Source organism: Streptomyces sp. NPDC047061, from assembly GCF_040643955.1.
GTDB lineage: Bacteria > Actinomycetota > Actinomycetes > Streptomycetales > Streptomycetaceae > Streptomyces.
This window is the reverse complement of record NZ_JBEYVI010000001.1, coordinates 1-114676: the sequence shown is the minus strand read 5'-3', so window position 1 is coordinate 114676 and position 114676 is coordinate 1. Positions and strand designations below refer to the sequence as shown.

The window sequence follows — 114676 nt, the reverse complement described above, 5'->3', positions numbered from 1 at the left end:
CCATCGGGACGTCCTTGCGGATCTCCACGACGAACGGCTGCCGCTCCGCGATGGCCGTGTTCGGGTTGTCGGTACCGAACCAGCCGATCTGGTGGCCGTCCTTGTACGGCTTCATCGGAGTGTCGTCGGTGAAGTCGTGATCGTTGTTCAGGTCGACGGTCACCGTGCCGGCCTGCGGGTCGTAGAGGACGCCCCAGCTGTCGGTGGTGTCGCCGTCGCGATTCGCATCGCCGTCGGGCTCGCCTTCTTCGACGGTGCCGCCGGCGGTCACGGACTCCCGGAAGACGCTGATGCGGTGTGAGCCCGCCGGCGACGTCCAACTCTGGTCGTCGTAAGTGAAGTTGGTACCTGACACCGCAGCCGTCATCGCTTGCCAGGTGCCGTCACCGTCGACGACCGGGTCGGTGGACGTCACCCAGTCGACGATCTTCCGCTCGCCCGTGGTCGTCTTCTGCAGCGCGGGGCTCGCGAGGTCGACACCCGTGTCGAGAACGCCGATGGTGACACCTCGGCCGTCTGCCTCCGGGTTCCTCTTCACAAAGTCGACGGCGCCCGTCTCAAAGGACGGGTTGTACGGATTCTCTGCCGGGGTGTCCTTGCCGGGCGCCGGGTAGGTCTTCGAAGTCGCCTTCGTGGCAGTGCCCTTGACAGCCCGCGTGTCGGGGAGCGGGTCCTCGAGCGGAATCTCGCGCCGCAGGTCGATGCCGTGCACCGACGACAGCTTGGTCGCGGCCTTGATGGCCGCGTCCGCCCGGCCGGTCGGGACGGTGGCCCGGACGTAGCCGAGCCTGTCGTAACTGCGGCCGACAGAGCCTCCCTTGATCGCATCCAGCTCCTTGGCGACCTGCTCGGTCTTCCCGGGAGCGGTGGCGATCATCATCGTGACGTTCTTCTCGCCGGTGAACTTGGCTTCGGCGAGCTGTTCGGCATCCGCCGAACCGAGCTTGTCGCGCGCGGACTTGGACGTCTCGGCGGTCCCGGTTGCGGAAGGGCCCTCGGTGGCGAAGGCCAGGGGTATCAGTCCGCTCGTAGTGAGGATGGCGGCCAGACCGGCGGCCATGGCTATGCGGGTTGTGCGTCTCACACCCGGATTCGGGGAGACGTGGGGGGTGGTAGGCATGCGATTCCTTGCACGGATCGAACCAGGGCGCCACTTTGTACGCCCGGCGTCTCTCAAACCCCATGAAGTACTTGAGAGTTAAGAGACTGGATCGATCATGCCGTCGCCCCACCACGTGCAAAGAGAACAGACAGCAACTTTCCTATGGGGATTCTGTGATTCCAGCAGGAAGAGGAGGGTCAGTTCGTCAGGGCAGCTCTTGACAATGCGGCATGTACTGCATTCGCAGTAGAGAACTCGAAGCTCGGGAGGAGCATCCCGCGAAGAGTCCTGCCCGACGTGACCGGGCAGGAGACTCCGGGCGTCGGAGCAGCCTTTACCGCGTGACGCCCCACTTGTAGCCGGTCACACGGGCGATCCACTTGATGAAGTCGCCGGGATCCTCGTCGGCACCGTGGCCGGCGTCCCAGTAGTAGGACGTGTCGACGTCGTCACCCAAGTTCTTCAGACGGGCATGGAGGTTGCCGACCACCGAGAGCGACGTAGCACTGTCCTCGGCGCCGACACGGATCCACCAGTGCTTGGCCCGGCCTCGGTTGACGTCCTCGACGAGGTGGTACATCGGGTTCATCAGGTTGAGCTTGGTGGGGATGTCGGCGTCGAGGCGGGCGCTGTCACCACTGTCGTGACGCAGGCTGAACTAGGTGAAGTGCCGCGCCTTGGTGGTGCCGGTGCCGAAGAGGTTGGTCTCGGGTGTGGACAGGGCGAAGTCGTCGAACGAGGGGACGTCCTTCGAGCGACTTCCCTGGTGGGTGAGGAAGTCGGTCCAGGCGAAGGACGCCTTGCCGTCGGACCACCCGATGGTCGTGTTCTCCGTCAGGTAGGTCTCACGATCGGTTCCCGAAAGGGCCGAGAGATATTTGGTGGCGGAGGGCTCCAAGTGGGTCCCGACCAGGTACTCATCAAGGTTGCGGGTGGTGAGGGTTCCGAAACCCTTGGCCTTCAGCTTCAAGGAGGCCAGGTAGTCGCCATAGGCGGTGCTCAGTTCCTTGGAAAGGCTCTGGTCGGCAAGCGATCCGCTGGGCAGCGGGAAGGAGCCGTAGCACCACTCGTACGCCATGTCGGCGTGCTTCAGGTCGATGATCGGGCACCAGGCTCCGACGGCGAAGACAGCATCGGAGGCGTCGGCCGCGCCCAACTCGGCCAGGTAGGAGTCGTAGAGCGGGCTTCCGCCGGAGGCGCCGAGAAGAGACGACAGGGCACCGCCCGCGCTCGTGCCAGAGGTGACGATCCGCTCGACGTTGCCGGGGATGCGCCCCTTGTTGGACTTCACGTAACGCACGGCGGCCTTGAGATCGACGATCGCAGCGGGCGCGGTTCCGTAGTACACGCCGCCGGAATCGACCGGGGAACGGCCGCGAGCGCCGGCCTCGACGACGACGTACCCAGCGGCCAGGGCCAGTTGGCCACGGCTGGTCCCGCCACCGAACGGGTTCCCTCCGATACTCGTGTTGCCGGCCACGGACGACGGCATGTACCCACCGACGCCGTTCACGAAGAGAATCGGAGCGCCGGCGGCTTCCACTGCGGTGCCGTCGATCTGCATGGGGACGCTGACGTTGAGGGATTGTTACGTGGCGTCAACCGGATTCGCTACGTACGAGGCCACCTTGTAGAAGCGGTAGACCACCTCGTGAGCGCTGCCGTCGGCATCCGTGATCTCGTGGTGAGTTCGCTGTAGTTGTCCGGGTCGAAGACCAACGACGGATCCATGGAGGCCGATGGTACGGCGGCGTTGCCCTCGGCCTGGGCCCTGAAGCCGAATCCGGCCGCCGGCACCGCGACTGCCGCGGTGAGACCCATGACCACTGTCCTGCGCTGCACTTCCGTCTCCCGTCCTCGCGGTTCCTGGAAACCTGCTCCGTGCCGTACGCAGTGGGGTGCGGGCACAGTTGGAGTGCAACAGCCGTTGCTGAAGATTTCTTATGTGCATCCAGTGAAACGAAAGGAACCGGCCACCCGCCGTCCGGAGCCCTGCGCTGGAGCAACCGCCACGTACGCCCTACAGGCCAGTCAAATAGTCAGCGAAATCGTCAGCAATATTGTCGCAATCGATGGCGGCGAGGGTGGCGATCCGGCGACGCTACTACTGGACAACCTGCTCATTGAGCATCGCCCTCCGTTTTCACGAAGCGGGCTGCCAACGCCTCCGATCCTCGGGCCAACAGCGCGACGTCCGCGCCGACGAGAACGAAGGACGCCCCGGCCGCGACGTAGTCGTCGGCGACCTCGGGGACGAAAGCGTTGACGCCGACGGGAATCCCCTTGGCGATGACGTCGGCGAAGGCCCGGCGCACGGCTGCCGTTACCTCGCGGTGGGTCTGCTCTCCGAGGTAACCCATCGACGCGGCGAGGTCGGACGGTCCGACGAAGACACCGTCGACGCCATCGGTCGCCGCGATCTCCGCGGCGGCGTCGACGGCCTCGTCCGTCTCGATCTGGACGAAGACCGAGACGTGTGCTGCCGCGTTTGTGAGGTAGTTGTCGATGCGGTTCCATCGGGCCGACCGGGCAAGGGCGGAGCCGACGCCACGCCTGCCGAGCGGCGGGTAGTGGGCGGCTTCCACGACGGCGCGCGCCTCCTCGGCCGAGTTGACCATCGGCACCAGGATGTTCTTGGCGCCCAGGTCGAGTACCTGCTTGATCACGACGGGGTCGGCCTCGGGGATACGCACGACGGGGACGACCGGGTAGGCGGCAACCGCCTGGAGCTGCGCGAGGATCGACTGGAGACCGTTGGGGCTGTGCTCCATGTCGATCAGCAGCCAGTCGAGGCCACCGCCGGCGCAGATCTCGGCGACGAGCGGGCTGCCGCTGCACACCCACATCCCCGCGAGCGGTCGGTCTGACGAACGGATCGCGTCGCGCAGGGTGGGGACTGTCGCGGGCGGGGTCACTGGAAGCGGCATGTGATGGTTCCCATCTGTCCGTAGTCGCACAGCACGCTGTCGCCGCGTGAAATCCACATGGGCCGGGTGAAGGAGCCGGCGAGAATGAGCTCTCCGGCTTCGAGCCGGGTCTTGTGCTGGTGCAGTTTGTTGGCCAGCCACGCGACACCGGCGGCGGGGTGGTTGAGCACACCCGCCGCCACGCCGGTCTCCTCGATGGTCTCGTTGCGGTAGAGCAGCGCGGAGATCCAGCGCAGGTCGACGGCGTGGGGCGGGGTCGGGTTGCCGCCGACCACCACACCGCCGTAGGCGGCGTTGTCCGCGATGGTGTCGACGATGGTGCGCCCCTCCAACTCGATGTGGGAGTTGAGCACCTCAAGGGCCGGCACGACGTACTCGGTGGCCCGCAGGACGTCGAAGATGGTGCAGTGCGGTCCTTCGAGGGGCGTCTCGAGCATGAAAGCGAGCTCGACCTCGATGCGGACGTTGGAGAAGTCGTCGAAGGGGATCACCGAACCGGTCTCCCAGACGGTGTCGTCGAAGATGACGCCGTAGTCGGGCTCGGTGATGCCGGTGGCGGACTGCATCGCCTTGGAGGTGAGCCCGATCTTGCGGCCCACCAGGCGGCGGCCGTCGGCCAGCTTGCTGTCCCGCCACACCGCCTGGATGGCATAGGAGTCCTCGACCGTGGCCTCCGGATATCGGCCGGTGATCCGGGGAATCACGGATCGCTCGCGGTCGGCGGTGGCGAGCTCGGCGGCGAGCCCGGTGATCGTGTCGGGGGGCAGCATGCGCACTCCTTCAATCCTGGCTGCTCTGGCTTATCGGCTCGCGCGCCACTCTTCGTAACGGGCCCGCCATTCGGGGTTCATGGGGAACAATCCGTCGACCGGATGGCCTGCCTTGACCTGCTCGGCGATCCAGGCGTCCTCGTCCTCCTGGGCGAGTGCCGCATCCGCGACCTCCTCCGCCAGAGCGGGCGGAATCACGATCACACCGTCGGCGTCACCGACGATGACATCGCCCGGCTGCACGGTGGCGCCTCCGCAGGCGATGGTGAGATCGGCGTCCCACGGCACGTGCTTGCGCCCCAGGACGGCGGGGTGCGGTCCGGCATAGTGCACCGGGATTCCGACGGCGGCCACCGCCGCGCTGTCGCGAACCCCGCCGTCGGTGACGATCGCCGCGGCACCACGGGCCCAGGCGCGGATGGCCAGTACGTCGCCGAGGGTGGCCGAGCCGGTCTCCCCGCGCGCCTCGATCACGAGCACCTCACCCTGCTCAACCGAGTCGAAGGCCCGCTTCTGTGCGTTGTATCCGGCTCCGTGCTTCTTGAACAGGTCCTCACGATTCGGCACGAAGCGCAGCGTCCGTGCGGTGCCGACAAAGCTCTCCCCCGGGGTCAGCGGGCGAAGGCCGTCGATGAAGACGTTCTCCAGACCCCGCTTGCGCAGCTGAGCCGACAGACCTGCGACCGGGGCCATGGCCAGCTTCTCCCGCACCTCAGGCCGCAACGTCCCGAGGTTTGCCGGGTACGTCGACAGCGATCCGAGGGTGGGATCGAGCGGAGTGTCCTGCTGGGTCACAGTGGTACGCAGCGCGCCCGAGGTCGGGGCGCCCGACGCCTCCGGGGCATCCACCTCGACGGCGACCATGCTTCCGGGCTCCAACAAGACGGAGCCTGCGGTCGAGGGGGCGAGGATGACGTCACCCGGCTCGAGAGTGATGTGCTGGGACAGGTCGGCGACGACTTGGTCGAATCCGAACGGCAAGGCAGCGCTGGTGTCTTCCTGGACGAGCTGCCCGTTGACCCAGGTGCGGACGCGGAGCCCGGACGGATCGACTTCGCCGGCTGCCACGAACGCGGGGCCCAGCGGTGTGAATCCGTCACGGCCCCTCGAACGCAGCAAGGAGACATCGTCGTTGGCTCCCGGCTCGGACAGCCCGAGGTCGACGCCAGCGGTGACCCAGCCGACACGGCTCCATGCCTCGGCGCGGCTGACGGAGCGTGCCGTGGCTCCCATCACCAGAGTGATCCCAGGCTCGCACGTCAGCTGTTCGATCCCCGGGGGGATCTCCGCCTGCCCTCCCGAGGTGGCCGCGGAGCTGGACGGCTTGAGAGAGTAGGACAGCCGCGCCGGGTGTCCGCCACCCTCCCGCGTCCTCGCGGCGTGATCCGCACGCACGGTGATGATCTTCCCCGGGTGTTTCTCCCACGGGCCATCGGTCTTCATGGTCATCCCCTTCCGCCGTACTCGCGGGCTATCGGCGCATGGAGCGGGCGAAGAAGTCGCTCAGCTCCGTGCGGGCGCTGAGCGGCAGGACGTGCGCGACGTACATGTCGGGCCGTACGACGACGACGCAGCCGCTGCGGGCGATGCCGCGCAGCTCGAAGAAGTCCCGCTCCGGGTCGGTGGCGTGGACCTTCTCGTAGTCGATCAGCTCCCAGGGCCCCTTGCGGGGCAGGAAAAGCGGCGGGACTCCACCGATGTCGACCGTCTCGTAGGTGCCCTGGTAGACGACCTTGACGTCGAAGAGCGCGTCCAACTCGTCATTGACGGGGGTGTGACGAACGACGGGAGATTCGGGCGAGTCGTGGAGCCACTCGGCCCAGTCCCGCAGGGCCACCGAGCTGGTCTCGGTGGCCCCGTCGGCGAAGGCGTAGATGCGCCAGCGGCCGTCGGCGCTGGCGTGGTGCCCGAGTTCCATCGGGTTGGCGTCGGCGACGCGGACGACGGGGGCGGAGTGGAACCGCTTGCCGATCGGAAATCCGGTCGCGAGGTCCTGGTGGGTGTCCTCGCCGGTGACCATGGACGGCTTGTAGTGGGTGCGGAACCCAGCTGGGAACTGCGCGGTCTTGACGTAGAACTCGGCCAGTTCGTCCGAGGGGATTTCCTTCGGGTCCTTGGTCAACATCTCCGACCACTCGCGGTCGAAGTCGATGAGGTTCTGGGCGACCTCCTCGCGCTCCACGGCGTAGGTGTCGAGCAGGCTCTCGGGGCTGAGACCGGTGAGCACCTGGCCGAGCTTCCAGCCGAGGTTGAAGGTGTCCTGCATCGACACGTTCATGCCCTGGCCCGCCTTCGCGCTGTGCGTGTGGCAGGCATCCCCGGCGATGAAGACCCGCGGCGCGCGCGTGCCGATCTCTGCGCGCGGGACGTCGTCGAACTTCGGCGTGAGGCGGTGCCCTACCTCGTAGACGCTGAACCAGGGCACGTGCCGGACGTCGAGGGTGTACGGGTGCATGATCTGGTTCGCCTTGGCGATCGCGGCTTCGACCGTGGTCTTGCGGACTGCGCCCCTCTCCTCGGAGGTGACCTCGCCCAGGTCCACGTACATGCGGTAGAGGTATCCGCCTTCGCGGGGGATCAGCTGGACACCGCCGTGGGGAGTCTGCACCTGGCACTTCATGCGGATGTCGGGGAAGTCGGTCACGGTCAGGGCGTCCATGACCGCCCAGGCGTGCATCGCCTGCTTCCCCTCCAGCCGCATGCCGAGCGCCTCGCGGACCGCGCTGCGGGCGCCGTCGGCACCGACCACGTACTTGGCGAGGATCGTGCGCTCCTGGCCCTCGTTCTCACCGGCGGTGTGCCGAACGCGCGCCCGCACCGGATACTCCTCGCCCTGCACGACCTTGAGGTCGAGGAACTCGTAGCCGAAGTCGGGCTTGATCCGGCCGGGCCCGTAGACCGCCGCCTCGGCGAGGTAGTCGATGACCCTCGCCTGGTTGATGATGAGGTGGGGGAACTCGCTGAACCCGTCCGGGTCGTCGGGGGCGCGCTGGGTGCGGATGATCCGCGAGGGGTCCTCGGGGTCGGAGGCCCAGAAGTTCATCGCGGTTTGGTTGAAGGCCTCGGCGATGACCCGCTCGGCGAAGCCGAAGGCCTGGAAGGTCTCGACGCTGCGGGCCTGAATGCCGTCGGCCTGGCCGAACTCCAGTCGGCCCGGGCGGCGCTCTATCAGGCGCGCGTTGATCGTCGGGTACTGCGAGAGCTGCGCCGACAGCAGAGTGCCGGCGGGGCCCGCGCCGACGATCAGGACATCGACCTCGTCGGGGAGATCCTCGGGGCGGTCGAGGCCGATCCCGGCTGCCGGCTGGATCCGCGGGTCGGTGGTGACGTAGCCGTGGTGATGGAACTGCATCGGTCGATCCCTTCAGTGCTTCTTGTAGACCTGGGGCACGTACCAGGAGTCGGTCGCGGCAGGTGCGTCCTCGGTGGGACGGTTCGAAACGAGGCGGCGCTGCAAGTGCTCGCCGTTGGCGCCGTGTTGGGCGTAGTGGTCGAGCAGCAGGTCATGGCCGAGGTCGTTGTTGAGGTCGCGCCAGACCGTGTGCTTGTGCTGGCCGGCGGCCACCGCGTTGTCCGCCTCCACCAGCAGGCCGGAGGTCGAGATTCGGTAGTAGTGGGCCGTGTCCGGCCTGACTCCGCCGGCCCAGGCGAAGCACAGCTTCGCGGGGTCCTCGGCGAGCACCTGCTCCCGGTACTGCCGGGTGATCTCCTCGGGGCCCGTCTCGACGTAGCGCAGCAGCAGTTCACGGACCGCGGCCAGTTGGGAGCCGTCCAGATCGGCACCGCTCACTCCGGACGGGGCGGCCTTGACGAAGCGGAGCCGCTCCCGGTCGTGGTCGGTGGTCTCGTATCCGGCGATACCGAGGTCGACGTGGTCCGGCCACTCCTCGGCGCCGACCAGCGGCACCTGACGGGTGACGTAGTCCGCCGGGGCGACATCATGGATGACCGCCTGTGCCCGCAGGTCCGGCGAGAACGACTCCAGGATCTCGAACGCCATGCTCCTTTCCCGGCCGAGCGGGTCCAGTACGCCCGCGGGCATCGGCTGGGCGCCCATGGCGAGGGGCGTGATCGTCAGGTATCGCTGCGCGACGATCGTGAAGCTGAGCGAGAGGTGGTGGCCGATGACCCGCCACCCCCACGTGTCCTCGAACCCTGGGCGCCCGAACACGGTGATCCAGTAGGCGTCCGGATCGCGGAACTCGCCGGCGATGACGCCGAAGCCGCGCTCGACGACCTCCAGTTCGCGCAGCATGTTCTCGGTCGCCATGATGGCGAGCGCCTGGCTGTAACCGCGCAGGCTCAGACCGGACTTGAGCAGGCTCTGGGCCAACACGCGCTGGTGATGGTCGAGCTTCGTCATCGGCACGCCGGTGCGGTCCGGCTTGGGGATGAAGTCCCAGTCCAGCCGCCGCGGATCGTCCATGGCAGGGATGTGCATCTGGGCGCGAAGGTCGGGGCTCAGTGAGTCCAGCAGCGCCCACGTGCAGAACATCATCCGCTTGATGGTGGTCGGCGCCTCGTGGTTCATGGGGGGAAGGGCCGTGGTGTGGTCGGTCATGGGTTCTCCGTGAGGGCGTGCCGGGATCGTGAGCCGAGTCAGCGGCCGAACGGGTCAGGCGTGAGGGTGTACTTGGTCTGGAGGTACTCGTGGATGCCCTCATCTCCGCCTTCGCGGCCGAGCCCGGAGAACTTCCAGCCGCCGAAGGGGGCCGCCGCGTTGGAGACCACGCCGACGTTGAGGCCCATCATTCCGGTCTGCAGCCGCTCGATCATGCGCTGACCTCGGGCCAGGGACTCGGTGAAGACGTAGGACACCAGGCCGTACTCGGTGCCGTTGGCAAGGGCGACCGCCTCGTCCTCGTCGTCGAAGGGCACGATGGCCACCACGGGACCGAAGATCTCCTCGCGCAGCAGCGCGCTGTTCGCCGGCACCTCCGAGAGCACCGTCGCCGCGTAGAACGTGCCCGGCCCCTCGACCGGCTTGCCGCCGGTCTGCAGGGTCGCGCCCCGGTCCAGTGCGTCGCGCACCAACTCGTCGGTCTTCGCCACTGCCTTGGCATCGATCAGAGGGCCGATCGTCACGCCCTCCTCGGTACCGCGGCCGACCCCGAGGGCGTCGACCCGCGCCGTGACGCGGCGGATGAACTCCTCAACCACTGAGGAGTGCACGATGAACCGGTTCGCGGCGGTGCACGCCTGTCCGATGTTGCGGAACTTCGCCAGCATCGCGCCGTCGACCGCCTTGTCGAGGTCGGCGTCCTCGAAGACCACGAACGGGGCGTTGCCGCCCAGCTCCATCGAGGTGCGCAGCACACCGGTCGAGGCCTGCGCGAGCAGCTGCTGCCCCACCGGGGTGGAACCCGTGAACGACAGCTTGCGCAGGCGCGGGTCGCTGATGATCGCGTCCGACACCGGCCCGGAGGCGGTGGTGGTCACGACGTTCACGACACCCGGAGGAAGGCCCGCGTCTTCCAGCAGCTGCGCGAAGAAGATCGTGGTCAGCGGTGTGAGGGCCGCGGGCTTGATCACCACGGTGCATCCGGCCGCCAGCGCGGGCGCGATCTTGCGCGTGGCCATCGCCAGCGGGAAGTTCCAGGGAGTGATGAGGTAGCAGGGACCCACCGGGTGCTGGGTGACGATCATCCGGCCGGTGCCCTCGGGGTTGGCTCCGTAACGCCCCTGGACATGAGCGGCGGTCTCGCTGAACCACCGAAGGAACTCCCCGCCGTAGACGACCTCACCGCGCGCCTCCGCGAGCGGCTTGCCCATCTCCAGCGTCATCAGCAGCGCGAAGGCCTCCTTGCGCTCCATCAGGAGGTCGAAGGCGCGGCGCAGCAGCTCGGCACGCTCCCGCGACGGGGTGGCGGCCCAGGCGGGGAACGCCTCGCAGGCCGCGTCGAGTGCGGCGGTGCCGTCGGCCACGGAAGCACTCGCGACGGTTTTGAGGGTCTCTCCGGTGGCCGGGTCGGTGACGTCGAGGCCGGCGCCTTCGGAACCCGGTCGCCAGTGGCCACCGATGTAGAGGCCGTCACGCACTGACGACAGCAGGCCGGCCTCGTCGGTCGGAGTCGGGTCGGTACGGGTCATCTGGCTTCCTTACGGTCGTTCCGGCGTGTCCGTGAGGACGGCCAGGAGGTCGCAGTGGACGAGGGCGGCACCGTCGAGCTGTGCCGCGACCACCTGCCGAGCGGGCCGGCTCGCGGGGTCTGGGAACATCGCGAGCCATTCGCGGTTGAGCGCGTCGCGATCGCGATAGTCGACGAGGTGGAACGTCATCTTGAGGATGGCGTCGGTCGTAGCACCGGCGACGTCCAGCAACGTGCGGACGTGGTGAAAGACGTGGGCACACTGCTCGTCGAGACCGGGCGGCATCTCGCGGGTCTCCGGATCGCGACCGGTGATCGCCCCCGAGGCGAGGAAGGGGCCGACTCGGCTGGCTGCCGGGATCGGGTTGGCGTGGCTGAAGCCGGGCAGGTCGATGCTCGTACGCCGAGTCATGGCCGAGCCACCTCCTCAGCTCCAGGCCGCACGACGACGGCGGTCGGCCTCGGGAGTGCGGACCACTGTTGGAGCGCCACAGTCGTGGGCGTGGTCCGTGAGACCAGCGGGTCGTAGGGCACCAATGTCGCCACGCTCCCTTCCGGGATCGGTTCAAGCAGCCCAGCCGGTCTCGGTCAGGCGGCGTCGAGACACACATTCAAGGGCCGCCGCAGCATCACGTCACCAGGCATTTCCGATAACCGGAAACCACCTCTGGCGCGGGCACTGCCACGTCGCGCCGCACGCACCCTCTTGAACGGCCTCTGAGCTCGACATAAGCCCAGCTCTCTGGCCCCTCGATGGCGCCGGGTTGACATGCGTGACGGCGCGGTCCACTATCCGGAACATGGTCAAAGAGGAACCCGCTGGTTCACTCAATCGCGCAGTCGTCATCCTCAAGACCCTGGCCAGCACCGGGGAAAGCGGCATGGCCCTGACGCACATCAGCCAGCGGTGCGGGCTCCCCCACTCATCGGTGCACCGGGTGTTGCAGCAGCTGCGCGCGGCGCAACTCGTCTGCCAGACGGCACCGGATGGTCGGTACGCTCTGGGCCCCCTGGCATTCGAGCTCGGTGTAGCCGCGGCTCAGCAGTTCGACATCAGGGGGCGCAGCCGCGAGGCGGTCACCAGCCTGGCCAACGAGATGGGCGACACCGCCTACCTCTTTCTCCGAAGCGGTTCTGAGGCGGTCTGTCTCGACCGCGTCTTCGGACCCGCCCCCGTCCGCGTCGTCACCCTTCGCATCGGCAGCAGGCGGCCACTCGGTCTCGGTGCCGGCGGCCTGGCGATCCTGGCCTTCCTCAACGAGACCCAGCGCGAGGCCGCCATCAACGACGTCGCTCCCATTCTGGCCGCGGAGCGGGGTATCGACGAGGCTGAGCTGCGGCAGATGGTGGCCGATTCCAGAGAACGGGGATACGCCTACATCGAAGGCCAGCTGACCCCCGACGTCTACGCTGTCGGCAAGCCGATCCTCAACTCTTTCAAACAGCCGATCGGCGGGCTCAGCATCGCAGCCCCGGCCGCCCGGATGCCGCCCGCCCGCATCCCGAAGGTCGCCCAAGCACTCGAGAGCGCCGCCAGCCGCATCGAGCTGTCTCTCTTCTCCGCGGAAGCCGCCCTTGCCACACACACCTCAGTGGCCACCGCCGACTGACCAGCAGTCCGCACCGCCGCAGACGTAAGACTGCGACACGTGTTCATCTATCGGAATGGCGCGATGACGACCATTCCATGTCGGGGTTACGTTCCGACCGGCCCCAGTACCGGCCAGGAAACGCCGCGAATACGCGCGAACCCTTCAGCGCTGGACGGCGCTGAGATCTACCCGGCCGAACATCCGAGTCGCAGTCCGTGAGCCGCCGGATCACGGAGAAAAAACCTGAGGAGATCGCGACGATGAGCACCCAGAACGATCGGCCCCACCTGCTTGGCCACGGCGATCACCCTGTCGTAGTGCTGCACGGCTGGTTCGGCTGCGCCGACGCATGGGGACCGCTGCTCCCCCACCTGGACGGCGAGTCGTTCCAGTATGTCTTCCCGGATTACCGCGGATATGGAAGCCGGAAGGATGAGGCCGGAGTCCACACCGTGGCCGAGGCCGCGGACGACGTCCTGGAACTCGCCACGAAGCTCGGGTGGGACACCTTCTCCATCATCGGTCACTCCATGGGGGGATCGGTCATGCAGCAGGCGCTACTGAAGGCCCCCAGCCGCGTTCGCGCGCTTGTGGGTATCTCCCCGGTTCCCGCCTGCGGCGTTCCCTTCGACGACGCCACCTGGCAGTTCTTCAGCGGTGCGGTCAACGACCCGAACCTGCGGCGAGCGATCATCGACCGATCCACCGGCGGCCACCTCACCGGCACCTGGCTCGACGCGATGACGCAGCGCTCTGTGGACGAGTCCGACATCAAGGCGTACTCCGACTACCTGCACTCCTGGGCCAAGACCGACTTCCACGAGGAGATCGCCGGCAACCAGGTGCCGGTCAAGGTCATCATCGGCGCCAACGACCCGGATCTCAACGCGGACTTCATGACACAGACGTTCGGCCAGTGGTACCCGAACTTCGAGCTCCAGGTGATCCCGACTGCCGGGCACTACACGATGGACGAGGTTCCCGTAGCACTCGCGACCGAGATCGAGTCGTTCCTCAAGAGCCACTGAGAGCTCATCTCTTGCGGTGACTCTGCGGCGGCGACGCTGGCCAAGGCCAGGATGTGCCCGCCTTTGGGTTCGTAGCGCCGGTGCAGGGGCGGCACCGGCGAGCCAGGACGTTGGCTCGGCCGCGCGGCGCGGTGTCTGCTGAAGCAGACCCTTTTCCGCGCGGCCTCCCGCTGAACCGGATGTGATGGTTTCTCGATCACCCGGCGATCGGCGGCTGATTCGACACGCTCCTGCCTGGCCGAGATCGGCCGTCGGACCGGCCAGCGGAGAAACAGAGTCGTCAGCCGCACTCAGGTGGAAAACCACTCGCTGTGATCCCAAGGTGCACCCACCATGGTGCCATGCAGCAGCCAGAGAGCTACGGCTACGGCGTTGAGGACTACGCCCGGCGACTGGCCGGCGGTCTCGGAGTCCCCGATTTCGTCTACCAGCCTGTCAAGATCCGCCGCGGCGGTGGCAGCCGCGAGATCAGCGACGGTCTCCTGGTCGCAGGGAGCGACGGCCTGATCATGCAGGTCAAGAGCCGCGAGCCATCTGCGGCCGCAGCAGACTCAGTTGAGAAGGCGCAGACGTGGAGCCTCAAGAATGGCTTGGCGGGTCAACGTCAGGCCATCGGAACTCGGCGGACGCTGGTTCGAGAGGTCGTACGGGCTGAGTCCCTCCGAGGGTTCGAGCGCGATCTACCCGACGCTGGCCTTTGGCCCGCCATCGTGATCATCGATCACCCGCTGAATCCGAAAACGGTCTTCCCATCCTCCTCGGACACGCTCTTCATCTCGCTGCACGACTGGCTGGCGCTGCACAGTATGGTGCGATCCACGACAGAGGTCATCACCTACGTGCAGCGTTCTCTGGCCAGCGGGGTTCAGGTTCCCTTGGGCGGCGAGTCCGGTCGATACCGCGCCCTGGCCGAAGCGGATCTCCAGGCATCGGGAGACAGCCTGACCGCCTTCCCCAGACTCCCTCATGGGCAGGTCAGTCACCGCGAGATCGAAGAAGTCTCCCTGTTCGACGACTTGATCGAGCGCGTAGCCGATCCACTCGGAGCCACAGGGTGGGATCCGGTGGAGTACCTGACAATCATTGAGCAACTCGATCGCGTTCCGCTCATCGCGCGGGCAAGGATAGGGGCCAAGATGCGGCAGACCTTCCTGGCAGTGGCAGCGGATCGAAGGCCGAAGGCCTTCCGAGCGATCGGTCCCGGCGGAGGCGGAAACCGGTTTGCCTTCCTCTACGTATACGACGACAGCCGGTACGGGAACGACGGGGAAGGTTTCGTGGCTGAGGTGGGCTGCTACACAGCTCTGCGTCAGCACCAAGCCATCGACGCTGGAGCGGAGCTGGGAACGGCTACCACCGGTATCGGAGTCCTGCACAATCCCGACCGCGGGCGACGCTACGTATTCGCCCACTTTTCAGGCCGTCCGCCCAGCTTCCCGTCCGATCTCCGTCGTTCCCTGGAGAAGCAGTTCGGCAATCCTGAACGATAACCGCGCAGATTGGCGCAGCGGCTGCCCCTGCAGTAGAGCAGCACCAGCCCAACGCCTGCCACCACAGGGTTCCGCAGCACAAACTGCGCCGGGTCCAGAGAATCTGACGGTTCAGCGCAGACCTCATCGCTGATGAGAAGCGCCGCCTCGAGGATCACCACGCCCGGCACGTACATCGAATGCGCTTCCGATGACAGAGCCGTCCCTGCTCGGTCTGGGAGCTGTGGCCATCCTTGACACTTGAGGAGTGGCTTGGTGCAGCAGATGCTACCGCTCCGATTCAAAGTCGAAGAACTTCAGCACCGACGTGACGAGCATGAGCCCGTAGACCGCGTTGATCCGTGAGTACTGCGTGCGGGACACACCATGCGCACTCGGGTGCCTGCCGAACACGTGCGGGATCGGGTCGCCATTCTTCGGCCAGTACTCGGCGTGTGCGTACCAGACCGGCGCGAATGTCAGGGCAACCCGGAGCTGGTAGTCATTCAGATCAAACTTGGCCTTGCCCTTCCTATTGAACGTCAGCTTCTTCCTGGCCGGCTCATCGAAGTGGGCGCGCATCAAGCTGTCGAGCAGGTTGGCCGCGAGCGCCTGGGCCGCGTTGCTGTGCTCATCGCGCAGTGCCACCACGCAGTCAAGGGCAAAGCATCGCGACTCCTGTAGGCGAGGGTGGCCAATGTCCTCGATCACGGCCTCGCAGTCGTTGATGATGCCCTTCCAGCGCCGCCCGATAATGCGGCGGCGTTCAACGGCGTCGGGTGCGTCCAGGAGGGCACGACCACCTTCGGGCCAGGCACCCACATCAGGGGGATGCCCTCTTCAAGCAACAGCACCTCGAACTCTTCGACCGACGGCGTGGCGTCGTGCAGGTTCGGCGGGTAGATCCGTTCCTTCAGGGAGCCGAGTCCCTCGAAGACGCCCGCCCAGTACTCACGGAAATGCTCGTGCAGCGGTGCGAGGGTTTCGCGGAGCATCGCGTTCACGCCTGCTGCTTCGGCCAGTTGCTTGCCGATCGCCTCGCTGATGCCTCTCGTCACAATGACCGTTTCGGCCAACGGCCTCAACGCCTCAGCCACCGTGGTCCGGTAGTAGTCCGTCAGCGGCTGAAACGCTCGAGCCAAACCGAAGGGGTCGACCGGCCGCGGCTCGGAACTCTCCTCGGGCTCCTCCACCTTGTCACTCATGGCCTGCATAGTGACACGCGGCTGATCGTAAGAACGACCGAATACTTCGGTTCGTCGGCCTTGCACTGGGGTGGGGACTTTGGTGCGCTCGGCTTGCAGTGCCCGCCGGCGCGGATAGGTTCGTGGCCATCAAGGGCATCCCCCTCATGACGGGGATGCTCGCAATCAGCCGTCAGGCGAAAATGTCTCATGCGTGCCATCGGCTCGCGTGACAGTGACGGTCACCGTCTCGGTGACATGCACGGTGGCGCTTGTGCCAACGAACACTTCGTTGAGGATGCTGAACATGTAGTCGGTGTGACCCTCGTCCCCGTCGACGACATGGCGGCCCGTGGCCCAGTCCTGACGGATCGACACCAGGACGGTGTGGGTGACGACCTGGTGGAGGACGCGTCGTAACCGAGGACGAAGTGGCGGGTGTGGCCTCCATCGGGCGCGGTGAGCGTGGCCTGGACAGTCAGTTCGCGGTTGGGGCCGTGGCGGCCTTCTCCGCCTGGCTCAGCACGATGTCGCCGAAAGCGACGATCCATGCCTTGCCCTGAAGGGTGGTAGGGCGCAGGTGGGCGGTCAGGTAACGGCTGATCTCCGCTCTCCGCGCTGCCAGCTGCTTCGCCATGGTGTCGTCGCCTAAGTCGATTCCGCTCGCCCGGGAGAAGTCGCTGAGCGGCAGTTCCAACCTTCCGTCCGACTGCCGCTTAACTCCCTCATGCGGGAACTTCAAGCACACAGGTCGAGCACAGGCGATGGCACAGCCCGCGCATGCGCCTGTCGTCCGCCGTGCTGCCACAATGTCGAAGCATGTCTGGCACCTCAGGGACTCGCGAAGGCACGGTTCGCGTGCTGATCGTCGACGATGAACCCGAACTGACCGAGTTGCTCTCCGCGGCCGTGACCGCGGCCGGGTGGCGCGCCTTCCCAGCGCGGGACGGGCACAGCGCGCTGCGTATCGCGCGTGACTGCGCCCCTGACGTCGTGGTCCTCGACGGGATGCTGCCCGGTATGGACGGCCTTCAGGTTCTGCGCCATCTTCGCAGCGAGTATCACCAGCTGCCCGTGCTGATGCTCACCGCCCGCGACGCGCTGGAGCATCGGCTCGACGGGTTGTCCACGGGCGCGGACGACTACGTGACCAAGCCGTTCTCACTGGAGGAGGTCATGCTCCGGCTGCGCGGGCTGCTCCGTCGTGCGGGACATGCCGACATGTCCGAGCGCGACAGGTCCGTTCGGGTGCTGGGTGACCTCGTACTAGCTGAGAAGACCCGCGAGGTGCAGCGGGGCGGCACACCGATCCCTCTTACCGCCAAAGAGTTCGACCTGCTCCTGTTCCTGATGGACCACCCACACCAGGTGCTCAGCAAGACACAGATCCTCGAACACGTTTGGAACGCTTCCTTCGACGGCGAAGGAAACCTGGTCGAGGTGTACATCTACGCGCTTCGTACGAAAATCGACAAGGGCCGGGCGCCGATGCTGCGGACCGTACGCGGTGTCGGCTATTCGATCAGAGCCGCGGACGACGGGGCATGAGAGGTTTTCCGCGCCGTACCGGCCGCCCGCCCCGCACCGGTCTGGGAAGGCGCTCGCTGCGGTTCCGCCTGGTGCTCTTCGTCGCCGTGACCATGGCCGTCGTCTGCGGTGCCATGGCTCTCACCACGGTGGTCGTCCAGCGGGTCTATCTGTACGAGGATCTGGACCAGCGCGTCACGGACGCCGCCGAGCGAAGCCAGGGTGGTTTGCAGCGCCGGCCGGGCAGCGCGAAGGACCTGGGTTTCCTCAACGAGCGGGGACAGCCCACGGGCACCGTCGCGGCCCGGTTCGTCGATGGACGGATCGTCGCCGCCGAGTCGGTGACCGAGGACGGACACCAGCGGACGCTCACCACGGCTCAGCGTGCGGCTCTGGACGGGATCACGCCGGACGGATCACTGCACACGCGCACCATCCCAGGCCTCGGCACCTACCGCGTGACCGCCATCGGCGGGGACGGCGTACCCGTTCTGGCCGGGCTCCCGGCAGCCGGCATACAGCGCGTGCTCGACCGTCTGATCGTCGTCGAAACGGTCATCGCCTCCGTCGGCCTGGCCGCCGCGGCCGCCGCCACCACGACGGTCATTCGACGCCAGCTGCGCCCCCTCGGCCGGGTCGCCGCCACCGCCGCCGAGGTCTCGCAAGTGCCGCTGGACCGCGGCGAGGTCGCCGGACTCACCCGCGTCCCGGAAGCGGACACCGATCCGCGTACAGAGGCCGGTCAGGTCGGCGTGGTGCTCAACCGTCTCATCGATCACGTCGAGTCCTCGCTCGGTGAGCGTCAACGCACCGAGGAACGCATGCGACGGCTCCTGGCCGACGCCAGCCACGAACTGCGCACGCCGTTGGCCTCGATCGCCGGGTACGCCGAGCTCATGAACCAAGGCGACGAGCAGATCTCCGCCGAGCTCGCCTGGCAGCGTGTCACCGCCCAGTCGGCGCGCATGACGGGACTGGTCGAGGACCTTCTGCTGCTCGCCCGGCTCGACGAGGGGCGGACGCTGCAGTCGGTCGAAGTGAATCTGGCCACTCTGGTCGCCGAGGCCGTGTGGGACGCGCGGGCAGCGGGTGCCGACCACGGCTGGCGTCTTGCGCTGCGTCTCGCGGACGGCCACGCGTCGGTCGTCGGCGACCAGTCCCGGCTCCACCAGGTGGTGGCCAACCTGCTGACCAACGCCCGCCTGCACACGCCTGCGGGCACACAGATCACCGTCAGCGTGGAAACGACCGGGGGAGAGTGTGTCATCCGCGTCCGCGACAACGGTCCCGGCATCCCGCCGGACCTCCTCCCCACGGTTTTCGAACGTTTCTCCCGAGGCGACGCCTCCCGCTCCCGCGCGCCCGGCACGGGGGGCGGTTCGGGGCTGGGCCTGGCCATCGCGGCGGCTGTGGCGGAGGCGCACGGCGGCCGCATCCACGTCGAGAGCGAACCGGGACGTACGGAGTTCACCGTGGTTCTCCCCCGGGCCGGCACTGCTCCCGAGGCCGGTCCCCGTCCCGCTCAAGGACTCTAAGCACCCCCACAGAAACCCAGCTCAGGGCCGCCCTCCGCCCCTCCGCGCAGGGGCCCCGCCGGATATGTCGCCCACCGCTTCAGGTCAGCCTCAGTTAGCTCCTCCACAGTTGCCGCCGACGGCCGTCCAGCGGGGACGCGCCCATGACGAAGGGAACGAGCGACGATGGCCGAGCTCGACACCGGGGAACCGACCGCCGAGGAAGCGCAGTCCAAGGCCGGCGGCGGTGCCCACGCGAGCCGCCGCAACTTCATGCGGAAGGTCTTCTTCGCGAGCGGTGCGACCGCCGTCGCGACCATGGGCGGGGCCGGTGCCTGGGCCGCGATGGCCGACGACACCGCCACCGCCGACGCCTCCGCGGCTCCGAGCGGGGCGCCCAGCGGTGGACCGGGCGGTGGTGCCGGAGGCCCCGGCAACCAGACGATCACCGAGGACTTCTTCGGCCTGACCACCGACGGGAAGCGGATCGACGACCTGTTCACGATCCACTCCACCAAGGTCGCCACCGCTCCCGTGATCTCGGCGGCGAACGCCTTCCTGGCCGGTCTCACCGACACGCAGAAGACCTCGACGCAGTTCACCGTCCACTCCACCGAGTGGCGGCTGTGGAGCAACGTCGACTCCTACGACCGCCAGGGCGTGTCCCTCGCGGACCTCAGCGACGACCAGAAGGCCCTCGGCACCGCCCTGCTGACGGCCGCTCTCAGCGCCGACGGCCTGGAGACCACCGAGAAGATCCGGAAGATCAACCAGGCGGCCGGGGAGGCGATCGGCAACACGAACTCCTTCAACGAGGACGCCTACTACTGGACCGTGATGGGCACCCCGTCCGCGACCGAGCCCTGGGGGTTCCAGTTCGACGGCCACCACCTCGTCATCAACTACTTCGTCCTCGGCAGCCAGGTCGTCATGAGCCCCTGCTTCTGGGGCTCGGAGCCGACCTCGATGGAGATCGACGGCGAGACGGTCACCGTCTGCCACGAGGAGGTCGTCGCATCACTGGCCTTCATCAACTCCCTCACCGCGGATCAGCAGGCTGTCGCGATCGAATCGACGACCAAGTCCAACGAATCGATGAAGGCCGGCGCCTTCTCCGACAACACCGTCCAGGAGTACACGGGCCTGAAGGGCAGCAAGCTGACCGCCGCCCAGCGCAAGAAGCTCCTCGGCATCGTCGAGGCGTTCGTGGGTCGCGCCAAGGCGGACGCCGCGAAGGTACGGATGTCGGAGGTCGCCAAGCACATCTCCGACACCTACGTCACCTGGGCCGGCGGCATCGCCGACGACTCCGCCTTCTACGTCCGCGTCCACAGCCCCGTCGTCTGGGTCGAGGTCGACTGCCAGGCGCCCGGTCCGCTGGCCGGTGCGTATGGCGCCACCCCGGGCAGCGGCGCGACGCAGAAACACGTCCACTCCATCATCCGCACCCCGAACGGCAACGACTACGGCAAGGAACTCCTCCGGCAGCACTACCTGACCTCACCGCACCACCAGTAACTCCCATGACGTGACCGGAGCCAGCCTCCCGTCATACAGCCTGCTTCCGGTCACCGCGCCGGGTCGCATCCACCCCAGGATGCGGCCCGGCGCGACTTGTCCTGTGTACGTCGCCGGGCAGCACCCGCCTCACCACCCAACCAGTCACACAGAATTCGTACGAGAAAGGACAGAACCATTCAGGTTTTCTCAGCGACCTTCTGACGGGCTCTATCAGCCGACGATGCGAGCCGTGGCGAGATCAGCGAGGATCTGGTCCACGGATTGGTGGGGTGTCTGGTCCGAAGTGTCCAGCCAGAGCCCGCGGCGCGCGGTGTCCCATCCGCGAAGGTTTGTGCCAGCACAATATTCGAGCGCTCATCCCTGACTCGGATATGTTCCAGCAGCCTCGCCCAGGTGTCGTCGTGCTCCCAGCGGGCGAATCGTTCAGAGGCAGTCTGCCAGGGGCCTTAGCCTCGAACTTTCGCGAGGGTTCGCCGACGGAGTCGGTGGACCCTTTTGCTTTCCGGAGCTGGTGGTGGGCAGGCTGGTGGCCTGGCTGTCGCGTCGGGTGGGCGCCGGGTTCCACTACCCGAGGCAGGTCATGCTTTCGTCGGAACGGTGGAAGGTTGCTGGTCAGCCCGGGTTGGGCAGGAGCGCGAGCCGTTCGAGAGCGGCGGTGATTTCACCCGTCCAGGGCCAGTGTCGGGCGAGGCGGAGAGTCTTGCGTCGGCCGGTGGTGACGAGTTGGGCGGCTGCGGAGAGCAGGCGGAATCACAGGCAGCGGGGTTCCCAGAGCCGGGCCTTGCTGGTGAGGGTGAGCATGGGCATCCAGGCCAGCAGGTCGAGGGCGATCTGGACGATCTCGAGCCAGACCTTGTTCTGGGCGGTTGTGTGCAGGGGCAGGTTGCGCAGGCCGGTGGCCCGGGCGGCCCGGATCCGGTCCTCGGCCCGGGCCCGCAGCCGGTGACGGAGCTCAAGGGCGGCGATCGGCCGGTCAGGGGTATTGGTCGCAAAGCAGGTGATGCGCATGCCGTCCGCGTCAGTGATCCTCAACTGGGCGCCGGGATGGCCGTTCCTTTCGGACGATCAGTCGCATGCACTTGGGGCAGCCGTCCAGGAACTTGCCGGTGAGCTCGGCGACCCAGGCCCCGTCACGGGCCTCGCCATCGGTCTCGACGGCCGGTGTCCAGGCTGGGGCGGGGACCTTCAGCACGTGTTCGTGGATCGCTTCGGTGATCAGCATGCCGACCGAGTGGGACAGCCATCGCCCTCGTCGCGTGAGCCAGGACAACAAAGTCGTGAGTGCCGCCAGCGGAGTCCATGCGGATCAGCGTCTGCCGCGCCCGCCGGTATCGCTTCGGTAGTTGAGCCAGGGCGAGTTGGGCGGTGGTGATGTGGTCGGCTGCCGTGTTGGAACCCGCGTTTCCCGGCCTGAGGAGGGCCGCGACGGGCTCACCGGTTCCGCCCGGTCCGTGGTCGAGAAAGGCCGTCAGGGGGTGATGGCCGTAGATCTTCTTCCAGGTCGCGGCCGCGTCCTGATTGTCGGAGTGGGCGATCACGAGGACGCCGTCGAGATCGACTACGACCTGGCCGTCGGCGTCCGGGGCGTTCTTGCCCGCCAACCACCAGACGCTGCCCCGGATTTCGGACCGCGCGGACCGGATGGCCTGCAGGGCTTTCTCGCCGGAGGCGGCGAGGGTGTCGATCAGGCGGGAGACGGTGGGGTCGGAGACGACCAGGCCGAAGACGGCCGGCTCACACCGCAGCATCGCGACGTCCGCGTGCAGTCCCCGCCCAGTGCGACCGCCAGGGCCACGTCCAAGAGGATCTTGCCGGGATCGTGGACGGCCCGCGGTTTGCGCCACGGAGCCAGAGCCTGGGATACGGCCTGGTCAAGACCGGTCTTGCGGACCGTTTCAACGAGCAGGACCGACCTGGCCTGGGTGATGACCTGGCGGCCGTCGTCCTGGACACGGACACGGGGGTAGGACCCGATAGAGTGCTTCACCTGGGAAGTGCCTCCAGCGGTGGCAGGAACAAGGACCTCGACAATCCTCATTCTTGCTGGTCAGACACCCCATGTCGTTTGTGGTCAAGCGGCATGGAGGTGGGCGTGGTGCGACCAGGCGGTCGCTTCGTCGTAGCAGGTTCGAGTCTTGAGGCATCCGTGGAGGATGCCGACGAGTCGGTTGCCGAGCTGGCGGAGGGCGGGGTTGTAGTCGACGTCACATTTAGTGCACACTTGGCCGGGAACTCCTGGGAAATCCAGGGAACTGGAGGGAACTGCTCCGCTGCCGCCGACGCTCTTCCCCAGGTCAGCAGCCGTGCAGCTCAGCCCCAAGCAGCCACCGGCACAAAGAAACTGCCCTGCCGGAACAGTTCGGGTTGCCCGCCGAGCTGCCAGGCGGCCACCTCAGGCGGACCATCCGATGCAGCTCAAGGTGCCGCAGATGGCGGCCCGGCCGACCGAAGACATCTTCACCGCGTTCGACGGGCAAGCCGTCGCCCTGCCCGGCACGGAGGCGGCGAGTTCACGAGGATCACCGTGACCGCAGCGTGCGCACGCCCAGCAGGGCCTGCGCACGTTGAAGTACGTACCGGCGCCCCATCCCGCCCTGCGCTCAATTGAACCGCGCCCGCTGGCCGGGGCAGCACAGCAAGCCAGGCTCGGTGTCCCGGACGATCCGGTCCGTCGGAAACGCATGGAACCGACCCAGCGACCCTCCTCTGCGCTTCAGCTGCCGCCAGTCGGCGCTGCCTGGCACCGCCCCCTCCTCAGCTCGATCAGTTGGGGCGCCACGCTCATCACGGCAGCCCAAGAGCAAGGTGTGACAGCTGATAAAATTGCTAATGAATGATCATCAAGTAGCTTCTTGAGTCACCTACTTCGTGCGAGGCGTCATGGGAGTGGATCCCTCCGGCCGGCTCAGACATTGCACTATTGAAGGCAACATTGCCTGGCGCCTCGCGACTCTGAATGGCGCTGACGACCTTGTCGACCCAGCCGCGGTGCACGCCTCGTTCCATGAAGCCTTCCGGTTCCGCCAAGAGGACTTGAAGCGAGGCATAGCTGGCTTGCGCGAGCCACAGCTTGGCGCCGTACATGCCGTTCTTGGGCACTGGGCGTCAAGGAGGCCTCAGCCAGCTACGGTCGTCATGCCTACGGGAACGGGCAAAACCGAGACCATGGTGGCCTTGTTGGTGGCCGGGAATGTTGAACGCCTTCTGGTGATCGTTCCTTCCGACGCCTTGCGGGACCAGGTGGCGACCAAGTTCGAAGGACTCGGGCTGCTACAAGCGTTCGGTAACGTCACCGAGTCTGCACTCAAGCCGATCGTCGGGCGCGTCAAACGCGGAATACAAGACCCTGCACTGGCCCGCCAATTCGCGACGCACTGCAATGTGATCGTGGCAACGCCGTCCGCCATGCAGCATTTCTCTCCCGCAGCACGGGATGCCCTGATCGAGACATGCACCCATCTGTTCGTGGATGAGGCCCACCATGTGACCGCACAGACTTGGCGTGAGATTCGCGATCAGTTTGACGGGAAGCGCGTAGTCCAGTTCACGGCCACCCCGTTCCGCAGCGACGGCGCCGACCTCGGCGGCCGATTCGTTTTCAGCTTCTCGCTGAAGGACGCATACCAGCAGAACTACTTCTCGAAGATCACATACGCTCCCGTCGTCGACCTGTTCGACCCGGACCGGGCCATTGCACAGCGGGCCGTGGAGCTGCTCCGCAAGGACCTGGCCGCCGGCTACGACCACCTGCTCATGGCTCGGGTCAAACGGATCGGACGCGCCGAGGACATCCTGCCGCTCTACCAGGAGCTCGCCCCCGACCTGAACCCTGTCATCCTGCACAGCAAAGGCCGCAAGACGGACCTTCAAACCGCGCTGAATGCGCTGCACGACCGAAGCAGCAAGATCGTCGTCTGTGTCGACATGCTCGGCGAAGGCTTCGACCTGCCCTCGCTCAAGATCGCAGCAATCCATGACCAGCACAAGAGCCTGGGCATCACACTGCAGTTCATCGGCAGATTCGCACGAGTGACCGCTGGCACCTCGGTCGGGACGGCGACCGTCGTCGTCAACCGCACCGAGACTCAGTTCGATGAGAACTTGAAGAAGCTGTATGCCGAGGACGCCGACTGGAATGACGTCATCGAGATCCTCTCCGCGCACGCGGTCGGCGCGCAGGAAGAACTCAGCGACTTCGAAGAGGCCTTCTCCAGCCTGCCCGAAGAGGTCTCGCTCCGGAACATCGCACCGCGGATGAGCACCGTCGTCTATCGCACCAGCACTCTGCGGTGGAAGCCCGAAGCACTCGCGCCGTTCTTCGGCGACCGGCTGCTCACCTACCCGGTTGCCATCAACGAACGAGACCGAGTCGCCTGGCTCGTGGCCCGCGAGCGAAAGCCTGTTGCCTGGGGCACGGTGAAGAGCCTGGAGGACGTCTCGCACGACCTCTACATCCTGTACTGGGACAGGACGCACGGACTGCTGTACATCAACAGCTCCAACACCAGCAGTGTTCACGAAGAACTCGCCCAAGCGGTGGCCGGCACGGGCGCCATCCGGATCAAGGGGCCGGTCGTCTACCGGATCATGGCGAACGTCCGCCGGTGCGTGCCTACCAACGTAGGGACCCTTGATGCCCGCAACCGCAGCCGCCGCTTTCAGCTTGCGGTCGGCGCCGACGTCCTCCTGGACTATCCCGAGGCCGAACGACGCAACAAGAGCCAGACCAACATTTTCGTCAGCGGCTACGAAGGCGGCGAGCGCGTCAACGTGGGCGCCTCACTGAAAGGGCGCGTCTGGAACTACGGCGTGGCACACAACCTCAAACGCTGGGTCGACTGGTGCGACGAAGTCGGCGCCAAACTCACTGATGAGACTGTCGATCCAGCAGACGTCCTCAAGGGATTCATCATCCCCACCGAAATCGAGGAACGTCCCGAGCTCGTCCCGCTGGCCCTGGAGTGGCCGATCCAGTTCTTCCTCGACACCACCGAGAGCGTGGAAGTCAAGCGCGACAACTTCAGCTGGCCAGTGATCGACACCGACCTCACCATCACCACCTTCACCCGCGAAGGCCCGATCGGCTTCACCCTGCACACACCGCACTGGAGCGTCGACTACCAGATCACCGTCACGCAAGGCCGTCTCAACTTCACATGCGACGGTCCCGAACCAACAGTCGCGACGAGCCGCCAAGCGCAGCCGTTCAGTGAGTACTTGAACCAACACGGTCTACGAATCCTCTTCGAGGACGAGGCGATCCTGGAACCGGACATGCTCCTCATTCGCCCGTCAGGAACTGTGGCACCATTCAGCCCCGAACGGCTCCTGACCATCGACTGGACGGGCATCAACCTGCACAAGGAGTCCCAGGGCGCCGACCGCGACCCCACCTCCATCCAAGCACGGACCATCCAGCATCTCCTTGGCGAGGCCGACTGGGACCTTGTCATCGACGACGACGGCGCCGGTGAAGTGGCAGACATCGTCGCGGCCCGCGTCGAGGGCAACCAACTTCACGTGAACCTCGTCCACTGCAAGTACGCGCACGGCGACGCACCTGGTGCCCGAGTCGCTGACCTGTACGAAGTGTGCGGCCAGGTCCATAAATCCACTAAATGGAGACACCGCCCAGGCCGCCTCTTCAACAACCTGATCCGCCGCGAAGGTAACCGCCGAGAGCAAGGCCGGTCTGGATTGGAGAAAGGGACGGACCAGACACTCTACGACCTCGCCCAGCGCGCTCCGCTCCTGGAGCCGAAGTTCACCATCACCATCGTTCAGCCCGGTGTCTCCAAAACCCGTGTCTCCGAAGACCAGCTCCATTTGCTCGCCTGCGCCGAGGTGTACGCAATGGATACTGCCAACAGCACCCTCCAGGTAATCGTCCATTCCTAGCCACGGGCTCTAACAGACCTCAAGGACTGAGGGTTTCTTCAGCTGGAATCAGTGAGACGTTAATGAGAGCCGACCCAGATGGGTCGCTGCACACGGCGTAGCAGGAACCGTATTGCCACAGGTGGATCGTCCAGGTTCAGTGCTTACCGTTCGTGCCACGCATTCCCGCTGGTCAGCGCCTCGGCCGACTGCGTACCACCAGAGACGAAGAATCTACTGGCGAGCTCCGGGTAACCTTCCGCCCAGAATGTCAGATCATGACTGTCGCCCCCCGATACGCGTGGAAGCCGCGGCAGTCGCAGCTTGGGCTTTCTTCTGGGCCCGCAGACCCCCGCGGGTCTTAAGCGAGAAGTCACCTCTCGGGAACTGACGACCCATCACGAAAGTCAGCATGGAGTCAGCAAGCGTCTGACCAAACCCGCCCACAGCTGACCACACCCGCGAATCACCGCACCCACGCGAGAGCAGTGCTTGACCTGGGGAAACGGTCGTCAGACGGGCAGTCTCGCAGGCATGCGCCTTGACACCACGAAGAACATCATCCAGGTGTAGGAGACGGCGGCCGTGTAGAAGATGCCGAAGACGGCGACCGCGACCAGGGCTGCGGTGGGCATCGGCGCGCCGTGCACGGGGGCGGCGACCAGCAGGCCCAGCGCGATGCCGATGAGGGTGCCGAGGACCCGGCGGAAGCCCCGTACCAGGGTCTCGCCGCGCGAGGCGGTGTTGACGAAGATCCACCAGGTGGCGCCGACCGCCCAGTACCAGCGCTGGCCGGACACCAGCTGGCCGGCGACGAGCGCGAAGCCCGCGCCCGCGGTCGCCTGGACGGCCTGCCGGGTGGTCACCCGGGCCAGGCCGGTGCCGGCGGGCGGGGCGGGAACCGGTGGCTGGGGCAGGCTGCGCTCGTAGCACCAGAGGCCGAAGCGGACGGCTGCGGCGCTGAGTACGGAGAGCAGGACGGCGGCGTACAGCTCGGGCAGCTGACCGGGGGCGGCGTGCAGGAACTGGGCGACGAAGAAGGTCATGAAGGCGAAGACGCCCAGGCTGTGGCCGCGCGGACCCCAGCGGCGCGCGTAGACGCCCGCGCCGACCACGGCGAGGAAGACCAGGTCGCGGACGACCGGGACGTCGTGGAGTTCGGCGGCGGCCGCGAGCACCGGCAGGCCCACGGCGGGCAGCAGTGCGGTGGTGACGGCCTGTCCGCGCACCGTGGCGTCCGCGACGGTGAACAGCGCGAGCAACGCGGCGAGGCCGCCCGTGACGGCGCCCGTGAGGGAGTGCCCGGCCAGTCCGCAGACCACGACGGCGAGGCCGATGCCCAGCACGGCCCGGGCGGCGAAGCGCAGCCGCACCCGCCCCGGGTCCGGCGCCACGAACACCCTCTTCAGCACTGTTTCCCCTCCCGTGGACGGCACAGAAATGGCGCCGCGGGGGTTCCGCAGCGCCATCGACACACCCATGAGAGCACCGACGAGGCGACTGGCTCAAGTGACGTCGATTTCACTGCACCATTGGTCCGGTCTCCGTGCGTACTGTGCTGCGGCGTGCATGCCAATGGTGCAGGTCGAAGCCGCGCGCCGGTGAGCCATTGGTACAGTCGTGGGTGATGACCGTGGACGAGCTGGACACCCGCATCCTGCGGCTGCTGCTGGAGCAGCCGCGCACCAGTGTGCGCGAGTACGCCCGGATCCTCGGGGTCGCCCGGGGCACGCTGCAGGCCCGGCTGGACCGGCTGGAGCGGGACGGTGTGATCACCGGGACCGGCCCGTCCCTCTCCCCCGCCGCGCTCGGCCACCCGGTGCTGGCCTTCGTGCACATCGAGGTCACCCAGGGGCATCTGGACGACGTCGGGGACGCGCTGGCCGCCGTACCGGAGATCGTGGAGGCGTTCTCGATCACGGGTGGCGGGGACCTGCTGACCCGGGTGGTGGCGCGGGACAACGCGCATCTGGAGGACGTGATCCAGAAGCTGATCAGCCTGCCGGGCGTGGTGCGCACCCGCACCGAGGTGGCACTGCGCGAACGCGTTCCGCACCGACTGCTGCCACTGGTGGAGTCCGTCGGCCGGGCCGCCCGCGCGTAACGGCATCCTGGTCCCATGAGCGATCTCGGCAACCTCTCGGTCGTCTTCGACCTCGACGGAACACTCGTGGACAGCGAGCCGAACTACTACGAGGCGACGCGGCAGCTGCTGGCCGGGCACGGCGTCACGGACTTCACCTGGGCGGAGCACGAGAGGTTCGTCGGCATCAGCACGCTGGAGACGGTGACCCTGCTGCGCGACCGCCACGGACTGCGGCCCCCGGTGGACGAGTTGCTCGCGGAGACGAACCGGCACTATCTGGAGCTGGCCCGGACCCGCACGCGCGTGTACCCGGAGATGCGGAAGTTCGTGGAGCTGCTGGCGGCCGAAGGCGTCCCGACGGCGGTGGCCTCCGGCTCCTCCCCCGAGGCGATCGAGGCGGTCCTGGCCGGCACGGGACTGGGCACCTGGCTGCTCACGACCGTCTCGGCCGACGAGGTGCCGCACGGCAAGCCCGCCCCCGACGTGTTCCTGGAGGCGGCCCGGCGTCTCGGGGCCGCCCCGGCCGACTGCGTGGTCCTGGAGGACGCGGCCCCGGGCGCGGCGGCGGCGCACGCCGCCGGGATGCGCTGCATCGCGATCCCGTACGTCGCCGCGCAGGCCGACGCCCCCGAGTTCGCCACGGCCGACGTGCTGCTGCGCGGCGGACAGGCCGAGTTCACGGCCCGCTCGGCCTACGACCTGCTGGTTCGGCAGGCTCGGTCCGCCTGACGGTCCGACCGGTCAACTGGTCGCCTTTTCAAGGGAATGTGCGAGCTGTCACGCTTGCCGTCAGCCCCTGGTTCCAGGATGTCGTCGTGTCCACCGTGTGCGGCCTGGTCGGCATGCCACCCCGGGCCCAGTACCTGATGCTGCCGGTGCCGGACCGGTCGATGTCAGTGCGGCGTTGGACGTCGTCCTCACCAGGTTCGCCTGGCGCCGCTCACGCGTGTTCGATGTCCAACTTCACCCGCACACAGGGAAGTTCGGGCCGGAATCGACCGCTCCAGAACCGTTGACCCCCACCCTGCTCCTCCCTATCGTCTGGTCGACACCCTGTACGGCATTCGATATCCCGAACGTCCGTACGGCAGCCGGCCTCACGGAGGAGCACCCATGGCACCGCCTCTCTCCAGACGGACTCTCCTGCAGGCGGCGGCAGTTGCCGCCGCGGCACCTGCGGTCTCGTACGCCGCCGCCGGGCGGCCGGCCTCGGCCGCCGTGGCGGCGGTTCCCGCGGCGTGGAGCGCAGTCCCGTTCGCGCTCGACGAAGTGGCGCTGCGGCCGGGCGTGTTCGCCGACAAACGGGAGTTGATGCTCGACCACGCGCGCGGCTACGACGTCGACCGGCTGCTGCAGGTGTTCCGGGCCAACGCGGGGCTGGACACCGGCGGTGCGGTCGCGCCCGGTGGCTGGGAGGGGCTGGACGGGGAGGCCAACGGGAATCTGCGCGGGCACTACACCGGGCACTTCCTGACCATGCTGGCGCAGGCGTACGCGAGCACCGGCGAGGAGGTGTTCGGAGCGAGGATCCGCACCATGGTGGGCGCGTTGGACGAGGTGCGTGCGGCCCTGCGGAACGAGCCGTCGGTACTGAGTGTGCCCGGGGTGTTCGGCGGGCGGGCCGCCGAGAACGAGCGGGGGTCGTATCGGTACGTCGAGTTGCCGGCCGGTGTGCTCGGGGACAGCTCAGCCGTCACCCTGGCCGCCTGGGTGAAACCCGGTCATGAGGACTCCTGGGCCCGGGTGTTCGACTTCGGGAACGACACCAACCGCTATCTGTACCTCGCCACGCGCAACGCGAACGGGGTGCCCCGGTTCGCGATCACCACCCGCGGGGCGGGCGCCGAGCAGGGGCTCGACGGCACGGCCGCATTGCCCCTGGACCGGTGGAGCCACCTCGCGGTGACGATCGCGGACGGCACCGGCACGCTCTACGTCGACGGCACCCCCGTGGCCCGGAACACGGCCATGTCCCTCACCCCGGCCGCCCTCGGCACCCTCACCGACCACTGGCTCGGCCGCTCCCACTACACCGCCGACCCCGTGTTCGCGGGCGCCTTCGGCGGCTTCGACGTGTGGTCACGGGCGTTGAGCGCCGACGAGATGGCCGGGTTGCAGAGCACTCCGGCAAGCGGTGACCTGGTGTCCTACGCCTTCGGCGAGACGTCGGGGCCGGAGGTCGCGGACGGTTCGGGACGCGGCCTCGACGCCGTCCTGCGCCGCACCTGGGGCGGACCCGGTCACCCCGGGTTCCTCGCGGCCTACCCGGAGACGCAGTTCATCCTGCTGGAGTCGATGACCGGCAGCGACTACACCAAGGTCTGGGCGCCCTACTACACCGCGCACAAGATCCTCCGGGGTCTGCTGGACGCCTACCACGCCACCGGCGACGAGCGGGCGCTGGACCTCGCGTCCGGCATGGGCGACTGGATGTACTCGCGGCTGTCCGTGCTGCCCGCCGCCACCCTCCAGCGGATGTGGGGGATCTTCTCCAGCGGCGAGTTCGGCGGGATCGTCGAAGCCGTCTGCGACCTGCACGAACTCACCGGAAGGGCCGAACACCTCGCGCTGGCCCGGCTGTTCGACCTCGACAGCCTCATCGACGCCTGCGCGGCGGACACCGACACGCTCGACGGACTGCACGCCAACCAGCACATCCCGATCTTCACCGGCCTGGTCCGGCTGTACGACGCGACCGGCGAGGAGCGCTACCTCACGGCCGCGAAGAACTTCTGGGGCATGGTCGTGCCGCACCGCATGTACGGCATCGGCGGCACCAGTACGGGCGAGTTCTGGAAGGCGCGGGACGTGATCGCCGGGACCATCGGTGCGACCACCGCCGAGAGCTGCTGCGCGTACAACATGCTGAGGCTGAGCCGGGCGCTGTTCCTCCACGAGCAGGATCCGGCGTACATGGACTACTACGAGCGGGCGTTGTACAACCAGGTGCTCGGGTCCAAGCAGGACCGGGCCGACGCGGAGAAGCCGCTGGTCACGTACTTCATCGGGCTGACACCCGGTCATGTGCGGGACTACACGCCCAAGCAGGGCACGACCTGCTGCGAGGGCACGGGCATGGAGTCCGCCACCAAGTACCAGGACTCGGTGTACTTCGCGGCGGCCGACGGCAGCGCCCTGTACGTCAACCTCTACAGTCCGTCCACGCTGACCTGGGCCGAGAAGGGCGTCACGGTCGACCAGCGCACCGGGTATCCCCGGGAACAGGGCAGCACGCTCACCGTCGGCGGGCGGGGGCCGGCCCGTTTCGCGCTGCTGCTGCGGGTTCCGGTCTGGGCGACGGCCGGGTTCCGGGTGACGGTGAACGGGCGGGCGGTGCCCGGCACTCCGCGGCCGGGCAGCTACGTCGCGGTCCCGCGGACCTGGCGGCCCGGGGACACCGTGCGGGTGTCGATCCCGTTCCGGCTGCGGGTCGAGAAGGCTCTCGACGATCCTTCGGTGCAGGCCCTGTTCTACGGGCCGGTCAGTCTGGTCGGGCGCAACACCGCCACGGAGTACCTGGAGTTGGGGCTGTACCGCAACGCCGGGCTCTCCGGTGACCTGCTGCCGTCCCTGACCCCGGTGGCGGACAGCCCGCTCCATTTCACCCTGGCCGGGCCGGACGGAACGGCGGCAACGGAGTTCGCCCCCTTCTACGAGGGGTCCGAGGATCCGACGCACGCCTACTTCCGCCGTGCGGAGCCGACGGTCGTGTTCGGCGGCCTCGATTCCGGGGTCGCCAACCCGGTCGGGTCCGACGGCGGCTCGCTGCTGGACGAGGTCTGGGCCGCGGCGCCGTTCCACGACAAGGGGGCGCTGGTGGCGCGGGTCCGGTCGGTGGTGGACGGATGGGTCGCGGACGGACTGCTGACGGGGGCGGACGGCGACCGGGTGCTGGCCACGGCCCGGCAGGCGTCGTACGCGCCCTGACCCGGACGCGCGGCCCCTCACCCGGAAGGAGCAGTTCGGCCATCCGTTCGCTCCGCCGGTCGTGCGATGCCCGGGATGACTGCATAGCGTGGCCGCATGACCACGACCTGGGCAAAGCCGCAGCGGCCGGCCACCGAAGACCGGCGGTGGAAGGCGCTCGGGGTCTGTCTCGCGGCGGGCTTCATCTCGCTGCTCGACACCTCGATCGTCAACGTGGCGCTGCCCTCGATGGAGCGCGGACTGGGAGCCACGGAGGCCGCCCAGTCCTGGGTGGTCTCCGGGTACGCCCTCACCTTCGGGCTCGCGCTCGTCCCTGCGGGCCGGCTCGGCGACATGCGCGGGCGGCGCCAGGCCTTCCTCGTCGGGCTCGCCGTGTTCACGGTGGCCTCGACGGCCTGCGGGCTCGCGGCGACCCCCGACCGCCTGGTGGTGTTCCGGCTGATCCAGGGCGCGGCGGCGGGCATGGTCGCGCCGCAGACCTCGGGACTGATCCAGCAGATGTTCCAGGGCGCCGAACGCGCCAAGGCCTTCGGGCTGCTCGGCAGCGTCATCGGCGTCTCGACGGCGGTCGGCCCACTGGCCGGCGGTGTGATCATCGACGCCGTCGGCACCGACGACGGCTGGCGCTGGGTGTTCTTCGTCAACCTGCCCATCGGGATCGCCGCGTTCGCCGCGGGCCTGCGGCTGCTGCCCCGGTACCCCGCGTCGGCGGACCGGCGGGAGCGGTTCGACCCGCTCGGGGTGCTGCTCCTCGGCTCCGGTGTGCTCGCGCTGATGCTGCCGCTGGTGCAGGAGCAGCAGTGGACCGGACGGGAGAAGTGGGCGCTGGTCCCGGTGGGCGCGGTGCTGCTGTGCCTGTTCTGGGCGTGGGAGCGGCGGCAGGGCCGGCTCGGACGGGCGCCGCTGGTCGATCTGAGCCTGTTCTCGCAGCGGTCCTTCACGCTCGGCGCGCTGATCAGCCTGTCCTACTTCGCCGGCTTCACCACGGTCTTCTTCGTCCTCGCCCTGTTCCTGCAGAACGCGGCCGGGTACAGCGCGCTGGCCGCCGGAGTCTCGGTACTGCCCTTCGCGATCGCCTCCGCGGTCGGCGCCGCCCTGGGCGGCCGGCTGGTGGTGCGCCACGGGCGCAAGCTGGTCGTGATCGGCCTCTCCGGGGTGGCGCTGGGACTGCTCGGGATCATCGCGGTGGTGTGGCTGGTACCGACGGAGAACTTCGGGTGGGCCGCGGCGGTGCCGATGATCGTCGGAGGCATCGGCTCCGGCATCACGGTCTCCCCGAACACCACGCTCACCCTCACCCGCGTCCCCGTGAAGCGGGCCGGCGCGGCCGGCGGGGTGCTGCAGACCGGTCAGCGGGTCGGCTCGGCGGCCGGGATCGCGGTCGTGGGCTCGGTGTACTTCGCCCACCTCGCGCACCGCGGCCCCGCCACCGAGGCGCTCCAGCTGGGCCTGCTCACCTCCGTCGGGTTCATCCTGGTGGCGCTCGGCCTGGCGGTGGCGGATCTCGGAGAGCGGACGAAGGCGCCGGAGGCACGGGAAGCGCAGGGGATGCCGGAGGCGCCGCCGGAGCGGCCGGAGGCCGAGAGCCTGGCGCCCTAGGCGGCCACCGCCTCCACCACCGAGAGCACGGTCGGCGTCGGCACGACCCGGGACAGTTTCAGACCCGCGGACTCGAACAGCGTGGCGAACTCCGCCTCGGTGCGTTCCCGGCCCACCAGGCACGCCATCAGCAGCAGGTCGAGCGCCTTGGCCTGGTGGGGTGCGTTGCCCGACGGGACCACCGCGTCGACGACCAGGATCCGCCCGCCCGGCGCCAGCGCGGCCCGGCAGCGCTCCAGGAGGGTGACGCACTGTTCGTCCTCCCAGTCGTGCAGGATCCGCTTGAGCACGAGGACGTCGCCCTCCGGTACGACGGTGAAGAAGTCGCCGGACTCGGTGGCCCAGCGTCCGGCGGTCCCGGGCGTGTCCAGCCGGTGTCCGGCCAGCACGTGCGGCTGGTCGTACAGGACGCCGTGCAGACCGGGGTGGCGGTCGAGGACCGCCAGCAGCAGGCCGCCGTGGCCGCCGCCGATGTCGACGACCGTCCCGGTGGGCGGGAGGTCGCAGGCGGCGACGATGGGCTCGTTCTCGGCGTCGGACATCGCGGCCATCCCGCAGTGGAAGACGTCGGCGGTGTCCTCGTCCTGCGCGAAGTAGTCGAAGAACGGCAGCCCGAAGAGGTGCTCGAACGCGGAGGTCCCCTCGCTCACACAGCGGCTCAGGTCGGCGGTGGGCAGCCACATGCTGCGGTCGGTGTTCATCAGCACGGCCGAGCGGGCCGAGCAGGGTGCGTCGGTGCGCAGCGCGTCACCGGCGGCGGTGAGCCGGAAGCGGCCGCCGGCGTCCTCCTCGAAGACGCCGCGCGTGGCGAGCAGCCGGAGCACCCGGTAGAGGTTCCGCGGGTCGGTGCCGGTGGCCTCGGCCAGTTCGGCGGGCGTACGGGGGCCGCGGGCCAGATGGTCGGCGACGCCGACGACCGCGGCGGCGCGCAGGGCGGCCGGGAAGAGGTAGCCGAGCGATTCGTTGACGAGGAACGCGGACGAGGCACGGGGGTCGACGGCTTCGTCCGGGTCTGCTTCTGGGCTCACGGGCGCCTCCAGCGGTGGATGTCCGGGATGTCCGGAGGCATCGTGACATTGCGCGGGCCCGGGATCGCGGAAGACGATCGGGGCGCGCGGGAGCAGATCGGGAGCGGGCGAGAGGCAGGTGGGGGCGGGTGGGGGGCAGTCGACGGCAGGCGGGGGGCGGGCCGTGGCCTACGAGCTGCGGCGGGGCTTGCCGCGTTTCGCGGGCTTGGCGGGCTTGGCCGGCTTCGCGCCGGTGGCACGGGTGCGTCCGCCGCGGGCGGCCGGCGTTCCCTTGGCCGCGGCGGCCGGCTTCTTCCCACGCTGGGCCTTCTCCGGCGAGGTCCCTGCCGTCTTCGGGGGCTGCGCGGCCTGGCGGCCTCGGGTGCTGTTGACCGTGCGGCCGCGGACGATGCCGATGAAGTCGTCGACCAGGTCCGTGGTGGCCTCCTCGGGCCAGGACAGGGCGACGACCGACTCGGGGCCGTCGGTGAGCGGCCGGTAGGTGAGGTCCCGACGGTGGTACAGGCGGGCCAGGGACTGCGGGACGACCAGGAGGCCCACACCGGCGGCGACCAGTTCCACCGCGTCCTCGGTGGTCGCGGGGCGCTCGAAGGCGGGCTCGCCGGGCGGGGCGTCCCAGTCGAAGACGTCGTCGAGGGGGTGGAAGAGGACCTCTTCGCCGAGGTCGGCCACGGTGACCTCCTCGGCCGCCGTGATCAGGTGGTCCTTGGGGACGACGACCACCGTGGTCTCGGTGTAGAGGGGGATCGCGCTGAAGAACGTACGGTCCACCGGGAGCCGTACCAGACCGGCGTCCGCGTCCCCCGCGCGCAGCAGGTCGGACGCCGCGGCGGCGGGGACCTGGTGGAGGGTGAGGGGGATGCCGGGCCGGCGCTCGTTCCAGATCCGAACCCATTTGGCGGGCGTCACGCCGGGGACGTACGCGAGCCGGAACGACGGTGTTTCCTCCGAGCCTGTCACCAGCCCAGGTTAACGGGCTCCGGCCGGCCGTCCCGCATCGGTGGTGGTCGGGGCTCCCGCACCCGGCCGATACCCTTGACCTCATGAGTTCGCACCAGACCGCCCAGACGATGAAGCCCGCGACCGCGGCGAAGAAGCTGGGCGTGTACCTGCCCGCCACGCCCGCCGCCTTCCAGGAGGGTGTCGTCTCGCGCGCCGACCTGACCGAGCTCCAGGCGAATCCGCCCGAGTGGCTGCGCGAGCTGCAGGCCAACGGGCCGCACCCGCGGCCGGTGGTCGCGGCCAGGCTGGGCGTTTCCATCGCGGGGCTGGCGCGCGGCGGGGTGACGGAGCCGCTCACCACCGAGCAGATCGAGGAGCTCAAGCGCGAGCTGCCCGAGTGGCTGGAGAAGGAGCGCGCCACGCAGGCCGAGGTCCGCAAGGAGACCGCGCGGCTGAAGAACCTCAAGCGGGAGAAGGAGTCGGGTCAGGGCTGAGCCTCTCGCCCCCGCGGCTTTCCCACGGCCCCGGTCCAGGCATCTCGCCTGCGCCCGGGGCCGTTGCCGTACCGGTCGCACCCCTGCGCCGGCCCCCGCCCCGCTCTGCCTCCCCCTTCTGCCCCTACCACCCTCGCCGAGCTGCGGTTTCCCCATCCGGACGCAGGCCTCGGGAGGCGTTGTCAGTGGTCTCCCCTACAGTCGCCATCACTTGATCACTGCGGTGCGGGGAGGCACGCATGGGGTGGGTGACGGCCGGGGACTACGAGGTGGCCCTGGACGACGGGAAGGTGGTCTGCCGCAACGCGGCCGGGCGGCGGCTGAAGTCCGTGCCCGCGAAGCTGGCGGACGATCCGGCCGTGTTGGGCCTGCGGCAGCTCGCCGAGTGGCTGGAGCGGCACGAACGGCAGTGCCTGGCGGACGTGGAGCGCTGGATGACCCGCTCGCTCCCGGTGCCGCTCGCCGTCCTGGCGCAGGTCTGGCCGGACCCCGCCTGGCAGGCGGCGCTGCGCGACCTGGTGGTGACCGGCGCCGACGGCGAGGTCGCCGGGTTCCTGCGGGACGCCGACGCCGGGCGCGGGCTCGGCCTGGTCGACCTCGACGGCGACACCGTGCGCATCGCCCCCGAACTGGTCCGCCTGCCGCACCCGGTGATCCTCGAAGACCTGGAGGAGCTGCGGGAGTTCGCCGTCGAGCTCGGTGTGGAGCAGCAGGCCCAGCAGCTCTTCCGGGAGGTCTGGCACCGGCCGGCCGCGCTGGACGCGGAGGGCACCCAGGTCGAGGAGTACGCGGGCGGGGTGTTCAAGGAGCTGCGGTTCCTGCACGGCAGGGCCACACAGCTGGGGTACCGCGTGCGCGGCGGATACGCGGTGTGCTCCGTGCTGGAGGAGGGCCGCGGGGTCGAGGCCCGGGTCTGGATCGGCGACTACGACAGCTACTTCGAGACCGAGACCGGCCCGCTGGCGTGGACCGATCCGGCGGGCCGGACGCTGAGGCTGGGCCAGGTCGGCCCGGTCGCCTGGTCGGAGGGGATGCGGATGGCGGCGGCGCTGTACGCGGGGCGGGACATCGAGGACGAGGAGCGGGCGGCATGACCACGTACGACGACACCACGGCCGCGCTGCTCGACGCCGGCGCGATCCTGCCCTCGGGCACGACCGCGCGGGAGGACGCCGACGTCCTGACCGCGCGCACGTACACGCATCCCGCCCTGGACGGGCGGACGGTGGTCCGTCTGGTGCCGGGCACCCTCGGCGAGGCCGAGGACCTGGCGCTCGAGTTCCTCGGTCTGGCCCGGGAGCAGGCGGCGCCCGAGGTCGGCCAGGTGCGCCGGGAGACCCTGGGCTTCCCGGCCTGGGCGCTGGTGCACGACCCGGCCAACGGCCATCACGCGCTCGCCCTGGTCAAGGACGTCGAGCGGCTGGCCCGACAGGCCAAGTCCAAGCCGGGCAACGCGAAGGAGGGCTTCGAGGCGCTCGGCGAGCGGCTCGGCCGCGCGGTCCCGCACTTCCTGCCGACCTTCTACGAGCAGGCCGCGCGGGTCTTCCTGCAGCACGAGAACACGACCTACGCCGCCGCCTTCTTCGGCAAGGCCCGCGAGGCCGAGCGAGTGCACGCCCTGACCGTGGACGAGGAGCGGCAGCGGGCGGTGTTCCTGGAGTTCGCGTTCGCCGGGGCGCTCACCGTCAAGGCGCTGAAGGAGTACGTGAAGGACCTCGCGCGGCGGCTAGAACCGGCCACCGCCTGGGCGCAGTTCCGGCAGCTGACGGTCGAGCGCTGTGCGGCCGGCATGCCGCCGTACGCCTCGCTGCCGCAGGACGCGCGCGGGCTGATCAGGGCGGCGGGGCTCGACCGGGTCACGGAGGAGTGTGCCCTGGTCGCCGACCTGCTCGCGTCCCCGGCCGCCGTGCGGGCGCCCGCCTCCTTCTGGAACGCCTACCGGAGCGTGCTGGCGGTCCTCGCCGAGCGGCGGCCCGAGCTCCGGGTACGGCTGCTGGAGATCATGCCGGCCGGCCTCGGCCGGGAGGTGGAGGACGACGAGTTCTGGCTGGCCCTGCTGGCCGAGTGCGGGGCGGATCTGCTGCTCGTCGAGGACGGCGGCGGCGAGGTCGACGCGGCGGACTGGCTCAGCCGGTGGGCCCAGCACCGCAAGCACGGGGCGGCGTTCTCGCACCGCTCCCCCGCGACGCTGGCACTGGTCGAGCGGATGGCGTCCCGGCTGCGGGCGGCCGGCCGGCCCGTCGATCCCTTCACCGGGCGCTGGCAGGCGGGGGCCGACCTCGATCTGCTGGACCTGTGCGTGGCCGAGGGCATCGCGCTGGCCGTACCCGACGCGGACGCGCATGTGCACCTGCCGCTGGCCGTCTGGCTGCGCGACAAACGGCCCGGAGAGCGGGACCTGAAGGCCGTCGCCGCCGAACCCCGGTACCGGACGCTGCTGTTCGAGGCCGTCGAGGGGCTCGGGCGGGGGCAGGGACCGGCGGAGCTGCCCAAGGTGGCCGCGCATCCGGTGCTCGGCGACGTGCTGCGCGAGTGGCTGCAGGAGGCGACCGCGGAGTTCGCCGCATCCGCCGGACTGCCCGGCGCCGACACGAGGCTGGAGCGGCTGCGCCCCTTCCGGGCGGTGGTGCAGGAGAGCCAGCAGGCCGTGCGCCGGCTCACGGAGTACGACATCGTCCCGGTCCTCGGCCGTACGCTGCGCGCCGGGATCCTGGACGAACTGGGCTGGCCCGCGCTGGAGTCGGCCTTGGAGACGCTCGACGCCGAGGTGCACAGGAACCAGGACAACACGCTCGCGGTGACCGAGGCGTGGCCCGCGCTGATCCTGGCGCGCGGCCACAAGGCGGTCGTCGTCGGCCCCGAGGGGATCCTGCTCACGCACGACCTGCGGCTGCCCACGGACCTGGACCGCTGGCAGCGCCCCCGGTTCCGGTACGCCGACGGCGAGTTGCTGGTGATGTGGCGGGACGGCTCGAAGCAGTACGGCTACTGGTCGAACCGGCCGTCCGAGGTGGTCCCGTTCGGTGGTGAGCAGATTCCCAGCTGGTGGTCCGGCATGGACGCGGCCAACGCGTCGATCCCGCTGCCCGCTGGCGGCCGGGCCACCGGCGGCCGCACCCTGCACGCCGGGGACACGGTCCTGCCGCCGAGCCGCCCGGTCCTGGGCGACGGCACCACGTACTGGCGTCAGGGCAGGCAGGGGCGGCAGTCGCTGTGGCTGGAGTACGACCCGGCCACCGGCGAACACGGCCGTGCCTCGCTGCCCGCGCTGCTGGCGTCGGCCGTCCGCGAGGACGCCTCGCTGCTGCACGACTCCTGCGAGGTGCTGCCGCTGCAACCCGGCCTCGAGCACAGCCCGTTCGGCACCGACGGCACGATCCTCGGGCGGTGGGTGCGCACGGAGGGCGAGGGCACGGAGGCGCGGACGACCGCCGGTACGCCGGACGGGCGGACGGCGACCCTGCGGGCGGCCCGCAACGGCCGGGTGCCGGGGGTGCCGCTGGGCGCGCTGCGGCTGCCGGGCGGGGCCGCACCGGTCGCCGCGCAGCAGTACCAGAGCGTCGCCCTGCACGCGGACGACGGCACCGAGCTCGGGCGGGTGTCCTTCGGCGAGTCCGGCGGGGCGTACGCGGCCGGTACCCGGCTGGTGCCGCCGGTCGCGTTCTGGCACGCGCTGCGCCCCCGCGACGAGCGCGGGTCGGCCGTCCTGCGCGCCCTGACCGACGCGTCGGCGGGTGAGCTGATGCGGGCGACGGCGACGGCGCTGGACGAACGGCAGCAGGCGCTGGCCCGGGCCGGGAAGGACGACAGGGCCAGGGCCGCCGTGCCGACGGCCGACGAGGTCACCGTGGCCGCGCTGACGCGGGCGCTGCCCGAACTGACCGACCGGCGGCTGCTGGCCGGTGTCACCGCCCTGGTCCGGGCCGCGCTGCGGGTCGCCGAGGGAGCCGCGTCCCTGGCCAGGCCCGCGGAGGAGCGGCCGCGGCAGCCCCGCCGGCGGACCGAGGGGATGTTCGCCGACTACTCCCCGGACCACGGCGGGGACCGGACGCTGAACGACGCCACGAGGGGCGTCGTGACCCTGCAGAACGCGTGGCACGGCGGCTGGGCCGCGCTGCGCCAGATCCGCGCGGCGAACCACGTGCTGTCGGGCGGACCCGCCGACGGCAAGCCGCTGCCCGAACGCGAGCGGCTCGCCGCCGTCGGCGCCGGCTGGCTCAGCGACGAGCACACCGTCCCCGGCATCGGCGCGGACTGGACCCCGGTCCTGGGTGCCCTGCGCCCGCTCGCCTACCGCGCCGCCTCGCCGGCCCTGACCGAGGCCCAGCGGGAGCCGCTGCTCCTGCTGTTCGAGGCGCTGACCGAGGGACCGCTCCCCGGGCTGGGAGCCACGCTGCGCGTGGTCGTGCTGAGCGAGCCGCACGACAAGCAGCAACGGGTCGGGCAGGTGCTGCGCCGGGACGGCCGGACGGTGGTGGTGCTCGGCTGCCAGAGCGTCGACGCCCGGCTGGACGTGGTCGAGTGGCTGGCGCTGGACCACGACCCGTCAGGGGCGTTCGGTGCCGTCGGACACTTCACGCTGGTCCGGGAGAGCCGGTACGACGCCGGGATCCCGGCGGACCGGCTGGCCGAACTGACCCGGCTGATCCGGGAGAAGGGCGCCGCGCCCTGGCAGCCCGAGGCCCCAGACACGCTGGTGACCGCGACGGACGACGCGCTCGGCCCCCTGCAGGCCACCGTGCTGCTGGCCGGCCTTCCGCACGCCCCCACTGCCGAAGGGCTCACCACCGTCGGCCTCAAGCCCCGTCAGCAGAGCTTCGGCGCACAGCTGTTGAACTCGCTGGGCCAGGACGAGCAGCGGGCGCTCCTCGGCGCGCTCCTGCCCGACGACCCGGCCGGGCTGTGGACGACCGGTCCCGACACGGCGGCCGCGGGCCGGCTGTGGGCGGAGCGCCTCGGCACCCTGGTACGCCTGCCGGAGGAGCTCAGCACCGATCTCGCCGGCATGGGCGTCGGCCACGCCGAGGCCGTGCTCAACCCCGCCCGCACACCCTGGCTCGCCCGCACCACGGTGTTCCGGACCGGCGAGGACGGCGCCTTCGGGCCCGCCGACCCGTCGGCGGTGCCCGGTTCGTACGTGCTGGCCGGAGCCGTGGAGAGCCTGGCCGCGCTGGCGTACGTGCTGCCGTACGGGCATCCGCTGCGGGCCGGGCTGACGGACGGGCTCGGCGCGGTGCGCCGCCGGCTGGCCGACCCCGGGCTGCTGCTCGACCTGAGCCTGGAGTGGACGGAGAAGGGCGGCCCGACGTGCGTGCAGCTGCGCAAGGTCTTCGGCCTGCCGGAGAGCGGCGGCGGCGACGCGAACGGGGTGACGAGGGCCGGTGACGCCCTGGTGCTGTATCCCTGGTACTCGGACACGGAGCACGTCCAGCTCCGGCCGGGAGCCCTGAGCGGGGCCGAGGACCCGGTCTTCGGGCTCCTGGAGGGCCTGCTCGGCGAGGGGCGTGCGTCCCGGCTGCGTGCCGTGCGGACCCTGCTCGGCGACGACCTCGCCGGTGCCCTCTCGGCCGAGGGGCCCGCCGGGTACGCCCAGGACCCCACGGCCGGCGTGCCCGCGCTGGTCGCGGAGGTCGCCGAGGTGCACGGACTCGGCGCGGACGCGGCGGCGCTCTACCTCCAGTTGCTGGCGCTGCCCGATCCGACCGACCGCAACTGCGCACGCTGGACCGGCTGGAAGCCCGCCCGGATGAAGAAGGCGCGTACCGAACTGGCGGCGACCGACCTGGTCGTCGAGGCGAAGCGGCCGCGCGCCGGCCGCACCCTCTTCCTGCCCGGCGGCTGGCGTGACCTCAAGGCCCCGGCCCTTCCGGTGGAGACCTGGAAGGAAGCCCTCTACCCGGTCTCGGACGGCGACCGGACCCTCCCGCTGGTCCCGGTGCCGGAGCTGTTCGCCCGTGCCTGGGAGCGGGTACGCGCCGGGGACGCCCCCGGGTACGAGCAGCTGACCACGCGAGCCACCCGCGGCGGCCGCCGCCGATGACCACGATCCACGCCACCCCGCGCAGCACCACCGGCACCGCCACCCGTACCGCAGCTGAGGACGACCACCGATGACCGCCACCACCGCCCCTGCCACCACCGCCCCTGCCACCACCGCCCCTGCCCGCCAGATCGTCCCGCCCGAGGACCGCTACGCCACCGAACTGGCCTTCCTCGCCGCGTACGACGCCGGTCCGCGCCCGCCCGCCTGGCGGCTCACGCCCCGGGCCGTCGTCACCTTCGTCATGGGCAGCGGCGGCCAGGCGCTGCGGCTGCCCGACGACGCCGAGGCACCGCAGGGGGTGCCGCGCCGGCTCGTCGTGGAGGGCAAGTTCGTCGGCGACCGGGCCCTCGTCGAGCGGTGCGTGGTGACCCTCGCCGGGGAGCGCGGGCTGCTGCTGGTCGGCGAGCCCGGCACCGCCAAGTCGATGCTGTCCGAGCTGCTGTCGGCCGCCGTGTGCGGCACCAGCGGCCTGGTTGTGCAGGGCACGGCGGGCACCACGGAGGACCAGCTCAAGTACGGCTGGAACTACGCCCTGTTGCTCGCCCAGGGCCCGAGCCGCCAGGCACTCGTGCCCTCCCCGGTCCTCACCGCGATGTCCCGGGGTGCCGTGGCACGCGTGGAGGAGGTCACCCGCTGCCTCCCCGAGGTACAGGACTCCCTGGTCTCGCTGCTGTCCGAGCGGCGCATCGCCGTGCCCGAACTGGCGGGCACGGACGACGCGCTGGCGCATGCGGCACCCGGCTTCACCCTCATCGCCACGGCCAACCTGCGGGACAAGGGCGTCTCGGAGATGTCCGCGGCGCTCAAGCGGCGCTTCAACTTCGAGACCGTGGGCCCGATTCCGGACCTCGACGCCGAGACGGCGCTGGTACGCGGCCAGGCCCGGGCGTCGGTGGAGCGGGCCGGGGCGCCCTTCCAGGTCGACGACGCGGTCCTGGAGGCCCTGGTCACCGCCTTCCGCGACCTGCGCGAGGGACGGTCGGCGGAGGGCTGGGAGGTGGAACGCCCGTCCACGGTGATGAGTACGGCGGAGGCGGTGTCGGTGGCGGGCGCGCTGGCCCTGGCGGCGGCCTACTTCCCCGGGGACCGCGACGTCCTCGGTCTGCTCCCGGGCCATCTGCTGGGCGTCGTGCGCAAGGACGACCCCGCCGACGCGGCCCGGCTGCGCGGCTACTGGGACGGTCCGGTACGGCGGCGCGCCGAACAGGGCTCGGCGACCTGGCGCACGCTGTGGGACCTGCGTACGGTCCTGGAGGCGTGACCGATGCCCGGCTCCCCCGGCTCCCCCGGCTCCCCCGAGGCGGCCCTCGCCGCCCTCACCGACCCGGCGGGGCCTTACCTGATCGGCGTACGGCACCACGCGCCCTCCCTCGCCGCCGCCGTACCCGCGCTGCTGGACGTGGCCGAGCCTGACGTACTGCTCGTCGAGCTGCCCGCGGAGCTCCAGGAGTGGCTCCCGTGGCTCGCCCACGAGGAGACCCGGGCCCCGGTGGCCCTCGCGGCGGCACCGGCCGACGGCAGCGGCGGCCCGGCGTTCTATCCGTTCGCCGACTTCTCCCCCGAACTGGCGGCGGTGCGGTGGGCGGCGCGGAGCGGAGTACCGGTGGTGGCCTGCGATCTGCCGCTCGCCGATCGGGGGTGGCGGGAAGGGGAGCGTGCCGCGCAGGGGCCGGGTCGGCTGTCGGACGCCCTGCGTTCCCGACTCACCGGCCGGCCGGGCGACGACCTCTGGGACCGGCTGGTCGAGGCCGCCGCACCCGGTTCGGCACCGGAGGCGCTGCGGCGGGCGGCGCTGCTGACGGGGTGGGCGCTGCGGGAGGAGTCGGTGGTGTCGGAGGTGGATCTGCGGCGGGAGGAGTGCATGCGGTCCCGGCTGGCCGAGGCGACGGCAGACGGTGAGCGGGCCGCCATGGTGGTGGGCGCCTTTCACACACCGGCATTGCTGCGCCCCTTCAGGGGCGCGGGGCTGTATTCGATGTGCGGCTACCGCCGCGTGGGAGCGACCAGCCCCCACCCGCCCGCACCCGAATGGACAACCTCTCTCATCCCCTACACCTACGCCCTCCTGGACGAGCGCTCCGGCTACCCCGCCGGTATCCGCGACCCCGAGTGGCAGCACATGGTCCTCGAAGCGGCCGGTGATCCCGGCACTTTGACGGACATGCTGACTCGCGCGGCCGTCCGCATCTGCGCCGAACTCCGCAGTCTCGGCCACCCCTCCGGCCCCGCCGACGCCCGCGAGATCACCCGCCTCGCCGGAGATCTCGCCCGCCTCCGCGGCTTCCCGGCCGCCGGCCGCGGCGAGTTGGTCGAGGCGACACAGACCGTGCTGGCACAGGGCGAGCCGTACGGCCGGGGCCGAGCCGTCGCCAGGGCGATGGAGAACGTCCTGGTCGGCACCCGAGTCGGCCGTCCCGCGCCGGAGGCGCCCCGCAGTGGTCTCGCCCCGGCCGTGGAGGCCGAGCTCACCGAACTCGGCCTCCCCGGTCCCGCGGACCGCGGCCCCGGCGCCGCCCGGGACCTTCGGCTCGACCCCCTCCGCTCGGACCTCGACCGGCGCCGCGAACTACTGCTGCGCCGCCTGACGTTGTGCTCCGTGCCGTACGCCGAGCCCAGGTCGGTGACCGGCACGGGCGGTGCCGACGCCCTCACCTCGCGCTGGGAGGTGCGCTGGACGCCGGCCACCGCCGCGATGCTGACGGCGGCCGGCGTCCGCGGGGTCACCCTCGCCCAGGCGGCCGAGGGCCTGCTGCGCGAGCGGAGCCGCACGGAGCGGGACGCCGGTGGCCCGACGGCGGCGCAGGTGCTCGACGGCCTGGAGCAGGCCGCGCACTGCGGCCTGCCCGGCCTCGTGGCGGAACGGCTCGGCGACACCGCCGAGGTGCTCCCGGGCGCCGGTACCCTGCCTGAACTCCTCGCCGGACTGGCCCTGTTGGACCGGCTCGGGACGGGTCACATCGCGGGTCTCGACGCGGACGAGGACCGTACCGCCACGGCTGTCGCCGTCACCGAGTTGCTGACCGCGGCCGCGGTGCGCCAGGTGGACGGCCTGACCGGTTCCGAGGATCCGGCCGACGCCCACGCCCTGCTCGAACTCGCGCACCGCGCCGACCTGTCGGGCGGAATCCGGCTCGCCGACGCCCTGGCCCGGCTGGCCGCCGACGGTTCCCCGTTGATGCGGGGCGCCGCCGGAGCCGTCCGCGTGCTGCTCGGCCAGGAGGAACCGGAGGCGTTCGGCGGCCGGGTCGCCTCCTGGGTGGACGGCGCGGCCTCCGCCGAGTCCCGGTCCGCGCTCACCGCCCGGCTGACGGGCCTGCTGACGGCCGCCGGACGGCTGCTGGAGGCGGCCGCACCGGCGTTGGAACCCCTGGTCGACCGGGTGTCGGTCCTCTCCGACCAGGACTTCCTCGACCGGCTGCCGGCCCTGCGCGGCGGCTTCGACACCCTGAGCCCGGCCGATCGCGAGCGTCTGCTGACCGGGGTCGAGGAGCGTCTCGGCGTCGACCGGGTGGCCGACACCGGCGCGATCGACCCTGCCGCGCTCGCCACCTGGACCCGCGCGGACCTCACCGCCCGCGAAACCCTGCGCGTGCTCGGCCTGCTGCCCCCGCCACGGGCGCACACGGAGCCGGTGCCGTCCGCCGCCGTGGCCGTGCCGGACCGGCACCGGCTGGCCCCCGCGGACCGCTGGCGTCTGCTGCTCGGCCGCCGCAGCGATCAGCTCCCGAAGTCGGCGCGGCCCTTGGCCACCGCATTGGACGAGCTGTACGGGTGCGGGCGCGGCGAGGGCAGCCGGGGCGACCTCGGCGGCAGGGGCGGCGGGCGCGAGGCGTCGTATCCCGGGGTGCGGGAGTGGTCGGAGGAACTGGCGGCGCTGTTCGGGCCGGGTGTCCGGGAGGAGGTGCTGGCGGCGGCCGCCGCGACGGGCCGGGCGGATGTGCTGGCCGAGCTGGATCCGGGCAGCGTGCGGCCCTCCGTGGACCTGCTGCGGTCGGTGCTCCGGCACGCGGGCGGGCTGCCCGAGGCCCGGCTGGCCGCGCTGCGCCCGCTGGTCCGGCGGCTGGTGGACGCGCTGACCCGGGAGCTGGCGACCAGGCTGCGCCCCGCTCTGCACGGTACCGCCCTGCCCCGGCCGAGCCGGCGCCCGGGCGGTGGCCTGGACCTGCCGCGTACGCTGCGGGCCAACCTGGCCACCGCCCGCCGGACGGCCGACGGCACGGTCCGGGTGATCCCGGAGCGCCCGGTCTTCCGGACCCGGGCCCGGCGCGCCGCCGACTGGCGGCTGATCCTGGTCACGGACGTGTCCGGGTCGATGGAGGCGTCGACGATCTGGGCGGCGCTCACCGCCTCGGTGCTGGCCGGGGTACCGACCCTGTCCACGCACTTCCTGGCGTTCTCCACCGAGGTCGTCGACCTCACCGGGCACGTCGACGACCCGCTGTCGCTGCTGCTGGAGGTGAGCGTCGGCGGCGGCACCCATATCGCGGCCGGGCTGCGGCACGCGCGCGAACTCGTGACCGTGCCGTCCCGCACGCTCGTGGTCGTCGTCAGCGACTTCGAGGAGGGCTATCCGGTCGGCGGACTGCTCGCCGAGGTCAGGGCACTGGTCGGGGCGGGCTGTCAGGTCCTGGGCTGCGCGAGCCTCGACGACTCGGGGCGCCCCCGCTACTCCACCGGCATCGCGGGGCAGCTGGTCGCCGCCGGGATGCCGGTCGCCGCCCTCAGCCCGCTCGAACTCGCCCGCTGGGTAGGGGAGAAGATCGCATGAGCACGGAACGTCTGAGCGCGGAACACGCGAGCCCGGAGCGTCTGAGCACGGAGCGGGAACTGCCTGCCGTCGCCCCGGCCGTGACCGCCGAGCTGGTCGCGGCCCTCTCGCCCCGGTTGCGCAAGCGGCTGGACGCGGGCATCGCCAAACTTGCGGACCGGCCGGCCGTCCGGGACGGCGACACCGTGCGCATCACCGTCGACGACGAGGGATCCGAGCTGGAACTGCACGCTCCCGGGGGCGTCGTGGCCGACCCGGCGGCCATTCGCTGCGGTTGCCTGCTGGCCCCGGACTGCCTGCACCGCGCGGCGGCGGCTTCGGCGGCACCGGTGGCCGACATGGCGGGGACCGGCGAGAGGACGGAGCCCGCCCCCGCCTCGGAGGCCGCCTCGACCCCGGAGGCCGCTGAGCCGACCGAGCAGTCGGCGTCCGTCTCCGTCGCTCCCGGGGCACCCACCCCCGAAAAGTCCGCGACGCCCGTCTCCGTCGCCCCGGGGGCAGCCGCCCCCGAAGAGTCCGCGACGCCCGCGCAACTCGGCGCGGCCCACGCCGTTTTCGACGCCGTGGCCGCCGTGCTCGACGCCGGTACGGACGGTTCCGGTGCCGTGCTGCAGGCGGAGTTGCTGCGTGCCGCGCACACCGCTCGCCTCGCGGGTCTGCCCCGGGCGTCCGCGGCGGCGGTCTCCGTGGTCACCGCGTTGCGTGCGGCCCGTGCGGCCGACCCGGCGTTCCGGCTCACCGCACTCGTCGGTGCCGTGTCGGAGACCCTGTTCGTGGCCCACCGGGTCCCGTTCGCCACGGGTGCCGACCTGGCGGAGCTGCGCGGCACCGTACGGCAGCCGTACACGCCGGACGGTTCGCTCCGGCTGTACGGCCTGTTCTCGGAGCCGGTGCTCACCGCGAGCGGTTATGCGGGCGCGGTCACCTGGACCGCCGACGCCGAGGGCCGGCTGTACACGGTCTCGGACGTGGCGCCGGGCGGAGCGGGCCGGGCGGTGGGCGCCGCCGACCGTGCCGTACGCGTCGGGGACACGGCGCTGACGCACCGGGAGCTGGCGCGCGCGGGCCTCGCGGTGTCCGGGGCGACGGTGTCGCCGACCGGCCGGCTGGGGGCGGGCGCGGGGGTACGGGCGGTGCGCGCGTCGGGTGCGGACTGGCGGGCCGCGCCGCTGGACCGGTTGTGGGCGGTGCCCGTGGCCGAGCAGGTCGGGCGGGCGCTGAGCGGCGGCCACGATCTGCTGTTCCTGGAGGTGACGCTGGTCGGCGCGGTGCGGGAGGCGGCGGGTGACTGTCTGCTGGCCGACTGCGGCGGTGTGCCGTTGCGGCTGACGGCGGCGCACGACCATCCGGCGCTCCCGCACCGCGGCAACCTCCGGCTGCTGGCCGCCGCGCGCGGCAGCCGGCTGCGGGTGATCGCACGTCTCGCGGCGGCACCGCACGCCCGCGCCCAGCTTCTCGCGGCCGAGCACCCCACGGACACCGGGAGCCGTGTCGACCTGGGACTGGACCGGCTCCAGCACGCGGATCTGCCGGCTCCGGCGTCGGCGTCCGCCCCCGCGTCGGAACCCGCGTCCGCGTCCGCGCCGGTCCACACGGTGCTCGCGCCCGACGAGGCTCCCCTGCACCTGCTGCACCGGCGGGTCGGGCAGGGCGTTGCGGGCGGGCGGCGTGTACTCGCCTTCCCGGGTGACTCCGCGCCCGATGTCCGCCGTCTGCACCGGCACGGTCTGGGCACGGCCGGCGATATCCTCGACGAGCTGCTCGCCGCGACGGCGGAGCGCTCACGCGACGTCTTCGGACGTCTCCTTCCGGCGGACACCGGCCGCTTCGCCCGGGCCTGGCTGGCCGCGGCGCGTTACACGGACGAGGTCGACCGTGTGCTGTGTGCCGCCGCCTGGGGCGGATGACCGGGCGGGGCGACCGGATGCGGGCCGCCGCTCCCCCGTGCCGGCGGCCCGCGTGACCGGAGTCGTCCCATCCGGTGCCGGTGCGTGGTTGAAGCATGCGACACCCCGCCGTTGCGTGGGTATGCGTATAACTGCGTAGGGAACGACCGGAGAGGAACACGTGTTAGACCCGCTGGACAGGGCCTATGAACGCCTTGCCGAACTGGCCGTGGCCGCGCTCAACGAACGCGAGCCCGAACGGCTCTGGCCGCTGCTCGCCGACGCGGTGACCGCTCTGTGCGGCGGGGAGACGCTGATCTACAAACTGGACGACTGGAGCGAGGGCAAGGGCACTCTCGGGATGTCGCCGGCGGCCGCCGCCGCGCTGGGCAGGCTCGGCGACGAGTCACTGGGGGTGCTGCGCTCGGGCTACCCGTTCGCCCTCCACTACGCGGCCGGGCTCGGCCGTGCACCGGTCACGGCCCGTCGGCTCGCGGGCCGTGCCTGGCAGGTGAGCGAGACCGCGCGGGTGCTCGGTGACGGCCTGGACCTGGACCAGGTGCTGGCGCTCCCGCTGCCGGGTACGGTCGCGCCGATCACGGGCTGTCTCGTCTACCGTTCCGGCGCGGACTTCACCGACGACCAGGTGCGGATCGCCGAGCGCGCGCAACCGCTGCTGGCCGCCGTCGAGCAGCAGCGCCGGCTCCTGGAGCAGTGGCGCCGGCTGTCCGCGGCGGCCGGCGAGCCGGAGGAGAGCGCGGCGGAATGTGCGCTGACCCCCCGGGAACTCACCGTCCTCCTCCTGCTGACCGAGGCCCTGACCGCCGACGCGATCGGCCGCCGGCTGGGCATCTCGGCGCGCACGGTGCACAAACACGTCGAGAACATCTACCGCAAGCTCGGCACCCGCGACCGCATCAGCACCGTGCTGCGCGCCCAGCGACTGGGCCTGGTCCCGACGCCCGACCAGGCGCGGGCAGGCATGGGACCGGAGGCCGACGGCCGGGAAAACCCGTGGACGGTGTCGTCGTCCACCCGGCACAGTGACCGCTCGTGACGAGCAGTGAACTGTGGAGCCAGGCCGAGGCCGACCGCTACGACGGCGAGGAGAACGAGATGTCCTCGGCCGCCGTGCTCGGTCCGACCGTCGACTTTCTCGCCGAACTCGCCGGAGACGGCAGTGCGCTGGAGTTCGCCATCGGAACCGGACGGGTCGGTGTGCCGCTCCGGGAGCGCGGGGTGCCCGTGGCGGGCATCGAGTTCTCCGAGCACATGGTGGCGGTCCTGCGGCGGAAGACCGACGAGGAGACCCTGCCGGTCGTGATCGGGGACATGGCTTCGGCCACCGTGCCCGGCGAGTTCGCCCTGGTCTATCTCGTCTACAACACGATCTCGAACCTGCTCACCCAGGACGAGCAGGTCGAGTGCTTCCGCAACGCTGCCCGGCATCTGCGGCCCGGCGGCCGGTTCGTGATCGAACTCGGCGTGCCACCCCTGCGGTTGCTGCCCCCGGGGCAGATCGCGGTGCCGTTCGACGTCTCCGAGGGACACCTCGGCTTCGACACCTTCGACCTGGTCGAGCAGATCCTCGTCTCGCACCACCTGACCCGCGACGGCGATGACGGCCGCTACCGCCGGGACGCCTCCCGGCACCGGTACGCGTGGCCCGCGGAACTGGACCTGATGGCCCGGATCGCGGGCCTCGCGCTGGAGCGCCGGGTGGCCGACTGGGACGGCTCCCCGTTCACCCACGACTCCACGAAGCACATCTCGGTGTGGCGCAAACCCGCGTGACCCTCGCGACCGTGGAGACCGTGGTGACCGGTGCGGATGCCGACGGCGGCACCGGCCTCTCCACCGGCACCGGCATCCGCGCCGGTCAGCCGCTCGCCGGCGTCCACTGGATCCGCGTGCTGCACAGGGACACCACGACAGCCGCCGCCGCGACCACGCCGAGGCCCCACACCAGGCTGCTCGAACTCGCCACGAAACCGATGAGCGGCGGCCCTGCCAGCAGGCCCGTCGTGCCCATGGCCGCGACCAGTGCCAGCGCCTGCGAGCCCTGTTTCGCCGCGGCGACGTAGACGCACGGGGTCACGGCCGCACAGCCCAGTCCGACGCAGGCGAACCCGACCAGCGCCGCCGCCACTCCCCCGCTCAGCAGGGCGAAGGCCAGCCCGGCGGCGGCCAGGGCGCTGCCGAGCAGGACGACGCGCCCGTCGCCCCAGCGGCTGCGCCAGCCGTCGGCGAAGAGGCGGGCCAGCACCATCATGCCGGAGAACACGGCGATGCCCATCGGCGCCAACTCCGCCGTCGACTTGGCGACTTCTCGCAGATAGAGGGCGGACCAGTCGTTCATGGCACCCTCGGTCACCGTGCCGAACGCCATGGCGCAGCACATCCAGAGCGTCACCCGGGAGGGCAGGCTCCATCCGGCGCGGCTGCTGCTCGGCTTCTCCGCCGCGGGAGCCTCGTCCTCGAGCAGGCCGGAGCGGGCCAGTGCCGTCAGCAGGACGAGGACGGCGGCGGCCACGCCGAAGTGCGCGGTGACGGAGGAGGTGGCCGCGTTCATGCCGGAGGCGAGCAGCGCGGCGAGCAGGGAACCGGCGCTGAACGTCGCGTGCAGGCGGGCCATGGTGTTGCGCTCGTACCGGGTCTCCAGGGCCGTGCCCTGGGCGTTCATGGCCACGTTCAGGCACCCCACGCACACCCCGTCCGCCACCATGACGAGCAGGGCGACCGGGTAGTCCGGGGCCAGGGCGAGGGCCAGGAGCAGCAGGGTCAGGCAGAGCGCCGACAACAGTGCCAGCCGGGCGGAGCCCAGCCGTTTCACGAGCACCGGCACCAGCGGGAACGACGCCACGGCGCCGATGCCGGCCGCCATCAGCAGCACCCCCACCTCGGCCGCGGTCAGCCCGAGTTCCGCCTTGATGGCGGGAATCCTCGCGGCCCAGGTGGCGTACTGGAAGCCGAGGGAGCAGAACAGTGCGGCGATGGCCAACTGGCTGCGGCGGAAGGGATCACGGAGGGAACCGCGGAGAGAATCAGGGAGGGAATCACGGACAGGGAACACGCACATCATCTCGCTTCGTCGACTCGGCCGTCGTACGGGACATGTAGACGGCGTTCGCGCCGTATCCGTCCGGGGAGATCCCCGGGTACGCGGTGAACCCGCGTGCCGACCAGAACGGCTCGCTGCGGCCGACGGCGATCAACGAGATCCGTTCGAATCCGCGTGAACCGGCGGTCAGGGTGAGGTGGTCGAGAAGCCGCTGCCCCAGTCCCCTGCCGCGCAGCCGTTCCGCGACCACGATGTCGTGCAGATGCAGATTGCGTGGGTGGCGCGCGAAGTCCGGGGACTCCTCGGCCCGTTCGAGGTCCGGGTATCCGAAGGGCGGGTACGGCAGTGCCAGCACGTACCCGGCCGGCTGCGGGCCGACGTCCAGGACGAAGCAGGTCTCCGGCGAGGCGTCCGCCCTGGACCGCAGGGCCGCGAGGCCCTCCGAGAGGCCGAGTACCGCATAGGCCCGGGACTCCAGCGCGGCGATGGCGTCCCAGTCGGCTTCGGTGATGTGGCGTACGCGTACGCCGTCGCCGCTCACGCAAGGCCTCCGTCGACGGAGGTGTACGGGAGCGGGGCGAAGCCGTTGAAGCCCTGGGTCGTGTAGCTGATCGCGTAGGCGCCCGCGGCGAGCACCCAGACGGGATCGCCGGACGCCAGCTCCCGCGGGACCTGGACGAGGGCGTGTCCCTGGGGGTAGGCGTCGTCGCTGTCGCAGGTGGGACCCGCGACGACGGCGGGGACGTGGTCGGCGTCGGGGTGGGTGGGGAAGACGAGCGGGTACTGCAACGCGTCCATCTCGTAGAGGCCGTTGAACTTCCCGCAGCTGAGGTAGAGCCAGTGCTGCCGCTCGCCGTCCGGTCCGCGCCGCTCGGCGAGGCGGGTGACACGGGCACGGATGGCGCCGTGGTCGGCGACGAGGTGGCGCCCGGGCTCCATGACGAACGCGAGGTGCTCGCCGTGCACCTTCCTGAGGTGGCGCATGCCCTCGCGGATGACGGCGAAGATCTTGTCCAGCGGGGGTTCCAGCGGCAGGCCGTGCCGGTCGAGGTAGCCCAGGGCCGGCAGACCGCCGCCGAGGTTGACGTGGTCCAGGACGATGCCACGCCGGCCCAGGGCGGTCAGCACGTCCGCCAGACACTCGACGGCGCTGTGCCAGGCGTCGGCCGTCATCTGCTGGGAGCCGACGTGCACGGACAGACCGGAGGGCGTCAGGCCCGTCTCCCGGGCCGTCTCCAGGATCCGTACCGCGTCCGCGGGCGAGCAGCCGAACTTGTGGCTCAGTCCCCACAGCGCCCCGTCGCCGCTCGTCGCCAGCCTGCAGAACACGCGGGCTCCCGGGGCGTGGGCCGCGACGGCCGCCAGGTCCTCGAGGCTGTCGGTCGCGAAGTCCCGGACGCCGAGGCGGTGGGCGTCGGCGATGTCCCGGTCGGACTTGACGGTGTTGCCGTAGTGCGTCCTGCCGACCGGGACGCCCGCGCGCAGCGCCTGCTCCAGTTCGCGGGGGCTCGCCCCGTCGACGCCCGCGCCCTCGCTCGCGAGACACGCGAGGACCTCGTCCACGGGGCAGGACTTCATGGCGAACCGGATGTCGACGCCGGGCAGTTCGCGCCGCAGGGTGTGGTAGCCGCGCCGGATCCCGGCCAGGTCGAAGAAGATGCCGTCCTCGGTGGCGCCCGCCAGCGCGGCGAGCAGGGGCGCGGAGGCATGGGCTGTGGCCGCCGTCACCGCCGTCACCGCTGCCGTCCGGGCGTCCGGGGTACGTAGGTGCGGCGGGCGGCGCCGACCAGTGGCTCCCATGCCTCGGTCAGCAGGGCGAAGTCCTCGATGTCGCCGCGCGCTTCGTCGAGGAGGCGTTCGCGGCGCCGTTCCAGGAGGTCGGCGAACTCGGCGTACCGGCCGCCGAGTTCGCGGTACGCGGCGTCGAGGGCGTCCAGCCGGCGGACGTTCTCGCTCCGGTCGAGTCCCGCGCTCTCCCGCGCCAGCCGGGCCACGGCGGCCGCGCGCACCTGCCCCTGTTCGTCGAGCAACGACGTACCCGTCCCGGCCATGCGGTCGTAGACGAAGTTGAAGTAGAGCATCGACAGCAGGAACTTGACGAAGCGCAGCTGGTACGCGACGAACCCCGAGTCGGTACGTCGTTCGCCGGTGTAGAAGTTGACGATGTTCCGGTTGTGCAGGACGCCCGGCAGCGCGGCGTCGTGGACCAGGTGGATCAGGAAGTAGTCGCTGCCGATCGTGTCGGTCGCCGGCGGCAGGGGCACGCGCTCGTGCACGCCGTGGAAGGCGATGTTGCACATGTCCACGCGCATGGGGTCGACCACGGTCAGTGTCGAGTGGTCCGCGGTGAAGGCGTCCGTGCCCGCGCCCCGGAAGGACTCCTCGACGAGTTCCCGCTTCTGCTCGGGCGACCAGTCCACGGGCGCCCACAGACCGACCATGTCGTGGTACACGCCGGGGTCGATCCGGAGTATCTCGCCGATGTCCACGGACAGTTCGCCGACGAAGGAGCTGCCGACCATCGCCACCCGCCGGTCCATGCGGTCGGCGGCGAGTGCGGTCTCGGTGACGTGCGGGGCGGCGTCGGCCGCGCGCCTGCCGAGTGACAGCAGTTCGTGGTGGACGGGGAAGACCGGCTCGCCGTCGACGGCCTGGTACCGGCTGTCGGAGTCCCTGCGGTGCACGGACTCGCAGCCGAGCGCGGCGGCGAGCAGGAAGGCGCGGTTGGTGCAGGCACCGTAGGAGAGGCGGGCCGGGAGCATCAGCTCCAGCAGGAGGTCGGGCTTCGTGGCCGCGGACCGGTCGATCGCGCGCCGGAGGAAGTCCCGCTGCCGTACCTCGTCGAGGTGGTGTACGACGATCCGCGGGTCGTCCGGTATCCGGCGCACGGTCTCGGCGTGTTCCGCGTAGGCCGGTGCGGGGCAGGAGTCCAGGATCAGGAGGTGCACCTCGACGTCGAAGTGCCGGGCGGCGTAGGCCGCTTCCTCGGCCACGGCCGTGATCGTGGCCGTGCAGGGCCTGTTGGTCGGCAGGGTCAGGCAGATTCGGCGCATGTCTCATCTCCGGCCGGCCGCGCTGCACCGTCGAGGTCCGCCCCGCTCCAGGACGTGCGGCCCAGCAGCTTGGCGCCGAGGTCGTCGAGCGTGGCCCTCCCGTACCGCAGGGACTCGTGGCGGGTGGCGTCGCCCAGCAGCGTCGCGTTCCAGTCGGGCGTGGCGAGGGTGCGCCAGGACTCGACCCGGGAGCGCCGGAGCGTGTCGTGGGACTCCAGCGCCGGCATCATCGACAGGTACTGGACCGCGCGCACCGTCTGCTCGGAGGTGTTCGGTGCCACGCCGTGCGCCAGCAGCCCGTTGAAGATGAGCAGGTCGCCGGCTTGGAGCTGCGGCCGGACCACGGGGAACTCGGCGCGGTCGATCCGGGGCCGGATCGGGTCGCGGTCGTCCGGCTGGAACGCCTTCCACTGGTCGAAGCGCTTGAACAGCTCGGGGCAGCACTGGAAGCCGCCCAGTTCCGGGCTGGTGTCGGTCAGGGCGATGATCCCCTGGACCCGCTGCGGCAGTACGCCGAGCGTGGTGTCGACGTCCCAGTGCAGCTCGATGTCGAAGCCCTCTTCCGTGCCCGGGATCAGGGCCCGGTCGCGGTTCTTGATGTTGGGCGGGTTGAGGTTGAGCCGGTCGAGCGTCACCCAGAGTTCTTCGCAGTCCCAGACGTCGACGAACGCGTCGTAGACCCGGCGGTTCTGGCGGCTGTCCCAGATGAGCTGGTGGTGGTAGGCCTCGACGAAGCCGTAGATGTGCAGGTCCCGGTCGAGGTCGGAGCGGTACTCGCGCTCCTCGTACCAGGTCTCCGGGCGTGCGGGGTCCAGTCCCTGGAACTCCCAGGCGAAGTCCAGCAGTTCGCGGGCCGAGGCGGCGGGGATGGCCTGCTTCACCACCACGTAGCCGTACGTCTGCCAGTGGGCGAGGTCCTCCTCGGAGAGGACTCGCAGCGGGCGGCTCTTCGTCAGGTCCCGCAGGGGTGTCTGGGCGAGGTAGGTCTCGCCGTCCGAGCTGAAGTAGGGGATGTCCGAGGGGGCTCGATGGAGATAACGGTCAGTCGTGGGCATGCGGTGCTCCACACCTCGATCTCAGGTACCGGCGGCCCGACCGGGTCGCCAACTGCGCGGAGTGAGGGACGGGGACCGTTCCGGCAGGGTCACTGCACCACGGGCCACACCAGCCCCTCTTCGAACTCGCGTACCTCCAACTTGGACTAGACCAACTCATCCTGTCAAACACCGCAGTTGAGGGCGCGTTTCACCAACAGGGCACGATCCGGGCCCACTTGACACGGGTGGTTAGCTGACGGAGACGCATTGGTCTGTACCAACAGGAGGGTGCACGCTATGGTCTCCAGCAAGCACAGCGAGGGGTTGCGACGACTGGCGCGCTCCGTCCTGCAGCCGGGGTTCGTGGGTACCGAGGCCCCCGAGTGGGTGCTGCGCGAGATCGGGGACGGGCTGACCTCGGTCGTGCTCTTCTCCCGCAACATCGTCACGCCCGAACAGGTCGCCCGTCTGACCGGGCAACTACGCGCGGAGAACCCCGAGTTGATCATCGCGATCGACGAGGAGGCGGGTGACGTCACCCGGATCGAGTCGGCGACCGGCTCCACCCGACCGGGCAACTTCGCACTCGGAACCGTCGACGACACCGAACTCACCGAGGCCGTCGCCGCCGACCTGGGCCGCCAGCTGCGCGCGGCCGGTGTGAGCCTCGACTACGCACCCAGCGCGGACGTGAACTCCAACCCCGACAACCCGATCATCGGGGTCAGGTCCTTCGGCGTCGACGCCAAGGTGGTGGCGCGGCACACCGGGGCCTGGATCCAAGGACTCCAGTCGGCCGGCGTCGCCGCCTGCGCCAAGCACTTCCCCGGCCACGGCGACGTGGCCGTCGACTCCCACCACGGGCTGCCCGTCTACGACGCCGACCGCGACCGGATCGCCGAGCAGGCCCTGCCGCCGTTCCGGGCCGCCCTCGACGCGGGCGTCCGTGCGGTGATGAGCGGCCACCTGCTGGTCCCCGCCTACGACCCCGACCTGCCCGCGACGCTGAGCCGGCGCATCCTGGACGAACTGCTGCGTCAGGAGCTCGGGTTCGACGGCATCATCGTCACCGACGCCATCGAGATGGGCGCCGTGACCAGCCGTTACGGGATCGGCGGGGCCACGGTCCGGGCCGTCGCCGCCGGTGCCGACGCCGTCTGTGTCGGCGGCGAGAACGCCGACGAGGCCACCGCCGGCCTGCTCGTGAACGCCCTCGCGGAGGCCGTCCTGGCGGGCGGCCTGCCGGAGGAGCGGCTCGCCGAAGCGAGCCTTCGCGTCCGGGAGTTCGCGGCCTGGTCGGCGGGTCTCACCCCGGCCCGCACCGCCGCCTGGGACGCCGACGGCATCGGCTTCGCGGCGGCCCGCCGCGCCATCCGGCTGACCGGAGCGGTCCGGCACGCCCTGCCCCTGGTCAACGCACCGCACGTGGTCGAACTGGTGCCCACCACCAACCTGGCCATCGGCAAGGAGACCCCGTGGGGTGTGGCCGCCCCGCTGGGCGAGCGGCTGCCCGGGACGACCTCCGTCCGGGTGGGCCGCGAGGAACTGCTGTCGAGCGCCGGCACGCTGGAGGCTCGGGCGCTCGCACCCGCCTCGGGACGGCCCCTGGTCGTGGTGGTGCGCGACGCCGCCCGGCACGCGTGGATGGCCCAGGCCCTCGCGGCACTGGTCGCCGCCCGTCCCGACGCGATCGTCGTGGAGATGGGCCTGCCGGGCACCGTCGTCCCCTCGGCCGCCCAGATCTTCACGCACGGCGCCACGGCCGCCTCCGGGGTGGCCGCCGCCGAGGTGCTGGCGGGTGCCCTTTAGTGCAGACCTGAGTGCACATTGGTACGGACCTGAGTGCAACGTTCGTACCCGTGCGCGACGTTGACGCCTCCCTGCCCCTTCCCTACGTTCCGAGAGCGCTCTCACATCCGCCCCTCGAAGCAGGGAGGCCCCATGCCCTCCGTGCGCAGACCGAGCAGCCGCCCCTTTCTTCGCCGAACGGCGGCGGCACTCGCTCCGGCACTGTTCACCGTCCTCGCCCCCCTCACACCCCCGGCGGCCGCCGCCGACACCGGCGCGGCGGCCGTCATCTGCAACACGTACTGCGACACCCAGGACCCCGCACTCTCCCCGGGTGACCGCACTCCGGTCACGGCGGGCATCTACTCCCGGTCGATCGTCCTGCACTTCGACGACGCCGACGCCATGGGCTGGGCCTCCATCGACAACGGCAGCCCGGGCGACGAGGTGTGGCTCGACCGCTCCTTCGACGGCGGCCGCACCTGGAGCTCGGGCAGCAAGCTCGGCGACACCAGCGTGCCCACCGGTCAACGCGGCTGGCGCACGCTCATGTACAACGTGGACGACTGGAACAACCTCGGCGTCGGCGCCCTGCGCGCCTGCGGAAAGGCCGGCGACCGCGCCGAGATCGCATGCACCCCCTGGGCCCGCACCACCTGGAACGCGGGCGAGCCGCGCACGGCCGCCGCCACCGGCCTGATGACCTTCTACGACTACGGCACCGGCCTGTTCGACACCACCGGCTGGTGGAACTCCGCGAACGCCCTGACCTCCGTCATCGACAACATCCGCGTGACGGGCATGGGCAGTTACCGGTACGCGGTCGCCCGCACCTACGACCTGAACATCAACGCCCAGGGCGGGCAGTTCCGCAACGACTACCTCGACGACACCGGCTGGTGGGGCCTCGCCTGGGTCGCCGCCTACGACCTGACCGGCGACAGCCGCTACCTGACCACGGCCCGCGCGGACGCCGACCACATGGCCGCCTACTGGGACTCCACCTGCGGCGGCGGGATCTGGTGGAGCACGGCGAGGACGTACAAGAACGCGATCGCCAACTCCCTCTACATCCAGCTCAACGCGGCTCTCCACAACCGCGTGCCCGGCGACACGACATACCTCGACCACGCCCGGGCCGGCTGGTCCTGGTTCCAGGGCACCGGCATGGTCAACGGCTCGCACCTGGTCAACGACGGCATCGACCTGTCCACCTGCGGCAACAACGGGCAGGCCGTCTGGTCGTACAACCAGGGTGTCCTCCTCGGCGCGCTCGCCGAGCTGTACCGGGCCACGGGCGACGGCGGGCTGCTCACCACCGCACGGCAGATCGCCGACGCCGCCACCACGACCTCCCTGCTCCACACCTCCGACGGCATCCTGCGCGATCCGTGCGAGAGCGGCGACTGCGGAGCCGACGGGCCGTCCTTCAAGGGCGCCGACGTACGCGGCCTCGGCAAGCTCGACTCGGTGCTGCCCGACCACCCCTACACCGCCTACCTGAAGCGCCAGGCGGACCGCGCCCACGCAAGCGACCGCAACGCCCTCGACCAGTACGGGCTGCGCTGGTACGGGCCGCTCGACCAGGTGGACGCCGCCCGCCAGCAGAGCGCCCTCGACCTGCTGGACGCCGCGCCCTGACCCGGTGAGGCGGGCAGGTCAGGAGCCCCCGAGGAACGTGATCCGCACCTTTCGCCGCGGATTGTCCCTGTTCGTGTCGACCAGGCACACCGACTGCCAGGTGCCCAGTGCCAGGCGGCCGTCGATCACCGGGAGGGTGGCGTGCGGCGGGACGATCGCCGGGAGGACGTGGTCGCGGCCGTGGCCGGGGCTGCCGTGCCGGTGCTGCCAGCGGTCGTCGGCGGGGAGCAGGGTGTGCAGGGCGGCCAGCAGGTCGTCGTCGCTGCCCGCACCGGTCTCGATGACCGCGATGCCGGCCGTCGCGTGCGGGGTGAAGATGTTCAGCAGGCCGTCGCGGCCGGCCGCGGCCTCGCGGAGGAAGGCCTCGCAGTCGCCGGTCAGGTCGACGACCCGCTCCCGGCCACCGGTGGCGACATCGAGTTCTCGTGTGGTGAAGGCATCCGACATGCCCCCATCGTGGCCCATGCGCCGGGCAGGCATGTCAGCGGCCGGGGCGGGAAGATCCACGGCCCTCCCCGCTGTTGGTGGAAGCGTGAACAATGTGCGTGAGGTCGAGGTGGTCGTCATCGGCGCTGGTCAGGCCGGTCTGTCCAGCGCCTATCATCTGCGGCGCACCGGCTTCGAGCCGGACCGTGACTTCGTGGTGCTCGACCACTCCCCCGCGCCGGGCGGCGCCTGGCAGTTCCGGTGGCCGTCGCTGACGTACGGCAAGGTGCACGGGATGCACGCGCTCCCGGGCATGGAGCTGAGCGGGGCCGACCCGGCGCGGCCGTCCGCCGAGGTCATCGGCGAGTACTTCGCGGACTACGAGCGCACCTTCGACCTGCGAGTGCACCGGCCCGTCGACGTCCGCGCGGTGCGCGAGGGCGAGGGCGGGCGGCTGCTCGTGGAGACCGACCGGGGCGACTGGTCCACGCGGGCGCTGATCAACGCCACCGGCACCTGGGACCGGCCGTTCTGGCCGCGCTACCAGGGCCAGGAGACCTTCCGCGGGCGGCAGTTGCACACCGCACAGTACGCCGGGCCCGAGGAGTTCGCCGGCAAGCGGGTCGTGGTCGTCGGCGGCGGGGCCTCCGGCACCCAGCACCTGCTGGAGCTCGCCCCGTACGCGGCCGCCACCACCTGGGTCACCCGGCGGCCGCCGGTCTTCCGCGAGGGGCCCTTCGACGAGAGCGTGGGCCGGGCCGCGGTGGCCCTGGTGGAGGAGCGGGTACGGCAGGGGCTGCCACCGCGGAGTGTGGTCTCCGTCACCGGGCTCCCGCTCAACGACGCGATCCGGCAGGGCCTGAAGGACGGGGTCCTGGACCGGCAGCCGATGTTCGACCGCGTGACGCCCGACGGTGTGGCATGGAACGACGGGCGGCACGTCGACGCGGACGTCATCCTCTGGGCCACCGGCTTCCGGGCGGCCCTCGACCATCTGGCACCGCTGCGGCTGCGCGAGCCGGGCGGCGGGATCAGGATCGACGGGACCCGCGCGGTCGCCGACCCACGCGTCCACCTCGTCGGCTACGGCCCGTCGGCCAGCACCGTCGGCGCCAACCGCGCGGGGCGCGAGGCCGTACGGGACATCAGGCGGCTGCTGGCCGGGGAACCGGCCGCCGCATGACGTACCGGCGGCTCAGCGCGGCGGCTGCGAGGCCTGCGGCGACCGCCGGGTCCTGCTGTTCTGTACGGCGTTGAAGTCGGCGACATTGCGCTGGTGCTCGGCGTAGTCGGCGGTGAACCGCGTGTCCCCGGGCTTGACCGTGACGAAGTACAGCCAGTTGCCCGGCGCCGGGTTGAGCGCCGCATGCATCGCGTCCACGCCCGGGTTGTCGATCGGTGTGGGCGGCAGTCCCATGCGCTGGTAGGAGTTGTACGGGTTCTCGATGCGGGTGTCGCTCACCGTGGTGTTGAGGGTGCTGCGGTTGAGGGCGTAGTTGAGGGTGGAGTCCATCTGGAGCGGCATGCCGCGCTGCAGCCGGTTGAGGACGACCCGCGCCACCTTCGCCATGTCGGTCTTGCCGACGGCCTCGGCCTGGACGATGCTCGCGATGGTCACCGCCTGGTAGCCGTTCATCGCGTCGCGCTGCGCGCCGGCCGCGACGGGCGCCCCGCCGAACCGCCGGTTGGCGGTGTCGACCATGAACCGCAGCACCGACTGCGGGGTCGCGTCCTTCTCCAGGGGATAGGTGGCCGGGAAGAGGTAGCCCTCCGGGTTGCCCCCGGCGTCACCGGGGAGTTTCAGGCCCGCGGTGCCGACGGAGTTCTTGGTACTGCCGGCCGGGAGGGCGAGGGCCTTGTCGACCGCGTCGTAGATCTGCGACGCGCGCCAGCCCTCCGGGACGACCAGGGCGGTGGACGCTGCCGAGCGGCCGGCCAGGGACAGCAGGGGCACCGCCACCGCGGCGCCGGCGACGACGGCGCCGGTCACGCCGAGGACGATCCTGCCGCGGCGGGTCAGCCGGATCGCCTTCCCTCGCCTCGTCGTTCCGCGGCTCGAGACGCCTCGGCCTGCGGCCGTCCGTCGGCCGGGGTCCCGTGGCGGAGTGTTCATCTGCATGCGGGCACGTTAGCCCGTACAACGCCATAAACCCGGCATATCTTCTGCTTGTCGACCTCGATTTGCCAGTTTTGATGGATCAACCGGGGTGGAGCAGCGTCCATCGGCGGGTCGGGCCGGCCCCGGTCGGCTTCGGTCGTCGGCCTCAGTTCGTCGGTGGTGTCGCGTGCCTGCGCCCTCGGTCGCCCCGCCTGCGCACGGGTCGCGGGGCCGTCTCCCACCGGGTCGCCTCGCCGTCGGTCGCGACCGGCTCGACCGCCGGCTCCGCCGCCGTCTCCAGCCTGGCGTCCCGGCGTACCAGTGCCGCGTACCGGCCGTCGAGTTCCAGCAGTTCCTCGTGCGTGCCCCGCTCGGCGACATGCCCGGAGTCGAGGACGACGATCTGGTCGGCGCCCTGGATCGTGGACAGCCGGTGGGCGATGGTGATGGTCGTCCGGTTGGCCGACAGCGCGTCGATGGCGTCCTGGACCGCGTGTTCGGTGCGGGTGTCCAGGGCACTGGTCGCCTCGTCGAGGATGAGGACCGGCGGGTCGCGCAGGATGGTGCGCGCGATGGCCAGCCGCTGCTTCTCGCCGCCCGAGAAGCGGTGTCCGCGTTCGCCGACGACGGTGTCGTAGCCGTCGGGCAGCGAGTCGATGTGGTCGTGGATCTGGGCCGCGCGGGCGGCCGCGTGCAGTTCCTCGTCGGTGGCGTCCGGCTTGGCGAAGCGCAGGTTGTCGGCGACCGAGGCGTGGAAGAGGTACGTCTCCTGGGAGACGACGCCGACCGCGCGGGCGAGGGTGTCGAAGGCGAGGTCACGGACGTCGACGCCGTCCAGGGTGACCCGGCCGCCGGTGACGTCGTAGAGCCGCGGCACCAGGTAGCCGAGCGTGGACTTGCCGGCGCCGGTCGGGCCGACGACGGCCAGGCCGGTGCCGGCCGGGACCGTGATGTCGATGCCGTCGAGGACGGGCCCGCCCTTGTCGTCGTAACGGAACTCGACGCCCTCGAAGCGGACCTCGCCCTTCACCCGGTCGAGGTGGACCGGCTCGTCCCGTTCGGTGATGTCGATGGGCAGGTCGAGGTACTCGAAGATGCGCTGGAAGAGCGCGAGGGAGGTCTGGATCTGGACGCCGGTCGCCAGCAGGCTCACGGCCGGGCGGAACAGGCCCTGCTGGAGGGAGACGAAGGCGACGATGGTGCCGAGCGAGATCTGCGGGCCGCCCGTCTGGAGGGCCATGCCGGCGGTCCAGTAGATGACGGCGGGCATCGCGGCCATCACGATCGTGATCACGGCCATCCGCCAGCGGCCGGCCATGTTGGAGCGCACTTCCAGGTCGACCAGTTGCTCGGACTCGTCGGCGAAGGAGGCGGTGAGCGAGTCGGCGCGGCCCATGGTGCGGCCGAGCAGGATGCCGCTGACCGAGAGCGACTCGGTGACCGTGGCGGCCATCGCGGCCATCTGCTTCTGGCGCTGGGTGGTGATCTTCTTGCGCTCGTTGCCGACCCGGCGGCTGATCCACACGAAGAGCGGGAGCAGGACCATCGAGACGATGGTGAGCCGCCAGTCGAGGGCGATCATCGCGACGATGGTGGCGACGACGCCGGTCAGGTTGGAGACCAGGGAGGTGGCCGTCGAGGTGACGGTGGCCTGCATGCCGCCGATGTCGTTGGCGATGCGGGACTGCACCTCGCCGGTGCGGGTGCGGGTGAAGAAGGCGAGCGACATACGTTGCAGGCGGCCGTAGACGGCGGTGCGCAGGTCGTGCATGACGCGCTGGCCGACGGTGGTGGAGATCAGCGTCTGCAGGACACCGAAGACGCTGGTCAGGACGGCACTGAGGATCATGCCCAGCGCGAGCAGGCTGAGCAGTCCGGTGCGGCCCTGCGGGATCGCGGTGTCGAGGGTCGCCTTGAGGAGGAACGGGGTGGCGACCGAGACCAGCGAGGCGGCGCCGACCAGCAGGCCGACGATCGCGAGCCGGCCGCGGTAGGGACGGAAGAGCTTGAGGATGCGGCGTACCTGGCGGGGCTGGTCTGCCGAGGCGCCGTCGGGGGTCCAGTTGATCTCGTCTCGGGGCATGGCTCCTACGGATGGGTGTGGTGTGTACGGACTCACGGAGCCTAGCTCACTGTTACCTATACTCACAATGAACATGGTCCTGATATTGTTCCCGTATGAGCACCCCCGACTCCGACGGCCCGCTCGCCGAGCAGTTGCTACGCCTCACGCGCCGGGTCTGGCGCATCCAGAAGCGCCATCTGGAAGCACACGATCTGGGTGTCACCCCGGCCCAGTCTCGGCTGCTGCGCACCCTCGCGCACTACGACGCTCCCCCGCGCATGGCCGACCTCGCCGCACGCCTGGAGGTGGTGCCGCGCGCGGTGACGACGCTCGTCGACGGCCTGGAGGCGAGCGGCAAGGTGTGCCGGGTGCCGGATCCGACGAACCGCAGGGTCACCCGGATCGAGATCACGGACGAGGGGCGCGAGACCCTGCGCGAGCTGCGGGCGGCGCGGAGGTCGGCGGCCGAGGAGATCCTGGCCCCGCTCTCGGAGGAGCAGCGGGAGGTGCTGGGCGGCCTGCTGGACACCCTCATCGACGGGCCGGTGCCGGCGAAGCACTGCTGAGACATGCCGAAGCGGCTCCCTCCGCTGCGGAGGGAGCCGCTTCCCGCCTCACGGCCGGCTTCAGCTCTCGGGCACCGGCTCCTTGGCCGACGTCTCGGCGGCACCGTCCTGCACCGCCTCGACGGCTTCCTCCCGCACCACCTCTGTCGTATCGCCCAGCACCTGCTTGGCCCGCTCCACGTCCAGTGCGCCCTCCCAGCGGGAGACCGCGAAGACGGCGACGCAGTTGCCGAGCAGGTTGGTGACGACGCGCATCGAGTCCATGATGCGGTCGACGCCGAGCAGCAGGGCGACGGCACCGGCGGGGATGGCCCCGAGCGAGGATGCGGTCGCGGACAGCGCGAGGAAGGCCGAACCGGGGATGCCGGCCATGCCCTTGCTGGTGAGCATCAGCACCAGGACGACGGTGATCTGCTGACCGAGGCTCAGGTCGACGCCGACGGCCTGGGCGATGAACAGGGTGCCGATGGAGAGGTAGAGCGAGGCACCGTCGAGGTTGAAGGAGTAGCCGGTGGGCAGCACCAGGCCGACCGCATCGTCCCGGGCACCCGCCTTGCGCAGCTTCTGCATGACGCGCGGCAGTACCGACTCCGTGGACGCGGTGCCCAGCGCGAGCAGCAGCTCCTCGCGGATGTAGCGGACGAACTTCCAGAGACTGAGCCCGGTCAGCGCCTTCAGGGCGACCGCCAGCAGGGCGACGAAGAGCGCGGCGGCCGCGTAGCACAGGACGATCAGCTTGGCGTAGGTCTCGATGACCCCGAGTCCGTACTGGCCGATCAGGACGGCCATCGCGCCGAAGACGGCGATCGGGGCGAGGCGCATCACGAAGCCGACGATCGCGAAGATGATCTCCTGGGCCTGCTCGATGGCCGGCAGCACCTGCGGCACCCTGGTGTTCCCGAGGTGGAGCAGCGCCGCGCCCACCAGGCAGGCCAGGACGAGCACCTGGAGCAGCGAGTTCTCGGCGAAGGCGCCTATGAAGCTGGTGGGCAGGGCGTTGAGCACGAACTCGGTCGTCGAGGGCAGCGAGCCGCCGCCCGTCTTCGCGTCGACCGCCTTGGCGCTCAGGGTGGCCGGGTCGACGTGCATCCCGGAACCGGGCTGGACCACGTTGGCGGCGACGAGTCCGATGACCAGCGCGAGCGTGCTCGCCACCTCGAACCAGATCAGCGCCTTGAGCCCGATCCGCCCGAAGGCCTTCAGGTCACCGGCCTTGGCGATGCCGACGACGACCACGCAGAAGACGAGCGGGGAGATGATCGTCTTGATGAGCCGGGTGAAACCGTCGCCGAGCGGCTGGAGGTCCGAGGCGAAACCGGGCCACAGCCGCCCGACGACGATTCCGAGCACGAGCGCGCAGGCGACCTGCGCGAAGAGAGAGGTACGCAGTATGCGTGCGACGCGTCGCGGCAGGGACGGGACGGACGGCGGCACGGGCACTCCTAGTGGGGGGAACCGACTCGCAGCAGCCGAGCGGGACTTCTGCGATGCGGAAATCAGCTTCCGCGTCGTTCACTCTGGAGGTCTTCTTGATCCCGTCCGAGACCGCGGTGTCACGGCCGTGTAAATCACGGGCCGGGTGACGCATCGCACACAGCTCGGCTCAGCAGCCGCTGCGGTCCACCGTCAGCACCCCCTGTTCGGTGGCCAGCGAGCGGTCGTAGCAGCCGTCCGGGCCGTACAGCCGGTAGCGCTCGCTCGACGTGCCGACCGCGTGCCGCTGGTCGCGCGGCACGTTCAGGGTGTACGTCGCGTCGCCGCTGTAGGTGTCGTCGAGCCGTGACCAGCCGGTGCGCCGGCCGCCGCGTGTCTCGGTCACCGCCGCCCGGTCCCCGAGGGTGAGGACGGTGCGCAGCCGGTCGTCCGTGCCGACGGTGATGGCGCCGGCCATGGTGTACGTCCGGTCGGTGCGGGTCGTCCGGGGCGCTCCGCCCGCCTTCACCGTGACGGTCTGGTCGTCGGTCCAGGTGGCGTCGAGCGCGTCGGTCGTCTCGCCGTCGTTCCAGCGGTGGACGGAGGTGTTGGCCAGCGTGCGGCCGACCGTGGTGGTCACCCGGCCGTGCGAGGTGTCGACGTATCCGGAGACGGTGAGCCGGTGCCCGGCGTCGGTGTCGACCCGGTACTCGCCGGAACCGGGCGTGTAGACGGAGGAGTTGGCCGGTTCGGAGGCCTTGACCTCGGTGACCTTCCCGGTCACGTGGGCCCGGTGGGCGTCCTGCCACACCAGGACGTTCACGGGGGCGCTCCAGCCGGACTGCCCCTCGGGCACGCCGGCGACCGAGACCTGGACGCTGTGCGGGCGGCCGTCGTTCAGGAGTCCGGCGAACGGCGTGAGGTCGTATTCGATCGGCTTGACGTCGAAGGCGCGTGGGGCCGGAACGACGTACCAGAGGAACGGGTTGGACCAGCCGCCGGTCCACACGTTCGGGAACGGCGCGGCGATTCCGGCCAGTCGGCCGTCGACCTTGATCTGCACCTCCCGGTAGGGCCCCTTGTCCGCCTTGCAGGAGTAGGACGCCGGGTCGGCCACGGTCAGGTACCAGAACTCCTCGCAGCCGCCGCCGGATCCGGTGGCGTACACCTCGGCGACGATGCGTTCGCTATTGGTCGGGGTGGTGAGGGTGGTGCCGTCGCCGGTCAGGGTGAGCACCTTGTCGGGAACAGAGGCCTCGGGGCGTCCCGCGTAGAAGGTGAGGGTGGCCTTGACGTCGATGACGCCGGTGTAGGTGTCGTCGACAACGTTGCCGATGAGCATCTCGACGTCCTGGGTGGAGCGGAAGGTGTCGCTGTAGCGGGTGACGTCCTTCTCCACGTGCCACTCGATGCCGTCCGGCGAGGGCTCGGGGGTGGAGGTGCGCAGCACCTCGACGCCGCCGACGTGCAGGTAGCCCAGTCGGTCGTACTGACGGCCCTTCACCTTGCCGTCCAGCCTGAGGACGACCCTGCTCCAGCGGTCGCCGCAATCCTGCGGAGGCGTGTACGTTCCCCGGTACGGGGTGAAGTCGCGGAACTGGGCCTCGGCCAGGGTGACTTGGCAGGACCTGGCGCCCTTGGGCACGGAGACCGGCGGGGCCGCGGTCACCGGGTCGTGCCAGTCGGTGCCGAACTCGGCCGGGACGTCGGCGGCACGGGCGGCGGGAGCCCCCGTACCGAGGAGCGCGCTCGCCAGGAGGGTCGCTCCGGCGAGCATGGACATGACGATCCGTTTTCTCATGGCCGGTGTTCTACGGGGAGTTGACCACCGACCGCAATGGCAGGCCCGGCCGACGGCCGTCCGGTCGGCCACCCGACCGAGCGGGCGCGCACCACACGAACACATGATGCTATAAGCGGATCAACCCGTCACAGTGCAGTCATGGAGATCATGACCGCTCGTCACGCCCTGCGCGCCGCCCTCGCGCTCACGGGCGCCGTCGCGCTCACCGGCACCGGCTGCTCCGCCGGTCTTCCCCACCGGGGCCACGGCTCCGCCGCCCCCGGCGCCTCGGCGGCCGCGTCCGGCCCCGCCCCGTCCCCCGGCACCCCCGGCCTCGGCGACCCGCTCATGCCCCTGGACGGCAACGGCGGCTACACGGTCCGCCGTTACACGCTCGACCTCGACTGGCGGGCCCCCGGGACGCCCTTCCCGGCCGGCACCACCATCAGCGCCACCGCCACCCAGGCCCTGTCCCGCTTCGACCTGGACTTCGCCGGCAACACGCTGCACCGGGTCACCGTCGACGGCGCGCCGGCCGCCGCCGTACGCGACGGCGACGAACTCGTCGTCACGCCCGCCCGGCCGATCCCGCGCGGCGGCACGTTCACCGTCCACGTCGCCTACACCGCCGACCCCACCCAGCGACGGCGGCGGAGCGACGCGATCCGCGAGTACGGCTGGGTGCCCACCCCCGACGGCACGCTGATCTGCGCGCAGCCCGACGGCGCCAAGATGGTCTTCCCGGTGGACGACCACCCCAGCCTGCGGGCCCCCGTCACCTTCCGCATCACCACCCCGCCGGAGCTGGGCGCGGTGGCCAACGGCCGGCTCGTCGACCGCGTCCGGCGGCCCGACGGACGGGTCCGCTGGACGTACGACTCCGAGGAGCCCATCGCGGCACAGCTGGTCCAGATGGCGATCGGGAAGTTCGCCTTCGTCGACGGCAAGGGGCCGCACGGCCTGCCCCTGCGGGACGTGGTCCCCGACGACCTGGTCACGGACACCGCGGCCGGCCGCTCGCTCACCCCGCAGCACCTGGCCTGGCTGGAACAGCGTCTCGGCCCGTATCCGTTCCGCCGCTACGGCGTGCTCGTCGGCGACACCGACCTGCCGGTGGCGCTGGAGACGCAGTCGCTGTCCGTCGTGCCGAAGGACGACCTGCTGGGCGACCGGGTCGACGCCGAACGCAACCTCGTGCACGAGCTGACCCACCACTGGACGGGCGACAGCGTCGCCATCCGGCGCTGGTCCGACCTGTGGCTGAGCGAAGGTCACGCCCGGTTCTACGAACGGCTGTACTCCGCCGAGCACGGCGGCGTGAGCATGGCGGACGCCATGCGGGCGGCCTACGAGCAGCACGACCAGTGGCGCCACGACGACGGCGCCCCGGCCGAGCCCACGGAGCCGACCCTGTTCAAGGTGATGCGGTACGACGGCTCGGCGCTGGTGCTGTACGCCCTGCGGGAGAAGGTCGGTGACGACACGTTCGACCGGATCGAGCGCACCTGGGTGACCCGGTACCGGGGGCGCGCCGCCGGTACCCGGGACTTCGTCGCGCTCGCCTCCGAGGTGGCGGGCGAGGACCTGACGCCCTTTCTGACGCCTTGGCTGTACGGGCCCGACACGCCGCCGATGCCGGGTCACCCCGACTGGCACGTGGACCCCGTCGAGGACTGAGCCCGCGCGGTGTGCGGCCGTCGCCGGACACGGTGCCGGTGCCCGCCGACCGGGTGGCCTCTGCCGGAGCGCTGGGCCACCCGGTCGACGCTCGGCGCGCCGTGCCGCGCCGGGCACGGAAACGTACGAGGGGTGACGTGAAGGACAACCTCCTTGCCCTGGTTGCGACGAGCGTGCTTGGAGACCCTCAGCAAGCGGTTGGAGACCCTCTGGTATGAGAAGAACTGTCGCTCCACGTGTGCCCAGTGCCCTCCGGACGTGCCGTCTGACGGCCTGCCTGATCGCGACGGCCGCGCTGCTGCCACCGCTGCTGATCCTCCCGGCCTCCGGCGCCGACGAGGCCGACGACCAGCGCCTGCAGAACGCCTTCACGGACGCCGCGCGCGAGTTCCACGTGCCGCGCAGCGTGCTCATGAGCGTGTCCTACATGCAGTCGCGCTGGGACACCCACCCGGGCACCCCGAGCGTCGCGGGGGGCTACGGTCCGATGCACCTGGTGGACACCAGGGGCGCCCACGACCAGGCCCCCGCAGCGGGCCCGGCCGCGCCGGACGGCAGCAAGGCCGACCCGCTCACGGGGACGGCGTTCACGGCGGGCGGCCATGCCGTGCAGCCGGCGGACCTGGAACGCGCCGCCCGGCTGATCCAGGTCCCCGCCGGACAGCTGCGCACGGACCCCGTCGCCAACGTCCGCGGTGGCGCGGCGCTGCTGGCCGCCACCCAACGGCATCTCGGCAAGCCGCTCAGCACCGACCCGGAGGCCTGGTGGCAGGCGGTGGAACGTTTCCCCGGTACCCGTGACGTCACCTCGGCGGCGACCTACGCCGACGACGTCTTCGGCCTGATCCGCCGGGGCGCGCACCGGACCACCGCGGAGGGGCAGGAGGTCACCCTCCCCGCCAGCCCCCGTGTCAGGTCGCACGCCGGCCCGCAGGCCCCCAGACGGCCGAAGAACGTCGAGTGCCCGCCCGAACTGGCCTGCGACTGGCTCGCCGCGCCCTACGAGGAGATCGACGACGACGGCGACTACGGCAACCACGACCTCGCCGACCGGCCCCGGGACCAGCGGATCGAGTACATCGTCATCCACGACACCGAGTCGACCCTGTCGAACATGTTCAAGACCGTGCAGGACCCTACCGAGGCGTCCTGGCACTACTCGATCCGCTCCAGCGACGGCCACATCACCCAGCACGTCCGGACGAAGGACGAGGCCTGGCACTCCGGCAGCAAGTTCGTGAACGCCCGCTCGATCGGCATCGAGCACGAGGGCTTCCTCACCCATCCGGGCACCTGGTACACGGAGCAGATGTACCGGTCCTCGGCCCGGCTGGTGCGCTACCTGGCGAAGAAGTACGGCATCCCGATGGACCGGCAGCACATCTTCGGCCATGACAACGTGCCGTCCCCGACCGGCGACAGCATCCCCGAGATGCACGAGGACCCCGGTCCGTTCTGGGACTGGCGGCACTACTTCGACCTGCTCGGCGCACCGCTGAAGGCCACGGCCGGCGCGGACAGCCCCGTGGTGATGATTCTGCCGGACTACGCCACCCACAAGCCTCGGTACACGGGGTGCGACGGCCCCGGCGTGCCGTGCCGGCCGCACGGCTCCAGCGCGGTCCGGCTGTACACCCGGCCGGACGAGAGCGCTCCACTGATCCAGGACCCCGGCCGCCGGCCGGACGGCGACGAGTCCACGGAAGACGTCAGCGACCTGGGGTCGCGGGTGTCCACCGGCCAGACCTTCGCCGTGGCCGACCGCAGCGGCGAGTGGACGGCGATCTGGTACCAGGGCAACAAGGCCTGGTTCAAGAACCCCGTGTTGCACCCGACGGCCGTCGGCGTGCACGGCCGCATGGTGACGCCGAAGGAGGGCCTGGACGAGATCCCGGTGTTCGGGCGGGCGCTCCCGGAGGAGGAGGCGTACCCGGAGGGAGTGGAGGAGGAAGAGGAGTCGCCGCTGCCGTACAGCCTGCGGGCCGGTCAGCGGTACGTGACGCAGTCGGGTGTCGGCGGCTCCTACGTCGACCGGTCCACCTTCTCCGACACGCCCCAGCCCGTGGTGCTGGGCCGGCAGCGGTACTACGAGATCCAGTTCGGCCACCGGCTCGCCTACGTCCGGGCGGACGACGTGGACCTGGTGGACGCGAGCGGCGCCACGGCCGGTCCGTCCGGCGGGGACGGCGGGGACGGCGGGGAGGCGGCCCCGGGCGGGCAGTGACACCGCCCCGGGCCCGGGGCGGCGCTACGACCGCAGGCTCGGCCTGTCCCCCATCACCACGACGGGCTCGCGGGCCGGGTCGAGGGTGCGGAGCAGGTACTCCATGCCCTCCCGGGGAAGGCCGATGCACGCCGAGGTGCCGCTGCCGTGGTCGAGGTGCAACCAGATGCCGCCGCCCCTGCCGTCGCCCCAGGGGTGGGTGGTGTCGTGCGGCGGTGTGCCCCGCAGACGGTTGTAGTCGATGGCGATGACGTAGTCGAAGTCGTGCCGGTACGCCGGGCTCCAGAAGTGCGGGGGCGTGTACAGGTCCCGGCCCTGGGCGTAGGAGAGCCGGGTGCCGGGATCGGGGAGCACACCGCCGGCGTCGGTGACGGTGAACACGCCGATCGGGGTGCGTCCGTCGCCCGCGGAGTGGTCGGCGGTCCAGCCGGCCCGCCCGTTGTGGGCGGGCCAACTGGCCACCGGCTGCCAGCCGCCGGCCTGCCGGGTGTACAGCACGACCGTCGAGTCGGCCGAGTCCTTGTCCTCCCCGTACACGGCGACGACCTGGCCCGACTGGTCGGGGATCAGCGCCTGCCACTGCTCGCCGACACCGGGCAGCCGGCCCGGATCACCGGCCGGCACGGGCCGGCCCGACTGCCGGGCCGGGCCCGCCCCGGGGGCTCCGGCGGCTCTCGGAGGCCTGGTGTGCGGCCCCGGCAGGCCGTTCTTCGCGCCACCGCCCGGTGCCGCCTCGCAGGCGCTCAGCGTCACCAGGACGGCTCCGAGGACCGCCACCGTGACGGTCGCCCGCCGGATGCTCTTGATCTGCACCCGCACATCCTGACATCACATACCGGTCAATTAACTAAATATTCCGACATTCAGCGCGTGTTGGATGGCAGGGCGGCGCGTGTCGGGCGGCGGGGCCTGGCCGGAAGCGGGCGGATTTCGCCGGCCGGCAGGAAAAACCGTTTGATTTCGGCGACGCTCCGACGCGAACCTTTCACGGCTTGTCGCCACCCTCCCCCGACCCGAGCCGCTGGGACACCATGCAGATTCAAGATCTTCCGTACTCCGATCCGGGCGTGCCTGACGCGCGTTCGGGTCCTCGATTCCTGTGGTGGCTGGGGCGGAATCAGCTGGGCGGGCAGCTCAAGGCGCTGGCCTGGGGTCTGCTGCACTTCGTGTCCGTCTCCGCGCTCCCGTTCTGTGTGGGGCTCGCCGTCCAGGCCGTCGTCGACCGCTCCGGCACCCGGCTGGCCCTGACGGGCGGTCTGCTGGTGCTGTGCGGCACGGCGATCGCCGTCGGCGACACCTTCCTGCACCGGGCCGCCGTCACCAACTGGATCACCGCCGCGGCCCGGGTCCAGCAGCTGCTCGCCCGCAAGGCCACCCAGCTGGGCTCCGCGCTGACCCGGCGGGTGGCGGCCGGCGAGGTGGTGGCCGTCTCCACCGGTGACGTCGAGAAGATCGGCTGGTTCGTGGAGGCGGTCTCCCGCTTCACCGCCGCCGCGCTGACAGTCGTCGCGGTCGGCGTCGCCCTGCTCTTCTACCAGCCGGCCCTCGGCTGGGTCGTCGCCGCCGGTCTGCCCCTGGTCGCCCTGTCCGTGCTGCCGCTGCTGCCCCGGGCCACCCGGCGCGCCGACTTCCAGCGCGCCAAGGCCGGGCGGGCCACGGAGCTGGCCTCGGACACCGTCGCGGGACTGCGCGTGCTGCGCGGCATCGGCGGCGAGGACCTCTTCCTCGACCGCTACCGCCGCGCCTCCCAGGAGGTCCGGCACGCCGCCGTGCGCAGCGCCCGGATGTGGTCGCTCATCTCCGCGATCCAGGTGCTGCTGCCCGGGCTGCTGCTGATCGCGGTCGTCTGGCACGGCGTCGACCTGGCCCGGCAGGGCCGCGTCACCGTCGGCGAACTCGTCACCGTCTACAGCGCGGTCATGATCCTCAACTACCCGTTGCAGCACTTCACCGAGATCGCCATGGCCTACTCCTTCTCACGCCCGTCGGCGAAACGGGCCGCACGGGTGCTCTCCCTGGAGCGGGCCACGGACACCGGCGGTTCACGCGCGGCCACCGTGCCGGCCGGCGACCTGTACGACCCCGCCACCGGTCTGCTGGCTCCCGCGGGCCGGCTGACCGCCGTGGTCTGCGGCGACCCCGACGCGGCCGGACTCCTCGCCGAACGGCTGGGCGGCCACCCCGCCGAGGCCGGCACCTCCGTCCTGCTCGGCGGCGTACCGCTCGACGAACTCCCCCTGGAGGCCGCCCGCACCGCGGTGCTCGTCCAGGACAAGGACCCGGTGCTGCTCTCCGGCTCACTGCGCGAACTGCTCGACGTGCCGGCCTCCGACGCCGTGCGGGCCGAGGACGCGCTGGCCGCCGCCCAGTGCGCGGACGTCCTGGACGCCCTGGTCCAGGGCTCGCTGGACGTCACCGACCCGCTGGACGCCCGGATCACCGAGCGGGGCCGGTCCCTGTCGGGCGGGCAGCGCCAGCGGCTCGCGCTGGCCCGGTCGCTGATCACCGACCCCGGGGTGCTCGTCCTGGACGAACCCACCTCCGCCGTCGACTCGCACACCGAGGCCCGGATCGCGGAGGGAATCCACGCGCTGCGCTCCGGCCGCACGACCGTCGTGTTCACCTCCTCGCCACTGCTGCTCGACCGGGCCGACCGGGTGGTCCTGGTCCTCGACGGCGAGGTCGTGGCGGTCGGCGTGCACCGCGAACTGGTGCGCACCGAGCGGCGGTACCGGTCGGTCGTGACACGCGAGACGGACGACGAGGCCGCGCTGCAGGGCGCGGCACTGGAAGAGACCGAAGTCGCGCTGCGAGGCAGGGCGCTGGAAGAGATCGAGGAGAGCGCATGATCGGCGTCGCGCCACCGGCGTACGACCCGGCGGCCCCGACGACGGCCACCACCCTGCCCGTCGGCGCCACCGCCACCGTCCGGGCCTACGTGGCCGAACTGTTCCGCCGGCACCGCCGGGCCTTCTCCCTCCTGATCGCCGTCAACACGGTGGCCGTGGTCGCCTCCATGGTCGGCCCGTACCTGCTGGGCGGACTCGTCGAGCGGGTCTCCGACGGCGCCCGCGAACTCCATCTGGGCCTGACCATCGGCCTGTTCGTGCTCGCACTCGCCGTCCAGGCCGTCTTCGTGCGCGAGGTGCGGCTGCGGGGTGCCGTGCTCGGCGAGCGGATGCTGGCCGACCTGCGCGAGGACTTCCTCGTCCGGTCGGTCGGGCTGCCGCCGGGCGTCCTGGAGCGGGCGGGCACGGGCGACCTGCTGTCCCGGATCACCACCGACATCGACCGGCTCGCCAACGCCATGCGGGAGGCCGTGCCGCAGTTGTCGATCGGCGTGGTGTGGGTCGTGCTGCTGATCGGCGGGCTCGTCGTCACGGCGCCGCCGCTGGCCGCCACCGTGCTGCTCGCCCTGCCGGTCCTGGTGGTCGTCTGCCGCTGGTACTTCCGGCGGGCACCGGCCGGCTACCGCTCCGAGGCCGCCGGCTACGCGTCCGTGGCCGCCGCCCTCGCGGAGTCCGTGGACGCCGGGCACACCATCGAGGCGCACCGGCTCGGCGCCCGCCGGATCGCCCTGTCCGAGCGCCGGGTCAAGGAGTGGACGGCGTGGGAGCGCTACACCCTGTGGCTGCGGTCGGTGCTGTTCCCGGCGGTCAACGCCACCCACACCACGGTCCTCGGCTCGGTGCTGATGATCGGCGGCGTCTTCGTCCTGAAGGGCTGGATCGACGTCGGCCAGCTGACGACGGGCGCGCTCATCGCCCAGATGCTCGTCGAGCCGGTGAACCTGATCCTGCGCTGGTACGACGAGGTCCAGGTCGCCCAGGTGTCGCTGGCCCGGCTGGTCGGCGTCCGGGACATCGAGCCGGAGGCCGGGGACGCCACGCTGGCCCCCGCCGGCCGGGAGGTGCACGCGGACGAGGTGCGCTTCGGCTACCTGCAGGGCGTCGACGTGCTGCGCGAGGTCTCCCTGGAGGTCGCGCCCGGCACCCGGCTGGCCCTGGTCGGCCCCTCGGGCGCGGGCAAGTCCACCCTCGGCCGGCTGCTCGCCGGGATCTACGCGCCCCGGAACGGCCGGATCACCCTGGGCGGCGCGGAACTGTCCCGGATGACCGCCGAGCGGGTCCGTTCCCATGTCGCCCTCGTCAACCAGGAGCACCACGTCTTCGTGGGCTCCCTGCGCGACAACCTGCTGCTCGCCCGGACCGGCGCGGAGGACGCCGAGCTGTGGGCGGCCCTGGGCGCGGTCGGCGCGGACGGCTGGGCACGGGCCCTGGAGGAGGGCCTGGACACCGAGGTCGGCTCGGGCGGGGTCGCCCTGACCCCGGCGCAGGCGCAGCAGATCGCGCTGGCGCGGCTGGTGCTGGCCGACCCGCACACGCTGGTCCTGGACGAGGCGACCTCGCTCCTGGACCCGCGCGCCGCCCGCCATCTGGAACGGTCCCTGGCCCGGGTCCTGGACGGCCGCACGGTGGTCGCCATCGCCCACCGGCTGCACACCGCCCATGACGCGGACGTCATCGCCGTGGTCGAGAACGGCCGGATCAGCGAGCTCGGGAGCCACGAGGCGCTGGTGGCGGCCGACGGCGCCTACGCGGCGCTGTGGCGGTCCTGGCACGGGTGACAGGCCGTGGCACGGGGCGCGGCGCGGGATGCACACCGCAGGTCGCGCCCCGTGCCGTTGCGCGGGTGCGAGCAGGGGTGGAAGGCTGGAGAGCGGCACCGGTTCGGGGGCCGGCCGAGAACCGTACGGTTCACGCCGCGCACCCGTGCCGAGCGTGCACGCGGCCCGCCCCGCGGACCGCGTCCTCACCCCCTGGAGGTAGCCGTGACCACCGCCGACGGATGGGGGGACGACGTCTACCAGCCCGACGGATCCGAGATCCGTGAGGACACGGGGCTGCTCGACGTGGAGGACACGCTGGAGTCCGACGGCGTGAGCGATCCCCTGGACCGTGGCTGGTCCCCGCCCGAGCGGCCGTGGGCGGTGGAGCACACCGGGGTGACCGCGGCGGAGCGCCGCCGGGGCGAGACCCTGGACCAGCGGCTCGCCGAGGAGCTGCCCGATCCGGCCGTCCGCGACGACGACGGCATCGGCGACTGCCAGGGCAGCGACGGCGAGCTGCTGGACAACGAGGTCGGCGACCTGCGCTCCGGCCGCCTCGTGGCCCCGAACGAGGGGGCGCACGAGGACGACGAGAACGGCCTCGTCGCCACCGACGTCGGCATCGACGGCGCCGGGGCCTCCGCCGAGGAGGCCGCGATGCACATCGTCGACGAGGACACCGCCTACGGCTGAGCCCGCCCGCCCCTGCCCGACCGCCCCGTCCTTCGAGGAGCCGCCATGCAGCAGGACAAGCACCCCGACTACCACCCCGTGGTCTTCCGCGACCGCGCCGCCGGATACGCCTTCCTGACCCGGTCCACCGCGACCAGCGACCAGACCATCGAGTGGGACGACGGCCAGAGCTACCCGGTGGTCGACGTGGAGATCTCCTCCGAGAGCCACCCCTTCTACACGGGCAAGGCCCGCACGGTGGACTCCGAGGGCCGCGTCGCCGCGTTCGAGCGCCGGTACGGTGGTGGCTCGGGGCAGGCCGGCTGACCCTCGGCGGTCGGACCCCCGGTGGTCTGCCGGCCGCCGGGTCAGATCACGTTCAGGGCGGCCGCGCAGCCTATGCCGCCGAGCACCATGAACACCGGCATGAGCACCTTCAGCTCGACCCAGCTGCCGGCGCGGAAGCGCATCGCCTTCGGCGGGCCGATCGGGTACCAGCGCCTGCGGCCGATCGGGATCGGCCACAGGACCGGGCAGCCGGAGACGGTCAGCGCGTCCCCGATGTCGTGCACCAGCGCCCCGAGCACCACCGGCAGCCCCAGCCACAGGTACTCCTGGCCGGGCTGGGTGAACAGCCAGTCCGAGCCGTTGCCCGGCTTGTCCAGGGTGCCGGCCAGGATCCAGGCGCTGGTCGCCGCCAGCAGCCACACCAGGATGTCGCTGCTGGAGCCGCGCGCCGCCCGCCACAGCAGGCCCTCGATCGCCAGCACCATGTGCGCGAAGAGGATCGCCAGCACCGCCCAGCGGCCGCCGAGGATCGCCGCGGCCGAGCAGCTCCCGCCGATCATCGCCGCCCAGACCCAGGTGTGCGTCAGCGTCCGGTGGCCGCCGTTGCGGCGCGGGTCGCCCGCCATCCGGGTCGCCTTGTAGACGGCGTAGGAGAGCTTGTCCACGATCTCGCAGACCCAGCGCGACAGGGGTCCGAAGGCCCGCGAGATGGTCGCCGCCTTGTGGTCGAGGTCGGGGGCGAGCGCGGCGCCCGCGCAGATCAGCGCCCCTACCAGGAGCACCGGCCAGGGCATCGTATGCCCGGTCGCTGCCGCCGCGGCTCCTACGCCGAGCCAGGCGGCGGCTCCCGACAGTGAGTGTGCTGGTCCCATCATGGCCGTTCCCCGCCCCATTCCTCGTATGCCGCTGTCCAGTTGACCGGGTGCGTTGACGCTCCGTCGGCGACACAGCGTAGCGGCCATGATCTTCGTGCTCGAAGCCGATTCCCCCTGAGCGGGTGGGCCAGGCAAGATGGGGGCGTGACCCTCATCGATCAGCTGCCGCCGACCGCCGACCCCGACGCCTTGTACGAGGCCTTCGAGGCATGGGCGCAGGAGCGCGGTCTCACGCTCTACCCCCACCAGGAGGAGGCGCTGATCGAGGCGGTCTCCGGGGCGAACGTGATCGTCTCGACGCCGACCGGCTCGGGCAAGAGCATGATCGCCGCGGGTGCGCACTTCGCCGCGCTGGCCCGGGACGAGGTCACCTTCTACACGGCCCCGATCAAGGCGCTGGTGTCGGAGAAGTTCTTCGAGCTGTGCAAGCTCTTCGGCACCGAGAACGTCGGCATGCTCACCGGCGACGCCTCCGTGAACTCCGACGCGCCCGTCATCTGCTGCACCGCCGAGGTGCTCGCCTCCATCGCGCTGCGCGACGGCAAGCAGGCGGACGTCGGCCAGGTCGTCATGGACGAGTTCCACTTCTACGCGGAGGGCGACCGCGGCTGGGCCTGGCAGATCCCGCTGCTCGAACTGCCCCAGGCGCAGTTCATCCTCATGTCGGCCACCCTCGGCGACGTCTCCTTCTTCGAGAAGGACCTGACCCGCCGCACCGGCCGCCCCACCGCGGTGGTCCGCTCGGCGACCCGCCCGGTACCGCTCTCCTACGAGTACCAGCTCACCCCGATGACCGAGACGCTCACCGAACTCCTGGAGAGCAGGCAGGCGCCGGTGTACATCGTGCACTTCACGCAGGCGCAGGCGGTGGAGCGGGCGCAGGCGCTGATGAGCATCAACATGTCCTCGAAGGAGGAGAAGGAGCAGATCGCCGAGCTGATCGGCAACTTCCGCTTCACCACCAAGTTCGGCCAGAACCTGTCCCGGTACGTCCGGCACGGCATCGGCGTGCACCACGCCGGCATGCTGCCCAAGTACCGGCGCCTGGTGGAGAAACTCGCGCAGGCCGGTCTGCTGAAGGTCATCTGCGGCACCGACACCCTGGGCGTGGGTGTCAACGTGCCCATCCGCACGGTGCTGTTCACCGCCCTCACCAAGTACGACGGCAACCGGGTGCGCACCCTGCGCGCCCGCGAGTTCCACCAGATCGCCGGGCGTGCGGGCCGGGCCGGCTTCGACACGGCCGGTCTGGTCGTCGCGCAGGCCCCCGAGCACGTCATCGAGAACGAGAAGGCGCTGGCCAAGGCGGGCGACGACCCGAAGAAGCGGCGCAAGGTGGTACGCAAGAAGGCGCCGGAGGGCTTCGTCGGCTGGACGGAGAACACCTTCGAGAAGCTGATCGCGTCCGAGCCGGAGCCGCTGACGTCCCGTTTCCGGGTGACGCACACGATGCTGCTGTCGGTGATCGCGCGCCCGGGCAACGCCTTCGAGGCGATGCGCCACCTTCTGGAGGACAACCACGAGCCGCGCAAGCAGCAGCTGCGGCACATCCGCCGGGCGATCGCGATCTACCGCTCGCTGCTCGACGGCGGCATCGTCGAGAAGCTCGACGAGCCCGACGCCACCGGCCGTATCGTCCGGCTCACGGTCGACCTCCAGCAGGACTTCGCGCTCAACCAGCCGCTGTCGACCTTCGCCCTGGCCGCGTTCGAACTCCTCGACCCCGAATCGCCGTCGTACGCCCTCGACATGGTGTCCGTCGTCGAGTCCACGCTGGACGACCCGCGCCAGATCCTGGCCGCCCAGATGAACAAGGCGAAGGGCGAGGCCGTCGCCGCGATGAAGGCGGACGGCGTCGAGTACGAGGAGCGCATGGAGCGCCTCCAGGACGTCACGTACCCGAAGCCCCTGGAAGAGCTGCTCTTCCACGCCTACAACACCTACCGCAAGAGCCACCCCTGGGTCGGCGACCACCCGCTGTCGCCGAAGTCGGTCATCCGGGACATGTACGAACGGGCGCTGACCTTCACCGAGTTGGTGTCGCTCTACGAGCTGGCCCGTACCGAGGGCATCGTGCTGCGCTACCTCGCGAGCGCGTACAAGGCCCTCGACCACAACATCCCGGACGACCTGAAGTCCGAGGACCTGCAGGACCTGATCGAGTGGCTGGGCGAGATGGTCCGCCAGGTCGACTCCAGCCTGCTGGACGAGTGGGAGCAGCTCGCCAACCCGGAGGAGATGACCGCCGAGGAGGCCCAGGAGAAGGCCGACGAGGTCAAGCCGGTCACCGCCAACGCGCGGGCCTTCCGGGTCCTGGTGCGCAACGCGATGTTCCGGCGCGTGGAGCTCGCCGCCCTGGACCGGGTGGACGAGCTGGGCGAGATGGACGCGGACGCCGGCTGGGACGCCGACGCCTGGGGCGAGGCGATGGACAAGTACTGGGACGAGTACGAGGACCTGGGCACCGGTCCCGACGCCCGCGGTCCCAAGCTGCTCGTGATCCAGGAGGAGCCGCAGAACGCGCTCTGGCGCGTCCGCCAGATCTTCGACGACCCGAACGACGACCACGACTGGGGCATCAGCGCGGAGATCGACCTGACGGCCTCCGACGCCGAGGGCCGCGCCGTCGTCCGCGTCACCGATGTCGGCCAGCTCTGAGCGCAGGTCCCGGAACAGGTTCGCGTACAGGCCCCAGCACAGGAGAATCCACCCCATGACCAACCCGGCCGAGAGACTGGTCGACCTGCTCGACCTGGAGCAGATCGAGGTCAACATCTTCCGTGGCCGCAGCCCCCAGGAGTCCCTCCAGCGGGTCTTCGGCGGCCAGGTGGCCGGCCAGGCGCTGGTCGCCGCCAGCCGCACCACGGAGGGCGACCGGCCGGTGCACTCGCTGCACGCGTACTTCCTGCGCCCGGGCCGGCCGGGCGTGCCGATCGTGTACCAGGTCGAACGGGTCCGGGACGGCCGGTCGTTCACCACGCGCCGGGTCACCGCCGTGCAGCAGGGCCGCACGATCTTCAATCTGACCGCCTCCTTCCACAAGCCTGAGGTGGGAGCCTTCGAGCACCAGCTGCCGCAGTTCCGCGAGGTGCCGCACCCGGAGTCGCTGCCGACGCTCGCCGAGGAGATCCGCAAGCATCTGGGCGAGCTGCCCGAGCAGCTGGAACGGATGGCGCGCCGCCAGCCCTTCGACATCCGCTATGTCGACCGACTGCGCTGGCACCCCGAGGAGATAGCGGGCTCCGAGCCGCGCAGCGCCGTGTGGATGCGCGCGGTCGGCCCGCTGGGCGACGATCCGCTGGTGCACACCTGCGCGCTGACCTACGCCAGCGACATGACCCTCCTGGACGCCGTCCGCGTCCCCGTCGAACCGCTGTGGGGGCCGCGGAACTTCGACATCGCCTCGCTGGACCACGCCATGTGGTTCCACCGGCCGTTCCGCGCGGACGAGTGGTTCCTGTACGAGCAGGAGTCCCCCATCGCCACGGGCGGGCTGGGCCTGGCCCGCGGGCGGGTCTACGACCTCAAGGGGCGGCTACTGGTGTCGGTCGTCCAGGAGGGGCTGTTCCGCGCGCTGTAGCCGAGGCGGACGCCGGTGCGGTCCGGGCCGCCGGTCAGTGGGCGGGCCGCGGGTTTCTGCGCAGCAGCCAGCCGCGCAGGCCTCGGGAGAGTTTCGGCCGGTCGAGCGCCGGATGCCGGGACGGTGCGGCGGGGCGGGGCGCCGGCCGGTGTGTGCGGGCTTGCGTGACTTCCCGGGCCAGGTCGTACCGGAACCAGTGGATCTCGTCCGGGTCGGCCGCCGTCATGAGCTCCTCGGCGAGCTGCGCGGCGGGCGAGCCCGGTGCGCCGTGGGCGGGCGGGGCCGGCCGCAAGGCCGTGACGTGGGCGCGTTCGTGAGGGTCCGTGAGCACGTCGTCGATCTCACCGGGGTCCAGGAAGCCAGCCACCACCCCGGCCCGCTCCCACGGCCCGTCCGCCTGCCGCAGCAGGAAACCGCAGTGCCGTCCGCGCCAGTTGCGGGCCCGCTGGTCCGCGCCCGCCCGCAGCCGGTCGCTCAGCTCCGCGGGCGTACGGCCGGTGAGCAGCCGGGTGTTCTTCTCGTCGGCGGCGAACCGCCGCAGCTCCTCGGCGAGATAGAGCCAGACCACGGCCCGGTACCGATTCGGGTACCACTTGACCGGAGTCACCAGGCCGAGTTTCGCGAAGCGGGTGAACCTGCCCGCCGGGACGGCCATCAAGGCCGCGCCCTCGGTCGTCCCCACGACCTGCACGCTCTCGCGGAGGGCTTCGGCCCGGCCCTGGAGCCGGTCGATCTCGGTCCGTGGGACGCGGCGGCCTCCGCCGCCTCCCTCGTCGGGTACGGTGCGGATCCGTCCGAGGTGTACCGCGAGGTCGAACTCACCCCGTTTGAGGCCCAGTTCTCGGGCGGCGCGGCTCGGCGCGCTGGTGAGCGGGCGGGACTGGGTGAGGATGGTGCCGGACATCGTCGTACTCCCCCGTGGAGTGGGTGGCTCGCGCCCGGTGCGCTTGCCGTGGATACGACCGTAGCCGGTTCGGCGAGACTCGTGGCAGGCCTGTGGACAACTCCGCCGCGGGGGATGAATCCGCAGGTCAGAGGTCTATCGCGGAGGACCGTTCAGGTTGCCTGGCGTCCACTGCGAGGTGTTCGCCGACGCGGTTGACCAGGAGGGTCATCTCGTAGGCGATCTGGCCGATGTCGGCCTCCGCGCCGCTGAGCACGCACAGGCAGCTGCCGGTTCCGGCCGCGGTGACGAACAGGACCGCCTCGTCGTACTCGATCATCGTCTGGCGGACCTGGCCCGCGCCGAAGTGGCGTCCGGAGCCCTTGGCAAGGCTGTGCAGCCCGGAGGCGACGGCGGCCAGATGCTCCGCGTCCTCCCGGCGTAGGCCCGTGCTCGCTCCTGTGACCAGTCCGTCGTTCGACAGGACCAGCGCGTGCCGTACGTGCTCCACCCGCTCGGTCAGGTCGTCGAGCAGCCAGCCGAGTCCCTGGTTCTGCGCCATGTCGTAGCGTCTCCCCGTGTAGCGTCTCCCCCTGGCTGGAGGATCTACCCGCCAGCCTTCCCCACCACCGGCGTCCGGGCAAGGAGGATGGGGACATGGCAGAGAAGATGACCGACGAGGAATGGCGGGCGTTCGTCTCGCACGGCACCCGCACCGGCAAGCTGTCCACCGTAAACGCCGATGGCAGCCCGCATGTGGCCCCCATCTGGTTCCTGCTGGACGGGGACGAGCTGGTCTTCAACACCGGCAAGGACACCGTGAAAGGGCGCAATCTCGCCCGTGACGGGCGTGTCGCCCTCTGTGTGGACGACGACCGGCCCCCCTTCCACTTCGTGGTGGTGAACGGCCGTGCCCGGCTCTCGGAGGACCTGGACGAACTCCGTGATTCGGCCACCCGGATCTCGGCCCGCTACATGGGGGCGGAGCGCGCGGAGGAGTTCGGCGCCCGCAACGGCGTCCCCGGCGAGCTGCTGGTCCGGGTCACCGTGGAGAAGGTGGTGGCGCTCAAGGACCTCACGGGCTGAGGCTCAGCCCACCGAGTCGAGGAGCCGGGCGGTGTGCATCCGTCCGGCGTACTCGACGAGCCGGATCAGCACCTCCTTGCCGGAGTCCCGGTCGCGGGCGTCGCACAGGACCACGGGTGTGCCCTGGTCCAGGTCGAGGGCCCGGGAGACGTCGTGGGCGCCGTAACTGCGGGCACCGGTGAAGCAGTTGACGGCGACGACGAACGGGATGTGCCGGTGCTCGAAGTAGTCGACCGCCGGGAAGCAGTCCTCCAGACGGCGGGTGTCGGCCAGGACGACGGCGCCGAGTGCTCCTTGCGACAGTTCGTCCCAGAGGAACCAGAAGCGGTCCTGGCCCGGGGTGCCGAAGAGGTACAGGGAGAGGCCGGAGCGGATGGTGATGCGGCCGAAGTCCATGGCGACGGTGGTGGTGACCTTCTGGTCCACGCCGTCCGTGTCGTCCACCAACTGGCCCGCTTCGCTGAGCATTTCCTCGGTGCGCAGCGGCCGGATCTCGCTGACGGCGCCTACCAGGGTCGTCTTCCCGACGCCGAAGCCGCCGGCGACCAATATCTTGAGCGCCATGGCCGACGCGTCGTCGGCGGTGGACTCGGAGTGCTCGGAGACCATGATCACTTCTCTCGGGAGGGCTCTCGGGAGGGCCGGGAGGACCTGCTGCGGTGGACGTCGGGACACCCGCGACGCGGCACGGGATGGTGCGAAGCCAGCATCATGACAACTGCCGTCCCGTCGCGGACGGTTGGACCGGAACACGTCTGTTCTGACCGGCTCGCGCCCGGTTGGTTCCGGATGCTCGTCTACAGTGCCCGCAATCCCTCGATGACCTCGCGCAGAATCCGTTCGTCGGGCAGCTGGGCCGGTGGCACCGGGCGGCTCACCGTGACGCGGCCCAGCTCCAGCAGGTCGCCCAGGAGCACCCGGACCACGCCCACGGGGAGGTCGGCGCCGGCGGCGAGTTCGGCGACGGACTGCGTCTCCGGCCGGCACAGGTCGACCAGTGCGCGGTGTTCGGGGCCGAGCGCGGTGTCGTCGTCGGTGCCGGCCGCGCCCGGGTCGAGCGTGACCAGGGCGATCAGGTCGAACTTCACGCCGGTGGGGCCGGGTTGGGTGCGGCCCCCGGTCATGGCGTAGGGGCGGACCAGCGGCCCGGCCTCGCTGTCGTACCACTGGCTGCCCGGCTCGATCGGGACGCCGGTCGTGTACTCGGTCATCGGTGGCGGTCTTCCGGCTCAGCCGGCGGCGGGCGGCCGGGCGGCGACGCGCGGCGCGGTGTAGAGGTGCTCGCCGACGCGTTTGACCAGGCGGGCCATCTCGTAGGCGACCAGGCCGATGTCGGCCGTCACGTCGGTGAGCAGGGCGAGGCAGGAGCCGTCGCCCGCGGCGGCCACGAAGAGGAAGGCGTCGTCCATCTCGACCATGGTCTGACGCACCCCGCCCGCCCCGAAGTGCCGTCCGGCGCCCTTGGCGAGGCTGTTGAAGCCGGAGGCCACGGCGGCGAGGTGCTCGGCGTCCTCGCGTTCGAGGCCGGTCGACGCGCCGACGGCGAGTCCGTCGTTGGACAGTACGACGGCGTGCCGTACCTCGCTGACGCGCAGCACCAGGTCGTCCAGCAGCCAGTCGAGTTCGCCGGAGCGCCGGTCTGCCCTCGTGCTCGGGTCCTGGATCATGGGCGGTCTCCTTCGGTGCTGTCGTTGCCCTCTTCGGATTCCGGGGCGGCTCCGCGGCCGGGCTGTCTGCCTCCGCCGCGCGTCCAGCCATCGCGGTAGGCGGTCATGCGGTCGCGGACGAGTTCGGGGGTGCGCTCGTCCCCGCCGCGGGCGGGCGCGGGCTCCTCGGCGCGGGGATCGCGCAGTTGGGGGGCGAGGCTCGCCTGCCGTACCCGGCGTGGAAGGTCGTCGTCGGCGGGCTCGGAGTCGTGCGGTGGGCGGTGCGGCCTCAAGGTGGTGACTCCGGGGGGCGGGGGTTCGGGCGCCGGGCGCGGTGCGGTGCGGGTGGCGGCGAGGGCGGGCCGGCCGGCGGGGGCCGGCTCCGGGAGAGCTGCGGCGCGGGGCACGCGCGCGTGGGCACGTGCCGGTGCCTGTCCGGTGTCGGCCACCGGACCGGTGGAACGTTCCGCCGAGCCGCCGTGCAGCAGGGCCTTCGGCAGCAGGACCACCGCGGTGGTGCCGCCGTACGGGGACGTGCGCAGATGCACCTTGATGCCGTGGCGGGCCGCGAGCCTGCTGACCACGAAGAGGCCGAGCCGGTCGCTGTCGAACAGGTCGAGCGCCTCGGACTGCTCGATGCGCCGGTTGGCCTCGGCGAGGGTCTCCTGGCCCATGCCGAGCCCGCGGTCCTCGACCTCCAGGGCGTAGCCGTTGCCGACGGGCTCTCCGATGATGCGCACGCGGGTGTGCGGCGGCGAGAACTGGGCGGCGTTCTCCACCACCTCGGCGAGCAGGTGGGTGAGGTCGGCGACGGCCGCGCCGACGACAGCCGCCTCGGGGAGCTGTCGTACCTCCACGCGCGCGTAGTCCTCGACTTCGGACACGGCGGCCCGTACCACGTTGGTCAGGGACACGGGCATCCGCCAGGCCCGGCCGGGGGCGGCTCCGGAGAGGATGATCAGGCTCTCCGCGTGGCGGCGCATCCGGGTGGTGAGGTGGTCGAGGCGGAAGAGGTCGCTCAGTTCGCCGGGGTCGTCGGAGCGCCGCTCCATGCTGTCCAGCAGGCTCAGCTGGCGGTGGACCAGGATCTGGCTGCGGCGGGCGAGGTTGACGAAGACTCCCGAGATGCCGCTGGCGAGTTCGGCGCGCTCCACGGCGGCGCGCAGGGCGGCGCGGTGCACGGTGCCGAGGGCCTCGGCGACCTGTCCGGTCTCGTCCTCCGCGGGCGGTCCCGGGGGCGCCTCCGCGCGTACGTCGATCTCCTCGCCGGCCCGCAGCCTGTGCATCGCCTCGGGGAGTTTGCGGCGGGCGATCTCCAGGGCGCTGTTGCGCAGGCTCACCAGCTCGACGACGAGACCGCGCCCGATGCGAACGGAGATGACGAGCGAGGCGACCACCGCGAGCAGACCGAACAGGACGGCGGCCCCGGCCGGGGTGAGCAGGCCGCGGGCGAAGGGGTCGGCCCGGCCCGCGACCGCGCGTGCCGTGTCGGCCTGCATCTTCCGCATGCCGTCCTGCACGCGTGTGTGCGCGGTGTCCCAGGTGGCTTCCGGGGCCGCGCCGACCGCCTTGGCTCCGGGCGAGCTCGCGAGGATCCTGTCCTCGGCGGCGGTCAGCGCGGTGTAGTCGTCTCCGTCGGCGAGCCGCTGCCACGCGCTGCGCCGGGCCCCCGGCAGATCGGCGACGGCCGTGTCGGTGAGTACGCGGCGGGTGTCGACGGCGCCGGTGAACAGCCGCAGTCGCCGGCCGTCGAGGCCACCGGCCAGCCGGGCACCGCCGAGGACCGCGTCCTCCTGGGCCAGCGCCTCGCCCGCACGGGAGAACTCGAGCAGCACGCGCGCGTCGGAGCCCATGTCGTCGGCCTGGATGCCGGTGAGGGCGCCGTCCACGGCGAAGCCCGAGGCGATGGTCTGCGTGTACTGCCCGTACGCCGCGTCCCAGCCGGTGCCGCGGTTCTGCACCGCCCGCCGCAGCGTGCGCAGCTGCTCGGCGCCGGTGACGAAGGCCTTCAGTCTCTGGGCCACGCCGGAGGGCAGTTCCTCGCTGTCGGCGACGGTGCTGTCCTTGCCGAGCCGTAGTGCGGCCACGGCCTGATCGGTACGGGCGCCGAGCCTCTTGAGGTCGGCGGTCTGTTCGGCGGCGGGATCGGTCGCGTACCGGACCGCTGCGGCCCGCTCGGCCTGGAGCGCGGTGACGGCGGCGGCGACCGGGGTGCGCAGCGCGGCGTCGACGCGCTGCGACTGGCGCAGCCGGGAGACGTCCTGTGCCGTGGTGACCGTGGCGTACGCCCACAGGGCGAGCAGGGACATGACCGGCACCATGAGCAGGCAGACGACCTTGGCCCGCACGGTCCGCGGGCGCAGCCGCCAGCCCCCGGGCCGCGTGGGCGCGTTGTCCGCCGCGGTGCCGGGCAGGTCGTCGACCGGTTCGTCGGCAGGTGGTCCGGCGTGTGCGCGACGGCCGCGCTGCGGCTGCGCCGGCGGTGTCTCCGGGCCTGCTGTGGGGGTCCTACGGGGTGTACGCATGGCCTCCTCGCTCGGGAAAGGTGGGTCGGCGCCGGGTCAGGGTGCGGCGCTCGTGACGGGCCGTTGGGCCGAGGCGGACGCCTCGCGCTCCCCGGCCGTGGGCGAGAGCGCGACGAAGGCGGAGGTGAGGAACAGATAGGACCCGAGGCCGACGGCGAGGGGGAAGATGAACTGCATCGCCGTGGCCCCGGGCAGCGGGCTGCCGGAGGGCGTGACGTGCACGCTGACCGCGAACATCCCGGTGTAGTGCATGCTGCTGACGGCCGCTCCCATGACCAGGGAGGCGGCGGTGACCGCGACGGGCGACCTGATGTTGAGCGCCGCCCACAGGGCCGCGGTCGCGGCGACCACGGCGATGAGGACGGAGAGCCCGACGAGCATCGGGTCGTAGCGCACGGCGCCGTGCAGCCGGACGGCCGCCATGCCGAGGTAGTGCATGCTGGCGACGCCCAGGCCGGTGGTGAGTCCGCCCAGCAGGAGCGCCCGGTTGCGGTCGCGGCTGTAGCCGACGGCGAAGACGCCGGCGCTGACGACGACCACGGCGACGAGCAGGCTGAGGACGGTCAGCGGTACGTCGTAGCGGATGTCGGTGCCGCTGACGCCGAAGCCGAGCATGGCCACGAAGTGCATGGTCCAGATGCCGGTGCCGAGCGCGGAGGCCGCGGTGAGCAGCCAGTTGCGGCGCGAGCGGCCGGTACTGCCGAGCGCGCGGACGGTGCAGCGCAGCCCCAGTGCGGCGCCTATGCAGGCCATGACGTACGACAGCGCGGGGGTCAGCCAGCCGAAGGTGGCGTGGTCCAGATGTCCCATGGCTCAGGGACGCTAGGGGGCACGGGCGCACAAAGGGGGCGCATTTCGAAAGGTGTTGCAATATGACTCAGAGATGTGCCGGAACGATCGCGTCCCGCTCGAACGTGCGCACAGGGTCGTCCTCCGTGACGGTGAGGGATCATGCGGACCATGAGCGATGACCACACGCACGTCCGGGAGTTCTTCACCGCGCGAGCGGCCGACTGGGACGACAGGTTCCCCGACGACGGTCCCGCGTACGCGGCCGCGGTCGCCGATCTGGGGCTGCGCACGGGCGACCGGGTGCTCGACGCGGGGTGCGGCACCGGGCGCGCCCTGCCGCCGCTCCGCCGGGCCGTGTGACCCACCGGCGCGGTCCTCGGGATGGATCTCACCCCGGCGATGCTCCAGGCCGCCCGGCAGGCCGGCCGGGACCGTGACGGGCGCTTGCTGCTCGCCGACGTCGCCGCGCTGCCGATGCGGCCGGAGTCCCTGGACGCCGTGTTCGCCGCGGGCCTGATAGCCCATCTGCCCCGTCCGGCGGAGAACCTGCGGGAGCTGGCGCGCGTGGTCCGCCCCGGCGGCTCCCTGGCCCTGTTCCATCCCATCGGCCGGTCCGCCCTGGCCGCACGCCAGGGCCGACAGGTCACGCCGGACGACCTGCGCGCGGAGGCCAACCTCGGCCCGCTGCTCGCCGGTGCGGGCTGGCACCTGACGTCGTACGTGGACGAGGACGCGCGGTTCCTGGCGCTGGCGGTCCGTGGACGTTAGCCGGCGACCGCCGTGGCGAAGGCGTCGGGCCGAGGATGTGGACGACCCGTTCCGCCGCGGCATCCTGACCGTCGCCCGCACCACGAGCCGTGCGGAACTTGCCCGGCTGCGCGCCACCATCGCCTCGCTGGAAGCCGAGGCCGGTCGAGGCGACCGGGCGAGGCCCTCTTCTGTTGCCGGGGCTTCAACTCTACGTTCGACAGGGGAAGCCACATGTTCGCAGGCGACAGCCGACCCGGGGGAAGGAGCCCGCGTGTTCGACCGGATCCGCAGGTACGCAGGCAGATTTCGAGGCGTCGAGGGCACGGACATGCCGGAACGGCGTGCGAGCCGTGAGCGGCGTGCACACAACTTGTTCGAGGCGGCGGCCGTCTATGTCACGGCCCGGGCGGAGGACGACCAGGAGCGAATGGAGGAGGCGGCCGGCTGGGTGTCGCCGGAGGCCCTGTCGTTCGGGGTGAGTGAGCTGGCCTGCCGGGCTGTGATCACCCTGGCACGGGAGCGCGACGAGTCGCCGGCGACGGTGGCTCGCGACCTCCTCGGGCTGCCCGTGGCCTGACCCTCGGTGCCGCCGGGATCGCCGCTCTTCCGCGCCGCCGAGGTCGTTTCGTCCGGTCCCGGTGGAAAACTGCAGCTCGCGTGTGGAGGCCGGTCGTGACAACAGCCTTCCCGTCCCACTAGGGTGCGCGCCGTTGGACGAACCACTGGGGAGGCAGGGATGGCCGGGACCGACGAGGAGGCCGTCGCCGCGGACGAGGCACTGTACGTGCTCACGGCGGTGCTGCTGACGCCAGCGAAGTTTCCGAGCGTGCTGGGCGACGACTATCCGGAGGCATGCGCTGCGCTGGCGCTGGCACCGCGCGCCGACGGGTACGGCCTGGTGCTCGGCCAGGACGGCGAAGGGGCGCGCTGGACGGTCGTCATCGACGACGTGTCGCTGGTCGCCGTGGCGATCGCGTCCTGGGACTGCGGCATGGAGTACGACCTGTCGCCGGACGAACGCACGGTGGTCGCCGCCCTGCCCGGCTGGCCGCTGGCGGTCGCCGTGGCGGCTCCCAACGTCCCCGCGCCGCACGACCCCGGCCCGGAGGTGGCGGACCAGGCTCCGCTGACCCCGCCGGACACCAGCACCTGGGGTGCGGCACAGCGGCGGCTGGGCGCGGACGAGATCGCCCTCCAGTGGGCGATCTGGCGGGAGCAGATCAGCGACGACCTCTTCCCGGCACTCCCGGCACCGGCGGGAGCCGAGGAGGCCCCGGAAGCCTCCGAGGAGGCCCCGCAGGACGCCGAGGAGGCCCCGCAGGGGCACGTCGGAGTCCGGCGGGTCCTGGCCGAGGCGTGGGCCTACGTGGACACGCCTCCGCCGCTGGGCCGGGTCCGCTCCTCCTTCGCCCCGGGCGACGCCCGTACGCTGCGCGCCGACGGGCCCGGCTGGTCGCTGGTGGCCCGCACCGACGACATCGCCTTCGTGCTCCTCGACGAGGAACCCGGCGAGGTCCTGCCGGTCGGCCGGGGCCCCGAGCTCCCCGGCCTCCTGGAAGCCCTCGACAAGATGGCCGTACGGCCCCTGTGAGCCCTCCCGGTCCGCATCCCGCCGCGGGCGCGGCGGGTCACGCGGCCCCGGGCGGGCGGCTCAGCGGCCGATCTCCTTGCGCGTGACCCGGCGCAGCCTGCGCCGCTGCGAGGGGTCGAGGGCGAGGTACGCGGCCACCGGGACGCCCACCACGATCAGGAACGTCACCCACCAGGGCAGCCATATCAGCAGGATGAGCCCGACCGCCACACCCCCTGCGGCGATCTTCGCGTTCTTCGACATCAGCGTCGCCTCCTTCGCGGCCGTTGCCGCTCTCTGATCTGAAAACGGGCCCGCGCTTCCCGCGGTTCCGGACCGCGACCCTGAGACATCCCTGACGTGGGACCCCTACTGGCCCCCGAGTACCGGCGAGTGCCGACGCGTGCCGAGTCGAACAGATTGTGGAGCAGCCCCGCTCCCAGCGTAACCACTCCGGACGGGTTGCCGCGGCGGACGTTCAGGGGGCGACGCGGCCCTGCGAAAGCCCCCTCGGAAGCCGCACGAGAAATCCTGCGAGGCGCCCTGCGGGGAAGCCTGCGGAAAACCCCACCCCGACAGGCCGGTTGGCCGGATGGCCGGTGGCTGCGGGGATTCGTACGGTCACGATATGAAGCGAATGAGCAGGATACTGGTGATCTCGGCGGTGTCCGCCGCACTGACGGCGAGCAGCGCGACGGCCGTGGTCGCGCAGGGATCGGGCGCACCGGCGGCCGCCGCCGTCGCCCCGGTGGGGACACACGGGTCACGGGGCGCGGTGGTGTCCGTGGAGCACCTGCGGACGCTGACCGCCCGGCAGGTCGCGGCCGAACTGACGGGGGACGAGGGGGGTGCCTGGGACACCGGCGCCGTGCGCCACGGCCTGGACACCTTCCGGATCGTGTACCGCACGGTGGATCCGCACGGCCGGCCCACCACCGCCAGCGGGCTGCTGGCCCTGCCGCGCAGTGGTGAACGGCGGTTGCAGGCGGTGTCGTTCACGCACGGCACCGAGCTGTACAAGGGCGACGTCGCCTCCGTCTCGGACGAGGTCTGGGACCAGGCCCCCGCCCTGACCTACGCGTCCGCAGGATTCGCCGCGGTGCTCCCCGACTACCTCGGAATGGGTCTGGGGCCCGGCCCCCACCCCTGGATGGACGTGCCTTCGGAGACGACGGCGGCCCTGGACATGCTGCGGGCGTCCCGCACCGTCGCGGCGCAGCAGGGCCGGGAGCTGCGCCGCGGGGTGCTGGTCACCGGCTTCTCCCAGGGCGCCTCGGCGGCCCTGGGGCTGGCCCGGTCGCTGCAGGAGGGGGCCGACGGCTGGTTCCGGCTCCGCGCGGTGGCACCGGTCAGCGGCGCCTACGCGTTCCGGGACGCGGCGCTGCCGGCGCTGCTGGCCGGGCGGACGGACCCGAAGGCGAGCGTGATCTACACGGCTCTGTTCCTGGTCGCCTTCAACCGCCTGCACCACCTGTACGACACGCCGGCTCAGGTCTTCCGGGCGCCGTACGACCGCACGATCGAGGGCCTGCTGGACGGCACCCACACCGGTCAGGAGGTCGTGGCCCGCACCCCGGACTCCCTCGACGCGCTGCTCACCGCGCGGGGCCGGGCGATGCTGGCCCACCCCACCGGGCGGCTGGCGGCGGCCCTGCGTGTCACGGACAGCGTGTGCACCGACTGGACGCCGCGCGCTCCGGTGAGGCTCTACTACGCCAACGGGGACGAACAGGCCGTCAACACGAACACGGCGTACTGCCACGCCGCTCTGCGCGCCCACGACGTCGACGCCCCGCTGGTCGACCTCGGCACCCCGGACTACGGCGGTTCCCGCCGCCTCGGCTCCCAGCAGGCGGCGACCGCCGCCGTGGTGCGGTGGTTCCGGACGCTGCGGTAGGCGCACCGGAGCGCGGACTCCGCGCCGGCGGAGCGGCCGGGAGGCGCGTGCGGGCCGCGGAATCCGACGGTCCGCCACCGAAGAGCCGAAAACCGATGATCCGCCGAGTGGTGGTCGCCCTCCGTTCACCGGCCGGTCGAACGGAGTTCCCTCTGGGGCCCAACTCTGGCCGCTGCCAACGAACTTGCCACCAGGAGGCCTGATGTCCCCGCACGCCACCGGCAGACGCCGCGTCCACCGTTCTGTCGCGACGGGTCTGCCCCTGGCTCTCGCCGCCGCCCTCGTTGCGGCGGGCACGGCCGAGGCCTCCTCGTCCGGTGTGGCGCACGTCACCCGCACCGCCACCCTCGGTGACATCCCCCTCGGCGCCTTCAGCAACGCGCTGCTCCCGGGCACCGTGGACAACGATCGGGGCGTGGACCTCGGCGGCATCGGCAGCGACATCTACCCGGCCGGCCGCAAGGGCGAGTACTGGACGGTCACCGACCGCGGCCCCAACGGCCAGATCAAGGTGGACGGCAAGAAGCGCCGGACCTTCCCGGTGCCCGGATTCGACCCGGCGATCGTGAAGATCCGCGTCTCCGGCGACGCCGTCGAGGTGATCGACGCGATCCCGATCACCACGTCCTCCGGCAAGGCCGTGACCGGGCTGCCCGACCAGGCGAGCCGGGACGAGGCGCCGTACTCCTACGACGCGAAGACGCCGCTGTCGTACAACCCGAACGGCCTGGACACCGAGGGCATCGTGCGCGCGGCGGACGGCACCTTCTGGCTCGTCGACGAGTACGGCCCGTCGCTGGTCCACATCTCCGCGCGCGGGCAGGTGCTCACCCGGTACGTGCCCAAGGGGCTGAACCTCACCGGCACCGACTACCCGGTGGTCGAGGCCCTGCCGTCCGTCTTCCTGCACCGGAAGATCAACCGTGGCTTCGAGGGGCTGGCCCTGCTGCCCGACGGGGACCTCGTGCTGGCCCTGCAGAGCCCGCTCTCCCTGCCCGACGGGGACGCCGGGGACGCCTCTCGCACGACCCGCCTGCTGCGCTTCTCGCCCCGGAAGAAGGCGGTCACGGCCGAGTACGCCTACCGGTTCGACCCGGTGAACGTGGTGGACCCGAGCGAGGACGACACCTCCGAGCTGAAGATCTCGTCGATCGTTGCCGTCGGCGGCGACCGGCTGCTGGTCGAGGAGCGCACCGACAAGGCCGCGCGGCTCGAAGAGGTGAAGCTGGACCGCAGGTCGGACATCCTCGGCGGGGCCTACGACGACGACACCACGTCCCCGTCGCTGGAGCAGCTGGACGACCCGGCGGCCGCCGGCGTCCCGGTGCTCGGCAAGCGGCTCGTGGTCGACCTGAACACGGTGACCGGGGTGCCGTTGAAGATCGAGGGCATCGCGCGCGTGAACCACCACACGCTCGCTCTGATCAACGACAACGACTTCGGGATGACCGACGGCGCGGGCGCGTTCGACGCACAGGGCCGCCTCGTCGACAGCGGCATCGAGACGACCCTGGTGTACGTCCGGCTGCCCAAGGGGCTGTGAGCCGAGCGGCTGCGACTAGCCCAGCAGTGAGGGCAGGAGGGAGTCCAGGCCGCTCGGCAGCTCACTGGGCAGCTCCGAGGGCCACTGGGAGGGGAACTCGCTCGGCAGGCTCGACGGGAGGCTGCTGGGCAGTTCGGTCGGCAGGCTGAACGACGGGCGGGGCGAGCCGGACGGGGTCGTGCTGCTCGCGGTGGGCTTCTGGTCGGCCGGGTCGTCGCCGCCGGACCTCATCAGGACGACGGCGGCAACGGCCACCGCGGCCACCAGCAGGACCAGTACGGCGAACAGCGGGCCCCTGCGCCGGCGGGGCGGCCTCGGCGGCGGTGGAGGCATCCAGCCGACGGCGGTGGGCGGATCCTCGGTGCCGGGCGGGGCGCCGGAACCGGCGTGCCGGGACCGGTCGGACGCGTCGCCCGGCGGCGGGCCGAAGCCCCTGCCGGAGGACGTGGCGAAGCCGTCGTCCGGGGGCGGTCCGAAACCCCCGTGCGAAGGCGGGTCGTAGCCTCCGCCGGAAGGCGGGGTGCCATCCGGCGGGCCGGGCGGTCGAGGCGGTACGGGCGGCATGGCCATACCGACAAGAGTCACCGCGTTCCGGTCATCGCGCGAGCCCCGCACCGGAGTTGGCACGGACTCATGCCATGGACCGCATGATTCCGGAGCATTTCCGGTGCGAACCGGCCGTGCGCGAACAGGTTGCGAACCGGCCGTGCGTGCACAGGTGACGCCACGCGCGTGCGGGCGTCCGCTCCGCATCGGCCCGCGCGCGCGTGCATGGGTCAGCCCCGGGCGGCCAGCAGGTGGTCCATCGCCAGCTGGTCGAGCCGCTCGAAGGCCATCCCGCGTGCGGCGATGGCGTCCGCGTCGAACTCCTCGAAGGCCGTGCGGTCGGCGAGGAGCGACTGGAGGCCGTCCGCGGCGGTCGGCAGGGCCAGCTGGTCCAGGCGGGAGGCGCGCAGGGCCTCCTGGACCTCCGGGTCCGCGCGGAAGGCGGCCGCGCGCTCCTTGAGGATCAGGTAGTTGCGCATGCAGCCGGCGGCCGACGCCCACACTCCGTCGAGGTCCTCGGTCCGCGGCGGCTTGAAGTCGAAGTGCTTCGGGCCGGCGTAGCCCGCGCTCTCCAGGAGGTCGACCAGCCAGAAGGCGGCACGCAGGTCGCCGGCGCCGAACCGCAGGTCCTGGTCGTACTTGATGCCGGACTGGCCGTTGAGGTCGATGTGGAAGAGCTTGCCCGCCCACAGGGCCTGGGCGATGCCGTGCGGGAAGTTCAGGCCGGCCATCTGCTCGTGGCCCACCTCGGGGTTGACGCCGTACAGCTCGGGGCGCTCCAGGCGCTCGATGAAGGCGAGGGCGTGGCCGACGGTGGGGAGCAGAATGTCGCCGCGGGGCTCGTTCGGCTTGGGCTCGATGGCGAAGCGCAGGTCGTAGCCCTGGGAGGTGACGTACTCGCCGAGGAGGTCGAAGGCCTCCTTCATGCGGTCGAGGGCGACCCGCACGTCCTTGGCGGCGCCGGACTCGGACCCCTCGCGGCCGCCCCAGGCGACGTACGTCTCGGCGCCCAGTTCGACGGCCAGGTCGATGTTGCGGATGGTCTTGCGCAGCGCGTAGCGGCGCACCTCACGGTCGTTCGCGGTGAACGCCCCGTCTTTGAAGACCGGGTGGGTGAAGAGGTTGGTGGTGGCCATCGGCACCTTCATGCCGGTGGCGTCGAGGGCCTGGCGGAAGCGCTTGATGTGCGACTCGCGCTCGCTGTCGGAGGACCCGAAGGGGATCAGGTCGTCGTCGTGGAACGTCACACCGTGGGCGCCCAGTTCGGACAGGCGCTGGACCGTCTCGACGGGGTCGAGGGCGCGGCGGGTGGCGTCGCCGAACGGGTCCCTTCCCTGCCAGCCGACGGTCCACAGGCCGAAGGTGAACCTGTCCTCGGGGGTGGGCTGGAAGCTCATGCCGCGGCTCCTTGCTCGGGGGCTGTGCTCGATGACTGCGGTGGATGACGGGTGGATGACTGTCGTGCCGACTATTTCGTCATCGCGGTTTACAAATTAGTATGCCGACGCGTCCCTGGGAAGGGTCACCCTGTCCCCGAAGGGCGAAAACCGGGTCGCGACACCCCGACGAGCCGGGAAAACTGCAGGTCAGATAAACCGCGAGCCGCGGAAAAAGGGAGAGCCCGATGTCAGCAGCCGAGGGTCCGCTCGTCGTCGGCGTGGACACGTCCACCCAGTCCACCAAGGCGCTGGTCGTCGACGCCGCCACCGGCGAGGTGGTGGCGAGCGGCCAGGCGCCGCACACCGTGACCACCGGGGCGGGCCGGGAGAGCGATCCGCGCCAGTGGTGGGACGCGCTGTGCGAGGCGCTGCGCCAGTGCGGGGACGCCGCGCACGAGGCGGCGGCCGTGTCGATCGGCGGGCAGCAGCACGGTCTGGTCACTCTGGACGAGCACGGCGAGCCGGTGCGGCCCGCACTGCTCTGGAACGACGTGCGTTCGGCGCCGCAGGCCCAGCGGCTGATCGAGGAGCTGGGCGGCCCGAAGGCCTGGGCGGAGCGCACCGGGAGCGTGCCGGGCGCGTCGTTCACGGTCACCAAGTGGGCCTGGCTGGCCGAGCACGAGCCGGAGGCGGTCCGCGCGACCAGGGCCGTACGGCTCCCCCACGACTACCTCACCGAGCGGCTGACCGGGCTGGGCACGACCGACCGCGGCGACGCCTCCGGCACCGGCTGGTGGGCGTCGGCGACCGAGGCGTACGACGCGGAGACCCTGGCCCATGTGGGCCTGGACCCGGCCTTCCTGCCCCGGGTGGTCCGGCCCGGCGAGGTCGCCGGCACCGTCCGGGACAGTCACGACCTGCCGTTCTCCAAGGGCACCCTGGTGGCACCCGGCACCGGTGACAACGCAGCAGCCGCGCTGGGGCTCGGACTGCGTCCGGGCACCCCCGTGCTGAGCCTCGGCACCTCGGGCACGGTGTACGCCGTCTCCAGGCACCGGCCCGCCGACCCGACCGGCACGGTGGCGGGCTTCGCGGACGCGCACGGCGACTGGCTGCCGCTCGCCTGCACCCTGAACTGCACCCTCGCGGTCGACCGGGTCGCGGCGCTGCTCGGCCTGGACCGCGAGGCCGTCGAGCCCGGCACCTCGGTGACCCTGCTGCCCTACCTGGACGGCGAGCGCACCCCGAACCTGCCGCACGCCTCCGGACTGCTGCACGGCCTGCGCCACGACACCACCGCGGGCCAGCTCCTGCAGGCCGCCTACGACGGTGCCGTGCACGCCCTGCTGGGCGCCCTGGACCTGGTCCTCGACGAGGACGCCGACCGGACCACCCCGTTGCTGCTGATCGGCGGCGGCGCCCGGGGCCGGGCCTGGCAGGAGACGGTACGGCGGCTCTCGGGGCGGCCGGTGCAGGTGCCCGAGGCGAAGGAGCTGGTCGCCCTCGGGGCCGCCGCGCAGGCGGCCGGGCTGCTGACCGGCGAGGACCCGGCCGCAGTGGCACGGCGCTGGAACACGGCCGCGGGGCCGGTGCTGGACGCGGTGGAGCGGGACGCGGCGACGCTGGCCAGGATCTCCGGGGTACTCTCCGACGCGGCCCCGCTGCTGGAGCGGGCGCCGGAGAACCGCTGACCGGCAGGGGACTGCCGAGAGGATTCCAGAGGGTCCCAGAGAATTGATGGAGGCATGACCGCACCGCTGCACGAGGCCCGCCCGACGGCTCCCGGCCGTGCCCTGCCGGACACCCAGCAGGGCATGCGCCGGCGCAACCTCGCGCGCGTGATGCACGCGGTCAGCGCGGAGGGTTCGCTGTCGCGGGCCGCGGTCGCCTCACGCATCGGCCTCACCAGAGCGGCCGTGTCGACGCTCGTCGACGAGCTGATCCGCTGGGGGCTCCTGGAGGAACTGGGCCCCGAGCGGCCCAGCCGGGTCGGGCGGCCGGGTTCGGCGCTCGCGGTGAGCGGGCACGGCCCGGCCGGCATCGGGGCGGAGGTCGGGGTCGACCACCTCGCCGTGTGCGCGGTGGACCTGCGCGGCGAGGTACGCGCGCGTGCCGTACGGCACGGGACGAACCGGGGCCGGGATCCGCGCCCGGTGCTGGCGGAGCTTGCCGGGCTGGTCCGGCGGGTCGTGGCGGACGCGGAACGGGAGGGTCTGTGGCCCGCCGGTCTCGCGGTCGCCGTCCCCGGCCTGGTGGCCCGTGACGGGCACACGGTCGTGCACGCCCCGAACCTCGACTGGCACGGCACCGACCTCGGCGCGCTGCTGCCCGCCGGCCTCCCGCTGACGGTGGACAACGAGGCCAACTTCGGCGCCCTGGCCGAGCTGTGGCTCGGAGCAGCCACACCGCGCGACTTCCTGCACGTGTCCGCGGAGATCGGCATCGGTGCCGCCGTCGTCGTGGACGGGCAACTGCTGCGCGGCAGACGCGGTTTCGCGGGCGAGCTCGGCCATGTGCCGGTCCACCCCGACGGGCCGCGCTGTGCCTGTGGCGGGCGCGGGTGCCTGGAGCAGTACGCGGGCGAGGAGGCGGTGCTGCGCGCGGCCGGCCTCGAATCCCGGCAGGACGCGGTGGGCCTGCTCGCGCAGCAGGCGGGCGCGGACCACGAGGGCGTCCGCCGCGCCCTGCAGGACGCCGGTACGGCCCTGGGCATCGCCCTGACCGGCGCCGTCAACCTCCTCGACCCCGAGTCCGTGGTCCTCGGCGGCGCCCTGGCCGGCCTCGCCCCCTGGCTCCTCCCGTCCCTGGAGGCCGAGCTGGCCGACCGGACGACGGGTCCCGCCTGCCCGGTCTCCGTCTCCCGCCTGGGCCCCGAGGGTCCCCTCCTGGGCGCGGCCCACTCGGTGGTGCGGGCCGTCCTGGACGATCCGGCGACGGTGGCGGAGCGGGTCTGACCGAGCGGCCGCGGACGGCCGGAAGGCATCGCTTCCTCCGCCGCCTTCGCACGCGGTGGTTCGGGACGGCCACGCCGTGGGGAGTCACCCTGAGGTTCCGTAGGACTCCGGGAGGTTGGCGTGGCCGAGTGGGTTCCCCGCGCGGAATGGATCAGGACCCAGCCTCAGGCACTCATCGCCGCATGCGTGTTCATGCGAGACCAACACGATCGTGTCCTGCTGTTGCGCTACGGCCCCGGCCAGCCGGTGGCGGGCGGGTGGTGGCTGCCGGGCGGGATGCTCGACCACGGCGAGGATCCCCTGACCGCGGCCCGGCGGGAGATGCTGGAGGAGACCGGCATCGTTCTCGGTCCGGCGCTCAGGTTCCTCGGTATCGACCATCGGGCCGATGTGGACGGCACCGGCCCTGTGCTGGACTGCTTCTTCGACGGCGGGACCCTCGCCGAGGAGACGGCGGTACGGCTCAGCGACGAGCACGACCGGCATGCGCTGGTCTCCGTGCGGGAGTTGGCGGCCACGCCTCTCGTCGCCTCTCCTGCGACCCTCGTCGCACTCCACTCGGCGGCAAGCTCGGGCTCATGCGCCTATCTGCGCGAGGGGGCACCCGTGTGAGGCCCGCGCTCCCCTTCCACCGTCTTCACCCGTCCGAGTGAGGAAGTTGTCCACTGTCCCCGCCCCGTCCACAGAACCACCGGACGCTCTTCTGCCCAACCCGCGGGCGCCGTACCGTGATTCACGCGAGGCAACCGCCGGAACGAGGGAAACACTCACGTCGGGGGCCGTCTTCGGCCTCGTGCCGAAGGCGACCGCCCCGTCTCGTACGGCGGTCCGGTGGCCGCCGTCCGGATGGCGATCGGGGTGGTCGCCTTCCTGGTGCTGATCCGGCGTCACCCCGAGCGCATGGCCGAGACCGCGCGGGTCCGCCTCGACGAGGACACCACAGGCACCGTCGCCGCACAGAACGGAGCAACACCGCAATGACCGACCCCCGGATCCTCACCGTCCGCCCCGGACCGGACGACTACGCCTGGACGTTCGGCGGGGCGCCGCCCGTGGCACGGATCGCGCCCGGCACGGTCCTCGACCTGTACACGGAGGACTGCTTCGCCGGACGGGTGCGGTCCGAGAAGGACCTGGTGTCCGAGGTGTGCGAGTTCCCGTTCCTCAACCCGCAGACCGGGCCCTTCCACGTCGAGGGCGCGGAGCCCGGCGACACCGTCGCGGTGCACTTCGTGTCGATCGAACCCGCGCGGGACTGGGCGGCGTCGACGACGGTCCCCCTGTTCGGCGCGCTCACCTCCACGCACACCACGGCCACCCTCCAGCCCCCGCTGCCGGAGAAGGTGTGGATCTGGCAGCTGGACCGCGCCCGGCGCACGGCCCTGTTCCGGGCGCACGAGGGCGACATCGAGCTGGAGCTGCCGCTGGACCCGATGCACGGCACGGTCGGGGTGGCCCCCGCCAATCTGGAGGTGCGCTCGGCCCTGGTGCCGGACGCGCACGGCGGGAACATGGACACGCCGGAGATGCGGGCCGGCGTCACCTGCTACCTCGGGGTCAACGTCGAGGGCGCGCTGCTCAGCCTCGGCGACGGGCACGCCCGGCAGGGCGAGGGCGAGACCTGCGGGGTGGCCGTGGAGTGCGCGATGAACACCGTGGTGATCGTGGAGCTGCTGAAGGGGATCGCGACGCCGTGGCCCCGGCTGGAGTCGGACACGCACATCGTCTCGACGGGCTCGGCGCGTCCGCTGGAGGACGCCTTCCGGATATCGCAGCTCGACCTGGTGCAGTGGCTGGTGCGCGACTACGGCTTCGGCGAACTCGACGCGTACCAGTACGCAACCCAGACGGTGGAATCGCCGTTGGCCAACGTGTGCGACACCAACTACACGTGCGTGGCCAAGCTCCGCAAGGAGTGGCTGCCCGCGCGCGAGACTTACCGCGGACTGCATGCGCGACTGCGCGAGACGGCGGCGCCCCTGCGCCGCTGACCGCCCCTCGACTCCCCCGTGCTTCGAGCACGCTTGCGAAAGGCATCCCATCCATGGACCGGGCACGACCGCTCCTCGGCAGGCGACGGCTCCTGAAGGGCGCGGCGCTCGCCGTCGTCCCGTACGCGCTGCTCCCCGCGGGCCGGGCGGGCGCGCAGACCGGGGTCGTCGACTATCCGTCGGCGGAGTGGCAGGCGGCGAGCGGCGAGAACCGGACGCCGGCCAACCGCCCCGACGACTACGCCGTCGACCGGGTGATCATCCATGTCACGCAGCAGTCGTACGCGGGCACGCTGTCCATCTTCCAGAACCCGAAGAAGCGGGTGTCCGCGCACTACCTGGTGCGCTCGGCCGACGGGCATGTCGCGCAGTGCGTGCGGGAGTCGGACGTGGCCTGGCACGCGGGGAACTGGGACTACAACACGCGGAGCGTCGGCATCGAGCACGAGGGCTGGGTGGACAAGCCGGAGTACTTCACCGACGCCCTGTACCGGGAGTCGGCGCGGCTGACGGCGTCCATCTGCGACAGATACGGCATCCCGAAGGACCGGGACCACGTCATCGGCCACGTCGAGGTACCGGGGACGGACCACACCGATCCGGGCAAGCACTGGGACTGGGTGCGCTACATGAAACTGGTCGTCCAGTCGGAGTGAGCCGGTGCGGCTGTCGTCTCGGTGAGGCCGGTCGAAACGGTTGTCGGAGCGGACACCGCGAGTGACGATGTCCGCAGCCGCATCGCCGTCGGGAGGCCGAGTTGACCGATCCCTGGGTGGCCCTGGAGCCGGGGGCCGACCCTGCCGAGCGCGTCCGGGTGCTGCGCCGGGCGCACGAGACGTTCACCACGGCGGGCACCGTGCCGCGTCCGGTGCGGTCCGTGGTGGCCGAGTCGTGGCGGCGTTCCGCGCGGGCCGGGGTGGGGCCGGACGGCGCGGCGCGCGTCGAACTGACGGACGGTGACCTCGGGGCGTACCGGGCGGAGCATCCGCTGGCCCGGGTGATGCCGCTGTTCCGGGAACTGATGGGCACGTTCGCGGCGGACGGCGAGCACCTGCTGGCGGTGTGCGACGCGGACGGCAGGCTGCTGTGGGTCGAGGGGCATCCGGCGACCCGGCGGCGGGCGGACCGGATGAACTTCGTGCCGGGCGCCCGCTGGTCGGAGACCGCGGTCGGGACCAACGCGCCGGGGACGGCGGTGGCCGTGGACCGGCCGGTGCAGGTGTTCGCCGCGGAGCACTTCATCCGCCGGGTGCAGCCGTGGACCTGCGCGGCGGCGCCGGTGCACGATCCGCGCACCGGGCGGGTGCTCGGCGCCGTCGACATCACCGGCGGCGACCGGCTGGCGCACCCGCACAGCCTGGGCTTCGTCCAGGCGGTGGCGCGGGCCGCCGAGTCGCAGCTGGCGCTGCTCGATCCGCCGGTGCCCGCCGACGAGGCGCCGGCGCTGACGGCGCTCGGCCGGGACGAGGCCGAACTGCGGCTGGACGGCCGTCGGCTGCGGCTCGGACGGCGGCACAGCGAACTGCTGGTGCTGCTCTCCCGCCACCCGGAGGGACTGACCGGCGACGAACTGCTCTGCGCGCTCTACGAGGACGAGTCGGTGACGCCGGTGACGTTGCGGGCGGAACTGGTCCGGCTGCGCCGGCTGCTGGGCCCGGGGCTGCTCGCATCCCGGCCGTACCGGCTGACCGCGCCGGTCGAGTCGGACGCGACCGTGGTGGAGCGGCGGCTGGCGACGGGCGCGGTGGCGGCGGCCGCGGGGGCGTACCCGGGGCCCTTGCTGCCGGGCTCGCAGGCACCCGCGGTCGTACGGCTCAGGCAGCGGCTGGCGGACGGGCTCCGGGCCGCGCTGATCGGATGTCAGGATCCCGACCTGCTGGCGGACTGGGCGCACGCGCCGTGGGGCGAGGACGACGTGGAGGTGTGGCGGGCGCTGGCGGCGGTGCGGCCGACGGCGGTCGTGCGGTCCCGGCTGGCGGCCCTGGAGGCGGAGCTCGCGGCACCGGTCGGCTGACCTGCGGCGCAACGTGTTCGCAACGTCCGCTCCTCTAGCCTCCGCGCCGAGAGCTGCCCAACGGCGGGCAGCGCTTCTGCAAGGAGGCAGGCCACCATGACCCGTTTCGCGGCGCCCGGCACCGAGGGCGCGATCGTCTCCTACCAGGCGCGCTACGACCACTTCATCGGCGGCGAGTGGGTGCCGCCGGTCCGGGGGCAGTACTTCGAGAACCCGTCGCCGGTGAACGGGCAGCCGTTCACCGAGGTCGCGCGGGGCACCGCCGAGGACGTGGAGCGGGCGCTGGACGCGGCGCACGCGGCCGCGCCGGGCTGGGGCCGTACATCGGTGACGGAACGCTCCGACATCCTCCTGAAGATCGCCGACCGGATGGAGGCCCATCTCGAACAGCTCGCGGTCGCCGAGAGCTGGGAGAACGGCAAGCCGGTGCGCGAGACGCTGGCCGCCGACATCCCCCTCGCCATCGACCACTTCCGCTACTTCGCTGGGGCGATCCGCGCGCAGGAGGGTTCACTGGGCGAGGTCGACGACGACACGGTGGCATACCACTTCCACGAGCCGCTCGGCGTCGTCGCGCAGATCATCCCGTGGAACTTCCCCATCCTGATGGCGACCTGGAAGCTGGCGCCCGCGCTGGCCGCCGGCAACGCGGTCGTCATCAAGCCGGCCGAGCAGACGCCCGTCTCCATCCACTACTGGATGAGCCTGATCGCCGATCTGCTGCCGCCGGGCGTGGTGAACATCGTCAACGGGTTCGGCGTGGAGGCGGGCAAGCCGCTCGCGTCCAGCCCGCGGGTGGCGAAGGTCGCGTTCACCGGTGAGACCACCACGGGGCGGCTGATCATGCAGTACGCCTCGGAGAACATCAAGCCGGTCACGCTCGAACTGGGCGGCAAGTCCCCGAACATCTTCTTCGACGACGTCTGGGCGCACGACGACGACTTCCGCGACAAGGCCCTCGAAGGGTTCACGATGTTCGCGCTCAACCAGGGCGAGGTCTGCACCTGCCCGTCGCGGGCCCTCGTCCAGCGCGGCCACTACGCCGAGTTCATGGAGGCGGCAGTCGCCCGCACCCGCCTGATCAAGCCGGGCCACCCGCTCGACACGGACACGATGATCGGCGCCCAGGCCTCCAACGACCAGCTGGAGAAGATCCTCTCCTACCTGGACATCGGCCGGCAGGAGGGGGCGAGGGTCCTCACCGGCGGCGAACGCATCGACTACGACGGGGAGTTGAAGGGCGGCTACTACGTCCAGCCGACCATCTTCGAGGGCGACAACCGGATGCGGATCTTCCAGGAGGAGATCTTCGGCCCGGTCGTCTCGGTGACGTCCTTCGACGACTTCGACGACGCGATCAAGATGGCCAACGACACGCTGTACGGCCTCGGCGCGGGCGTCTGGACCCGCGACATCAACACCGCGTACCGCGCGGGCCGTTCGATCCAGGCGGGCCGGGTGTGGACCAACTGCTACCACGCGTATCCGGCGCACGCGGCATTCGGCGGCTACAAGCAGTCGGGGATCGGCCGCGAGACCCACAAGATGATGCTGGAGCACTACCAGCAGACGAAGAATCTACTCGTTTCGTACTCACCGAAGAAGCTCGGCTTCTTCTAGAGGCACGAAAAAGGGCGCCTGAACTGGGAAAACTCCCATCGGGCGCCCTTCTTCATCACTACTCAAGCAGCGAAGCGAAAAGGTGCCTTGCTCCCGATTTTTCCCACCGGCATCCCAGTGACTGCCACCCGGTCCGGGATATTTCCGGACCAGATTCCGGTCACTCACCCTCACCAGGAGACGGGGAACCCTCCCAGCGATTCATCGACCCCTCGATCAACTGGTTGGTGTGGTCTCGAGTTCCGGCCAGGAACTTCGCGTAGTAGCGGAAGAGGACCTGGATGCTCATATGCCGGCGTGGCGCAGGTCGTAAGGCTGCTTTGCGAGGTTCAGCGCGTGCTCGTCCAGGGTGAGGGTGGCTTCCCTTGCGCGCCCCCAGGTGACGCAGTGGGCGGCCGTGTCGATGTAGTTGCCGCCGCGTTCTGAAAGATCCTTCCGTCGGCGGCGACACCGAAACGGGCGGTGTGGTCTCGGAGCATGCGCACGAGTACCGGCCGAATAGGAACCGGGCGCGTCGCCTTGGCTGCGCGGCCTTTCAGGGAATGAGTCTCGTGGACCACTCCATCGTCCGCCCATTCCCTGCCCGCAGTGACGATGCCGCCCTTCAGGTTGAGCAGCCCCCAGCCGCTTGAAAACAGGCGACACTGGGCCTTCTTGAGGTGGATCACCTCTGCCGGCCGCATGCCGGCGTAGTACATGCATCCGAAGAAGCAGCTCGCTGATGTTGTTGTTGCGCAGACTGTACGGGGTATTCCAGGCCAGCTGGGCGATGATATTTCCGAGAAGGAAAATCCCTGCGCCGGCTATCCACGATACAGCTCCGATTCGGGTGACCGTGGAATCGAGAAGTCGGTGATGGGTGACCATGACGGTCATCGAATCATCGACACCTCGGCACGGTCATTACGGCGGCCGACCAATCTCAGGTAGGGCCAGCCCTACCGACCCTGTTCCTCGCGGTAGAGCACCAGGTGCTCGTGATAGAGAACACCGTCGCGGATGTCGCCCGTGGCGGTGAAGCCGGTGTCGTCGACGTAGTCGAGGTGGTTGCCGGTGACGGTATAGCTACCGGTGTAGGCGCTCTGGCGCTTGCCGCGGGCCTCGTCGTAACGGCCGTTCGGCAGCAGTTCCTGGCGGATGAATCCGTCGGCGGTCACCCACATGCCGACGTACGGGTGCGGGTCGCGGGGCGTGTCGTTGCTGGTCATGGCTCTACGATCGGCCCGGCGGCCGGTGGCAACCAGGCCGCCGTCTCCCCAGGTGAGGGCTTCCTGGGTGCCGGACACCTAGGGACAGAGCGGCCTGGTTCCGGTTCGGCCGTGCGACGAACCTGGTGGTCAGGCAGCTGCCGTAGCCGCCGGACCCTCGCCTCGCATCTGCGTCGACGCTCACTCCCGCAGCGGACACCCCGATGAGGCGACTCCACCGAGGAGCACGCAATGACCATCACCGCCACCGACGCCGGCACCGTGAGCTGGAATCCCGATGCCCTGGACGAGATCCTCTCGAACGACGAGGGACGTCCCGTCCTGTTCACGAACGCCCGGATCCTGACGACGGACCCGCTGATCGGAGCCATGGTCGGTGCCGACATCCTGTTCGTCGGCTCGCTGATCGTGGGGGTCGGCCCGGGCATCGTCACCGCGGCGGGGGACGACAACGCCATCGTCGTCGACGCCGCCGGCACGACCGTCGTCCCCGCCGTCATGGACGCCATCGCGCTGGCCGGGGGGCGCGGCCACCGCTCGGAGTACGTCGCGACGCTGGCCCCGGGCAACACCACCGACTTCCTGGTGGTGCCCGACGAACTCGCCGACGACGTGCCGAGCGCGGTGGCCACCCTGCTGACCCGTCCGGAGCGGGTCCGCGCGCTCGTCTCGGCGGGCCGGCCGGTGCTGTGGGCCGGCGCCGACGTCCCCGGCCGGGCCGCCGCACCCGAGGCGGGCATCCCGGACGCGGCGGACCTGACCGGCAGTCCGCGGGTCGGTGTCTGGATCGACCGGAACGACTTCCTGCACCAGCAGCTCACCGCCGACGGCCGCTACGACGAGACCCGGGGCGGCCGCCCGCACGCCTACCAGGGCCGCTACTGGATCGACGGCGACCGCATCGACTACCTGGACGATCTCGGCTTCTGGGCCTACGGCGAGTTCCGGGGCGACGAACTCCACCACGCGGGCTACGTCATGAAGCTCGGCTGACCTTCCCTTCCTCCGGCCCACCCTCCCCTCGCCGCACTGAAAGAAGAGCCCCATGAACCTCAACGACACCACCAGCGCCGCCGTCCTCGAAGAGCTCCGGCGCCGGCCCGCCGACCGGCGGCGCATCCTGTTCACCGGCGCGACCGTCGTCACCATGGACCCCGCCCTCGGAGTCGTCGACGGTGCCGACCTCCTCGTCGAGGGCGACACGATCACGGCCGTCGGCCCCCATCTCGACGCGCCGGACGCCGTGGTCGTCGACGCCACCGGCGCGGTCATCGCCCCCGGCTTCGTCGACACCCACCGGCACGCCTGGGAGGCCCAGCTGCGCCGGATCATGCCGGACGTCGACGACCTCGGCGGCTACGTGATGGCCACCCTCGCCGGCTACGCCACGGTCTACCGGCCTCAGGACATGTACATCGGCACCAGACTGGCCGCGCTGACCGCGATCGACAGCGGCATCACGACCATGCTCGACTTCTCGCACAACTCCCGTACCCGCGAGCACTCTGACGCCGCCGTCGAGGCGCTGCGCGACACCGGCATCCGTGGCGTGCACGCCTCCATGGGCCCGCACTTCGGCGACTGGGACCGGCAGTGGCCCGGCGACCTGACCCGCCTCAAGGAGCAGTACTTCGGCAGCGACGACCAGCTGCTCACGCTGCGCCTGGCGACCCTGGCCACCGACGAGATCGCCGGACCGGCGCTCGCCTACGGCCCCGAACTCGCCCGTGTGGCCAAGGAACTGGGCATCGGGGTGAGCGTGGACGCCGTCTTCGGCACCGCCTCCTCCGACGCGGTCCTGCGCTGGGCCAAGGACGGCATCCTCGGCCCCGACGTCACCCTCATCCACGCCACCGGGCTGACCCCCGAGGCATGGCAGGCGATGGGCGCCTCCGGCACCGCCGTGGCCCTCGCACCGACCTCCGACGCCCAGATCGGCCTGGAGACCGCGATCCCCGCCGTCGACGAGGCTCTGTCCGTCGGCATCCGCCCCGGCCTCAGCATCGACGTCGAAGTCGCCCTGGCCAGCGACATGTTCACCCAGATGCGGGCCCTGCACGCCATCCAGCGGATGCGCGCGGTCAACGCCGCCTACGGCACCGACAAGCAGCCCTCCCGCATCACCACCCTCGACGTCCTCGACTTCGCCACCCTCCAGGGCGCCCGCACCAACGGCCTGGCGAGCATCACCGGTTCCCTCGCCCCGGGCAAGAAGGCCGACCTCCTGGTCATCCGGGCCGAGGACCTCAACAACATGCCGCTCAACGACCCGATCGGCACGATCGTGCTCGGTTCCGACGCCCGCAACATCAGCGCGGTCCTCATCAACGGCGAGCCCCGCAAGTGGGCGGGACAGGTCCTCGACGTCGACCTGGCCGCCCTGCGCGGCGAGGTGCACGCCTCGCGCGAGTACGTACTCAACACCCCTGCCGTCTAAGCGCTGTCCCACCCCGTTCCGTGGTCCCCGGGCCGCTCCGCCTCCCTCCTTTCCCGTCGGCCGGGGACCCACCTGGAGTCCCCATGTCCCACCCCACTCCCACCCCTTTCCCCCGGGACGCGACGGCAGCGCCGGGCACCCCGGACCAGCCGCCCACCTGGGCTCCCGCCGCACCGACCATCGCCCTGCTGACCGCACTCGGCGTCCTGATGGCCGGCAGGGACTCACCGCAGCGGCCTACGCACCCTCCGCACTCTCCTACGTCGTCCACCACATCGCACCACAGCGCCGCGGCACCGCCCTGACCTGCATCACCAGCGGCATGTTCGGCGCCGCCGTACTGCTCCAGATCGGCGCCCAGGCCGTCGCGGCCGGGCTCGGCCGGCGCGCGGTCTTCTGGATGCATGTTCATCGGCGCCGGCCTCGGCCCGCAGCTCACCGGCGCGCTGAGCGGCCTGCCCGCGCTGCGCCGCTCCGGCACCGAGTAGCCCCCTCCACCCGCACCACCGTCCTACGCACAGCAGAGGTGTCCGCCATGGCAAGCCTGGAACTGATCGCCGTCGTCGCCGTCGGTAACCTCCTGATGGGCTGGCTGTCGCGTCGTACGGGTCTGAGCGAACCGCTTCTGCTGCTCGGCGCGGGCTGCCTGGTGGGACTGACACCGCGCTTCGCGTCGTTCGCGCTGTCCCCCGTGGTCGTCCTGTTCCTCTTCCTGCCCGCCCTGCTGTACTGAGAGGCGCTCACCTCCTCGGTGCGCGAGATCCGGAACAACTTCCGCAGCATCGCCCTGCAGTCCACCGGGCTGGTCCTGGCAACGGCCGTCGCCGCCGTCGCCAAAGCCATGCCGCGCCGCATCCTGACCGTGCTGCGCACCGAGAGCCTGCTGAACGACGGCACCGCACTGGTCCTGCTGGCCGTGGCCGTCGATGTCGTCACCGACGAACGGCCCTTCTCCTGGACCGGGACGGCGATCGCCTTCGCCGAGTCCTACACCGGCGGAATCCTGGCGGGCGGCGCGGCCGCCCTGCTCCTGATCCCTGTCAGACGCCGCTTGCCGGACCCTCTGCTGCACAGCGTGCTGAGCGTCGCCACGCCCTTCCTGGCCTACCTGCTCGCCGAACTCCTGCACGTGTCCGGCGTCCTCGCCGTCGTCACCTGCGGCCTGGTGACCACCCGGTTCGGCCCTCGCGTCATCGGCCCCGACGCCCGTATCCAGGCCGTCGCCTTCTGGGAAGTGGCCGGCTATCTGCTCAACAGCGCGCTGTTCGTCCTGGTCGGCATCCAACTTCCAGTGGCAGTACGGGCGTTGACCTCCGTCTCGCTGCTCCAGGCGACGCTCGCCGCCGTCGCCGTGAGCGTCGCCGTGATCGGGACGAGGATCGCCTGGTTCTACTCGGTGCCCTACCTCGTCAGGCTCCTGGACCGGCGCCCCCGGCAGCGCGAGCGCCGTATCACCGGACGCCAGCGGCTGCCGCTGGCGTGGGCGGGGATGCGCGGCGCCATCTCGCTGGCGGCGGCCCTGACCGTGCCCGCCACGACCGCCGCAGGACATGTCGTCGGGCAGCGTGACGCCATCGTGTTCCTCACGGCCGTCGTCATCGTCGTCACCCTCACGGTCCTCGGCCCCACGCTGCCGGCCGTGGTCCGCCGGGCCCGTTTCCCCGAGGACACCGACAAGACCGCCGAACTCGCCCTCGTCCGCTGCCGCATGAGCAGCGCGGCGTTCCACGCCGTCCCGGAACTGGCGCAGCGGTTCGGCGTGACCGAGCAGCACACCCGGCGCATGGTCCAGGACATCGCAGATGCTCGACGTGGAGGAGGTCCGGCTCAGGGGCAAGTCCGGTCCCCCGGCCACCGGTTCCGACCCGACGTCAGCCCGCGGTGGCGGTGAGCGACCCTAGGGCACTCGCCTGGGTCCGCCAGTCGGTCCGGTTCGGGCCGGCACCGGCCCGGCGTTCGCCGGGCGGGCTGCCGGATCACTCGGTCCTACAGCTCACCGGGCCGCCCGTAGCGGTAGAAGAACGGGCCGATCTGGCCTGCCAGCGCGCGGGTAAGACCGGAGCTGCCGGGCGGTGACGTCCTCGGCGTCCGGTTCGGCCGCGTACCGGTTGCTCGGTGTCACGCGCTGCTCGCCGATCTGGTCGTACGCGGACGCGAAGACCGTGTTGAAGGCCTTCGCCGTCGGGCCGCCGACGACAGACTTGACCTGGTGCGCGAGTGAGGGGAAAGCGGTGTCGCGCTCGCTGTGGAGGTTGCTCACGTCGATGGTCACCTGGCCGTTCAGTCCGGTGACTCCGTGCAGCGCCGTGCCGATGAGGTGGTCGGGGACGGCCACGACGACGACAACGGTGTCCGAGGCGTCGCCTCCGTCCCGGCCCAGGGTCCTGACCTCGTGGCCGGCCCGCGCCCACAGCCGGGCCAGGCCGCCGCCGACCCGTCCTCGTCCGATCACCGTAATGTTCATGTCGGTCCTCTCTACGCAGGAAGGCGTGGTGGGGGCGGACAGTGCCGGCTGCTCTCCCCCGCCACGCCGCAACGAACGTCAGATGGCCTGGGCCGTGGGCAGGATGGTGATCTCGGTGAGGTTGACGTGGCGCGGGACGGCGGCCATGAAGGCGACGGTCTCGGCGATGTCGGCGCTCTGCAGGACGTCGATGTCGTGGATGAGGTCGGCCATCAGCTTGGACGCGTCCGGGTCGGTGACGTGGTCGGGGAGCTCGGTGTCGACCATGCCGGGCTCGATGGTGGCCACGCGGACCGTCTTGGGGCCGAGTTCGACGCGCAGCAGCCGGGTGAGGTGGCTGATGTACGCCTTGGTGCCGGAGTAGACGGAGAACTTCGTGAGGATGCGCGTGGCCGCGATCGAGGAGGTGTTGATCAGGTCGGCGGGCCTGCCCGCGGCGGCGGACTCCGTCAGGTGCGGGACGAACGCGGCGATCACGTTCATCAGGCCGCCGATGTTGAGGTCGATCTGGCGCTGCCAGTCGTCGACCTTGAGTTCCTCGATGCCGGAGATGAGCTGGACACCGGCGTTGTTGAACACGAGGTCGGCCTTGCCGAAGCGCTCGGCGACCTGGTCGGCGGCCGCCTGGACAGCGGCGCGGTCCGTCACGTCGACGGCCAGGGCCAGCGCGGTCCCGCCGGCGCTCTCGATGTTTTTGACCACGCCGTCCAGCCGCTCCTTGCGCCGGGCCAGTACGACCACGGTGGCGCCGAGTTCGGCAAGGCGCTCGGCGGTCACGGCACCCATGCCGCTGGAAGCGCCGGAGACGACGGCGACACGGCCGGTGAGGGGGGTTCCGGTGAGCAGGGCAGCAGACATCACAAAACCTCGATCTCTTTGATCACAGGAGTGGAGGGAGAACGGGAGAGAAAGTGAGGGGGAGGCTCCGGGTGCCCGAACGGGTCGGACAGGTCGGGCACCCGGCGAAACGTCGGCGTCGGGCGTCGGCGGTCAGGCGGCGTCGGCGTGCGCGGTGGCCACGGACTTCTCGCGCCACGGGGCGAGGTCGTCCTGCACCTGCCGGTACTTGACGTCGAGCCGTTCCAGCGTGTCGCGCCCCAGGTAGAGGTGCGTGGGCAGCTCCTCGGTGGCGGCCACCTCGACGATGAGCGCGGCGCCCTTGACGGGGTCGCCGAGCTGGGCGTGGTTGGCCTGGTCGATCCAGTCCAGCGTGACGTGCGCGGGGGTGTCGTCGTAGTCGCTGATGCGGTTCTGGGCCACCGACAGGGAGCTGGCGTCCAGGAAGTCGGTGCGGAAGACGCCCGGTTCGACGACCATCGACTGGATTCCGAACGGCGCCATCTCGGCGGAGAGCGCCTCGCTGATCCCGGCGACCGCGAACTTCGACGCGGAGTACAGGCTGACGCCCGGCTCGCCCTCGAATCCGGAGCGGGAACCAATGTGCAAGAGCCGTCCCGAGCCCTGCTTGCGCATCACGGGCAGCACGGCGCGGGTGACGTTGATCAGGCCGAAGACGTTGAGGTCGAACAGCGACCGGGCCTCCGCGTCGGTGATCTCCTCCAGTGCGCCCAGCAGGCCGCGGCCGGCGTTGTTCACCAGGACGTCGATGCCGCCGAACCGCTCCACGGCGGCCTCGACCGCCTGCGGGATGCTGTCGTTGTCCGTGACGTCCAGGGCGACGGCGAAGACCTTGTCGGAATTCTTCAGATCATCCGGTACGCGCTCCGGATTTCGTACGGCGACCACGACATTGTTACCGCCTGCCAGAGCGGCACGGGCGATTTCCGCGCCGATTCCGCGGGAGGCACCGGTGACAAACCACGTAGCCATGGGAAATACCTCTTTCATTGCTTTCCCCTTGAGGGGGGTGTTTCTTTCTGACGTATTCGAGTCTGCCCTTCCCTACCCGGTGATATGAAGGCTGTGGTTTTCCTGGGAGTCCTGCACCCAGGTTGACGCTCAGGTGCCGCACGCGGGGTTCTGCTGGTGCGGCATCCCGGGCGCGCTGACGGAGCCCAGCAGGGCCAGCCCGTCGGCGGAGGGCGAGCCCGGCTCGGCCTGCAGGATGACGAGCTGCTGTCCCGGGACGCTGCGGATCTTCAGGGCCTCGTGCCGCAGCTCCAGGTCGCCCACGACGGAGTGGTGGACCTGCTTGATCTCGTAGGGCGGGACCCGGGTGTACTCGCGTGCCCACAGGGCACGGAACTCGCCGCTGCGCACCGACAGCTCACCGACCAGTTCCAGGATGCGGGGATCCTGCGGGGTGCTCGCGGCGGTCTGCTGGAGGTCGGCGACCGCCCGGTGCCTGGCCCGCTCCGGGCTGCGGTAGAAGGTCTTCGCCGCAGGGTCCAGGAAGAGCATGCGCAGGACGTTGTCGTGCTGCGCGAAGTCGCCGTAGAGGGCGTCGGCCAGCGCGTTGGTCGCCAGCAGGTCCTGGGCGTGGCCGATGATGAAGGCCGGCGTCAGGGGCCAGCTCTCGATCAGCTGCCGCAGGTGCGGCCGGACATGCTCGATCCGGCCGGGTGCCTTGGTACGGCGGCCGCCGGGCAGGGCGAGCCGGAAGAGCGCCCGCCTGTCCTCGTCACCGAGTTGCAGCACTCGGGCCATCGCCTCCAGGACCCTGGGCGAGGGGCTGAGCTCGCGGCCCTGCTCCAGCCGGCTGTAGTAGCTCAGGCTGACCCCGGCGAGCGTCGCGACCTCGTCGCGCCGTAGCCCGGGCACCCTTCGCCGGCCGGCGGTGGGCAGTCCCGCCGCCGCAGGACTCAGGCGTTCTCTGCGGGTGCGGAGAAACCGACCCAGCCCTTCCACCGGGTCAAAGTGCGTGTCGTTTTCCATGCCATCGAGGCTAGGCGGAAAACGCCCGGGAAAGTCCCGCCGACGGTGGGTGCATTACACCCAGGATTACCGGCTCCGCGCACGGCAGGGCTACGACGAACCACGGCCCGCCGCTTCGGCCCCCCTCCCTCTCCCGGCTCCCACCCTCTGCGGTCACGACGCAACCATCCGTGATACCAGATGACTGGCGCTTCTCGTCGGCCGAAATCCATTTAGCCTCGATCGTTCATGAGTCCCCGGCAGCTTGCTGACGGGGACGTTGAGTCTGTGTGGTGGGATCTTTTCGGGGTTGGGGCAGGCTGAGGGC

93 protein-coding genes and 6 pseudogenes (1 of these 99 cut by a window edge) are annotated in these 114676 nt (G+C 71.1%); 50 read left to right on the top strand and 49 right to left on the bottom strand.

Annotation, left to right across the window (positions count from 1 at the left end):
* The 10 genes from ABZ887_RS00495 to ABZ887_RS00450 form a co-directional block, all read right to left on the bottom strand.
* On the bottom strand, nt 1-1120 hold the 5' portion of the coding sequence (locus ABZ887_RS00495; protein WP_361281253.1) for a S8 family serine peptidase. It extends 2180 nt beyond the left edge of the window; only the first 1120 of its 3300 coding nucleotides appear in the window; it begins with the start codon at nt 1118-1120; its stop codon lies beyond the left edge, outside the window.
* Between the two features lie 316 nt (nt 1121-1436).
* Nucleotides 1437-1691 (bottom strand): hypothetical protein, encoded by a 255-nt coding sequence (locus ABZ887_RS00490; RefSeq protein WP_361281251.1) that lies wholly within the window; start codon nt 1689-1691, stop codon nt 1437-1439.
* Between the two features lie 69 nt (nt 1692-1760).
* Nucleotides 1761-2666 (bottom strand): subtype B tannase, encoded by a 906-nt coding sequence (locus ABZ887_RS00485; RefSeq protein WP_361281249.1) that lies wholly within the window; start codon nt 2664-2666, stop codon nt 1761-1763.
* Nucleotides 2667-3222: 556 nt separating this feature from the next.
* On the bottom strand, nt 3223-4029 hold the full coding sequence (locus tag ABZ887_RS00480; protein WP_361281247.1) for an HpcH/HpaI aldolase/citrate lyase family protein: 807 nt from the start codon (nt 4027-4029) through the stop codon (nt 3223-3225).
* Entirely contained in the window at nt 4014-4799 is a 786-nt protein-coding gene (gene hpaH, locus ABZ887_RS00475) for a 2-oxo-hept-4-ene-1,7-dioate hydratase (RefSeq protein WP_361281245.1), read from the bottom strand. The genes ABZ887_RS00480 and hpaH overlap by 16 nt, the downstream gene beginning before the upstream one ends.
* Nucleotides 4800-4829: 30 nt before the next feature.
* A complete protein-coding gene (locus ABZ887_RS00470) occupies nt 4830-6248 on the bottom strand; it encodes a fumarylacetoacetate hydrolase family protein (protein WP_361281242.1) in 1419 nt (472 codons plus the stop codon).
* Nucleotides 6249-6270: 22 nt separating this feature from the next.
* Nucleotides 6271-8151, bottom strand: coding sequence for an FAD-dependent monooxygenase (locus ABZ887_RS00465; RefSeq protein WP_361281239.1), 1881 nt, complete (start codon nt 8149-8151; stop codon nt 6271-6273).
* A 12-nt stretch (nt 8152-8163) separates the two neighbouring features.
* On the bottom strand, nt 8164-9360 hold the full coding sequence (locus ABZ887_RS00460) for a DUF3500 domain-containing protein (protein WP_361281237.1): 1197 nt from the start codon (nt 9358-9360) through the stop codon (nt 8164-8166).
* 38 nt (nt 9361-9398) lie between these two features.
* On the bottom strand, nt 9399-10889 hold the full coding sequence (locus ABZ887_RS00455; RefSeq protein WP_361281235.1) for an NAD-dependent succinate-semialdehyde dehydrogenase: 1491 nt from the start codon (nt 10887-10889) through the stop codon (nt 9399-9401).
* 9 nt (nt 10890-10898) lie between these two features.
* The gene (locus ABZ887_RS00450) at nt 10899-11300 is read right to left on the bottom strand and encodes a Rid family hydrolase (RefSeq protein ID WP_361281233.1); all 402 of its coding nucleotides are present in this window, start codon (nt 11298-11300) and stop codon (nt 10899-10901) included.
* Between the two features lie 388 nt (nt 11301-11688).
* Between ABZ887_RS00450 and ABZ887_RS00445 the strand changes: the two genes are divergently transcribed.
* The 3 genes from ABZ887_RS00445 (at nt 11689) to ABZ887_RS00435 (ending at nt 14998) form a co-directional block, all read left to right on the top strand.
* Complete coding sequence (locus ABZ887_RS00445) at nt 11689-12498, top strand: IclR family transcriptional regulator (RefSeq protein ID WP_361281231.1); 810 nt, start codon at nt 11689-11691, stop codon at nt 12496-12498.
* 197 nt (nt 12499-12695) lie between these two features.
* Nucleotides 12696-13508, top strand: coding sequence for an alpha/beta hydrolase (locus ABZ887_RS00440; RefSeq protein WP_361281229.1), 813 nt, complete (start codon nt 12696-12698; stop codon nt 13506-13508).
* A gap of 341 nt (nt 13509-13849) precedes the next feature.
* The gene (locus ABZ887_RS00435) at nt 13850-14998 is read left to right on the top strand and encodes a hypothetical protein (protein ID WP_361281226.1); all 1149 of its coding nucleotides are present in this window, start codon (nt 13850-13852) and stop codon (nt 14996-14998) included.
* Between the two features lie 267 nt (nt 14999-15265).
* Here the strand turns inward: ABZ887_RS00435 and ABZ887_RS00430 are convergent, their stop codons facing one another.
* The 4 genes from ABZ887_RS00430 to ABZ887_RS00415 all read right to left on the bottom strand — a co-directional run bounded on the left by ABZ887_RS00430 (nt 15266) and on the right by ABZ887_RS00415 (nt 16858).
* Nucleotides 15266-15628, bottom strand: coding sequence for a hypothetical protein (locus ABZ887_RS00430; RefSeq protein WP_361281224.1), 363 nt, complete (start codon nt 15626-15628; stop codon nt 15266-15268).
* A 56-nt stretch (nt 15629-15684) separates the two neighbouring features.
* Nucleotides 15685-16182: a hypothetical protein gene (locus ABZ887_RS00425; protein WP_361281222.1), complete on the bottom strand. Its 498-nt coding sequence runs from the start codon at nt 16180-16182 to the stop codon at nt 15685-15687.
* Nucleotides 16183-16347: 165 nt separating this feature from the next.
* Complete coding sequence (locus ABZ887_RS00420) at nt 16348-16539, bottom strand: hypothetical protein (protein WP_361281219.1); 192 nt, start codon at nt 16537-16539, stop codon at nt 16348-16350.
* A gap of 100 nt (nt 16540-16639) precedes the next feature.
* Nucleotides 16640-16858, bottom strand: coding sequence for a hypothetical protein (locus ABZ887_RS00415; RefSeq protein WP_361281217.1), 219 nt, complete (start codon nt 16856-16858; stop codon nt 16640-16642).
* A 122-nt stretch (nt 16859-16980) separates the two neighbouring features.
* Here ABZ887_RS00415 and ABZ887_RS00410 point away from each other — a divergent pair, with 122 nt between their 5' ends.
* The 3 genes from ABZ887_RS00410 (at nt 16981) to ABZ887_RS00400 (ending at nt 20720) form a co-directional block, all read left to right on the top strand.
* On the top strand, nt 16981-17709 hold the full coding sequence (locus ABZ887_RS00410) for a response regulator transcription factor (RefSeq protein ID WP_361281215.1): 729 nt from the start codon (nt 16981-16983) through the stop codon (nt 17707-17709).
* A complete protein-coding gene (locus ABZ887_RS00405; protein ID WP_361281213.1) occupies nt 17706-19223 on the top strand; it encodes an ATP-binding protein in 1518 nt (505 codons plus the stop codon). Before ABZ887_RS00410 ends, ABZ887_RS00405 begins: the two co-directional genes overlap by 4 nt.
* Nucleotides 19224-19388: 165 nt before the next feature.
* Nucleotides 19389-20720: a DUF3500 domain-containing protein gene (locus ABZ887_RS00400; RefSeq protein WP_361281211.1), complete on the top strand. Its 1332-nt coding sequence runs from the start codon at nt 19389-19391 to the stop codon at nt 20718-20720.
* Nucleotides 20721-21076: 356 nt separating this feature from the next.
* Here ABZ887_RS00400 and ABZ887_RS00395 read toward each other — a convergent pair.
* The 4 genes and pseudogenes from ABZ887_RS00395 to ABZ887_RS00380 all read right to left on the bottom strand — a co-directional run.
* Nucleotides 21077-21169, bottom strand: a pseudogene (locus ABZ887_RS00395) (IS5/IS1182 family transposase); the annotation flags it as partial.
* A 166-nt stretch (nt 21170-21335) separates the two neighbouring features.
* Nucleotides 21336-22710 (bottom strand): annotated as a pseudogene (locus ABZ887_RS00390) (IS1380 family transposase).
* An 84-nt stretch (nt 22711-22794) separates the two neighbouring features.
* Nucleotides 22795-22920, bottom strand: a pseudogene (locus ABZ887_RS00385) (IS110 family transposase); the annotation flags it as partial.
* A 629-nt stretch (nt 22921-23549) separates the two neighbouring features.
* Nucleotides 23550-23807, bottom strand: coding sequence for a hypothetical protein (locus tag ABZ887_RS00380; protein ID WP_361282448.1), 258 nt, complete (start codon nt 23805-23807; stop codon nt 23550-23552).
* Between ABZ887_RS00380 and ABZ887_RS00375 the strand changes: the two genes are divergently transcribed.
* Nucleotides 23712-26621: a DEAD/DEAH box helicase family protein gene (locus tag ABZ887_RS00375; protein WP_361282394.1), complete on the top strand. Its 2910-nt coding sequence runs from the start codon at nt 23712-23714 to the stop codon at nt 26619-26621. The two genes, ABZ887_RS00380 and ABZ887_RS00375, sit on opposite strands and share 96 nt — an antisense overlap.
* Before the next feature lie 527 nt (nt 26622-27148).
* Here the strand turns inward: ABZ887_RS00375 and ABZ887_RS00370 are convergent.
* A pseudogene (locus tag ABZ887_RS00370) lies at nt 27149-28012 on the bottom strand (FUSC family protein); the annotation flags it as partial.
* 215 nt (nt 28013-28227) lie between these two features.
* Between ABZ887_RS00370 and ABZ887_RS00365 the strand changes: the two are divergent.
* The 4 genes from ABZ887_RS00365 (at nt 28228) to ABZ887_RS00350 (ending at nt 34212) form a co-directional block, all read left to right on the top strand.
* A complete protein-coding gene (locus ABZ887_RS00365; RefSeq protein ID WP_361281209.1) occupies nt 28228-28704 on the top strand; it encodes an Lrp/AsnC family transcriptional regulator in 477 nt (158 codons plus the stop codon).
* 15 nt (nt 28705-28719) lie between these two features.
* The gene (locus ABZ887_RS00360) at nt 28720-29415 is read left to right on the top strand and encodes an HAD family phosphatase (RefSeq protein ID WP_361281206.1); all 696 of its coding nucleotides are present in this window, start codon (nt 28720-28722) and stop codon (nt 29413-29415) included.
* Between the two features lie 384 nt (nt 29416-29799).
* Complete coding sequence (locus tag ABZ887_RS00355) at nt 29800-32613, top strand: beta-L-arabinofuranosidase domain-containing protein (protein WP_361281204.1); 2814 nt, start codon at nt 29800-29802, stop codon at nt 32611-32613.
* Between the two features lie 96 nt (nt 32614-32709).
* Nucleotides 32710-34212, top strand: coding sequence for an MFS transporter (locus ABZ887_RS00350; RefSeq protein WP_361281202.1), 1503 nt, complete (start codon nt 32710-32712; stop codon nt 34210-34212).
* Here ABZ887_RS00350 and ABZ887_RS00345 read toward each other — a convergent pair.
* Nucleotides 34209-35240 (bottom strand): methyltransferase, encoded by a 1032-nt coding sequence (locus tag ABZ887_RS00345; RefSeq protein ID WP_361281200.1) that lies wholly within the window; start codon nt 35238-35240, stop codon nt 34209-34211. The two genes, ABZ887_RS00350 and ABZ887_RS00345, sit on opposite strands and share 4 nt — an antisense overlap.
* Before the next feature lie 168 nt (nt 35241-35408).
* Nucleotides 35409-36200 (bottom strand): LysR family substrate-binding domain-containing protein, encoded by a 792-nt coding sequence (locus tag ABZ887_RS00340; RefSeq protein ID WP_361281198.1) that lies wholly within the window; start codon nt 36198-36200, stop codon nt 35409-35411.
* An 83-nt stretch (nt 36201-36283) separates the two neighbouring features.
* Here ABZ887_RS00340 and ABZ887_RS00335 point away from each other — a divergent pair, with 83 nt between their 5' ends.
* From ABZ887_RS00335 to ABZ887_RS00300, 8 genes are all read left to right on the top strand, one after another.
* On the top strand, nt 36284-36676 hold the full coding sequence (locus ABZ887_RS00335; RefSeq protein WP_361281196.1) for a DUF5997 family protein: 393 nt from the start codon (nt 36284-36286) through the stop codon (nt 36674-36676).
* A gap of 239 nt (nt 36677-36915) precedes the next feature.
* Entirely contained in the window at nt 36916-37770 is an 855-nt protein-coding gene (locus ABZ887_RS00330) for a DUF4132 domain-containing protein (protein ID WP_361281194.1), read from the top strand.
* On the top strand, nt 37767-42716 hold the full coding sequence (locus ABZ887_RS00325) for a hypothetical protein (protein WP_361281191.1): 4950 nt from the start codon (nt 37767-37769) through the stop codon (nt 42714-42716). Before ABZ887_RS00330 ends, ABZ887_RS00325 begins: the two co-directional genes overlap by 4 nt.
* Before the next feature lie 70 nt (nt 42717-42786).
* The gene (locus tag ABZ887_RS00320) at nt 42787-43980 is read left to right on the top strand and encodes an AAA family ATPase (protein ID WP_361281189.1); all 1194 of its coding nucleotides are present in this window, start codon (nt 42787-42789) and stop codon (nt 43978-43980) included.
* A gap of 3 nt (nt 43981-43983) precedes the next feature.
* Nucleotides 43984-47487 carry a DUF5682 family protein gene (locus ABZ887_RS00315; protein WP_361281187.1) on the top strand — a complete coding sequence of 1168 codons (3504 nt, stop codon included), beginning with the start codon at nt 43984-43986 and terminating at the stop codon, nt 47485-47487.
* Entirely contained in the window at nt 47484-49394 is a 1911-nt protein-coding gene (locus ABZ887_RS00310) for a hypothetical protein (RefSeq protein WP_361281185.1), read from the top strand. The genes ABZ887_RS00315 and ABZ887_RS00310 overlap by 4 nt, the downstream gene beginning before the upstream one ends.
* Nucleotides 49395-49554: 160 nt before the next feature.
* Nucleotides 49555-50430, top strand: coding sequence for a LuxR C-terminal-related transcriptional regulator (locus tag ABZ887_RS00305; protein WP_361281184.1), 876 nt, complete (start codon nt 49555-49557; stop codon nt 50428-50430).
* Nucleotides 50427-51167 carry a class I SAM-dependent methyltransferase gene (locus ABZ887_RS00300; protein WP_361281183.1) on the top strand — a complete coding sequence of 247 codons (741 nt, stop codon included), beginning with the start codon at nt 50427-50429 and terminating at the stop codon, nt 51165-51167. The genes ABZ887_RS00305 and ABZ887_RS00300 overlap by 4 nt, the downstream gene beginning before the upstream one ends.
* Before the next feature lie 85 nt (nt 51168-51252).
* Here ABZ887_RS00300 and ABZ887_RS00295 read toward each other — a convergent pair whose 3' ends face one another.
* Genes ABZ887_RS00295 through ABZ887_RS00275 form a run of 5 tightly spaced genes read right to left on the bottom strand, consistent with a single transcriptional unit; the run spans nt 51253 to nt 56542 of the window.
* Entirely contained in the window at nt 51253-52452 is a 1200-nt protein-coding gene (locus ABZ887_RS00295) for an MFS transporter (RefSeq protein ID WP_361281180.1), read from the bottom strand.
* On the bottom strand, nt 52430-52975 hold the full coding sequence (locus tag ABZ887_RS00290) for a GNAT family N-acetyltransferase (protein WP_361281178.1): 546 nt from the start codon (nt 52973-52975) through the stop codon (nt 52430-52432). Before ABZ887_RS00290 ends, ABZ887_RS00295 begins: the two co-directional genes overlap by 23 nt.
* Nucleotides 52972-54171, bottom strand: a complete 1200-nt coding sequence (locus tag ABZ887_RS00285; protein WP_361281176.1) for a type III PLP-dependent enzyme — start codon at nt 54169-54171, stop codon at nt 52972-52974. The genes ABZ887_RS00290 and ABZ887_RS00285 overlap by 4 nt, the downstream gene beginning before the upstream one ends.
* Nucleotides 54168-55487 (bottom strand): DUF6271 family protein, encoded by a 1320-nt coding sequence (locus tag ABZ887_RS00280; protein ID WP_361281173.1) that lies wholly within the window; start codon nt 55485-55487, stop codon nt 54168-54170. Before ABZ887_RS00280 ends, ABZ887_RS00285 begins: the two co-directional genes overlap by 4 nt.
* Entirely contained in the window at nt 55469-56542 is a 1074-nt protein-coding gene (locus tag ABZ887_RS00275) for a phytanoyl-CoA dioxygenase family protein (protein ID WP_361281171.1), read from the bottom strand. The genes ABZ887_RS00280 and ABZ887_RS00275 overlap by 19 nt, the downstream gene beginning before the upstream one ends.
* Nucleotides 56543-56821: 279 nt before the next feature.
* Between ABZ887_RS00275 and ABZ887_RS00270 the strand changes: the two genes are divergently transcribed.
* Nucleotides 56822-58333, top strand: a complete 1512-nt coding sequence (locus ABZ887_RS00270) for a glycoside hydrolase family 3 protein (protein ID WP_361281168.1) — start codon at nt 56822-56824, stop codon at nt 58331-58333.
* A 132-nt stretch (nt 58334-58465) separates the two neighbouring features.
* Nucleotides 58466-59953, top strand: a complete 1488-nt coding sequence (locus ABZ887_RS00265; RefSeq protein WP_361281166.1) for a glycoside hydrolase family 76 protein — start codon at nt 58466-58468, stop codon at nt 59951-59953.
* Nucleotides 59954-59971: 18 nt separating this feature from the next.
* Here ABZ887_RS00265 and ABZ887_RS00260 read toward each other — a convergent pair whose 3' ends face one another.
* Nucleotides 59972-60400: a secondary thiamine-phosphate synthase enzyme YjbQ gene (locus ABZ887_RS00260; protein ID WP_361281164.1), complete on the bottom strand. Its 429-nt coding sequence runs from the start codon at nt 60398-60400 to the stop codon at nt 59972-59974.
* Between the two features lie 85 nt (nt 60401-60485).
* Between ABZ887_RS00260 and ABZ887_RS00255 the strand changes: the two genes are divergently transcribed.
* A complete protein-coding gene (locus tag ABZ887_RS00255) occupies nt 60486-61562 on the top strand; it encodes an NAD(P)-binding domain-containing protein (RefSeq protein WP_361281162.1) in 1077 nt (358 codons plus the stop codon).
* 12 nt (nt 61563-61574) lie between these two features.
* Here the strand turns inward: ABZ887_RS00255 and mltG are convergent, their stop codons facing one another.
* Together mltG and ABZ887_RS00245 are read right to left on the bottom strand one after the other, a co-directional pair.
* Entirely contained in the window at nt 61575-62369 is a 795-nt protein-coding gene (gene mltG, locus ABZ887_RS00250) for an endolytic transglycosylase MltG (RefSeq protein WP_361281160.1), read from the bottom strand.
* Nucleotides 62370-62643: 274 nt separating this feature from the next.
* Nucleotides 62644-64560 carry an ABC transporter ATP-binding protein gene (locus ABZ887_RS00245; RefSeq protein WP_361281158.1) on the bottom strand — a complete coding sequence of 639 codons (1917 nt, stop codon included), beginning with the start codon at nt 64558-64560 and terminating at the stop codon, nt 62644-62646.
* 95 nt (nt 64561-64655) lie between these two features.
* Between ABZ887_RS00245 and ABZ887_RS00240 the strand changes: the two genes are divergently transcribed.
* Complete coding sequence (locus ABZ887_RS00240; RefSeq protein ID WP_361281156.1) at nt 64656-65108, top strand: MarR family transcriptional regulator; 453 nt, start codon at nt 64656-64658, stop codon at nt 65106-65108.
* A 60-nt stretch (nt 65109-65168) separates the two neighbouring features.
* Here the strand turns inward: ABZ887_RS00240 and ABZ887_RS00235 are convergent, their stop codons facing one another.
* Nucleotides 65169-66542: a cation:dicarboxylase symporter family transporter gene (locus ABZ887_RS00235; RefSeq protein ID WP_361281153.1), complete on the bottom strand. Its 1374-nt coding sequence runs from the start codon at nt 66540-66542 to the stop codon at nt 65169-65171.
* Between the two features lie 169 nt (nt 66543-66711).
* Nucleotides 66712-68322, bottom strand: coding sequence for a peptide-N4-asparagine amidase (locus ABZ887_RS00230; protein ID WP_361281150.1), 1611 nt, complete (start codon nt 68320-68322; stop codon nt 66712-66714).
* A gap of 141 nt (nt 68323-68463) precedes the next feature.
* Between ABZ887_RS00230 and ABZ887_RS00225 the strand changes: the two genes are divergently transcribed.
* Nucleotides 68464-69981, top strand: coding sequence for a M1 family metallopeptidase (locus ABZ887_RS00225; RefSeq protein WP_361281148.1), 1518 nt, complete (start codon nt 68464-68466; stop codon nt 69979-69981).
* 238 nt (nt 69982-70219) lie between these two features.
* Nucleotides 70220-72205, top strand: coding sequence for a peptidoglycan recognition family protein (locus ABZ887_RS00220; RefSeq protein WP_361281146.1), 1986 nt, complete (start codon nt 70220-70222; stop codon nt 72203-72205).
* Between the two features lie 24 nt (nt 72206-72229).
* Here the strand turns inward: ABZ887_RS00220 and ABZ887_RS00215 are convergent, their stop codons facing one another.
* Nucleotides 72230-73018, bottom strand: coding sequence for a L,D-transpeptidase family protein (locus ABZ887_RS00215; protein WP_361281144.1), 789 nt, complete (start codon nt 73016-73018; stop codon nt 72230-72232).
* Between the two features lie 218 nt (nt 73019-73236).
* Between ABZ887_RS00215 and ABZ887_RS00210 the strand changes: the two genes are divergently transcribed.
* The 4 genes from ABZ887_RS00210 to ABZ887_RS00195 all read left to right on the top strand — a co-directional run bounded on the left by ABZ887_RS00210 (nt 73237) and on the right by ABZ887_RS00195 (nt 77813).
* On the top strand, nt 73237-75054 hold the full coding sequence (locus ABZ887_RS00210; RefSeq protein ID WP_361282392.1) for an ABC transporter ATP-binding protein: 1818 nt from the start codon (nt 73237-73239) through the stop codon (nt 75052-75054).
* The gene (locus ABZ887_RS00205) at nt 75051-76832 is read left to right on the top strand and encodes an ABC transporter ATP-binding protein (protein WP_361281141.1); all 1782 of its coding nucleotides are present in this window, start codon (nt 75051-75053) and stop codon (nt 76830-76832) included. Before ABZ887_RS00210 ends, ABZ887_RS00205 begins: the two co-directional genes overlap by 4 nt.
* 204 nt (nt 76833-77036) lie before the next feature.
* A complete protein-coding gene (locus tag ABZ887_RS00200; protein ID WP_361281139.1) occupies nt 77037-77507 on the top strand; it encodes a DUF5709 domain-containing protein in 471 nt (156 codons plus the stop codon).
* 45 nt (nt 77508-77552) lie between these two features.
* Complete coding sequence (locus ABZ887_RS00195) at nt 77553-77813, top strand: type B 50S ribosomal protein L31 (RefSeq protein WP_361281137.1); 261 nt, start codon at nt 77553-77555, stop codon at nt 77811-77813.
* Between the two features lie 41 nt (nt 77814-77854).
* On the opposite strand, the gene ABZ887_RS00190 is transcribed toward ABZ887_RS00195, so the two are convergent.
* Entirely contained in the window at nt 77855-78649 is a 795-nt protein-coding gene (locus ABZ887_RS00190) for a metal-dependent hydrolase (RefSeq protein ID WP_361281135.1), read from the bottom strand.
* A 144-nt stretch (nt 78650-78793) separates the two neighbouring features.
* Between ABZ887_RS00190 and ABZ887_RS00185 the strand changes: the two genes are divergently transcribed.
* Together ABZ887_RS00185 and ABZ887_RS00180 are read left to right on the top strand one after the other, a co-directional pair.
* The gene (locus ABZ887_RS00185) at nt 78794-81307 is read left to right on the top strand and encodes a DUF3516 domain-containing protein (RefSeq protein WP_361281132.1); all 2514 of its coding nucleotides are present in this window, start codon (nt 78794-78796) and stop codon (nt 81305-81307) included.
* A 55-nt stretch (nt 81308-81362) separates the two neighbouring features.
* The gene (locus ABZ887_RS00180) at nt 81363-82229 is read left to right on the top strand and encodes an acyl-CoA thioesterase II (protein WP_361281130.1); all 867 of its coding nucleotides are present in this window, start codon (nt 81363-81365) and stop codon (nt 82227-82229) included.
* Nucleotides 82230-82263: 34 nt separating this feature from the next.
* On the opposite strand, the gene ABZ887_RS00175 is transcribed toward ABZ887_RS00180, so the two are convergent.
* On the bottom strand, nt 82264-83133 hold the full coding sequence (locus ABZ887_RS00175) for a DUF6397 family protein (RefSeq protein ID WP_361281127.1): 870 nt from the start codon (nt 83131-83133) through the stop codon (nt 82264-82266).
* A gap of 127 nt (nt 83134-83260) precedes the next feature.
* Nucleotides 83261-83674, bottom strand: a complete 414-nt coding sequence (locus tag ABZ887_RS00170) for a roadblock/LC7 domain-containing protein (protein WP_351710428.1) — start codon at nt 83672-83674, stop codon at nt 83261-83263.
* Nucleotides 83675-83769: 95 nt separating this feature from the next.
* Between ABZ887_RS00170 and ABZ887_RS00165 the strand changes: the two genes are divergently transcribed.
* Nucleotides 83770-84198 carry a PPOX class F420-dependent oxidoreductase gene (locus ABZ887_RS00165; RefSeq protein ID WP_361281124.1) on the top strand — a complete coding sequence of 143 codons (429 nt, stop codon included), beginning with the start codon at nt 83770-83772 and terminating at the stop codon, nt 84196-84198.
* 3 nt (nt 84199-84201) lie between these two features.
* Here ABZ887_RS00165 and ABZ887_RS00160 read toward each other — a convergent pair whose 3' ends face one another.
* The 5 genes from ABZ887_RS00160 to ABZ887_RS00140 all read right to left on the bottom strand — a co-directional run bounded on the left by ABZ887_RS00160 (nt 84202) and on the right by ABZ887_RS00140 (nt 89179).
* A complete protein-coding gene (locus ABZ887_RS00160) occupies nt 84202-84807 on the bottom strand; it encodes an ATP/GTP-binding protein (protein ID WP_361281122.1) in 606 nt (201 codons plus the stop codon).
* A gap of 188 nt (nt 84808-84995) precedes the next feature.
* Nucleotides 84996-85409: a DUF742 domain-containing protein gene (locus ABZ887_RS00155; RefSeq protein WP_361281120.1), complete on the bottom strand. Its 414-nt coding sequence runs from the start codon at nt 85407-85409 to the stop codon at nt 84996-84998.
* Nucleotides 85410-85427: 18 nt separating this feature from the next.
* A complete protein-coding gene (locus tag ABZ887_RS00150) occupies nt 85428-85865 on the bottom strand; it encodes a roadblock/LC7 domain-containing protein (RefSeq protein WP_361281118.1) in 438 nt (145 codons plus the stop codon).
* Nucleotides 85862-88369: a nitrate- and nitrite sensing domain-containing protein gene (locus ABZ887_RS00145; RefSeq protein ID WP_361281116.1), complete on the bottom strand. Its 2508-nt coding sequence runs from the start codon at nt 88367-88369 to the stop codon at nt 85862-85864. The genes ABZ887_RS00150 and ABZ887_RS00145 overlap by 4 nt, the downstream gene beginning before the upstream one ends.
* 36 nt (nt 88370-88405) lie before the next feature.
* Nucleotides 88406-89179 carry an MHYT domain-containing protein gene (locus ABZ887_RS00140; protein WP_361281113.1) on the bottom strand — a complete coding sequence of 258 codons (774 nt, stop codon included), beginning with the start codon at nt 89177-89179 and terminating at the stop codon, nt 88406-88408.
* A 150-nt stretch (nt 89180-89329) separates the two neighbouring features.
* On the opposite strand from ABZ887_RS00140, the pseudogene ABZ887_RS00135 reads away from it, so the two are divergent.
* From ABZ887_RS00135 to ABZ887_RS00120, 4 genes and pseudogenes are all read left to right on the top strand, one after another.
* A pseudogene (locus ABZ887_RS00135) lies at nt 89330-89929 on the top strand (class I SAM-dependent methyltransferase).
* Between the two features lie 25 nt (nt 89930-89954).
* Nucleotides 89955-90062: pseudogene (locus ABZ887_RS00130) on the top strand (PadR family transcriptional regulator); the annotation flags it as partial.
* Nucleotides 90063-90239: 177 nt separating this feature from the next.
* Nucleotides 90240-90488, top strand: coding sequence for a hypothetical protein (locus tag ABZ887_RS00125; RefSeq protein WP_361282390.1), 249 nt, complete (start codon nt 90240-90242; stop codon nt 90486-90488).
* Nucleotides 90489-90647: 159 nt separating this feature from the next.
* Nucleotides 90648-91502, top strand: coding sequence for a hypothetical protein (locus ABZ887_RS00120; RefSeq protein ID WP_361281110.1), 855 nt, complete (start codon nt 90648-90650; stop codon nt 91500-91502).
* Between the two features lie 60 nt (nt 91503-91562).
* Here the strand turns inward: ABZ887_RS00120 and ABZ887_RS00115 are convergent, their stop codons facing one another.
* Nucleotides 91563-91745 (bottom strand): hypothetical protein, encoded by a 183-nt coding sequence (locus tag ABZ887_RS00115; RefSeq protein WP_089106542.1) that lies wholly within the window; start codon nt 91743-91745, stop codon nt 91563-91565.
* Between the two features lie 373 nt (nt 91746-92118).
* On the opposite strand from ABZ887_RS00115, the gene ABZ887_RS00110 reads away from it, so the two are divergent.
* Together ABZ887_RS00110 and ABZ887_RS00105 are read left to right on the top strand one after the other, a co-directional pair.
* On the top strand, nt 92119-93378 hold the full coding sequence (locus tag ABZ887_RS00110; protein WP_361281108.1) for a lipase: 1260 nt from the start codon (nt 92119-92121) through the stop codon (nt 93376-93378).
* Between the two features lie 202 nt (nt 93379-93580).
* The gene (locus ABZ887_RS00105; RefSeq protein ID WP_361281106.1) at nt 93581-94921 is read left to right on the top strand and encodes an esterase-like activity of phytase family protein; all 1341 of its coding nucleotides are present in this window, start codon (nt 93581-93583) and stop codon (nt 94919-94921) included.
* 15 nt (nt 94922-94936) lie between these two features.
* On the opposite strand, the gene ABZ887_RS00100 is transcribed toward ABZ887_RS00105, so the two are convergent.
* Complete coding sequence (locus ABZ887_RS00100) at nt 94937-95491, bottom strand: hypothetical protein (RefSeq protein ID WP_361281104.1); 555 nt, start codon at nt 95489-95491, stop codon at nt 94937-94939.
* A 206-nt stretch (nt 95492-95697) separates the two neighbouring features.
* Nucleotides 95698-96864 (bottom strand): xylose isomerase, encoded by a 1167-nt coding sequence (xylA, locus tag ABZ887_RS00095; protein WP_361281101.1) that lies wholly within the window; start codon nt 96862-96864, stop codon nt 95698-95700.
* Between the two features lie 227 nt (nt 96865-97091).
* Between xylA and xylB the strand changes: the two genes are divergently transcribed.
* From xylB to adh, 8 genes are all read left to right on the top strand, one after another.
* Complete coding sequence (gene xylB, locus ABZ887_RS00090; protein ID WP_361281099.1) at nt 97092-98537, top strand: xylulokinase; 1446 nt, start codon at nt 97092-97094, stop codon at nt 98535-98537.
* A gap of 54 nt (nt 98538-98591) precedes the next feature.
* A complete protein-coding gene (locus ABZ887_RS00085; RefSeq protein ID WP_361281096.1) occupies nt 98592-99800 on the top strand; it encodes an ROK family transcriptional regulator in 1209 nt (402 codons plus the stop codon).
* Between the two features lie 120 nt (nt 99801-99920).
* Nucleotides 99921-100412, top strand: coding sequence for an NUDIX hydrolase (locus ABZ887_RS00080; RefSeq protein ID WP_361281094.1), 492 nt, complete (start codon nt 99921-99923; stop codon nt 100410-100412).
* 219 nt (nt 100413-100631) lie between these two features.
* A complete protein-coding gene (locus ABZ887_RS00075; protein ID WP_361281092.1) occupies nt 100632-100781 on the top strand; it encodes a hypothetical protein in 150 nt (49 codons plus the stop codon).
* A complete protein-coding gene (locus ABZ887_RS00070; protein ID WP_361281089.1) occupies nt 100778-101791 on the top strand; it encodes an acetamidase/formamidase family protein in 1014 nt (337 codons plus the stop codon). Before ABZ887_RS00075 ends, ABZ887_RS00070 begins: the two co-directional genes overlap by 4 nt.
* 53 nt (nt 101792-101844) lie before the next feature.
* Nucleotides 101845-102447 carry an N-acetylmuramoyl-L-alanine amidase gene (locus tag ABZ887_RS00065; protein WP_361281087.1) on the top strand — a complete coding sequence of 201 codons (603 nt, stop codon included), beginning with the start codon at nt 101845-101847 and terminating at the stop codon, nt 102445-102447.
* 101 nt (nt 102448-102548) lie between these two features.
* Entirely contained in the window at nt 102549-103805 is a 1257-nt protein-coding gene (locus ABZ887_RS00060; protein WP_361281084.1) for a GAF domain-containing protein, read from the top strand.
* A 96-nt stretch (nt 103806-103901) separates the two neighbouring features.
* Nucleotides 103902-105425, top strand: a complete 1524-nt coding sequence (gene adh / locus ABZ887_RS00055; protein WP_361281082.1) for an aldehyde dehydrogenase — start codon at nt 103902-103904, stop codon at nt 105423-105425.
* 285 nt (nt 105426-105710) lie between these two features.
* On the opposite strand, the gene ABZ887_RS00050 is transcribed toward adh, so the two are convergent.
* Nucleotides 105711-106301, bottom strand: a complete 591-nt coding sequence (locus ABZ887_RS00050) for a hypothetical protein (RefSeq protein ID WP_361281080.1) — start codon at nt 106299-106301, stop codon at nt 105711-105713.
* Nucleotides 106302-106363: 62 nt separating this feature from the next.
* On the bottom strand, nt 106364-106633 hold the full coding sequence (locus ABZ887_RS00045) for an Atu4866 domain-containing protein (RefSeq protein ID WP_361281077.1): 270 nt from the start codon (nt 106631-106633) through the stop codon (nt 106364-106366).
* 231 nt (nt 106634-106864) lie between these two features.
* Here ABZ887_RS00045 and ABZ887_RS00040 point away from each other — a divergent pair, with 231 nt between their 5' ends.
* From ABZ887_RS00040 to ABZ887_RS00025, 4 genes are all read left to right on the top strand, one after another.
* Complete coding sequence (locus ABZ887_RS00040) at nt 106865-107626, top strand: Atu4866 domain-containing protein (protein WP_361281075.1); 762 nt, start codon at nt 106865-106867, stop codon at nt 107624-107626.
* Between the two features lie 52 nt (nt 107627-107678).
* Complete coding sequence (locus tag ABZ887_RS00035; RefSeq protein ID WP_361281073.1) at nt 107679-109070, top strand: amidohydrolase family protein; 1392 nt, start codon at nt 107679-107681, stop codon at nt 109068-109070.
* A gap of 535 nt (nt 109071-109605) precedes the next feature.
* On the top strand, nt 109606-109803 hold the full coding sequence (locus tag ABZ887_RS00030; protein ID WP_361281071.1) for a hypothetical protein: 198 nt from the start codon (nt 109606-109608) through the stop codon (nt 109801-109803).
* 18 nt (nt 109804-109821) lie between these two features.
* A complete protein-coding gene (locus ABZ887_RS00025) occupies nt 109822-110961 on the top strand; it encodes a cation:proton antiporter (RefSeq protein ID WP_361281069.1) in 1140 nt (379 codons plus the stop codon).
* 102 nt (nt 110962-111063) lie between these two features.
* Here the strand turns inward: ABZ887_RS00025 and ABZ887_RS00020 are convergent, their stop codons facing one another.
* The 4 genes from ABZ887_RS00020 to ABZ887_RS00005 form a co-directional block, all read right to left on the bottom strand.
* A complete protein-coding gene (locus ABZ887_RS00020; RefSeq protein ID WP_361281066.1) occupies nt 111064-111534 on the bottom strand; it encodes a dinucleotide-binding protein in 471 nt (156 codons plus the stop codon).
* 78 nt (nt 111535-111612) lie between these two features.
* On the bottom strand, nt 111613-112395 hold the full coding sequence (locus ABZ887_RS00015) for an SDR family oxidoreductase (RefSeq protein WP_361281064.1): 783 nt from the start codon (nt 112393-112395) through the stop codon (nt 111613-111615).
* Nucleotides 112396-112524: 129 nt separating this feature from the next.
* On the bottom strand, nt 112525-113364 hold the full coding sequence (locus ABZ887_RS00010) for an SDR family NAD(P)-dependent oxidoreductase (RefSeq protein WP_361281061.1): 840 nt from the start codon (nt 113362-113364) through the stop codon (nt 112525-112527).
* 129 nt (nt 113365-113493) lie between these two features.
* Nucleotides 113494-114369 carry a helix-turn-helix transcriptional regulator gene (locus tag ABZ887_RS00005; protein ID WP_361281059.1) on the bottom strand — a complete coding sequence of 292 codons (876 nt, stop codon included), beginning with the start codon at nt 114367-114369 and terminating at the stop codon, nt 113494-113496.
* Nucleotides 114370-114676 lie beyond the last annotated feature (307 nt).

What these genes read in the sequence shown, in the direction of transcription:
- ABZ887_RS00490 (WP_361281251.1), bottom strand. Translation starts at nt 1,691, where the DNA reads ATGAACCCGATGTACCACCTCGTCGAGGACGTCAACCGAGGCCGGGCC.
- ABZ887_RS00485 (WP_361281249.1), bottom strand. Translation starts at nt 2,666, where the DNA reads ATGCAGATCGACGGCACCGCAGTGGAAGCCGCCGGCGCTCCGATTCTC.
- ABZ887_RS00480 (WP_361281247.1), bottom strand. Translation starts at nt 4,029, where the DNA reads ATGCCGCTTCCAGTGACCCCGCCCGCGACAGTCCCCACCCTGCGCGAC.
- hpaH (WP_361281245.1), bottom strand. Translation starts at nt 4,799, where the DNA reads ATGCTGCCCCCCGACACGATCACCGGGCTCGCCGCCGAGCTCGCCACC.
- ABZ887_RS00470 (WP_361281242.1), bottom strand. Translation starts at nt 6,248, where the DNA reads ATGACCATGAAGACCGATGGCCCGTGGGAGAAACACCCGGGGAAGATC.
- ABZ887_RS00465 (WP_361281239.1), bottom strand. Translation starts at nt 8,151, where the DNA reads ATGCAGTTCCATCACCACGGCTACGTCACCACCGACCCGCGGATCCAG.
- ABZ887_RS00460 (WP_361281237.1), bottom strand. Translation starts at nt 9,360, where the DNA reads ATGACCGACCACACCACGGCCCTTCCCCCCATGAACCACGAGGCGCCG.
- ABZ887_RS00455 (WP_361281235.1), bottom strand. Translation starts at nt 10,889, where the DNA reads ATGACCCGTACCGACCCGACTCCGACCGACGAGGCCGGCCTGCTGTCG.
- ABZ887_RS00450 (WP_361281233.1), bottom strand. Translation starts at nt 11,300, where the DNA reads ATGACTCGGCGTACGAGCATCGACCTGCCCGGCTTCAGCCACGCCAAC.
- ABZ887_RS00445 (WP_361281231.1), top strand. Translation starts at nt 11,689, where the DNA reads ATGGTCAAAGAGGAACCCGCTGGTTCACTCAATCGCGCAGTCGTCATC.
- ABZ887_RS00435 (WP_361281226.1), top strand. Translation starts at nt 13,850, where the DNA reads ATGCAGCAGCCAGAGAGCTACGGCTACGGCGTTGAGGACTACGCCCGG.
- ABZ887_RS00425 (WP_361281222.1), bottom strand. Translation starts at nt 16,182, where the DNA reads ATGAGTGACAAGGTGGAGGAGCCCGAGGAGAGTTCCGAGCCGCGGCCG.
- ABZ887_RS00410 (WP_361281215.1), top strand. Translation starts at nt 16,981, where the DNA reads ATGTCTGGCACCTCAGGGACTCGCGAAGGCACGGTTCGCGTGCTGATC.
- ABZ887_RS00405 (WP_361281213.1), top strand. Translation starts at nt 17,706, where the DNA reads ATGAGAGGTTTTCCGCGCCGTACCGGCCGCCCGCCCCGCACCGGTCTG.
- ABZ887_RS00400 (WP_361281211.1), top strand. Translation starts at nt 19,389, where the DNA reads ATGGCCGAGCTCGACACCGGGGAACCGACCGCCGAGGAAGCGCAGTCC.
- ABZ887_RS00380 (WP_361282448.1), bottom strand. Translation starts at nt 23,807, where the DNA reads ATGTACGGCGCCAAGCTGTGGCTCGCGCAAGCCAGCTATGCCTCGCTT.
- ABZ887_RS00365 (WP_361281209.1), top strand. Translation starts at nt 28,228, where the DNA reads ATGACCGTGGACGAGCTGGACACCCGCATCCTGCGGCTGCTGCTGGAG.
- ABZ887_RS00360 (WP_361281206.1), top strand. Translation starts at nt 28,720, where the DNA reads ATGAGCGATCTCGGCAACCTCTCGGTCGTCTTCGACCTCGACGGAACA.
- ABZ887_RS00355 (WP_361281204.1), top strand. Translation starts at nt 29,800, where the DNA reads ATGGCACCGCCTCTCTCCAGACGGACTCTCCTGCAGGCGGCGGCAGTT.
- ABZ887_RS00350 (WP_361281202.1), top strand. Translation starts at nt 32,710, where the DNA reads ATGACCACGACCTGGGCAAAGCCGCAGCGGCCGGCCACCGAAGACCGG.
- ABZ887_RS00335 (WP_361281196.1), top strand. Translation starts at nt 36,284, where the DNA reads ATGAGTTCGCACCAGACCGCCCAGACGATGAAGCCCGCGACCGCGGCG.
- ABZ887_RS00330 (WP_361281194.1), top strand. Translation starts at nt 36,916, where the DNA reads ATGGGGTGGGTGACGGCCGGGGACTACGAGGTGGCCCTGGACGACGGG.
- ABZ887_RS00325 (WP_361281191.1), top strand. Translation starts at nt 37,767, where the DNA reads ATGACCACGTACGACGACACCACGGCCGCGCTGCTCGACGCCGGCGCG.
- ABZ887_RS00320 (WP_361281189.1), top strand. Translation starts at nt 42,787, where the DNA reads ATGACCGCCACCACCGCCCCTGCCACCACCGCCCCTGCCACCACCGCC.
- ABZ887_RS00315 (WP_361281187.1), top strand. Translation starts at nt 43,984, where the DNA reads ATGCCCGGCTCCCCCGGCTCCCCCGGCTCCCCCGAGGCGGCCCTCGCC.
- ABZ887_RS00310 (WP_361281185.1), top strand. Translation starts at nt 47,484, where the DNA reads ATGAGCACGGAACGTCTGAGCGCGGAACACGCGAGCCCGGAGCGTCTG.
- ABZ887_RS00295 (WP_361281180.1), bottom strand. Translation starts at nt 52,452, where the DNA reads ATGTGCGTGTTCCCTGTCCGTGATTCCCTCCCTGATTCTCTCCGCGGT.
- ABZ887_RS00280 (WP_361281173.1), bottom strand. Translation starts at nt 55,487, where the DNA reads ATGCGCCGAATCTGCCTGACCCTGCCGACCAACAGGCCCTGCACGGCC.
- ABZ887_RS00275 (WP_361281171.1), bottom strand. Translation starts at nt 56,542, where the DNA reads ATGCCCACGACTGACCGTTATCTCCATCGAGCCCCCTCGGACATCCCC.
- ABZ887_RS00270 (WP_361281168.1), top strand. Translation starts at nt 56,822, where the DNA reads ATGGTCTCCAGCAAGCACAGCGAGGGGTTGCGACGACTGGCGCGCTCC.
- ABZ887_RS00265 (WP_361281166.1), top strand. Translation starts at nt 58,466, where the DNA reads ATGCCCTCCGTGCGCAGACCGAGCAGCCGCCCCTTTCTTCGCCGAACG.
- ABZ887_RS00260 (WP_361281164.1), bottom strand. Translation starts at nt 60,400, where the DNA reads ATGTCGGATGCCTTCACCACACGAGAACTCGATGTCGCCACCGGTGGC.
- ABZ887_RS00245 (WP_361281158.1), bottom strand. Translation starts at nt 64,560, where the DNA reads ATGCCCCGAGACGAGATCAACTGGACCCCCGACGGCGCCTCGGCAGAC.
- ABZ887_RS00240 (WP_361281156.1), top strand. Translation starts at nt 64,656, where the DNA reads ATGAGCACCCCCGACTCCGACGGCCCGCTCGCCGAGCAGTTGCTACGC.
- ABZ887_RS00230 (WP_361281150.1), bottom strand. Translation starts at nt 68,322, where the DNA reads ATGAGAAAACGGATCGTCATGTCCATGCTCGCCGGAGCGACCCTCCTG.
- ABZ887_RS00225 (WP_361281148.1), top strand. Translation starts at nt 68,464, where the DNA reads ATGGAGATCATGACCGCTCGTCACGCCCTGCGCGCCGCCCTCGCGCTC.
- ABZ887_RS00210 (WP_361282392.1), top strand. Translation starts at nt 73,237, where the DNA reads ATGCAGATTCAAGATCTTCCGTACTCCGATCCGGGCGTGCCTGACGCG.
- ABZ887_RS00205 (WP_361281141.1), top strand. Translation starts at nt 75,051, where the DNA reads ATGATCGGCGTCGCGCCACCGGCGTACGACCCGGCGGCCCCGACGACG.
- ABZ887_RS00195 (WP_361281137.1), top strand. Translation starts at nt 77,553, where the DNA reads ATGCAGCAGGACAAGCACCCCGACTACCACCCCGTGGTCTTCCGCGAC.
- ABZ887_RS00190 (WP_361281135.1), bottom strand. Translation starts at nt 78,649, where the DNA reads ATGATGGGACCAGCACACTCACTGTCGGGAGCCGCCGCCTGGCTCGGC.
- ABZ887_RS00180 (WP_361281130.1), top strand. Translation starts at nt 81,363, where the DNA reads ATGACCAACCCGGCCGAGAGACTGGTCGACCTGCTCGACCTGGAGCAG.
- ABZ887_RS00175 (WP_361281127.1), bottom strand. Translation starts at nt 83,133, where the DNA reads ATGTCCGGCACCATCCTCACCCAGTCCCGCCCGCTCACCAGCGCGCCG.
- ABZ887_RS00170 (WP_351710428.1), bottom strand. Translation starts at nt 83,674, where the DNA reads ATGGCGCAGAACCAGGGACTCGGCTGGCTGCTCGACGACCTGACCGAG.
- ABZ887_RS00165 (WP_361281124.1), top strand. Translation starts at nt 83,770, where the DNA reads ATGGCAGAGAAGATGACCGACGAGGAATGGCGGGCGTTCGTCTCGCAC.
- ABZ887_RS00160 (WP_361281122.1), bottom strand. Translation starts at nt 84,807, where the DNA reads ATGGTCTCCGAGCACTCCGAGTCCACCGCCGACGACGCGTCGGCCATG.
- ABZ887_RS00155 (WP_361281120.1), bottom strand. Translation starts at nt 85,409, where the DNA reads ATGACCGAGTACACGACCGGCGTCCCGATCGAGCCGGGCAGCCAGTGG.
- ABZ887_RS00150 (WP_361281118.1), bottom strand. Translation starts at nt 85,865, where the DNA reads ATGATCCAGGACCCGAGCACGAGGGCAGACCGGCGCTCCGGCGAACTC.
- ABZ887_RS00145 (WP_361281116.1), bottom strand. Translation starts at nt 88,369, where the DNA reads ATGCGTACACCCCGTAGGACCCCCACAGCAGGCCCGGAGACACCGCCG.
- ABZ887_RS00140 (WP_361281113.1), bottom strand. Translation starts at nt 89,179, where the DNA reads ATGGGACATCTGGACCACGCCACCTTCGGCTGGCTGACCCCCGCGCTG.
- ABZ887_RS00125 (WP_361282390.1), top strand. Translation starts at nt 90,240, where the DNA reads ATGCCGGAACGGCGTGCGAGCCGTGAGCGGCGTGCACACAACTTGTTC.
- ABZ887_RS00120 (WP_361281110.1), top strand. Translation starts at nt 90,648, where the DNA reads ATGGCCGGGACCGACGAGGAGGCCGTCGCCGCGGACGAGGCACTGTAC.
- ABZ887_RS00115 (WP_089106542.1), bottom strand. Translation starts at nt 91,745, where the DNA reads ATGTCGAAGAACGCGAAGATCGCCGCAGGGGGTGTGGCGGTCGGGCTC.
- ABZ887_RS00110 (WP_361281108.1), top strand. Translation starts at nt 92,119, where the DNA reads ATGAGCAGGATACTGGTGATCTCGGCGGTGTCCGCCGCACTGACGGCG.
- ABZ887_RS00105 (WP_361281106.1), top strand. Translation starts at nt 93,581, where the DNA reads ATGTCCCCGCACGCCACCGGCAGACGCCGCGTCCACCGTTCTGTCGCG.
- ABZ887_RS00100 (WP_361281104.1), bottom strand. Translation starts at nt 95,491, where the DNA reads ATGGCCATGCCGCCCGTACCGCCTCGACCGCCCGGCCCGCCGGATGGC.
- xylA (WP_361281101.1), bottom strand. Translation starts at nt 96,864, where the DNA reads ATGAGCTTCCAGCCCACCCCCGAGGACAGGTTCACCTTCGGCCTGTGG.
- xylB (WP_361281099.1), top strand. Translation starts at nt 97,092, where the DNA reads ATGTCAGCAGCCGAGGGTCCGCTCGTCGTCGGCGTGGACACGTCCACC.
- ABZ887_RS00085 (WP_361281096.1), top strand. Translation starts at nt 98,592, where the DNA reads ATGACCGCACCGCTGCACGAGGCCCGCCCGACGGCTCCCGGCCGTGCC.
- ABZ887_RS00070 (WP_361281089.1), top strand. Translation starts at nt 100,778, where the DNA reads ATGACCGACCCCCGGATCCTCACCGTCCGCCCCGGACCGGACGACTAC.
- ABZ887_RS00065 (WP_361281087.1), top strand. Translation starts at nt 101,845, where the DNA reads ATGGACCGGGCACGACCGCTCCTCGGCAGGCGACGGCTCCTGAAGGGC.
- adh (WP_361281082.1), top strand. Translation starts at nt 103,902, where the DNA reads ATGACCCGTTTCGCGGCGCCCGGCACCGAGGGCGCGATCGTCTCCTAC.
- ABZ887_RS00050 (WP_361281080.1), bottom strand. Translation starts at nt 106,301, where the DNA reads ATGACCGTCATGGTCACCCATCACCGACTTCTCGATTCCACGGTCACC.
- ABZ887_RS00045 (WP_361281077.1), bottom strand. Translation starts at nt 106,633, where the DNA reads ATGACCAGCAACGACACGCCCCGCGACCCGCACCCGTACGTCGGCATG.
- ABZ887_RS00040 (WP_361281075.1), top strand. Translation starts at nt 106,865, where the DNA reads ATGACCATCACCGCCACCGACGCCGGCACCGTGAGCTGGAATCCCGAT.
- ABZ887_RS00035 (WP_361281073.1), top strand. Translation starts at nt 107,679, where the DNA reads ATGAACCTCAACGACACCACCAGCGCCGCCGTCCTCGAAGAGCTCCGG.
- ABZ887_RS00030 (WP_361281071.1), top strand. Translation starts at nt 109,606, where the DNA reads ATGGCAAGCCTGGAACTGATCGCCGTCGTCGCCGTCGGTAACCTCCTG.
- ABZ887_RS00020 (WP_361281066.1), bottom strand. Translation starts at nt 111,534, where the DNA reads ATGAACATTACGGTGATCGGACGAGGACGGGTCGGCGGCGGCCTGGCC.
- ABZ887_RS00010 (WP_361281061.1), bottom strand. Translation starts at nt 113,364, where the DNA reads ATGGCTACGTGGTTTGTCACCGGTGCCTCCCGCGGAATCGGCGCGGAA.
- ABZ887_RS00005 (WP_361281059.1), bottom strand. Translation starts at nt 114,369, where the DNA reads ATGGAAAACGACACGCACTTTGACCCGGTGGAAGGGCTGGGTCGGTTT.